Origin of the sequence: Methylosinus sp. KRF6, from assembly GCF_018887255.1 — a bacterium.
In the GTDB taxonomy this organism is placed as follows: Bacteria; Pseudomonadota; Alphaproteobacteria; order Rhizobiales; family Beijerinckiaceae; genus Methylosinus; species Methylosinus sporium.
In genome coordinates this window covers 1,479,239-1,591,291 of the sequence record NZ_JAHLJF010000001.1, presented here as the reverse complement: position 1 = coordinate 1,591,291, position 112,053 = coordinate 1,479,239, and the positions used below count along the sequence as shown (strand labels likewise).

The 112,053-nt window shown below is 65.8% G+C and carries 107 protein-coding genes, 1 other RNA gene and 1 pseudogene (1 of these 109 running past the window's edge); 41 read left to right on the top strand and 68 right to left on the bottom strand.

Annotation, left to right across the window (positions count from 1 at the left end):
* Positions 1 to 154: 154 nt before the first annotated feature.
* Positions 155 to 1,870, bottom strand: coding sequence for an OmpW family outer membrane protein (locus KP010_RS07660; RefSeq protein ID WP_108915748.1), 1,716 nt, complete (start codon positions 1,868 to 1,870; stop codon positions 155 to 157).
* 378 nt (positions 1,871 to 2,248) lie between these two features.
* Between KP010_RS07660 and purL the strand changes: the two genes are divergently transcribed.
* The 3 genes from purL to grxD all read left to right on the top strand — a co-directional run bounded on the left by purL (position 2,249) and on the right by grxD (position 5,121).
* Positions 2,249 to 4,444, top strand: coding sequence for a phosphoribosylformylglycinamidine synthase subunit PurL (purL, locus tag KP010_RS07655; protein ID WP_142862582.1), 2,196 nt, complete (start codon positions 2,249 to 2,251; stop codon positions 4,442 to 4,444).
* 24 nt (positions 4,445 to 4,468) lie between these two features.
* Positions 4,469 to 4,699, top strand: coding sequence for a BolA/IbaG family iron-sulfur metabolism protein (locus KP010_RS07650; protein WP_024878416.1), 231 nt, complete (start codon positions 4,469 to 4,471; stop codon positions 4,697 to 4,699).
* A gap of 77 nt (positions 4,700 to 4,776) precedes the next feature.
* On the top strand, positions 4,777 to 5,121 hold the full coding sequence (grxD, locus tag KP010_RS07645; RefSeq protein WP_142862583.1) for a Grx4 family monothiol glutaredoxin: 345 nt from the start codon (positions 4,777 to 4,779) through the stop codon (positions 5,119 to 5,121).
* Between the two features lie 226 nt (positions 5,122 to 5,347).
* Here the strand turns inward: grxD and KP010_RS07640 are convergent, their stop codons facing one another.
* Together KP010_RS07640 and KP010_RS07635 are read right to left on the bottom strand one after the other, a co-directional pair.
* Positions 5,348 to 5,920: an NUDIX hydrolase gene (locus KP010_RS07640; protein ID WP_142862584.1), complete on the bottom strand. Its 573-nt coding sequence runs from the start codon at positions 5,918 to 5,920 to the stop codon at positions 5,348 to 5,350.
* A gap of 10 nt (positions 5,921 to 5,930) precedes the next feature.
* A complete protein-coding gene (locus KP010_RS07635) occupies positions 5,931 to 6,614 on the bottom strand; it encodes a TlpA disulfide reductase family protein (protein WP_142862585.1) in 684 nt (227 codons plus the stop codon).
* Between the two features lie 22 nt (positions 6,615 to 6,636).
* Between KP010_RS07635 and argH the strand changes: the two genes are divergently transcribed.
* Complete coding sequence (gene argH / locus KP010_RS07630) at positions 6,637 to 8,022, top strand: argininosuccinate lyase (RefSeq protein ID WP_108915753.1); 1,386 nt, start codon at positions 6,637 to 6,639, stop codon at positions 8,020 to 8,022.
* Between the two features lie 137 nt (positions 8,023 to 8,159).
* Here the strand turns inward: argH and KP010_RS07625 are convergent, their stop codons facing one another.
* From KP010_RS07625 to KP010_RS07580, 10 genes are all read right to left on the bottom strand, one after another.
* Entirely contained in the window at positions 8,160 to 8,357 is a 198-nt protein-coding gene (locus KP010_RS07625; protein WP_142862586.1) for a DUF4169 family protein, read from the bottom strand.
* A 6-nt stretch (positions 8,358 to 8,363) separates the two neighbouring features.
* Positions 8,364 to 8,921, bottom strand: a complete 558-nt coding sequence (locus tag KP010_RS07620; RefSeq protein ID WP_142862587.1) for an SspB family protein — start codon at positions 8,919 to 8,921, stop codon at positions 8,364 to 8,366.
* A gap of 45 nt (positions 8,922 to 8,966) precedes the next feature.
* Positions 8,967 to 9,338, bottom strand: a transfer-messenger RNA (tmRNA) gene (gene ssrA / locus KP010_RS07615).
* Positions 9,339 to 9,451: 113 nt separating this feature from the next.
* Entirely contained in the window at positions 9,452 to 9,796 is a 345-nt protein-coding gene (locus tag KP010_RS07610) for a helix-hairpin-helix domain-containing protein (RefSeq protein ID WP_108915832.1), read from the bottom strand.
* Positions 9,797 to 9,914: 118 nt separating this feature from the next.
* Positions 9,915 to 10,091: a hypothetical protein gene (locus tag KP010_RS07605; protein ID WP_158271732.1), complete on the bottom strand. Its 177-nt coding sequence runs from the start codon at positions 10,089 to 10,091 to the stop codon at positions 9,915 to 9,917.
* Positions 10,092 to 10,132: 41 nt separating this feature from the next.
* Positions 10,133 to 10,738, bottom strand: coding sequence for an aminoacyl-tRNA hydrolase (pth, locus tag KP010_RS07600; RefSeq protein ID WP_108915757.1), 606 nt, complete (start codon positions 10,736 to 10,738; stop codon positions 10,133 to 10,135).
* 63 nt (positions 10,739 to 10,801) lie between these two features.
* Positions 10,802 to 11,461: a 50S ribosomal protein L25/general stress protein Ctc gene (locus KP010_RS07595; RefSeq protein WP_216280714.1), complete on the bottom strand. Its 660-nt coding sequence runs from the start codon at positions 11,459 to 11,461 to the stop codon at positions 10,802 to 10,804.
* Between the two features lie 196 nt (positions 11,462 to 11,657).
* Positions 11,658 to 13,463 (bottom strand): translation elongation factor 4, encoded by a 1,806-nt coding sequence (gene lepA, locus KP010_RS07590; protein WP_142862588.1) that lies wholly within the window; start codon positions 13,461 to 13,463, stop codon positions 11,658 to 11,660.
* 161 nt (positions 13,464 to 13,624) lie between these two features.
* Entirely contained in the window at positions 13,625 to 14,296 is a 672-nt protein-coding gene (locus KP010_RS07585; protein ID WP_142862589.1) for a hypothetical protein, read from the bottom strand.
* 231 nt (positions 14,297 to 14,527) lie between these two features.
* The gene (locus KP010_RS07580; RefSeq protein WP_166142279.1) at positions 14,528 to 14,860 is read right to left on the bottom strand and encodes a Rieske 2Fe-2S domain-containing protein; all 333 of its coding nucleotides are present in this window, start codon (positions 14,858 to 14,860) and stop codon (positions 14,528 to 14,530) included.
* Positions 14,861 to 14,983: 123 nt separating this feature from the next.
* Between KP010_RS07580 and cutA the strand changes: the two genes are divergently transcribed.
* The 4 genes from cutA to KP010_RS07560 all read left to right on the top strand — a co-directional run bounded on the left by cutA (position 14,984) and on the right by KP010_RS07560 (position 22,832).
* Complete coding sequence (gene cutA, locus KP010_RS07575) at positions 14,984 to 15,328, top strand: divalent-cation tolerance protein CutA (protein ID WP_108915787.1); 345 nt, start codon at positions 14,984 to 14,986, stop codon at positions 15,326 to 15,328.
* Positions 15,329 to 15,453: 125 nt separating this feature from the next.
* Complete coding sequence (locus tag KP010_RS07570; protein WP_216280713.1) at positions 15,454 to 21,066, top strand: hypothetical protein; 5,613 nt, start codon at positions 15,454 to 15,456, stop codon at positions 21,064 to 21,066.
* Positions 21,067 to 21,147: 81 nt separating this feature from the next.
* Positions 21,148 to 22,344: a divergent polysaccharide deacetylase family protein gene (locus tag KP010_RS07565; protein WP_142862593.1), complete on the top strand. Its 1,197-nt coding sequence runs from the start codon at positions 21,148 to 21,150 to the stop codon at positions 22,342 to 22,344.
* Entirely contained in the window at positions 22,341 to 22,832 is a 492-nt protein-coding gene (locus tag KP010_RS07560) for an RNA pyrophosphohydrolase (protein ID WP_142862594.1), read from the top strand. The genes KP010_RS07565 and KP010_RS07560 overlap by 4 nt, the downstream gene beginning before the upstream one ends.
* On the opposite strand, the gene lipB is transcribed toward KP010_RS07560, so the two are convergent.
* Complete coding sequence (lipB, locus tag KP010_RS07555; RefSeq protein WP_142862595.1) at positions 22,814 to 23,557, bottom strand: lipoyl(octanoyl) transferase LipB; 744 nt, start codon at positions 23,555 to 23,557, stop codon at positions 22,814 to 22,816. The genes KP010_RS07560 and lipB overlap by 19 nt on opposite strands.
* 14 nt (positions 23,558 to 23,571) lie before the next feature.
* Here lipB and KP010_RS07550 point away from each other — a divergent pair, with 14 nt between their 5' ends.
* The gene (locus KP010_RS07550; RefSeq protein ID WP_246659802.1) at positions 23,572 to 23,919 is read left to right on the top strand and encodes a type II toxin-antitoxin system RelE/ParE family toxin; all 348 of its coding nucleotides are present in this window, start codon (positions 23,572 to 23,574) and stop codon (positions 23,917 to 23,919) included.
* Positions 23,853 to 24,239 carry a HigA family addiction module antitoxin gene (locus KP010_RS07545; protein WP_246659803.1) on the top strand — a complete coding sequence of 129 codons (387 nt, stop codon included), beginning with the start codon at positions 23,853 to 23,855 and terminating at the stop codon, positions 24,237 to 24,239. Before KP010_RS07550 ends, KP010_RS07545 begins: the two co-directional genes overlap by 67 nt.
* Positions 24,240 to 24,264: 25 nt before the next feature.
* On the opposite strand, the gene KP010_RS07540 is transcribed toward KP010_RS07545, so the two are convergent.
* From KP010_RS07540 to KP010_RS07530, 3 genes are all read right to left on the bottom strand, one after another.
* On the bottom strand, positions 24,265 to 24,534 hold the full coding sequence (locus KP010_RS07540) for a hypothetical protein (protein ID WP_108915782.1): 270 nt from the start codon (positions 24,532 to 24,534) through the stop codon (positions 24,265 to 24,267).
* 89 nt (positions 24,535 to 24,623) lie between these two features.
* Complete coding sequence (locus KP010_RS07535; RefSeq protein ID WP_108915781.1) at positions 24,624 to 24,863, bottom strand: hypothetical protein; 240 nt, start codon at positions 24,861 to 24,863, stop codon at positions 24,624 to 24,626.
* A gap of 132 nt (positions 24,864 to 24,995) precedes the next feature.
* Positions 24,996 to 25,205, bottom strand: a complete 210-nt coding sequence (locus KP010_RS07530; protein WP_108915780.1) for a cold-shock protein — start codon at positions 25,203 to 25,205, stop codon at positions 24,996 to 24,998.
* Positions 25,206 to 25,483: 278 nt separating this feature from the next.
* Here KP010_RS07530 and KP010_RS07525 point away from each other — a divergent pair, with 278 nt between their 5' ends.
* Both KP010_RS07525 and smc read left to right on the top strand, forming a co-directional pair.
* On the top strand, positions 25,484 to 27,241 hold the full coding sequence (locus KP010_RS07525) for a glucan ABC transporter ATP-binding protein/ permease (protein ID WP_142862597.1): 1,758 nt from the start codon (positions 25,484 to 25,486) through the stop codon (positions 27,239 to 27,241).
* 240 nt (positions 27,242 to 27,481) lie between these two features.
* Entirely contained in the window at positions 27,482 to 30,940 is a 3,459-nt protein-coding gene (smc, locus tag KP010_RS07520) for a chromosome segregation protein SMC (protein ID WP_142862598.1), read from the top strand.
* A 208-nt stretch (positions 30,941 to 31,148) separates the two neighbouring features.
* Here smc and KP010_RS07515 read toward each other — a convergent pair whose 3' ends face one another.
* Positions 31,149 to 32,444 (bottom strand): O-acetylhomoserine aminocarboxypropyltransferase/cysteine synthase family protein, encoded by a 1,296-nt coding sequence (locus KP010_RS07515; protein WP_142862599.1) that lies wholly within the window; start codon positions 32,442 to 32,444, stop codon positions 31,149 to 31,151.
* Positions 32,445 to 32,692: 248 nt separating this feature from the next.
* On the opposite strand from KP010_RS07515, the gene KP010_RS07510 reads away from it, so the two are divergent.
* Positions 32,693 to 32,881 (top strand): 4Fe-4S dicluster domain-containing protein, encoded by a 189-nt coding sequence (locus KP010_RS07510; protein WP_018267040.1) that lies wholly within the window; start codon positions 32,693 to 32,695, stop codon positions 32,879 to 32,881.
* 493 nt (positions 32,882 to 33,374) lie between these two features.
* Here KP010_RS07510 and KP010_RS07505 read toward each other — a convergent pair whose 3' ends face one another.
* Complete coding sequence (locus tag KP010_RS07505; protein ID WP_142862600.1) at positions 33,375 to 33,929, bottom strand: Panacea domain-containing protein; 555 nt, start codon at positions 33,927 to 33,929, stop codon at positions 33,375 to 33,377.
* Between the two features lie 231 nt (positions 33,930 to 34,160).
* Between KP010_RS07505 and KP010_RS07500 the strand changes: the two genes are divergently transcribed.
* The 10 genes from KP010_RS07500 (at position 34,161) to phoB (ending at position 44,604) form a co-directional block, all read left to right on the top strand.
* The gene (locus KP010_RS07500) at positions 34,161 to 35,000 is read left to right on the top strand and encodes a hypothetical protein (RefSeq protein ID WP_142862601.1); all 840 of its coding nucleotides are present in this window, start codon (positions 34,161 to 34,163) and stop codon (positions 34,998 to 35,000) included.
* Entirely contained in the window at positions 34,909 to 36,486 is a 1,578-nt protein-coding gene (locus KP010_RS07495; protein ID WP_246659804.1) for a DNA polymerase Y family protein, read from the top strand. The genes KP010_RS07500 and KP010_RS07495 overlap by 92 nt, the downstream gene beginning before the upstream one ends.
* A 180-nt stretch (positions 36,487 to 36,666) precedes the next feature.
* Complete coding sequence (locus KP010_RS07490) at positions 36,667 to 37,857, top strand: lysylphosphatidylglycerol synthase domain-containing protein (RefSeq protein ID WP_142862602.1); 1,191 nt, start codon at positions 36,667 to 36,669, stop codon at positions 37,855 to 37,857.
* Between the two features lie 119 nt (positions 37,858 to 37,976).
* Positions 37,977 to 39,035 carry an ATP-binding protein gene (locus KP010_RS07485; RefSeq protein WP_142862606.1) on the top strand — a complete coding sequence of 353 codons (1,059 nt, stop codon included), beginning with the start codon at positions 37,977 to 37,979 and terminating at the stop codon, positions 39,033 to 39,035.
* Positions 39,036 to 39,191: 156 nt separating this feature from the next.
* Entirely contained in the window at positions 39,192 to 40,241 is a 1,050-nt protein-coding gene (gene pstS / locus KP010_RS07480) for a phosphate ABC transporter substrate-binding protein PstS (RefSeq protein WP_142862607.1), read from the top strand.
* A 323-nt stretch (positions 40,242 to 40,564) separates the two neighbouring features.
* Positions 40,565 to 41,485: a phosphate ABC transporter permease subunit PstC gene (pstC, locus tag KP010_RS07475; protein ID WP_246659811.1), complete on the top strand. Its 921-nt coding sequence runs from the start codon at positions 40,565 to 40,567 to the stop codon at positions 41,483 to 41,485.
* A 3-nt stretch (positions 41,486 to 41,488) separates the two neighbouring features.
* Positions 41,489 to 42,328, top strand: a complete 840-nt coding sequence (gene pstA / locus KP010_RS07470) for a phosphate ABC transporter permease PstA (protein WP_216280712.1) — start codon at positions 41,489 to 41,491, stop codon at positions 42,326 to 42,328.
* Entirely contained in the window at positions 42,325 to 43,110 is a 786-nt protein-coding gene (gene pstB / locus KP010_RS07465) for a phosphate ABC transporter ATP-binding protein PstB (RefSeq protein WP_108915767.1), read from the top strand. The genes pstA and pstB overlap by 4 nt, the downstream gene beginning before the upstream one ends.
* A 28-nt stretch (positions 43,111 to 43,138) precedes the next feature.
* Complete coding sequence (phoU, locus tag KP010_RS07460) at positions 43,139 to 43,864, top strand: phosphate signaling complex protein PhoU (RefSeq protein ID WP_142862608.1); 726 nt, start codon at positions 43,139 to 43,141, stop codon at positions 43,862 to 43,864.
* Positions 43,861 to 44,604: a phosphate regulon transcriptional regulator PhoB gene (gene phoB, locus KP010_RS07455; protein WP_108915765.1), complete on the top strand. Its 744-nt coding sequence runs from the start codon at positions 43,861 to 43,863 to the stop codon at positions 44,602 to 44,604. Before phoU ends, phoB begins: the two co-directional genes overlap by 4 nt.
* A gap of 36 nt (positions 44,605 to 44,640) precedes the next feature.
* Here phoB and KP010_RS07450 read toward each other — a convergent pair whose 3' ends face one another.
* The 10 genes and pseudogenes from KP010_RS07450 to KP010_RS07405 all read right to left on the bottom strand — a co-directional run bounded on the left by KP010_RS07450 (position 44,641) and on the right by KP010_RS07405 (position 51,941).
* A complete protein-coding gene (locus KP010_RS07450) occupies positions 44,641 to 45,192 on the bottom strand; it encodes an SRPBCC family protein (RefSeq protein WP_142862609.1) in 552 nt (183 codons plus the stop codon).
* Between the two features lie 63 nt (positions 45,193 to 45,255).
* Positions 45,256 to 45,669, bottom strand: coding sequence for a VOC family protein (locus KP010_RS07445; RefSeq protein ID WP_370464692.1), 414 nt, complete (start codon positions 45,667 to 45,669; stop codon positions 45,256 to 45,258).
* A 92-nt stretch (positions 45,670 to 45,761) separates the two neighbouring features.
* On the bottom strand, positions 45,762 to 46,175 hold the full coding sequence (locus tag KP010_RS07440) for a VOC family protein (protein ID WP_142862610.1): 414 nt from the start codon (positions 46,173 to 46,175) through the stop codon (positions 45,762 to 45,764).
* A gap of 36 nt (positions 46,176 to 46,211) precedes the next feature.
* Positions 46,212 to 47,183 (bottom strand): SRPBCC family protein, encoded by a 972-nt coding sequence (locus KP010_RS22710; protein ID WP_246659806.1) that lies wholly within the window; start codon positions 47,181 to 47,183, stop codon positions 46,212 to 46,214.
* Positions 47,184 to 47,192: 9 nt separating this feature from the next.
* Complete coding sequence (locus KP010_RS07430; RefSeq protein WP_142862611.1) at positions 47,193 to 48,095, bottom strand: SRPBCC domain-containing protein; 903 nt, start codon at positions 48,093 to 48,095, stop codon at positions 47,193 to 47,195.
* Positions 48,079 to 48,423 carry a helix-turn-helix transcriptional regulator gene (locus KP010_RS07425; RefSeq protein ID WP_142862612.1) on the bottom strand — a complete coding sequence of 115 codons (345 nt, stop codon included), beginning with the start codon at positions 48,421 to 48,423 and terminating at the stop codon, positions 48,079 to 48,081. The genes KP010_RS07430 and KP010_RS07425 overlap by 17 nt, the downstream gene beginning before the upstream one ends.
* Positions 48,424 to 48,510: 87 nt before the next feature.
* Positions 48,511 to 48,805, bottom strand: a pseudogene (locus tag KP010_RS22705) (DUF2200 domain-containing protein); the annotation flags it as partial.
* A 419-nt stretch (positions 48,806 to 49,224) separates the two neighbouring features.
* Complete coding sequence (locus KP010_RS07415) at positions 49,225 to 51,210, bottom strand: protein meaA (protein ID WP_142862613.1); 1,986 nt, start codon at positions 51,208 to 51,210, stop codon at positions 49,225 to 49,227.
* Positions 51,211 to 51,279: 69 nt separating this feature from the next.
* Positions 51,280 to 51,702, bottom strand: a complete 423-nt coding sequence (locus KP010_RS07410) for a type II toxin-antitoxin system VapC family toxin (protein ID WP_142862614.1) — start codon at positions 51,700 to 51,702, stop codon at positions 51,280 to 51,282.
* Positions 51,699 to 51,941, bottom strand: coding sequence for a type II toxin-antitoxin system Phd/YefM family antitoxin (locus KP010_RS07405; protein WP_142862615.1), 243 nt, complete (start codon positions 51,939 to 51,941; stop codon positions 51,699 to 51,701). Before KP010_RS07405 ends, KP010_RS07410 begins: the two co-directional genes overlap by 4 nt.
* A gap of 222 nt (positions 51,942 to 52,163) precedes the next feature.
* On the opposite strand from KP010_RS07405, the gene ccrA reads away from it, so the two are divergent.
* The 7 genes from ccrA to KP010_RS07370 all read left to right on the top strand — a co-directional run bounded on the left by ccrA (position 52,164) and on the right by KP010_RS07370 (position 60,286).
* Positions 52,164 to 53,420: a crotonyl-CoA carboxylase/reductase gene (gene ccrA / locus KP010_RS07400; protein ID WP_142862616.1), complete on the top strand. Its 1,257-nt coding sequence runs from the start codon at positions 52,164 to 52,166 to the stop codon at positions 53,418 to 53,420.
* 485 nt (positions 53,421 to 53,905) lie between these two features.
* On the top strand, positions 53,906 to 54,628 hold the full coding sequence (locus KP010_RS07395) for an ABC transporter ATP-binding protein (protein ID WP_142862617.1): 723 nt from the start codon (positions 53,906 to 53,908) through the stop codon (positions 54,626 to 54,628).
* Positions 54,625 to 56,106, top strand: a complete 1,482-nt coding sequence (locus KP010_RS07390; RefSeq protein ID WP_142862618.1) for an ABC transporter permease subunit — start codon at positions 54,625 to 54,627, stop codon at positions 56,104 to 56,106. Before KP010_RS07395 ends, KP010_RS07390 begins: the two co-directional genes overlap by 4 nt.
* Before the next feature lie 8 nt (positions 56,107 to 56,114).
* Positions 56,115 to 57,566, top strand: a complete 1,452-nt coding sequence (locus KP010_RS07385; RefSeq protein ID WP_142862619.1) for a DUF3526 domain-containing protein — start codon at positions 56,115 to 56,117, stop codon at positions 57,564 to 57,566.
* Positions 57,567 to 57,862: 296 nt separating this feature from the next.
* Positions 57,863 to 58,849: an ABC transporter substrate-binding protein gene (locus KP010_RS07380; protein WP_185966470.1), complete on the top strand. Its 987-nt coding sequence runs from the start codon at positions 57,863 to 57,865 to the stop codon at positions 58,847 to 58,849.
* A complete protein-coding gene (locus KP010_RS07375) occupies positions 58,846 to 59,601 on the top strand; it encodes an ABC transporter permease (RefSeq protein ID WP_142862621.1) in 756 nt (251 codons plus the stop codon). The genes KP010_RS07380 and KP010_RS07375 overlap by 4 nt, the downstream gene beginning before the upstream one ends.
* Positions 59,552 to 60,286 (top strand): ABC transporter ATP-binding protein, encoded by a 735-nt coding sequence (locus KP010_RS07370; protein ID WP_142862622.1) that lies wholly within the window; start codon positions 59,552 to 59,554, stop codon positions 60,284 to 60,286. Before KP010_RS07375 ends, KP010_RS07370 begins: the two co-directional genes overlap by 50 nt.
* Positions 60,287 to 60,411: 125 nt before the next feature.
* On the opposite strand, the gene KP010_RS07365 is transcribed toward KP010_RS07370, so the two are convergent.
* The 6 genes from KP010_RS07365 to KP010_RS07340 form a co-directional block, all read right to left on the bottom strand.
* A complete protein-coding gene (locus KP010_RS07365) occupies positions 60,412 to 60,960 on the bottom strand; it encodes an alpha/beta hydrolase (protein ID WP_142862623.1) in 549 nt (182 codons plus the stop codon).
* 29 nt (positions 60,961 to 60,989) lie between these two features.
* A complete protein-coding gene (locus KP010_RS07360; protein ID WP_142862624.1) occupies positions 60,990 to 62,672 on the bottom strand; it encodes a lysine--tRNA ligase in 1,683 nt (560 codons plus the stop codon).
* A 102-nt stretch (positions 62,673 to 62,774) separates the two neighbouring features.
* The gene (locus tag KP010_RS07355) at positions 62,775 to 63,146 is read right to left on the bottom strand and encodes a GIY-YIG nuclease family protein (RefSeq protein WP_142862625.1); all 372 of its coding nucleotides are present in this window, start codon (positions 63,144 to 63,146) and stop codon (positions 62,775 to 62,777) included.
* An 82-nt stretch (positions 63,147 to 63,228) separates the two neighbouring features.
* Positions 63,229 to 63,708, bottom strand: coding sequence for a hypothetical protein (locus KP010_RS07350; protein WP_142862626.1), 480 nt, complete (start codon positions 63,706 to 63,708; stop codon positions 63,229 to 63,231).
* Positions 63,708 to 64,565, bottom strand: a complete 858-nt coding sequence (gene dapD / locus KP010_RS07345) for a 2,3,4,5-tetrahydropyridine-2,6-dicarboxylate N-succinyltransferase (RefSeq protein WP_142862627.1) — start codon at positions 64,563 to 64,565, stop codon at positions 63,708 to 63,710. The genes KP010_RS07350 and dapD overlap by 1 nt, the downstream gene beginning before the upstream one ends.
* 81 nt (positions 64,566 to 64,646) lie before the next feature.
* Positions 64,647 to 64,796 carry a hypothetical protein gene (locus KP010_RS07340; protein ID WP_216280711.1) on the bottom strand — a complete coding sequence of 50 codons (150 nt, stop codon included), beginning with the start codon at positions 64,794 to 64,796 and terminating at the stop codon, positions 64,647 to 64,649.
* Position 64,797: 1 nt separating this feature from the next.
* On the opposite strand from KP010_RS07340, the gene KP010_RS07335 reads away from it, so the two are divergent.
* Positions 64,798 to 65,511: a pentapeptide repeat-containing protein gene (locus tag KP010_RS07335; protein WP_246659807.1), complete on the top strand. Its 714-nt coding sequence runs from the start codon at positions 64,798 to 64,800 to the stop codon at positions 65,509 to 65,511.
* Here the strand turns inward: KP010_RS07335 and KP010_RS07330 are convergent.
* From KP010_RS07330 to KP010_RS07315, 4 genes are all read right to left on the bottom strand, one after another.
* Positions 65,489 to 65,842 carry a hypothetical protein gene (locus KP010_RS07330; RefSeq protein WP_142862628.1) on the bottom strand — a complete coding sequence of 118 codons (354 nt, stop codon included), beginning with the start codon at positions 65,840 to 65,842 and terminating at the stop codon, positions 65,489 to 65,491. The genes KP010_RS07335 and KP010_RS07330 overlap by 23 nt on opposite strands.
* Before the next feature lie 183 nt (positions 65,843 to 66,025).
* A complete protein-coding gene (locus KP010_RS07325) occupies positions 66,026 to 67,573 on the bottom strand; it encodes a PepSY domain-containing protein (RefSeq protein ID WP_142862629.1) in 1,548 nt (515 codons plus the stop codon).
* 10 nt (positions 67,574 to 67,583) lie between these two features.
* Positions 67,584 to 69,860 (bottom strand): TonB-dependent siderophore receptor, encoded by a 2,277-nt coding sequence (locus KP010_RS07320; RefSeq protein ID WP_246659808.1) that lies wholly within the window; start codon positions 69,858 to 69,860, stop codon positions 67,584 to 67,586.
* A gap of 85 nt (positions 69,861 to 69,945) precedes the next feature.
* Entirely contained in the window at positions 69,946 to 70,320 is a 375-nt protein-coding gene (locus tag KP010_RS07315) for a hypothetical protein (RefSeq protein ID WP_142862631.1), read from the bottom strand.
* A 90-nt stretch (positions 70,321 to 70,410) separates the two neighbouring features.
* Here KP010_RS07315 and KP010_RS07310 point away from each other — a divergent pair, with 90 nt between their 5' ends.
* Positions 70,411 to 70,755 (top strand): AbrB/MazE/SpoVT family DNA-binding domain-containing protein, encoded by a 345-nt coding sequence (locus KP010_RS07310; protein ID WP_246659809.1) that lies wholly within the window; start codon positions 70,411 to 70,413, stop codon positions 70,753 to 70,755.
* 17 nt (positions 70,756 to 70,772) lie between these two features.
* Here the strand turns inward: KP010_RS07310 and KP010_RS07305 are convergent, their stop codons facing one another.
* The 6 genes from KP010_RS07305 to rpmH form a co-directional block, all read right to left on the bottom strand.
* A complete protein-coding gene (locus tag KP010_RS07305) occupies positions 70,773 to 71,507 on the bottom strand; it encodes a pyrimidine 5'-nucleotidase (protein ID WP_142862632.1) in 735 nt (244 codons plus the stop codon).
* Positions 71,508 to 71,600: 93 nt separating this feature from the next.
* Positions 71,601 to 72,485, bottom strand: a complete 885-nt coding sequence (argB, locus tag KP010_RS07300; RefSeq protein ID WP_142862633.1) for an acetylglutamate kinase — start codon at positions 72,483 to 72,485, stop codon at positions 71,601 to 71,603.
* A gap of 235 nt (positions 72,486 to 72,720) precedes the next feature.
* A complete protein-coding gene (yihA, locus tag KP010_RS07295; RefSeq protein WP_142862634.1) occupies positions 72,721 to 73,383 on the bottom strand; it encodes a ribosome biogenesis GTP-binding protein YihA/YsxC in 663 nt (220 codons plus the stop codon).
* A gap of 32 nt (positions 73,384 to 73,415) precedes the next feature.
* Complete coding sequence (yidC, locus tag KP010_RS07290) at positions 73,416 to 75,266, bottom strand: membrane protein insertase YidC (RefSeq protein ID WP_142862635.1); 1,851 nt, start codon at positions 75,264 to 75,266, stop codon at positions 73,416 to 73,418.
* Complete coding sequence (gene rnpA / locus KP010_RS07285; protein WP_142862636.1) at positions 75,263 to 75,685, bottom strand: ribonuclease P protein component; 423 nt, start codon at positions 75,683 to 75,685, stop codon at positions 75,263 to 75,265. Before rnpA ends, yidC begins: the two co-directional genes overlap by 4 nt.
* 36 nt (positions 75,686 to 75,721) lie before the next feature.
* The gene (gene rpmH / locus KP010_RS07280) at positions 75,722 to 75,856 is read right to left on the bottom strand and encodes a 50S ribosomal protein L34 (RefSeq protein ID WP_024878470.1); all 135 of its coding nucleotides are present in this window, start codon (positions 75,854 to 75,856) and stop codon (positions 75,722 to 75,724) included.
* Positions 75,857 to 76,482: 626 nt separating this feature from the next.
* Here rpmH and ctrA point away from each other — a divergent pair.
* On the top strand, positions 76,483 to 77,184 hold the full coding sequence (gene ctrA, locus KP010_RS07275) for a response regulator transcription factor CtrA (protein WP_108917056.1): 702 nt from the start codon (positions 76,483 to 76,485) through the stop codon (positions 77,182 to 77,184).
* A 178-nt stretch (positions 77,185 to 77,362) separates the two neighbouring features.
* Here ctrA and KP010_RS07270 read toward each other — a convergent pair whose 3' ends face one another.
* The 10 genes from KP010_RS07270 to KP010_RS07225 all read right to left on the bottom strand — a co-directional run bounded on the left by KP010_RS07270 (position 77,363) and on the right by KP010_RS07225 (position 89,612).
* Positions 77,363 to 78,187, bottom strand: a complete 825-nt coding sequence (locus tag KP010_RS07270) for a protein-glutamate O-methyltransferase CheR (protein ID WP_142862637.1) — start codon at positions 78,185 to 78,187, stop codon at positions 77,363 to 77,365.
* A 109-nt stretch (positions 78,188 to 78,296) separates the two neighbouring features.
* On the bottom strand, positions 78,297 to 78,662 hold the full coding sequence (locus KP010_RS07265) for a response regulator (protein WP_108917054.1): 366 nt from the start codon (positions 78,660 to 78,662) through the stop codon (positions 78,297 to 78,299).
* The gene (locus tag KP010_RS07260; RefSeq protein ID WP_142862638.1) at positions 78,662 to 79,204 is read right to left on the bottom strand and encodes a chemotaxis protein CheW; all 543 of its coding nucleotides are present in this window, start codon (positions 79,202 to 79,204) and stop codon (positions 78,662 to 78,664) included. Before KP010_RS07260 ends, KP010_RS07265 begins: the two co-directional genes overlap by 1 nt.
* Positions 79,201 to 81,807, bottom strand: a complete 2,607-nt coding sequence (locus KP010_RS07255; RefSeq protein ID WP_142862639.1) for a chemotaxis protein CheW — start codon at positions 81,805 to 81,807, stop codon at positions 79,201 to 79,203. Before KP010_RS07255 ends, KP010_RS07260 begins: the two co-directional genes overlap by 4 nt.
* Before the next feature lie 158 nt (positions 81,808 to 81,965).
* Positions 81,966 to 82,655 (bottom strand): histidine phosphotransferase ChpT, encoded by a 690-nt coding sequence (gene chpT / locus KP010_RS07250; RefSeq protein ID WP_108917051.1) that lies wholly within the window; start codon positions 82,653 to 82,655, stop codon positions 81,966 to 81,968.
* Between the two features lie 169 nt (positions 82,656 to 82,824).
* Positions 82,825 to 84,954, bottom strand: coding sequence for a TonB-dependent receptor (locus tag KP010_RS07245; protein ID WP_142862640.1), 2,130 nt, complete (start codon positions 84,952 to 84,954; stop codon positions 82,825 to 82,827).
* Positions 84,955 to 85,059: 105 nt separating this feature from the next.
* Entirely contained in the window at positions 85,060 to 86,379 is a 1,320-nt protein-coding gene (locus KP010_RS07240) for a di-heme oxidoredictase family protein (protein WP_142862641.1), read from the bottom strand.
* Positions 86,376 to 87,665 (bottom strand): ABC transporter substrate-binding protein, encoded by a 1,290-nt coding sequence (locus tag KP010_RS07235; RefSeq protein WP_246659810.1) that lies wholly within the window; start codon positions 87,663 to 87,665, stop codon positions 86,376 to 86,378. Before KP010_RS07235 ends, KP010_RS07240 begins: the two co-directional genes overlap by 4 nt.
* A gap of 166 nt (positions 87,666 to 87,831) precedes the next feature.
* Complete coding sequence (locus tag KP010_RS07230; RefSeq protein WP_108917047.1) at positions 87,832 to 88,623, bottom strand: TOBE domain-containing protein; 792 nt, start codon at positions 88,621 to 88,623, stop codon at positions 87,832 to 87,834.
* Between the two features lie 92 nt (positions 88,624 to 88,715).
* Positions 88,716 to 89,612, bottom strand: coding sequence for an N-acetylmuramic acid 6-phosphate etherase (locus KP010_RS07225; protein WP_142862642.1), 897 nt, complete (start codon positions 89,610 to 89,612; stop codon positions 88,716 to 88,718).
* 155 nt (positions 89,613 to 89,767) lie between these two features.
* Here KP010_RS07225 and KP010_RS07220 point away from each other — a divergent pair, with 155 nt between their 5' ends.
* Complete coding sequence (locus KP010_RS07220) at positions 89,768 to 90,799, top strand: SIS domain-containing protein (RefSeq protein WP_216280710.1); 1,032 nt, start codon at positions 89,768 to 89,770, stop codon at positions 90,797 to 90,799.
* Positions 90,796 to 91,956 (top strand): N-acetylglucosamine-6-phosphate deacetylase, encoded by a 1,161-nt coding sequence (gene nagA, locus KP010_RS07215; protein ID WP_216280709.1) that lies wholly within the window; start codon positions 90,796 to 90,798, stop codon positions 91,954 to 91,956. Before KP010_RS07220 ends, nagA begins: the two co-directional genes overlap by 4 nt.
* Before the next feature lie 16 nt (positions 91,957 to 91,972).
* Here nagA and KP010_RS07210 read toward each other — a convergent pair whose 3' ends face one another.
* The gene (locus KP010_RS07210; RefSeq protein ID WP_216280708.1) at positions 91,973 to 92,971 is read right to left on the bottom strand and encodes a glycoside hydrolase family 3 N-terminal domain-containing protein; all 999 of its coding nucleotides are present in this window, start codon (positions 92,969 to 92,971) and stop codon (positions 91,973 to 91,975) included.
* A 134-nt stretch (positions 92,972 to 93,105) separates the two neighbouring features.
* Between KP010_RS07210 and KP010_RS07205 the strand changes: the two genes are divergently transcribed.
* From KP010_RS07205 to KP010_RS07195, 3 genes are all read left to right on the top strand, one after another.
* On the top strand, positions 93,106 to 94,035 hold the full coding sequence (locus KP010_RS07205; protein ID WP_216280707.1) for a DMT family transporter: 930 nt from the start codon (positions 93,106 to 93,108) through the stop codon (positions 94,033 to 94,035).
* 81 nt (positions 94,036 to 94,116) lie between these two features.
* A complete protein-coding gene (locus KP010_RS07200; protein ID WP_108917041.1) occupies positions 94,117 to 94,305 on the top strand; it encodes a DUF3008 family protein in 189 nt (62 codons plus the stop codon).
* 34 nt (positions 94,306 to 94,339) lie between these two features.
* On the top strand, positions 94,340 to 94,741 hold the full coding sequence (locus KP010_RS07195; protein ID WP_166142197.1) for a four-helix bundle copper-binding protein: 402 nt from the start codon (positions 94,340 to 94,342) through the stop codon (positions 94,739 to 94,741).
* A gap of 93 nt (positions 94,742 to 94,834) precedes the next feature.
* Here the strand turns inward: KP010_RS07195 and KP010_RS07190 are convergent, their stop codons facing one another.
* Complete coding sequence (locus tag KP010_RS07190) at positions 94,835 to 95,470, bottom strand: TetR/AcrR family transcriptional regulator (protein WP_216280706.1); 636 nt, start codon at positions 95,468 to 95,470, stop codon at positions 94,835 to 94,837.
* Between the two features lie 170 nt (positions 95,471 to 95,640).
* On the opposite strand from KP010_RS07190, the gene KP010_RS07185 reads away from it, so the two are divergent.
* From KP010_RS07185 to KP010_RS07175, 3 genes are read left to right on the top strand one after another with little or no spacing between them, the layout of a single operon-like run.
* Positions 95,641 to 97,305 (top strand): efflux transporter outer membrane subunit, encoded by a 1,665-nt coding sequence (locus tag KP010_RS07185; RefSeq protein WP_216280705.1) that lies wholly within the window; start codon positions 95,641 to 95,643, stop codon positions 97,303 to 97,305.
* The gene (locus KP010_RS07180; protein WP_142864376.1) at positions 97,295 to 98,464 is read left to right on the top strand and encodes an efflux RND transporter periplasmic adaptor subunit; all 1,170 of its coding nucleotides are present in this window, start codon (positions 97,295 to 97,297) and stop codon (positions 98,462 to 98,464) included. Before KP010_RS07185 ends, KP010_RS07180 begins: the two co-directional genes overlap by 11 nt.
* 15 nt (positions 98,465 to 98,479) lie before the next feature.
* Positions 98,480 to 101,599 (top strand): efflux RND transporter permease subunit, encoded by a 3,120-nt coding sequence (locus tag KP010_RS07175; RefSeq protein WP_142864377.1) that lies wholly within the window; start codon positions 98,480 to 98,482, stop codon positions 101,597 to 101,599.
* A 63-nt stretch (positions 101,600 to 101,662) separates the two neighbouring features.
* On the opposite strand, the gene KP010_RS07170 is transcribed toward KP010_RS07175, so the two are convergent.
* The 11 genes in view from KP010_RS07170 to KP010_RS07120 are tightly spaced (at most 13 nt apart) and all read right to left on the bottom strand, a layout consistent with a single transcriptional unit that may run on beyond the window.
* Complete coding sequence (locus KP010_RS07170; protein WP_142864378.1) at positions 101,663 to 103,045, bottom strand: ATP-binding protein; 1,383 nt, start codon at positions 103,043 to 103,045, stop codon at positions 101,663 to 101,665.
* Entirely contained in the window at positions 103,032 to 104,528 is a 1,497-nt protein-coding gene (locus KP010_RS07165; protein ID WP_216280704.1) for a sigma-54 dependent transcriptional regulator, read from the bottom strand. Before KP010_RS07165 ends, KP010_RS07170 begins: the two co-directional genes overlap by 14 nt.
* Positions 104,529 to 104,540: 12 nt before the next feature.
* A complete protein-coding gene (hypE, locus tag KP010_RS07160) occupies positions 104,541 to 105,590 on the bottom strand; it encodes a hydrogenase expression/formation protein HypE (RefSeq protein ID WP_142864379.1) in 1,050 nt (349 codons plus the stop codon).
* Positions 105,587 to 106,720 carry a hydrogenase formation protein HypD gene (gene hypD / locus KP010_RS07155; protein WP_142864380.1) on the bottom strand — a complete coding sequence of 378 codons (1,134 nt, stop codon included), beginning with the start codon at positions 106,718 to 106,720 and terminating at the stop codon, positions 105,587 to 105,589. The genes hypE and hypD overlap by 4 nt, the downstream gene beginning before the upstream one ends.
* Positions 106,717 to 106,947, bottom strand: a complete 231-nt coding sequence (locus KP010_RS07150) for a HypC/HybG/HupF family hydrogenase formation chaperone (RefSeq protein ID WP_142864381.1) — start codon at positions 106,945 to 106,947, stop codon at positions 106,717 to 106,719. The genes hypD and KP010_RS07150 overlap by 4 nt, the downstream gene beginning before the upstream one ends.
* Positions 106,948 to 106,952: 5 nt before the next feature.
* Entirely contained in the window at positions 106,953 to 109,145 is a 2,193-nt protein-coding gene (hypF, locus tag KP010_RS07145; RefSeq protein ID WP_142864382.1) for a carbamoyltransferase HypF, read from the bottom strand.
* Positions 109,146 to 109,158: 13 nt separating this feature from the next.
* On the bottom strand, positions 109,159 to 110,142 hold the full coding sequence (hypB, locus tag KP010_RS07140) for a hydrogenase nickel incorporation protein HypB (RefSeq protein WP_142864383.1): 984 nt from the start codon (positions 110,140 to 110,142) through the stop codon (positions 109,159 to 109,161).
* Positions 110,142 to 110,483: a hydrogenase maturation nickel metallochaperone HypA gene (gene hypA, locus KP010_RS07135; RefSeq protein WP_142864384.1), complete on the bottom strand. Its 342-nt coding sequence runs from the start codon at positions 110,481 to 110,483 to the stop codon at positions 110,142 to 110,144. The genes hypB and hypA overlap by 1 nt, the downstream gene beginning before the upstream one ends.
* Entirely contained in the window at positions 110,476 to 111,540 is a 1,065-nt protein-coding gene (locus KP010_RS07130; RefSeq protein ID WP_142864385.1) for a nickel-dependent hydrogenase large subunit, read from the bottom strand. The genes hypA and KP010_RS07130 overlap by 8 nt, the downstream gene beginning before the upstream one ends.
* A complete protein-coding gene (gene hybE / locus KP010_RS07125; RefSeq protein ID WP_371824199.1) occupies positions 111,537 to 112,046 on the bottom strand; it encodes a [NiFe]-hydrogenase assembly chaperone HybE in 510 nt (169 codons plus the stop codon). Before hybE ends, KP010_RS07130 begins: the two co-directional genes overlap by 4 nt.
* A protein-coding gene (locus KP010_RS07120; RefSeq protein ID WP_142863842.1) for a rubredoxin crosses the window boundary here: on the bottom strand, positions 112,034 to 112,053 show its end. 178 nt of this gene lie beyond the right edge of the window; 20 of the gene's 198 nt are visible here — the last part of the coding sequence; its start codon lies beyond the right edge, outside the window; the stop codon is at positions 112,034 to 112,036. The genes hybE and KP010_RS07120 overlap by 13 nt, the downstream gene beginning before the upstream one ends.

The window sequence follows — 112,053 nt, the reverse complement described above, 5'->3', positions numbered from 1 at the left end:
GGGCCGGCGAATGTGTCGCATCGAACCGAATCGAACAGGTACCGACCAAATCCTAGCGAGGGGGCGGCAAAGAACAAGGCGAATTGCAGATCTACTCGAAAAAAAAACCGGCTCCTTTCGGAGCCGGCTTGTTTTCTCTGCGCTTTGACGCCGCTCAATATTTGGCGAGCACCGGCTGCAGAAGGCCGCCGCCGAAGCGATAGGTGACGCCCGCCGAGACGACGATCGGATTGATCGGCAGCGACACTTTGACCGGAACGAAGATCGGTCCGAGCGCCGGCGCCCCCGGCACGAAAGCGACGGCCGTCGCGTGAACCATCGGATGAATGCCGATATATTTGAAGTCGACGTTCACGCCCCAATGCTCGTTGAACATATAGTCGAAGCCGACTTGGCCGACCGGACCCCAGGACGGCGCGACCGTCGCCCATTGGAAGGTGGCGAGCGCTCCGGGCAGGCCGAGACCGGCCAGCGCCGAGCCCGGCGCGAAGGGGATGCCCCAGACGTCGTTGTTGACGCGCGTGCCCCAGAAAGTCGTGAAGTTCACGCCGACGCCGAGATAGGGCTGGAACTGGCCGAAATTGGTGAAGTGATACTGCGCCATCAGGGACGGCGGGAACACCCAGGAGCGCGCGAAGTCGCTGGCGATCGTGCCCGTGCCCTGAATGTGATGCGGCGCGACGCAGCAGATCGCCTCGATCGCCCAGTTCTTCGTCAGGTAATAGGCGACGTCGAGCATGGGAATGACCGACGTCGAGGTGTTGGTGCTGGCGCCGGAGATCACGCCATTCGCGCCGGTGAGGCCCGAGAGGCGGCCGATGGAGCCGAGCGCCGGATGGGCGATGCCTTGATCATAGACAGTGCCATGGCCATCCAGCGGAATGACGCTGCCTATCTTGAGGCGAACCTGGAAGGGCTGATAGCTGTCGACGAAGGCCGGCGGCGGCGGCTCCTTGAGCGACGACAGTCCGTCGGAACGCGAGACGAGGCCGGGCGCGAAGGGGTCGAAGTGCCAGTTGAGGCCGACGCGGACATTGTGGAAGCGGGTCGGCGAATTCTGCGTCGCGGCGAAGACGGGCGTCGTCGTGCCGAGGATCGCCGCCGTGCCGCCGTTCAGAGAGACGGAATTGGCGTTGGTCGAGCCGAGATCGACATAGAGATATTCGGCCTTGACCGACCAGTTCGGGATCGGAGACCACTCGACGCCGCCGCCCGCCGTCCAGCCAGTGCGCGTGTCGTCGGAATAGCCATGGCCGACGGCGCCTCCGGCGAAGCCCGCAGCGGCGGCGGCGGCGAAATTATCGGCGAAGCCGACATTGTGGATCACCTGGCCATAGGCGAAGCCGCCCGTGCCATAGATCATCAGATTGGGAATGGACGGAAGCACGAAGCCGACGCGGCCGCGCACGGTGCCGAACCAATCGACGGCTTTGGTCGAATCGGCGGTCTGCAGATGCGCGCCCGTGGCGTCGAAGACGCCGATCCCGGATTTCGCCTTGCTCTCCACGTCTGTGGCCTGAATATCGGCCTCGAGGCCGAGGACCAGCCAGGGGTTGACCTGATAATTATAGCCGACCTGTCCGCCGCCGATGACGCCGTGCAGATCCTGCGAGGCGCCCCAGGCCGAGCCCAGCGGCACGGCGGGAGCCAGAGAGCCGGGCGAAATATAGCCGAGACCGCCGGTCTCCCGGCTGGAATCGCCGAAGCCATAGCCGATGTTGATGCCGCCGTAGAGGCCGGTCCAGCTGAAGGCCGGAGGCGGCGGCGGCAGCGGCGCGCTCTTCATCGAGGGAAGATCGGCCGCCTGAGCCGTAGCGCTCGCTGCGGTCAAAACGGATGCGGCGAGCGCGCCGCGCAAAACTCTTCTCATCAGGCTCCCCCGTCTATTGCTCTCTCTAGGACCGGCGCGAAACACGTCCTTGTCCGAGTCGTGACCAAATTGCGCCGATTTTCTGCGGGAGGACTTGATCTAGATCAAAGATTGCGCCGTCTCACAATTCTTTCTTTCCCGCTGTGACTCTTTGGCAACAGGGGAGCAATGGGGCGTCGCTGTTGCCATCGCGCGGCGATCCTATTAATCGAGTGGCGAACCGCCGGATTCTTCGGCCTTTCCGGGCAGAATCGGGGGAATCGCGGCAGATTCGTCGGCAAACGGCCCGCGCGGAGCTCGGCCGAGGCTGCGACGATTTGACTTCCTGGCGACAGAGCCGAAACCCGCTCTCGAAGCGGCGCCGGCGGGGGAGAGACGATGCTCGAAGCGGCCTTGGCGCATGGGCTGAAGACAGAGGAATATGAGCGCATTGTCGCGCTGATCGGCCGCGCGCCGAGCCTCACCGAGCTCGGAATATTCTCGGCCATGTGGAACGAGCATTGTTCCTACAAGTCTTCGCGCATTCATCTGCGCAAGCTGCCGACCAAAGCGCCCTGGGTCATCAAAGGGCCGGGCGAGAACGCCGGCGTCATCGACATAGGCGGCGGCGACGCCTGCGTGTTCAAGATGGAGAGCCACAACCACCCGTCCTTCATCGAACCCTATCAAGGCGCCGCGACGGGCGTGGGCGGCATATTGCGCGATGTCTTCACAATGGGCGCGCGGCCGATCGCCTGTTTGAATCTCCTGCGTTTCGGCCGGCCGGCTCACCCCAAGACGCGGCGGCTCGTCGCCGGCGTGGTCGCAGGCGTCGGCGGCTATGGCAATTCCTTCGGCGTGCCGACAGTGGGCGGCTCGACCGAATTCGACGAATCCTATGACGGCAATATTCTCGTCAACGCCATGGCGGTCGGCCTCGCCCGCGCCGATTCCATTTTCTATTCGGCGGCGGCGGGCGTCGGCAATCCGATCGTCTATCTCGGCTCCAAGACCGGCCGCGACGGCATTCACGGCGCCAGCATGGCCTCCGCCTCCTTCGAGGCCGACGCCGAAGAGAAGCGCCCGACCGTGCAGGTCGGCGATCCTTTCTCGGAGAAGCTGCTGCTCGAGGCCTGTCTCGAGCTGATGGCCTCGGGCGCCGTCATCGCGATCCAGGACATGGGCGCGGCCGGCCTCACCTCCTCGGCGGTGGAGATGGGCGCCAAGGGCAATCTCGGCATAAGGCTCGATCTCGACGCCGTGCCCTGCCGCGAAGAGGGCATGACCGCCTATGAGATGATGCTCTCGGAGAGCCAGGAGCGTATGCTCATGGTGCTGAAGCCCGAGAAGGAGAAAGAGGCCGAGGCCATTTTCGTGAAATGGGGCCTCGATTTCGCGATCATCGGCAAGACCACCGACGATCTGCGCTTCGTGGTCGAGCACAAGGGCGTCGTCGAGGCCGATCTGCCGATCAAGGAGCTCGGCGACGAGGCGCCGGTCTATGACCGTCCCCATGTCCCGACGCCCAAGGCGCCGATTCTGGACGCCGACGCCATCGCCCCCGCTCGCTCGAACCGGGAGGCGCTGTTGGCCCTGCTGGCGACGCCGGACCTCTGCTCCAAGCGCTGGGTATGGGAGCAATACGACCATCTCATTCTCGGCAATACGGTGCGCGCGCCGGGCGGCGACGCCGCCGTGGTGCGCATTCGCGACGAGCGCAAGGGCCTGGTGCTGACCACCGACGTCACGGCGCGCTATTGCGCGGCCGATCCGGTCGAAGGCGGCAAGCAGGCGGTGGTCGAAGCCTGGCGCAATATTTCCGCGCGCGGCGGCCAGCCTCTGGCGCTCACCGACAATCTCAATTTCGGCAATCCCGAAAAGCCCGAGATCATGGGCCAGTTCGTCGGCTGCCTACAAGGCATTGGCGAGGCGGCGCGGGCGCTCGACTTCCCGATCGTCTCCGGCAATGTCTCGCTCTACAATGAGACGCAGGGAACCGGAATTCTGCCGACTCCGGCGATCGGCGGCGTCGGCGTGATATCGGACGTCGCGCTCGCCTCCACCATCGCTCTGCCCGGGGGCGGCAAGACCATTCTGCTCATCGGCGAGACGAAAGGCTGGCTCGGCCAGTCGCTCTATCTGCGCGATCTTTCCGGCCGCCGCGACGGCGCGCCGCCGCCGGTCGATCTCGAGGCCGAGAAGCGCAATGGCGATTTCGTGCGCGCGCTCGTGCTCGAGCGGCGGGCGCTCGCCGTCCATGATCTCTCGGACGGCGGCCTCGCCGTCGCGCTCGCCGAAATGGCCATCGCCGGCGGCGTCGGCGCGACCATAGACAGCCTGCCGAGCGGGCCTGCCCATGCGGTCCTCTTCGGCGAGGATCAGGCGCGCTTTCTGGTCGTGGCCGAGCCGGCGGAAGCGGCGGCGATCGAGGCGGATGCGAAGGCCGTGGGCGTCGCGGTTCTCGCTCTCGGCGCCACCGGCGGAAACGAGTTGAATCTCCCTGGTGAGGCGCCGATATTGCTTTGCGACGTGCAACATGCGCAGCAGGCGCCGTTGCCGGCCTATATGGCCGGGGACGACAGCGTCTTCGCTTAGAGGCTTTTAGGAGGTCGAAGCGCAATGGCGATGGAAAGAAGTGAAATCGAGCGTCTCATCAAGGCGGCCATTCCGGACGCCGTGATCGAGATCACCGCGCTCGCCGACGACGGCGATCATTGGGCCGCCTCGGTGAAGTCGGAGACGTTTCGCGGCAAGAGCCGCGTGCAGCAGCATCAGATGGTCAACAAGGCTTTCGGCGAGCGCCTCGGCGGCGAGCTGCACGCTCTGGCGCTGACCACGATCGCTCTCTAAAAATCGTTTCCACGCCCGGCGGCGCTCGCCGGGCCGCCTGCAACGGAACCTTGAATTCCGCTAGACGAGGTAATCCCATGTCCGACTCCACCACTGCCCAGATCAAGGCCGAAATCGACAGCGCCGACGTCGTGCTGTTCATGAAGGGCACGCCCGCCGCGCCGCAATGCGGCTTCTCCATGCAGGTCTGCCAGATTCTCGGCCATGTCGGCGTTCCCTTCAAGAGCGTCAATGTGCTGGCCGATCCCTTCATTCGCGACGGCATCAAGGCCTATTCGCAATGGCCGACCATTCCCCAGCTCTATGTGAAGGGCGAGTTCATCGGCGGCTGCGACATCACCCGCGAGATGTTCCAGTCGGGCGAGCTGACCGCGCTCTTCGACAAGGAAGGCATTCCGCACGGGCAGACGGCCAAGGCCTGACGTCTCGGCGTTCTCCCTTCTCCGGCTCGCGGGAGAAGGTGGCCTCGCCATAGGGCGTCCGGTAAGGACGCCCATCTCGAGAGACGGGCTATTGGCGAGGTCGGATGAGGGTCCAAGACGCCAGGACTCTCATTTCGGGGCGGCGCCAGCGCGAATTGGATGGACCCTCATCCGACCCTCGCTGACGCGAGGGTCACCTTCTCCCACGAGTGGCAGAAGGAAACGCCTAACCGCCGATCTTGACGCCTTTCGTCTGCGCCAAGGCGATGGTCAGCAGCCCCACGTGCTGGCAGTTGATCACGCCGCCGCCGAGCGCCAACGCCAGCGCCTCCCGCCACGGGATGCGCTCGACGCGAATATCCTCGCCGCTGTCGAGATTCAGAGGCGCAACCTCTTTCGCGCCCTCGCCATAGAGGACATGAATCCAATTGGAGTGGGTCGCCGGATTGGGCGAAAGGCGCGCCAAATGTCGCAATGATGGCGCGGCGTGTCCGGTTTCTTCCAGCAGCTCGCGTGCGCCGGCGGCGACCGGGTCGCTCTCATGCGCGTCCAGCTTGCCGCCCGGCAGCTCCAGCGACGCCACGCCCGCGCCATGACGATATTGCCGCACCAGCAGCAGACAGTCCTCCTCGTCCAGAGCGACGACATGGACCCAATCTTCATATTCCAGCACATAATAGGGATTGAGCTGCGCGCCGCGCCGCGTCACGCAATGATCGGCGCGTAGATTGATCCAGCGGTCGCGAAGGAGAGTGCAGGACGATCGCACCTCCCAGGGCCGCAATATTTCGTCGCTCAACAGATCATCCTCAAGGCGTCGTCGACGTCGGCCGCGAGGAGATTTCCGCCGTGCGCGTAACCAGAGAGCGGCCCTCTTCCGAATCCCAATTGGCCGGACCCTGCATCAGGCCGATCTGGCAGCCGGAGCCGTCGATCAAAAAGGTCGTCGGCAGGCCCAGCGCCTGGCCGCTCTGGCGCAACTGGAAGAAGATTTCCGCCTTGGGGTCGGCGTAATAGGCGAGATTCTTCGCGCCGATCTCGCCGAGAAAAGCCTTGGGCCGCTCGAGCCTGGAGGTGTCGACATTGATCGTCACCACCTCGAACTTGTCGGAGCCGGCCGCCGCCTGCAGCCGATCGAGCGCGGCCATCTCGCCGCGGCAGGGAACGCACCATGTGGCCCACAGATTGAGCAGCACGGTCTTGCCCTTGAAATCCTCGAGCTTGCGCGGCTTTCCGTCCGGCCCGGTGAAGGTCACTTCGGGCATTGGCTCGGGCGCATTGGCGATCGACATGGCCGCGACCTCGCCCTTGGCGAGCGCCGACACGCGCTGCGAGGTCTCGCGCGAGGCGGCGCAAGCCTGGCTCACCACGCTCGTCTTGCCGCTCCCGCCGCCGTTCACGTATAGAACGCCGGCGACGGCGGCGACGGCGAGAGTCGCGCCCGCGATTTTCGGCAGATTGCCTCGGCTGGAGCTTTCCATCTGGTCGGTCATCGATCCTGTTCCGCGAGGAGTTATGACGAGCAAAATATGGGGGGGCCGCTTTCAGAGCGCAACCGACGCGATCCTGGAGGCGATCAACGTCTCCATCGATTTCGACAAGCGCCTCGGCCCACAGGATGTGCGGGGATCCCTCGCTCATGTCGCCATGCTGGCCGAAACCGGCATAATCTCGGCCGAGGACGCCGCCGCCATCACGCGCGGTCTAGAACAAATCCGCGGCGAAATCGAGGAGGGGCGCTTCACCTTCTCGCGCGCGCTCGAAGACATTCATATGAATGTCGAGTCCCGCCTTGCCGAGCTCATCGGCCCGGCGGCCGGGCGGCTGCATACGGCGCGCTCGCGCAACGACCAGGTGGCGACCGATTTCCGCCTCTATGTGCGCGACGCGATCGACGACATAGACGCGCAACTGGCCGATCTCCAGCTCGCCCTCGCCGAGAAGGCGCTGGAGGAAGCGGGCAGCGTGATGCCGGGCTTCACCCATCTGCAATCGGCGCAGCCCGTCACTTTCGGGCATCATCTGCTCGCTTATGTCGAAATGCTGGCGCGCGACCGCGGGCGCTTCGCCGACGCCCGCGCGCGGCTGAACGAATCTCCGCTCGGCGCGGCGGCGCTGGCCGGCACCTCCTTCCCCATTGATCGCGAGAAGACGGCCAAGGCGCTCGGCTTCGCGCGGCCGACGGCGAATTCGCTGGACAGCGTCTCCGATCGCGATTTCGTGCTGGAGACTCTTTCCGCAATGGCGATCTCGGCGACGCATCTCTCGCGTTTCGCCGAGGAGATCGTGCTGTGGACGACCTCGCAATTCGCCTTTGTCGCGCTCTCCGACAAATTCACCACCGGCTCGTCGATCATGCCGCAGAAGCGCAATCCCGACGCCGCCGAGCTGGTGCGCGGCAAGACGGGACGCATCATCGGCGCGCTGCAGGCGATGCTCGTCGTGATGAAGGGCCTGCCGCTCGCTTATTCGAAGGATATGCAGGAGGATAAGGAAGGCACATTCGACGCGCTCGACAATTTCGCGCTCTGCGTGGCGGCGATGGCCGGCATGATTCGCGACATGAGCGTCGATCGCCCCCGAATGCGCAAGGCGGCGGGCGCGGGCTACGCCACGGCCACCGACCTCGCCGATTGGCTGGTGCGCGCGCTGAATCTGCCGTTCCGTGAGGCGCATCATGTGACGGGCCGCATCGTCGGAATCGCCGCCGAGCGCAGTGTCGGCCTCGAGAAGCTGCCGCTGGAGACGATGCAGGAGGTCGAGCCGCGCATCACAGAGGATGTGTTCAGCGTGCTCGGCGTCGAGAAATCGGTGAAGAGCCGGGTGAGCTATGGCGGCACGGCGCCGGAGAATGTGCGCAAGCAGGCCCGGCGCTGGCTGAAGCATTTGGCGAAGAAGTAAACGTCTGAAGCCGGGCAGTCGGGTGAAGGTTTCCCCACCCTCGCGAAGCGGGCGTCTCGAAGGATTGCGGGCGCTCAGCGCTGAAGCATCCTGCGAGGCTTTTTGCTGCGCAAAAAGCGTGTCGCATTTGGCCGGTATTATCGCTCCGGCTCGGATCGCGACCCTTGCAGCCGATGCGCGTCGAGCTTTTCTTTCTCGAGACGCGCTGTCGCTTCGCCGAGCGCTCGCTCGGACTTCATACGCCCATGGGCGAGGCGATTGGCGTCCGCCTCCGCCTCTTTGGCGCGTCTGTCCCGGACCTTGCGGGCGCGTCGCAGATTGACGATCTCGCCCATGGCGAATCAGGTCTTTTTGCGGAAGGCGTCGATGGAGACGATTTTGGCGGCCTCGCCGCTCTCCTCCGCAGCAGCGGGCTCAGTCTCCTGACGCTTCTCGCTGCGGGCGGCAGGACGCGGGCCGTGCCGGGGCGGAGCCGCCTCGCCGGCGGGCTGCGGCCGGGCGGGAAAACGGGTCGGCTCCTCCTCGCGGGCGGGGGCGAGTTCGTCCACCTCCCATTTGAGGCCGAAATCGACGGAAGGGTCGGAGAAGACCGTCACCGCATCGAAGGGCACATAGAGCTGCTCGGGAATGCTGCGGAAGGACAGGCCCACCGAGAAGCCGCGCTCATCGACCATGAGATTGGAATATTGATGCTGCAGGATGATGGTCATCTCCTGCGGCCATTGCTCGGCGAGGCGCTTGGAGATTCTGACCCCCGGCGCCTTGGTGCGGAAGCTGATGGTGAAATGATGATCGCCCGGCAGGCGGCCGGCCGCCGCCGCATCGGCGAGAACCTTGCGCATGACGCCGCGCAGCGCGTCCTGGACGAGAAGATCGTATCTGATGAGGTCGGTGGACATGACGCTCGCCGAGAACCCCTGTTCGCTCTGCCCCGTCGGGACGAAAGTGGAGGCTTCTGTTGCCAGGCGCCTCCGAGCCCCGCCTAGAAGTGCAACCCCCTAGGGCTTGAATCCCAGTACCTTCACTGCATTACGCAGCGACGGCCACCGGAGCATAGTTGTCGTTGGCAACTATAAGGTTCGACCCGATAACGGCGGTATCATGCCGAGCGAAAAAGCACCCTTTACGCCCTCGTCGATCCTATTTCGCCCCCGCCACAAGCCGCGACGTGAAGATTTCGCGTGACGGCCTCTGGTGGAGGCGCCGGGTACCGCCCCCGGGTCCGATAGGTTTATTACGGAGTTCGTTTATCGCCATAGCCGCCCCGAGAGGCGGCAGTTCACAATATACGCATTAAGGGACGATGCGGAAAGGGGCTGCGCGCAAAGCTTCGTCGATCTCCCCCGACTTTCTGCACGGACGCCGAAAACGCCCGCCGAGGATCGGCGGGCGTTTCGCGAACTGGCTCGGGGAGGTCGCCGGGCTCGGATCAGTTGTGCTTGGGCGCGTCCTTGACCGTCAGCCCGTCCTTGACCTGGGCGAACAGCGCATCGGTCAGAATGCGGTTCTTCACCAGCTCATCCGTGGATTTATAGGGCCGGCCCTTCACGATCGCCTCGGCCAGAGTGTGGGTGAGGCCCTTGACGGCGGAGAGCTGCTCCACCGTGGCGGCGTTGATGTCGAGCGGCGCGGAGACGGCGACGACCTGCTTGACCGGGGCGGCGACGGTGGAGGCGGGGCCCGCCGGGGCCTTGGCGGCAGGGGCGGTCGCGGTCTGGGCGAAAGCCGGAGCGGAAGCGAAAAGGGCGATGGCGAGAATGGCGTTGGTCTTCATGATGGCTGTCTCCTTGGACCGGGACATTTCCCCGATCGACGAACGCATCATGCCGGCGCCCCGCTGAACCCGTTTTGAATGCGGCGTTCAGCTGAAATTCAGCCGCCGAGCCCGGGCTTCATTTGCTCTTCAGGCAGGAGACCGCCGCCGGCAGGCAGGCCGCGCCGACCATGGAGCAGGCCGCCGAGCCATCCTCCAGCCGGGCGCAGACGAGGCAGCCGTCGGTCCATTCGAGGCAGGACGGATGATCCTCGCCATAGGCTTGCGACGGCTTTTCCTCCACGGCGAAGGCCATGTTCGCGCAGAAAAACGCGAGGGCGAAGGCCGCGCGCGCAATCACGCTTCGCCCACGCGCTTGGGCGCGGCAAAGCCCGCGGCGTCCATGGCGAGATGAATCTTGTTCTGCAGGCCGGCGTCGTCGCCCTTGGCGATCAGCGCCGCATTGTCGGCCAGCGCGCCGCAGAGCGCCTTCACCCAGGGTTCCTCGCTCTTCGCGAAATCGCCCAAAACGTAAGAATGCACGCGGGCCTTGTCGCCCGGATGGCCAATGCCGAGCCGCATACGCTTGAAATCCTGCCCGATATGGGCGCCGATGGAGCGCAGGCCATTATGGCCGGCCGCGCCGCCGCCGATCTTCACGCGGCATTTGGCGGGGGCGAGATCGAGCTCGTCGTGAAAAACGACGACATCCGACAGCGCGATCTTGTGAAAGCGCAGCGCCTCGCCGACAGAGCGGCCCGACTCGTTCATATAGGTCTGCGGCAGCAGCGCCAGCACGCGCTCGCCGGCGATGGTCCCCTCGCGGACGAGGCCCTGGAAGCGGGAGCGCGGCGCGGAAAAGCCATGGGCGTCGGCGATCTTCTCGACCGCCATGAAGCCGATATTATGCCGGTTCCCGGCATATTCGCGGCCGGGATTGCCGAGGCCGACGAAGAGCAGCATGGCCGATTGGCTCCGTGCCGAAACAAGCGGGCGATCGGCGGCCTGCGCCGATCGCCCGTCTCGTTACTTCTTCGCGGGAGCGGCCTTGCCGCCCTTGCCCTTGCCCTTGACCGGAGCCGCGGCGGCGGCCGCGGCGGCCGCGATCTCCTCGGCCGTGATCACCGGCGGCGCGATCGACGCCACGGTGAAGTTCTTGTCGGGATTGGTCGGCTTGCAGTTCGGCGGCAGGGTGAACGCCGAGATCTGCAGCGAATCGTTGAAGTCGAGCCCGGTGAGATCGGCGGTGATGGCGTCGGGGATGTTGTCCGCCGGCACCCACATCTCGATCGCGTGGAAGACGATGTTGAGCGAGCCGCCGCGCTTGAGGCCCGGAGCCGCGTCATGATTGACGAAATGCACCGGCACGTCGACGCGCAGGCGCGAGCCGGCCTTCAGGCGCAGAAAGTCGACATGCAGCGGGAAGTCCTTGACGACGTCGAGCTGATAGTCGCGCGGAATGACGCGCTCGGGCTTGCCGTCTATGTCGAGCTCGAAGATCGTCGTGAGGAAATGCCCGGCGTAGATGAGCTTGGTCAGCTCTTTTTTGTCGAGCGACAGCGGCGTCGGCGCCTCGCCGCCGCCATAGACGACTCCTGGTATACGGCCCTCACGGCGAACGCTGCGGGCGGCCCCCTTGCCTGTCCCGCTGCGCACCGCGGCCGCGAGCTTCTTGATCTCGGCCATTTCGGTGTCCTTTTTTAAAAGAGAAAGCGCGCCTTTCGCCTCCAGGGGTGTCGGATGCCGGCGCGCCGCTGGCTTATAGGCGAGGGCCAATTTGGTGGCAAGGCTCGGGGCGCCGTATGAAGGGTTCGGTTTCCGGCGCCTTTCCGATCACTCGCCCGTGCATTTCCATTCGTGACACGCGCCAGAGACCGCGTCCCTAGTCTTCCATCTTCAGCGCGGCGATGAAGGCTTCCTGCGGAATCTCCACGCGGCCGAACTGGCGCATCTTCTTCTTGCCTTCCTTCTGCTTCTCGAGCAGCTTGCGCTTGCGGGTCGCGTCGCCGCCATAGCATTTCGCCGTCACATCCTTGCGGAAGGCGCGCACCGTCTCGCGGGCGATGATCTTGCCGCCGATCGCCGCCTGAATCGGCACTTGGAACATATGCGGCGGGATCAGCTCCTTGAGCTTCTCGCACATTTGCCGGCCGCGCGAATCGGCGCGCGTGCGATGCACCAGCATGGACAGAGCGTCCACCGGCTCGGCGTTCACCAATATGCTCATCTTGACGAGATCGCCGACGCGATAATCGGTGATGTGATAGTCGAAGCTGGCGTAGCCCTTGGAGATCGACTTCAGGCGATCGTAGAAGTCGAACACCACCTCGTTGAGCGGCAGGTCATAGACCGCCATGGCGCGCTTGCCGACATAATTGAGATCGACCTGCACGCCGCGCCGATCCTGACAGAGCTTCAGCACGGCGCCGAGATAATCGTCCGGCGTCATAATGGTCGCACGGATCCAGGGCTCGAGAATCTCGTCGATCTTCACCACATCCGGCATGTCGGCCGGATTGTGCAGCTCGATCTCCTCGCCATTGGTCAGCTTGATCTTATAGACGACCGAAGGCGCCGTCGCGATGAGATCGAGATCGAACTCGCGGCGCAGACGCTCTTGAATGATCTCGAGATGCAGCAGGCCCAGAAAGCCGCAGCGGAAGCCGAAGCCGAGCGCCGCGGAGGTCTCCATCTCGTAGGAAAAGCTCGCGTCATTGAGGCGCAGCTTGCCGATGGCGGCGCGCAAATCCTCGAAATCCGCCGCGTCCACCGGGAAGAGGCCGCAGAACACCACCGGCTGCGCCGGCTTGAAGCCCGGCAGCGGCTCTGCGCATTGCTTTTTATCTTCGGTGATGGTGTCGCCGACGCGCGTGTCGGCCACCTGCTTGATCTGCGCGGTGATGAAGCCGACCTCGCCGGGACCGAGCGAGGCGACATCCAGCATCTTGGGCTTGAACACGCCGATCTTGTCGATCTCGTAATGGGCGTTCGTGCCCATCATCAGAATCTTCTGACCCTTGCGCATCCGCCCATCGATGACGCGCACCAGCACGACGACGCCGAGATAGGCGTCGTACCAAGAATCGACCAGCATCGCCTTGAGCGGCGCCTCCTCGTCGCCCTGCGGCGGCGGCAGGCGGGTGACGATCGCCTCCAGCACATCGGGAATGCCGATGCCGGTCTTGGCGGAGATCAGCACGGCGTCGGCGGCGTCGAGGCCGATGACGTCCTCGATCTGTTGCCGGATGCGGTCGGGTTCGGCCGCCGGTAGGTCGATCTTGTTCAAGACCGGCACGATCTCATGGCCGGCGTCGAGCGCCTGATAGACATTGGCGAGCGTCTGCGCCTCGACGCCCTGGCTGGCGTCGACGACGAGCAGCGAGCCTTCGCAGGCCTTCAGCGAGCGCGAGACCTCATAGGCGAAGTCGACATGGCCGGGCGTGTCCATGAGGTTCAGGACGTAATCCTTGCCGTCCTTGGCCTTATAGTCGAGGCGCACCGTCTGCGCCTTGATGGTGATGCCGCGCTCGCGCTCGATATCCATCGAATCGAGCACCTGCTCCACCATGTCGCGCGCGGCGACGGTCCCCGTCGCCTGGATCAGCCGGTCGGCGAGCGTGGACTTGCCGTGGTCGATATGCGCGACGATGGAGAAATTGCGGATAGTGTCGATCTTGCGCGTCGTCATGGCGGCGGGGATAGCAGCGCCGGGGGGCGAAGGGAAGCGGATTTGACAGAAGCGGGCGGGCTCTGCTCCGGTCTCGGCCCCGATCTCGAGGACGCCGAAAGCGAAACGACGCGCATCCCGGGAAGGCGCGCGTCGTCCGCTATCGGCTCGAGGGAGAGCGATCAGCTCTGCTTGTATCTCGTCTCGATCTCGTGCTTCGCCTTGGCGTAGAGTTCCAGCGCGCGCGGCTTGGCCCATTGATAGGCCTCGACGAGGCGCGGGGCGAGCCAGCGCAGGAAGCTCGCGGTCAGCCGGCCGGCGGTCGCGGTCGCCTCGACGATGCGGTCGAACCAGGGCAGCGCCGCATGGCCCTCCGGGATTTTCGCGCGCGTCCAGGCGACGGCGGCGATGGTCTTCTCGCGCGCGTAATCGCAGAAGACGACCAGCGGATCGGGCGAGCCGGCGGCGGCGAGCCTGTCCTTCAAATAGGCGATCTCGGCGCTCGCCTGCGCGGCCAGCACGGCGGCTTTCTCCTTGGCGCCATGGGCGGCGGCGAGCTCGGCGCGCAGGGCGTCGAGCTCGGCGCTCAGCCGATCGCGATGCAGGACCGCGCCGTCACGCTCGCCGGCGACGGCCGAAACCGCTCTATCCTTCTCCTCCGTCGCGGCGGCGAGTTCCGCGCGCGCGGCTTCGAGATCCTTCGCCAAAGCGCTCGCCTTGGTGATGAGCTCGATCTTGTCCTTGGCGTGGCGATCACGCTCGGCGGTCATCGCCTCGAGCTGCGCGTCCAGGCTCACGGCGTCGGCGCCGCTCGAAGCCTCCTCGGGGACGGGGGGCTGTTCGGACAGGTTCATCTCCTACCTCTCTTCGTGGCCTAGAGACGCATCCGGCGCGAAACATAGAGAATTTTGTCGATTCGGCAAAAGCAGAATCTTCTCCTCGCGCGGGCGCGCCCGCTCACGGCCGATCTCGTCGATCTGCGCGCGCCGAACGGCGCCTAGCGCTCGGCGCAATGAGATCAACCGCTTGTGAAATTCACCCCGTTCGCGACGCCGTACGGGGCCGATCGAGTCCGCGCCGCCCGCTCACCGCTCGGCGAAGAGGGGCGCGACGCCGTCCGTATCTATATAGACCACGCCGTCCTCGATCTTGACCGGATATTCGGCGAGCCGGCTTTCCTGAGGATGGATCGGATCGCCGGTGCGCAAGTCCCAGGTCCAATTATGCAGCGGGCAGGTGAGCACCTCGCCGTCGAAATCGGCGGTGTCCAGCGGCGCATTGGTGTGCGGGCACACGCCCTGGAAGGCCTTGATTTCCCCGCCGAAGGCCCAAGCGAGGATGATCACATGGGAATCGGCGATGACGAGCCGCATTTCCCCTTCGAAAACAGTGTCTTCCTTGCAGACCCTGGTGAACATGTCCTTTTGTCTCCGGATGTAGCCGCGGGTCGGCGGCCGCTCGCCTCGCGCCCAGCAAGAAAAGCGCCGAATGGCGGCCCGCCGCGTTGATTTCGGCCCGAGGCGCGCCCATAGTCACGCCCCGTGAGCGCGAAAGAGCCGAAATTCTGCGTCGTCCAGACGACGATCGACGATGAGGCGGGCGCCGAGCGCATCGCCCGCGCCCTGCTCGCCGCCAAGCTCGCCGCCTGCATCCAGATTTTCCCCATTCGCAGCTTCTACCAGTGGAATGGCGAAACCCGCGCCGATCCCGAATTTCTCGTGCAGGCGAAAGCGCGGACCGAGGATTTCCAGGCGCTCGCCGCCGCCATTCGCGCCGCGCATTCTTACGAGGTTCCGGAAATATTGCGCCTCGACGTTTCCGCCGGCGATCCGGCCTATCTCGATTGGGCCGCGCGCGCGACGGCGCGGGACGCCGCCGCTCGCTGATCCGCGACCGACACTGCGAGCCCAGTTTCACGCAAGCCTCTCCCGGCAAAGATCGTCGCGCCGGCCGCGGCCGCGCCGCCGCGCCTCGGGCCGGCTCGGGAACAGGCGCGCGGAGCAGGGCTGTCATGACGTCGATCTACTCGTCATACACGACCGTGCAGATCGCCCGTCTCACGACGACTGTCATGAGCGAGCTCGAAACCTCGGACATCGAGGGATTCGACACGACGCAGATCGCCGTGCTGACGGCGACGCAGCTCAATTCTATGCAGACGAGCACTCTGCAGGCGCTGGTGACGACGCAGGTCGCCTCGCTGTCGCGCGGCGCGATCGCGCAGCTCGATCTGTCGCAATTCCAGGCGCTCGCCGAAAGCGACTTCGACTCCTTCACGACGACGCAGCTCGCAGCGCTCACCAAAACGGAGCTCAATGCGCTCGACGCGACCGAGATCGGCAGTCTCGACACGACGCGGTTGCAGGCGCTGACCGCGGCGCAGATCGCCGGCCTCTCGACGACGGAGCTCGCCAATCTCTCCTCGACGCAGATCGGGAGCTTCAGCTCGACGCAGGTGCGCAGCCTCACTGCGACGCAGCTCGACGCGCTGAGCCTCGATCAGATCGTCGCGCTGCAAGTGACCAGCCTGACCGCGGCGCAGGTGCGGTCGCTGAATGCGACGGATGTCGACAGTCTCTCCGCGACGCAGATCTCGTCCCTCTCTTCGACGCAAATCGGCGCGCTGACGACGACGGCCTTCGACAGCCTCTCGCAAACGACGATCGAATCTTTGACGACGACGCAGATCGCCGGCGTGGCGGCGACGCAGGTCGCGGCGCTGACGACGACCGACCTCGCCGAATTCACCACGACGCAGCTCGCCGCTCTGACCGTGACACAGACGCGCGCGCTCACGACGACGCAGCTCTCGGCCATGACCCCCACCGAGATTCAGGCGCTGTCGGTCGCGAATTTCTCCAATGCGCAGATCGCCGGGCTCGGCCCCGCCGCGTTCGGAAATCTCTCGGACACGCAATTTTCGGCGCTCACCTCCTCGCAAATCGCTGTTATCTCCACGACAACGCTGAACAGCCTCTCGGAGACGCGGCTCGGCGCGCTCACCACGACGCAATTCCGCGGCCTCTCCGCCGCGCAGATCGCCCGCCTCTCCGATACGACGCTCGCCGAGCTGACGACGACGCGCCTCGCCGATCTCACGACGACTCAGACGCGCGGCCTGACGGCGACGCAGCTCGCGAATCTTTCGACGACGGCGCTGCGATCGCTCGACATCGCCGAATTCTCGGCGGCGCAATTTTCCGCGATGAGCGCGACGACTTTCGCCGATTTCTCCGAGACGCAAGTCTCGGAGATGTCCGCGACGCAGTTCCGCGCGCTCACCACCACGCTGCTGAACGCTCTCTCCTCGACCTTCGTCGCGAGCCTGACGACGACGCAGGTCGATTGGCTCGGCGCCGCGCAGATCGCCGGCCTCACCACGACGCAGCTCGGCAATCTGACGACGACACAGCTGTCGGCGCTCGTGATGACACAGTCGCGCAGCCTGACGACGACGCAGCTCCTCTCCTTGACGACGACGGCGGTCGAGGCGCTCCCCATCGCCAATCTCACCGCCGCGCAGATCGCCGCGCTCGTCTCGAGCAGCGCCGGCGGATTGAGCAGCGCGCAGGTCGCCGCGCTCGCCTCCACGCAGATCGCGGCGCTCACCACCACTTTCCTCAATCAGCTGACCACGGCCGAGCTGCAGAATCTCACGACGACGCAGGCGGCGGCGCTCACTGCGGCGCAGATCGGCGGACTGTCCTCGCAAGCCATCGACCGGCTGACGACGACGCAGCTCTCCGCGCTCACCACGACGCAGGCGCGCGGGCTGACGACGACGCAGCTCGACAATATGACGACGACGGAGATTCAGGCGCTGACGATCACGCGGCTCGCCGCGGCGCAGATCGCCGGCCTCGGCGCGACGGCTTTCGCCAATCTCTCCGTCGACCAGCTCTCCGGCCTCACTTCGGCGCAGATCGCCGCGATGACGACGACGCAGCTCGACGCTTTCGGCGCGACGCAGATCGCCGGCTTGACGACGACGCAGATCGCCGGCCTCACCTCGAGCGAGCTCAATTCTTTCGACGCCAGCCAGATCGCCGCGCTGAGCGCGACGCAGATCGCGGCCATGTCCTCGCGCGCCTTCGCCGGCCTCGTCGACACGCAGGTCGCCGCGATGACGGTGACGCAGATCGCGGCGATGACCTCCACGCAATTCGCCGCCATCACCTCGACCGGCGCCTCGGGCCTCACCAGCGACCAGCTCGCCGCGCTGACGACGGCGCAGATCGCCGCCTTCAGCGCCGTGCAGATGCGCGCGCTCGCCGAGACGCAGATCAATGTTCTGAGTTCGGTTCAGCTCGCCGCATTGACGACGACAGAAATCGCGGCTCTCACCGCGACTCAGGCTTCGGCTCTGACGCTGTCGCAGATCGACGCGCTGACGACGACGCAGATATCCGCGCTGTCCGCGATCGCGCTCGGCGGTCTCGCGGAGAGCCAGATCGGCGAATTGTCGAGCGCGCAATTGAAGGCGCTGACCTCCACGCAATTGCACGCGCTCGGCGATACGCAGGTCTCCGCGCTGCTTCCCTCGCAGCTCGGCGTTCTCGCTGCGACGCAGATCGCCGCTCTGTCGGCGACGGGATTTGCGGGCTTGTCCGCAGACGATGTCGCGAGCCTCACCACGAGTCAGATCGGCGCGCTCACCGCGACGCAGACCGGGGCTTTGTCGGATGCTCAGATCGCCGCGCTCGGCGAGTCGCAGATCGCGGCTCTGAGCCGCGATGGCGCCGCGGGCCTCGGCGCCGCGCAGATCGCCGCGCTGACATGGACGCAGATTTCCGCCTTGCAGACGACGCAGATCGCCGCTCTGTCGACGACCGCGGTCGCCGCCCTGTCGACGAGCCAGGCGGCCAGCCTCGCCGCGACGCAGATCGCCGCGCTCGTCACCACGCAGATGCGCGCTCTGAACGATGCGCAGATCGCGGCTCTGCAGCCGCTCCAAATCTACGCGCTCCAGAAGACGCAGATCGCCGCGCTTTCCACGACCGCAATCGGCGGACTGACGGCGACGGAAATCTCCGAGCTCGCGACCACGCAGCTCGCCGCTCTCACCGCGGGGCAGATGAGCGCGCTGGTCGACACGCAGATCGCGGCGCTCGATCTGACGCAGATCGGCGCCTTCTCGTCGACGCAGCTCAGGGGCCTCTCCTCCGATTCGGTGGCGAGCCTCTCGACCGGCGTCATAGAGGCTCTCACCACGACACAGCTGCGCGGCCTCGCCAGCACGCAGCTCGCCGCGCTGACGACGTCCCAGCTCGGCGCGCTTTCGACGACGCAATTGACGGCGGTGACGACGACGGCGCTCGCCGGCCTCACCGATCTTCAGGCGGCGGCGCTCTCGACGACGCAGATCGCCGCGCTCACCACCACGCAGATCGGAGGGCTCGCCACGACCGCCGTCGCGGCGCTCACCACTCTCGAGATCGCGGCGCTCGCCACGACGCAAATCGGCGCGCTGACTTCGACGCAGGCGGGGGCGCTCACGGCGACGCAGATTTCCGCCTTCAGCCTCGATCAGCTCGCGCGGCTCACATCGACGCAGCTCTCCGGCCTGTCGACGACGACGATCGCCGGCCTCACTCTGACCGAATTGCAGGCGCTGACGACGACGCAGCTGCGCGGCCTCACCGCGGCGCTGGTCGGCGCGCTGACCACGACGGAGCTCGCCGCGCTGGCGACGACGCAGATCGCCGCGCTCACCACGCTCGAGCTGCAAGGCCTCACGCAGACGCAGGCGGCGGCGCTCGCCGGAACGCAATTCGACGCGCTCGCCGCCACGCAGATTTCGGCGCTCTCCACCTCCGCGATCAGCGGCCTGACGACGACGCAGCTCCAGGCTCTGAACGCCACGCAATTCGGCGCGCTGGCGGCCACGCAGATTTCCGCGCTGACCAGCGCGCAGCTCGCCTCGCTGACGACGACGCAGGTCGGCGCGCTCACCGCGACGCAGGCGCGCGGGCTGACCTCCACCGAAGTTTCGCAGCTCGACGCCACGCGCCTCGGCGCGCTCACGACGACGACGATCAAATATCTGACGGCCGCGGCGATCGCCGGCCTCACCGCGACGCAGATCGGATTGCTGACCACGACGCAGCTCGCCAGCGTCACTGCGACGCAGATCGCCGCCCTCTCGACGACCGCGATCGCGGGGCTGAGCAGCGACGAGATCGGCGCGCTGACGACGACGCAGTTCCGCAGCTTCTCCTCCACCGGAATGGCGGCGCTGACGACGACGCAGGTGCTGGCGCTCACATCGGCGCAGATCGGCCTCTTGACCAGCACGCAGATCGGCGGCCTCGCCGCGACGCAAGTGGCGGCGCTGGCGTCGACGCAGCTCGCGCTGCTGAATGCGACGCAGATCGCCGCGCTGTCGACGACGGGCGTCGGCGGGCTGACGCAGACGCAGCTCGGCGCGTTGAGCTCCACGCAATTCGCGGCGCTGACCGCCGCGCAGATCGGCGCATTGTCGACGACCGGAATCGGCGGGCTGACGACGACGGAGCTCGGCGCGCTGTCGACGACGCAATTGCAGAGCTTTTCCTCCACCGAGATCGGCGCGCTCTCGACCACGCAGCTCGCCGCGCTCACCACGACGCAGCTGAAGCTGCTGACCGCGCAGGAAATTTATGGTCTGACCTCCGCGCAGGTCGCCTCGCTCGGCACGGAGCGTTTGACAGCGCTGAGCGCGGCGCAAATCTCCTATCTTTCGACGACCGGCGTCTCGGGTCTCGGCCAGACGCAGATCGCCGCTCTCGCCGACACGCAATCGGCCGCGCTCTCGGCGAATCAGATCGGCGCCCTGTCGCCGTCCGCCGTGGCGGGGCTCAGCACCACAGAAATCGCTTCGCTCACCTCGACGCAATTCGCGAGCCTCTCGGCTTCCGCCATTGCGGCGCTGACATCGTCGCAATTTGCGAGCCTCACCTCGACGCTGATCGCGCTGCTCTCCGCGACCGAGCTCGGCGGCCTCACCGCGACGCAGGCGGCCTCGCTCACCACGACGCAGCTCTCGGCTTTGAGCGCGACGCAGATCGGCGCCGTCTCCTCGGATGGAATCTCCGGCCTCTCTGTGTCGCAGATCGCCAATCTGACGACGACGCAATTCGCGGGGCTGCAAGCCACGCAATTTTCGGCGCTGACGACGACGCAGATGCAGGCGGTGACGACGACCGAGATAGCGGCGCTGACCGATGACCAGCTCGGCGGCCTGCTGCGCCCGCAATTGCGCGCGCTGACGACGACGCAAGTCGGCGCGCTCACCACCACGCAAATCTCGTCGCTGGCGACGACGCAGATCGTCAATCTCACCACCACGGAACTCGGCGCTCTCTCGCCGACGCAATTCGATGCGCTGACCTCCACGCAGATCGGCGCGCTCACCACGCAGCAGCTCGGCAATCTCGACGGCGCGGTCATCGCGTCGTTCGATGCGCGTCAGCTCGCCGGATTGACGACGACGCAAGTCGGCGCGCTGACGGCGACCGCCATCGCCGCATTGACGACCACAGAGCTCCTGGCGCTCAACGGCAATCAGATCGCCGCCTTCACCACGACTCAGATCGCCGGCATGACCACGCAGCAGCAGGCGGCGCTGGCGCAGGCGGTTTCGTGAGCCGGCGCGGGTTCGACGCATTGATGAATGATCGAGGCGCCGGGAATCGCGCCTCGCCGCAATAGGGAGCCGCTGCGGGCCATGACCGACGAATTGAACGCGCCATTGGGCTTGAACGCGGCGCCGGAACCGCGCCCCGCGCCGCGCCGGCGCGGGCGGGCCGTCGTTTTCGCCGCGGCGCTGCTCGGCGGCGCTTGTCTCGCCGCCTTCGCGCCGACGATGCGCGACCCGCAGGCCGGCCGGCCCGTCGCCGTCGCGCGCATAGAGACGGTCGAGCCGCCGGCGCCGGCGAGCGCTCCCGCGGAACATGCCGCCACAGAATCCGACAAGCGCGCGGATGAAATCGCCGACATAGAGAAGCGCTCCGGCGTCAAGATCACGCGCATCGGCGGCGCCGAGGCGCCCGGCGCTCTCGTGATAAGGCTCGACGAGCAGCATACGGCGCTCGCGCCCGCGCCCGACAAGCGCGTGATGGAAAAGGGCCGCCACGGCCCGCTGCCCAAGATCGGCGCCGGCGGCGAAAAGCCGATGGAAATCTACGCCCGCCCCGCCGCCATCAGCGCGCGTCTGCCGGCCGGCGCGCCACGCGTGGCGCTCGTCGTCGGCGGCGTCGGGCTCAATGCGCAGCTCACGGCGAGCGCCATCGACGAATTGCCGGGCGCCGTCACGCTGGCGCTCGCGCCCTATGGCGCCGATCCCGAGAGCGTCGCGGCGAAGGCGCGCGACCGCGGTCACGAGATTTTGCTGCAGGCGCCGATGGAGCCTTACGATTATCCACGCGAAAATCCCGGGCCGCACACGCTGCTGACGACGCGCGGCGCCGGGCTCGACGATCTGCGCTGGCTGATGAGCCGCTTTTCCGGCTATATCGGCGTCGTGAACTATCTCGGCGCGCAATTCACCGCCGACGAGACGGCGCTGACGCCGACGCTCACGGACATAGCCGGGCGCGGGCTGCTCTTTCTCGACGACGGCACCTCGCCGCGCTCGCTGGTCGCGAGCCTGGCGCCGCGCCTCGCCTTGACGGCGGCGCGGGCGGATGTGGCGATCGACGCGGGCGCGTCTGGCGAGGCTGTGGAGAAGGCCTTGACGCAGATCGAGGCGCTGGCGCGCCGTAATGGTCAGGCGATCATCGTCGCCGGCGCGCTGCCGCGGACGATGGCGCGCCTCGCGCGTTTCGCGCGTGAGCTCGAGCGCAAGGGAATAGCGCTCGTCCCGCTGAGCGCGCTAGCGTCGCGGGTCGAGGACAAAGAGGCGAGAGCCGGAAAGTGGAAATGAGCGAGCTGGCCTACAGACCCTGCGTCGGCGTCATGCTGATCAACGCGCGCGGCCACGTCTTCGTCGGCCGCCGCGTCGGCAAGGACGATCCGCCGCTTCTCCAGCAATTCGTGTGGCAGATGCCGCAGGGCGGCATAGACGAAGGCGAGGAGCCACTCGCCGCGGCGCTGCGCGAATTGCGCGAGGAGACCAATGTGACCAGCGTCTCCGTCCTCGCCGAGAGCGCGGATTGGTATAGCTACGATCTTCCGCCGGAAGCGAACAAGCGCCGCAAATATCGTGGCCAGACGCAGAAATGGTTCGCGCTGCGCTTCACTGGCGACGAGGCCGAGATCGATGTGGAGCGCCCATACGGCGGACGCCATACGGCGGAATTCGACGCTTGGCGCTGGGAGCGCGCGGCGCTATTGCCGCAACTGATCGTGCCCTTCAAGCGCGACGTCTATGAGCGCGTGGTGCGCGATTTCGCTCATCTCTCGGGAGACTGAGGCGCCGTCGTCGCTCCGAAAATCGGCTCGAAGGCGCGGCGCAAAGCCGCGTCCACCGTCGCCATATCGGAGACCTCGCCGAGATCGGCGAGGCTGGTGACGCCGAGATGCGCTTGCCGCACGCCGCAAGGCGCTATGCCGGAAAAATGCGTGAGGTCAGGCGCGACATTCAGCGCCAATCCATGGAAAGTGGTCCAGCGCCGCACGCGCACGCCGATCGCGGCGATCTTGTCCTCGGCCGGCTCGCCGAAGAGGCCCGCCGGCTTGTCCGGCCGGCGCGTCCACACGCCGACGCGATCCTCGCGCCGCTCGCCGGCGACGCCGAGCGAAGCGAGCGTTTCGATGAGCCAGGCCTCGAGCCCGGCCACATAGGCGCGCAGATCGCGCTTTCGCCGTGTGAGGTCCAGCATCACATAGGCGACGCGCTGTCCCGGCCCATGATAGGTGAATTGCCCGCCGCGCCCGCTGCGATGCACGGGAAAACGCGCATCGAGAAGATCGGCCTCCTTGGCCGAAGTTCCGGCGGTATAGACGGGCGGATGCTCGATGAGCCAGACGCGTTCGGGAGCCGCGCCCTCGGCGATGCGCTCGACGCGCGATTCCATCTCGGCGACGGCGGTCTCATAGGGCGTGAGGCCGGGAGCCACGACCCATTCCACCGGCGGCGAACCGGGCCGGGGGAGAAGGGAAAGGGCGCAATCGTCGCGGGTGAGCGGGGCGGTCATGGCGGGAATCTATCGTGCGCCGCGGCGATGCTCCAGCGGCGCGGCTCGAAAAACACTTGCGATATGTACGGTTACGCCGTACATTAATTGCGATTAACCTTTGCACGATCAAGCACCGAGGCCTGAGGCGCTTCATCGAGAGCGACGACCCGAGGGAGCTGCGTGCCGATCTGGTGAACCGAACGCGCAACGTCGCCGCGACGAATATGGAGGGCCTGCAAGGCCCGCCGGGCTGGCGGATACATCAACTTTCCGGGGACAGGGCCGGAACCTGGAGCATTTCCGTTTCCGGCAATTGGCGCATTACGTTCGAACTCGACGGCGGCGAAATCGCCAACCTCGACTTGGAGGATTATCACTGATGACCGACGCGCCTGTGACCATAGGCATGAGGCCGCCGCATCCCGGCGTTTTCATCCGCGAGGAGGTCCTCGAGCCTCTCAATCTCTCGGTCGCGCAGGCCGCCGATGCGCTGGGCGTGCGCCGCGCCACTTTGTCCGACCTCGTGAACGGCAAAGCGGCTTTATCGCCGGAAATGGCGCTGCGCATAGAGAAGGCGTTCGGAATGAGCATGGACACTCTGTTGAAGATGCAGGCGTGGTTCGACGCCTGCGCCATGCGCGACCGCTCCGACCAGATCGCCGTGAAGCGGTTTGTCCCGAAAGCCTCTGCGCAAAGTTGAAACGGCTCGCTTCACGTCGCGGAATTTATTTTTTCGAGTCGACTCGTCGTGGCAGCGGAAATTCCGCGCTTTCATATAATCCGCGAATCGCCGCGCCGGAATATGTCGCCTCCGCCACTTCGAGCGAGCAGCTTCCCAGCATGGCGGGAGGCATGTCCTCCACGGCGTAGCGAATCGCCTCCGCAGCCTGGGCGAAGCGCCGGAATTGGACGGAGTTCTGATAGGATCTCGACCGTTTGGCGAGAGTCTTGGACGAGAAAAGGCCGGCTTCCATGCCGTAATCGAATGCGCTCATCGCTCTTCTCCCTGTCGTCCGCGCTTTTCGGCGCGAAATCGATCACGGCGCCGCCGCGCGGCCTGTGTGGGACGAGACGAAGCGAGAAACTACCAGGCGAATTCCATTCCCGCTTCCGTCACGACACGTTCGAGACCGTCCCGGTCTCCTTTGATGACATATTGGAATCCCGCGCCGCTGTCGGGCAGCAGGCGCATGATCCGAAATGTCTCTTTTTCCGATCGCGCGCCGATGCGGTGATAGATTTGCGCGCCGAGACGAAACTTATGCGTCGGCGCCTCTTTGCGAAGCCGCTGATGGCGGGAGAGCTCATTCGAGTGCGCGCTCATAATGTCGGGCCCTTTCGGATGGAGTGCGACGCGCCGATCCTTTGAGGAGCGACGCGCCTCCACCGGGGGAGAAGGCCCCGCGCTCGCCGCCGGTACATCCGCGGTCGGCGTGCAGGGCCCGATCGCTCGAGGTCAGTCGACCTTCAGCTGATCCGCCGATGATTTGCCGCTGCGCCGGTCGACGACGATCTCATAGGAGAGCTTCTGGCCTTCGGCGAGGCCGGGCAGGCCCGCGCGCTCGACGGCGCTGATATGAACGAAGACGTCGGCTCCGCCGGCCTCCGGCTGAATGAAGCCGAAACCCTTTTGCGCATTGAACCATTTCACTATGCCGGTCTGCATGACTTGTCCTTTCGAAGAACAGGGGGATTTGGGGCGTTCGCGACATGCGACGCCTCACGTGATCGATGTTCTGGAGAGGAAGTCATAATGCCCGGGGCGCCGTTAGGCGCGAAGCAGGAGTCGACCGGCCGAAAACTCGATAGAACCTATGTGGGCCATATGGGCGGATAATACAAGCGTGGCTGGCGAGAATTCGCGAAGCTCTCGTCTCGCGCGACCTTGCGCTCTCCGCCCCGCCCGCTATAGACCGCGTCATCGCCTCACCCATTTAGTTGCTCATGTCCGTCCTCGCCGTCTATCTCCGTGTCCTCGCGCAGCTGAAGCCGCAGAAACGTCTCGCGGCGATCCTCGTCGCCGCCAATCTCGCCGTGGCCATCGCGCAATTCGCCGAGCCCATGCTGTTCGGCCGTGTCATCGACGTGCTCACGCGCGCGCAGGCGGCCGGCGTCAAGCTCGCCTGGGGCGATCTCGTGCCTCTGCTCGCGGCCTGGGCCGGCTTCGGCCTCTTCTCCATCGCCGCCTCTGTGCTGGTCGCGCTCCATGCCGACCGCCTCGCGCATAGGAGCCGGCTCGCGGTGATGGCCGCTTATTTCGAGCATGTGCTCGATCTGCCGTCGAGCTTTCACGCCGGCGCGCATTCCGGCCGGCTGCTGAAGGTGATGCTGGAGGGCGCCTCCGGCATGGCGGGGCTGTGGCTCTCCTTCTTCCGCGAGAATTGCGCCTCCTTCGTCGCGCTCTTCGTGCTGCTGCCGGCGACGCTCCTCGTCAATTGGCGGCTCGCTCTGCCGCTCATCGTGCTCGTCATCGTCTTCGGCGCGCTCACCTCCTTCGTCCTGCGCCGCACCGAGCAATTGCAGAGCAAAGTGGAGCGTCATCATTCGTCGCTCGCCGAGCACGCCTCCGACGCTTTGGGCAATGTCGCCGTGGTGCAGAGCTTCACGCGCGTGCAGAGCGAGACCAATGCGCTGCGGCGGATCATCGACGAATTGCTCGCCGCGCAAATTCCGGTGCTGTCCTGGTGGGCGCTCGCCGCAGTGGCGAGCCGCGCCTCGGCGACGCTCACCCTGCTCGTCATTTTTCTGCTCGGCGCCTGGCTGCATTTGCAGGGCCTCGCCTCCATCGGCGAGATCGTCGCCTTCATGAGCTTTGCGACCATGCTCATCGGCCGGCTCGAGCAAATGGTCGGCTTTTTGAACGTGCTGTTTCTGCTCGCGCCGAAAATCGCCGAATTCTTCTCGATCCTCGACACGCGCCCGACGGTCGCCGATCGCGAGGATGCGCGCGATCTCGGCCGGCTCGAGGGCGAAGTCGCCTTCGAGAATGTGAGCTTTTCTTATGGCGGCGAGCGTCTCGCGCTGCGCGACGTCTCCTTCTCGGCGCGGCAGGGCGAGACCATCGCGCTGGTCGGCGCGACGGGCTCCGGCAAATCGACGACGCTCGGTCTCTTGCATCGCGTCTTCGATCCCGCGCAAGGCCGCGTGACGATCGACGGGGTCGACATTCGCGACATGACGCTGACCTCGCTCCGCCGCAACATAGGCGTCGTGTTTCAGGAGCCCATGCTATTCGCACGCTCGATCGAGGAGAATCTGCGCGTCGGCAAGCCGGATGCGAATGAAGAAGAGATCGCCCGCGCGGTGGAGCTGGCGCAGGCGCGCGATCTCGTCGCGCGGCAGAGCGAGGGGCTTTCGACGATGGTCGGCGAGCGCGGCCGCACGCTGTCGGGCGGCGAGCGGCAGCGCCTCTCCATCGCGCGCGCGCTGCTGAAGGACCCGCCGATCATGATCTTCGACGAAGCGACCAGCGCGCTGGACGCGACCACCGAGCGGCAATTGCAGCAGGCGCTGGAGGCGGCGACCGCGGGCCGCACCACTTTCATCATCGCGCATCGTCTGGCGACGGTGCGCCATGCCGATCGCATTCTCGTGCTGGATCGCGGCGAGATCGTCGAGAGTGGGACATTCGACGAGCTGGTGGCGAAACGCGGGCTGTTCGCCGATCTCGCCAAGGCGCAGTTCATCACCGCGGGGGCGTGATCGCCTCCTCTCCCACCCTCGCCCTCATGCTGAGGAGGCCGCGAAGCGGCCGTCTCGAAGCACGAGGGCGAGCTCCAGAAGGCGGCGCATGAAGCTTCCCTCGTCCTTCGAGACGCGGCCTGCGGCCGCTCCTCAGGACGAGGGAAGCTTCACCCGATCGCTCGCCGGGAGGCCCCGCCTCCACAACATATCGCGGTCCTGTTCTTGCCTTCCCCGCTATTTTGTGGCGCTCTTGCCGCCATGAAATTCCAGCGGCTCCGTCTCCTCGGCTTCAAGAGCTTCTGCGAGGCCACAGATTTTCTGATCGAGCCCGGCCTGACCGGCGTCGTCGGGCCGAATGGCTGCGGCAAATCCAATCTCGTCGAGGCCCTGCGCTGGGTCATGGGCGAGAACTCCTATAAGAACATGCGCGGCTCGGGGATGGACGACGTCATCTTCTCCGGCGGCGGCTCGCGCCCGGCCCGCAATGTCGCGGAAGTCGGCCTCGTGCTGGACAATAGCTCCCGCACCGCCCCGGCCGCCTTCAACGACGCCGAGACGCTGGAAGTCACCCGCCGCATCGAGCGCGAGGCCGGCTCCACCTATAGGATCAACGGCCGCGAGGTGCGCGCCAAGGATGTGCAGCTGCTCTTCGCCGACGCCGCCACCGGCGCGCGCTCGCCGGCGCTGGTGCGCCAGGGGCAGATCGGCGAGATCATCTCGGCCAAGCCGCAGGCGCGCCGCCGCATTTTGGAGGACGCCGCCGGCGTCGCCGGCCTGCATTCCCGCCGTCACGAGGCCGAGCTGCGGCTGACCGCGGCCGCCGAAAATCTCACCCGCCTCGAGGATGTGCTGAAGCAGGTCGACGGCCAGACCGAGAGCCTGCGCCGTCAGGCCCGGCAGGCGCAGCGCTATCGCGCCGTGGCGGCGGAAATCCGTAAGAATGAGGCGCTCGCCGCCTATATCGCGCATCGCCAGGCGAGCGAGCAGCTGACCGCCGCCGAGCGCAAGCTGGAAGAGGATTTGAAGCTCGTCGAGGAGCGCACGCTGCAGCAGGCCGAGGCCGCGCGATTGCAGGCGATCGCCGCCTTCGAGCTGCCGAAGCTCCGCGACAAGGAGGCCGAGGCCGGCGCCGCGCTGCATCGGCTGATCATGGCCCGCGACGCGCTGGACGGCGAGGAGAAGCGCGCCAAGGACCGCATCGCCGAGCTGACCCGCCACGCCGAGCAATTCGCCCGCGACGTCGAACGCGAGCGCGCGCTGATCGACGACGCCGCCGAGGTGACGCAGCGGCTCGAGGACGAGCGCGGCGAGCTGGCCGAGCAGGACGCCATCGGCGCCGAGCGCGAAGCGGAAGCGCGCGAGCGTCTCGCCGAGATAGAGGAAGCGCTGGCCCGCACCGAGGCCGAGCTTTCCGAGGCGCAGCAATCGCTGGCGGGCGTCAACGCCCAGCGCGGCGCGCTGGAGGCGGCGCTGCGCGAAGAGACCCAGCGCGTCTCGCGTTTCGAAGCCGAGCTGACCCGCGTCGAGACCGAATTTGCGCTGATCGCCGGCCAGGGCGGAGCGGCGGAAGAGGTGGAGCGCCTCGCGCAAGCGCTGGAAATGGCGAGCGAGCAGGCGCGCGAAGCCGATGAGACCGCGCTGATGGCCGAGGAGGCGGCGATCGAGGCGCGCGAGGCCGAGGGCCTGTCGCGCCAGCCGCTGGCGGAGGCGGAAAAGCGCGCGGGCCGGCTCGAGACCGAGGCGCGCACGCTGGAGAAGCTGCTCGAATCGGGCGGCGGCGATCTCTGGGCGCCGATCGTCGAGAGCGTCAGCGTCGAGAAGGGCTATGAGACGGCGCTCGGCGCCGCGCTCGGCGACGATCTCGACGCCTCCATCGAGACCTCCGCCCCGGCCCATTGGGCGCTCACTTCTGGCGCCGGCGATCCCTCGCTGCCGCCGGGCGTGCGCACGCTCGCCGAAATGGTGCAGGCGCCGCCGGCGCTGGCCCGCCGCCTCGCCCAGATCGGCGTCGTGCTGCGCAGCGAGGGCGCAGCATTGCGCACGCTGTTGAAGCCCGGCCAGCGCCTCGTCTCCAAGGAGGGCGACCTCTGGCGCTGGGACGGATTCACCCAGGCCGCCGAAGCGCCGACGCCGGCGGCCCGCCGTTTGGCCGAGAAGAATCGCCTCGCCGACCTGCGCCTCGAGGCCGCCGCCGCCCGCGAGGCCGCCGATGCGCTCGCCGACGAGGCGCAGACGGCGCAGGAGCAGGCGCGCGCCGCCGCCCTCGCCGAGAGCGCCGCCCGCGAAGGGCAACGCCGCGCCCGCGCCGCGCTGGAAGAAGCGCGCGAGCGCCATGTCGTGGCGGAGCGCCGCCTGGGCCAGATCGCACAGCGTCTCTCGGCGCTCGAGGAGGCCAAGGCGCAAATCCTCGCCAATCGCGACGAGGCGGCGATGAAGCGCGAGAGCGCCGCTCAGGCGCTGGACGCTCTGGACGAGCCCGCCTCGCTCGCCGGCGCGGTGGAGCATGTGCGTTCCCGCGCCGCCGCCGAGCGCGCTCAGGCCGGCGAGGCGCGCGCCGCGCTCACCTCGCTGCGCCATCAGGCCGAGACGCGCGCCGCCCGCAAATCCGCGATCCTGCGCGAGAACGCCTCCTGGATGGAGCGGCGCGACCGCGCGCAGGACCGCATCGCCGAATTGGAGCGGCGCCTCGAGGATTCGCGTGACGAGCAGGAGCGGCTGATCGATTCGCCGGAGACCTTCCTGCTCCAGCGCCGCAATCTTCTCTCGGCGATCGAGGAGGCCGAGGCCGCCCGCCGCGCCGCCGCCGATGCGCGCACGACCGGCGAGACCGCGCAGGCGGAATCCGATCGCGCCGCCCGCATGGCGCTGGAGGCGATGAGCGCCGCGCGCGAGGAGAAAGCTCGCAGCGAGGCGCAGCTGGAGGCCGCACGCCGCCGCTCGGCCGATGTCGAGCACGCCATCGCTATGGAATTGGAGAGCGAGGAGCATTCGCTCGCCGAGCTCGCCGGCGTCACCGGCGAGGAGACGCAGCTCCCCTCCATCCCCGATATCGAGCGCAAGCTGGAAGGGCTGAAGGCGGATCGCGAAAGATTGGGCGCGGTGAATCTGCGCGCCGAGGAGGAGCTCGGCGAGATCGAGACGCAGCGCGACAAGATGATGGCCGAGCGCGAAGACCTCGCGGAGGCGATCAAGAAATTGCGCGGCGCCATCGCCAGTCTCAACAAGGAAGGCCGCGAGCGCCTGCTCGTCGCCTTCGAGCAGGTGAACGCGCATTTCAAGGATCTGTTCAGCCTGCTGTTCGGCGGCGGCACGGCGGAATTGCAGCTCATCGAGAGCGACGATCCGCTGGAGGCCGGCCTCGACATTCTCGCCCGCCCGCCGGGCAAGAAGCCGCAGACGATGACGCTGCTCTCCGGCGGCGAGCAGGCGCTGACCGCAATGTCGCTGATCTTCGCGGTCTTCCTCACCAATCCGTCGCCGATCTGCGTGCTCGACGAGGTGGACGCGCCGCTCGACGATTACAATGTCGAGCGCTTCTGCGCTCTGCTCGAGGATATGCGCAAGAAGACCGACACGCGCTTCGTCGCCATCACGCATAATCCCATCACAATGGCGCGCATGGATCGGCTGTTCGGCGTGACGCAGGCGGAGCGCGGCATTTCGCAGCTCGTCTCCGTCGATCTCGAGCAGGCCGAGAGATACGCGCAAGCGGTTTGAGGGCGCGGCCAAATGAGCGTGCACACCCTCCCCTTTAGGGGGAGGGTCGGACCGCGAAGCGGTCCGGGGTGGGGTTCCCCGGCCAAGAATCGGGGGTCACCCCCTCCCGAGCGCCTGCGGCGCTCGACCTCCCCCCTCGAGGGGGAGGTGGAAACGCCTTTCCGGGCGCCGCTTCTCGTTCGCACGCCCTTTCTCACATTCCCGCGCGTCAGCTCGCCGCCTTCAACGCCTGATTCAGATCGGCGAGAATATCGTCGATATGCTCTATGCCGATGGCGAGGCGCACATAGCCGGGCGTCACGCCGGTCGCGAGCTGCGCCTCCGGCGAGAGCTGCGAATGCGTCGTCGTCGCCGGATGAATGGCGAGGCTGCGCGCATCGCCGATATTGGCGACATGATAGAAGAGCTTCAGCGCATCGATGAAATTGCGCCCCGCCTCGAGGCCGCCGGCGAGCTCGAAGCCGATCAGCGCGCCATATTTGCCTTTCAGATATTTATCGGCGCGCTCGCGCTCCGCGCCGCTCTGGCGCGAGGGATGAATCACTTTCGTGACCTCGAAGCGCGTCGAAAGAAAATCCGCGACCGCCTGCGCATTGGAGACGTGCCGCTCTATGCGCAGCGGCAGAGTCTCTATGCCCTGCAGCGTGAGGAAAGAATTGAAAGGCGAAGGCGCGGAGCCGAGATCGCGCAGCAATGTCGTGCGCGCCTTGATGATATAGGCGACGGGGCCGAGCGGTTTCACCGCCTCCACCCAGACGGCGCCGTGATAGCTGGCGTCCGGCGTGTTGAGCGCGGGCTGGCGCTCGGGAAATTTCTCCCAATCGAAATTGCCGCCGTCGATGATCGCGCCGCCGATCGACGTGCCATGGCCGCCGATATATTTGGTCGTCGAATAGACGACGATCGCCGCGCCATGCTCGAGCGGCTTCACCAATAGCGGCGCGGCGGTGTTGTCGGCGATGAGCGGAATGCCATATTCGCGGCCGATCGCGGCGACTTCCGCAATGGGAAAAACGACGAGCTTGGGATTGGGCAGCGTCTCGGCGTAATAGGCGCGCGTGCGATCATCGGTGGCGCGCCGGAAATTCTCCGGGTCGCTCGGATCGACGAAGCGCACCTCGAGGCCCTGGTCCTTCAGCGTGTTGGCGAAGAGATTCCAGGTGCCGCCATAAAGGTCTGTGGAGGCGACGACATTGTCGCCGGCGCGCGCGAGATTTTGCAGCGCGAAGGCCGAGGCCGCCTGGCCGGAAGAAAGCGCGAGCGCCGCGACTCCGCCCTCGAGCGCGGCGAGACGCTCCTCGAGCACGGAGGTCGTCGGATTGCCGATGCGCGTGTAAATATTGCCCAGCTCCTTCAGCGCGAAGAGATTTGCGGCGTGTTCGGTGTCGCGGAACTGATAGGAGGTCGTCTGATAGATGGGCGGCGCGACGGCGCCGGTCGTCGGATCGGAACGCCAGCCGGCGTGGAGGGCCAGTGTCTCGGGATGCTTGCTGTCGATCGGCATTTCCGTCCTCGTTTTTTGGCGCCACGGCGCACTCGCGGGCCGGATTAAACCGGATTATTAGTCTACGGGCAATGTCGGGTTTAAAGGCGTCGCCGGTCGCCGCCCGCGCGACGATCCGTCGCGAGCGGAAGCGTCTCGCAGCGGCCCGCGGTAAATTGAAACGATTCTTGCTTACCCCCATCTGTCGCGTCGAGACGCGCGGCGCCGTTTCGCGGGCGCCGCGTCCCAAAACGATCGGGGAGAGTATTATGGCCTTGAAGATTATCGCGTCGCAATGCACCGTCTGCGGCGCCTGCGAGTTCGACTGTCCGACCGCCGCCATTCGCATGAAGGGCGACACCTATATCATCGACCCCAAGAAGTGCACGGAATGCGACGGCGAGTCTCCGCATTGCGCCGAGGTTTGTCCGGTTCCCGACACTTGCGTCCCCGCGTGACGCCAGACGCGACCAGATAGTCGGCGATATGAGCGGCCCTCCCCGGCGGGGTTTCCCCCGGGGAGAGGTAAGCGTGTTTGTTTTGAGCCGTTGGGCGCGCTAGCGAGCCGCCGCGGAATAGGGTTCGGCTCAGCTCTTAAATAGCCCGCTCACGACAAATCCGACTAGGCCGATTGCTGACACTGCCGTGCTGCCGACGAGAGCGGAAAGCACGACCTCGGGAATCTTCATATATCCAAGTCCAAAGCAGACTAGAATCAAAAATACAGCTACAGAGTAAGACACCAGATAGCAAAACACCCAACTGGCATACCGCCATCTCAGCTTTCGATTAACCCGCCGATCTCTGTTTGTCTGCTCAACAAGATTAATATTTGCCCTCCGCTCTCTGTTATCGAGAGCGCGCCGCTCCATAATATCTTGAGGATCTTCAGACAGCTTTCCTTCGACGGGGGCAACCCCCGCCTTGATCTTGTCCAGCGATACGGGCAGCCTATATGGCGTTTGCGAGGTCTGCAAAGTAATCCCAGATATCATACTTATTTATAACCTTATTTTTTCCTTTTTCGTAAATATTCTCCCAAGGACTACCTTTGGCATGCGTGAGCGCCGATAGCTTGAATGCTTCAAAGCCTTTGTACTCGCTCCACACTTTCGCTACGACAGCAGCCTCTTCAGGCAATAACTCAGCTCTTGCGATACCATCGTCATCATATATGAACGGCGTGTCATCCCCCCACCTGATCAAATGAGTTATAGGATTTTTTCCATACTTGGTGAGCGCGTTGTACAATTTGCGGATGACCGGACCAAATTCCCAGGCCTCGAACTCATCTTCGATTAATTCTCTTCCATTTACGGCCAGATTCCATCCGTGCGCGAGATAGACGAGCTTTTGCAATTGCATATGCGTTAGCGGCCGGCGCTCCTCTTTGGCCCGGGACAGAAATTCATTTGCTATTGCTAACGACGAATGCATCATCCTCGACAGCGCCACACCGCCTTTTTGAGGGGGTGGAGCCGTTCCTCTTGTTGAGAGTTTCCACACATACCTAAATCCCTTACGGATTTTTCAAAACTGAGATAACTCTCTGTTCATAGTTTATCATACGATTCGGGAACTGACGAACCGCTTTTGATAGCGAGTCAATAGCAGAATTTGAATAGGCGAGGATAAGGCAAAACGACGAATTGAGACACTGATCACCCCGCTTGACTCTTCCCCTCAGCGGAGTCAGCATGAGAACAAATAGGCAACAATCTGGAGATCGGGGACCCGATGTCGCGCAGCGACTCATCGGAACGCATTGTTTTTTTGCGTCGTCGGATCGCCGCGCTGGAAGCGGGCGGCGCGCCCGCGCCCGTTCCGGCGTCGCGGGACGAGGGGCTGTCGCGCCTGTTCGATCCCGGCCGCGGCGGCCTGCGCGAGGCGCTGCCGGCGCGGCCGACCGACGCGGCGGCGGCGGCCGGCTTCGCCTTCGCTCTGGCGCTGCGCCGGCTGCGCCTGCGGCCACAAGGCGGGATCGTCTGGATCGCCGAGGATATGGCGGCCCGCGAGCTCGGCCTGCCCTATGGGCGGGGCCTGCAGGCGGCGGGCCTGCCGCCGGAGCTTCTGGTGCTGGCGCGCACGCACCGTCCGCGCGAGACGCTCTGGGCCATGGAGGAGGCGCTGAAAAGTGGCGCCGCCGTCGTCATCGCCGAGAGCTGGGCCGAGAGCTGGGCCGATGCGGGCGCCTATGACCTCGCCGCCTCGCGCCGGCTGGCGCTCGCCGCCCGCCGCGGCGACTGCGCCGGCCTGCTGCTGCTGCCGCGCGCGGCTGGCGTCGCGCAAAGGCTCGCCAGCGCCGCCGAGGCGCGCTTCGAGATCGCCGCCGGCGCGCCGCCTCCCCGGGCCGAGGGCGCGCCGCGGCCCCTGCCCGGCCCGCTCGCTTTTCGTCTGCGCGTCGTCAAGGCGCGCGGCCTCGTCGGCGCCTTCGACCCGCAGGCCTGGCGCGACATCGTTTTCGACCATCAGGAGGCCGAGTTCCATGAGTGGCCTTTCCATGCGCTGCCTCGCCGTGTTCCTGCCGCGCCTGTCGACCGACCGGCTCGCGCGCAAAAACGCACCCACGCCCGATGAGGCGGAGGCGCCCTTCGCCGTCTGGGCCGAGCTCGGCGGCGCCGAGCGGCTGACCGCCGTCGACGCGCGCGCCGAAAAAGGCGGGCTCGCCCCCGGCATGGCGGTGGCCGACGCGCGCGCCATGCGCCCCGCCTTGCGGCTGGCCGAGGCCGACCCGCGGGCCGACGCCGAGCTGCTGGGACGGATCGCCGATTGGTGCCGCCGCTTCACCCCGCTCGCCGCGGCCGATCCGCCGAACGGGCTGCTCCTGGATATTTCGGGGGCGGCGCATCTCTTCGGCGGCGAGGCGGCGCTGCTGGCGGAGGTCGAGCGCCGCCTCGCCGCCCAGGGCTTTGCGGCCAGAGGAGCGATCGCGCCCGGCCCGGCGCTGGCGCGGGCGCTGGCGCGTTTTTCCCGCCGGCGCCATGTGGCGGAGGGGACGACCGCGGAGGAACTGGAGGCGATCGCCGCCGGCTTGCCCATCGCCGCGCTCGATCTCGCCGCGACGGCCCGCCACAGGCTCGATCACGCCGGGCTGCGCAGCCTCGGCGATTTGCTGGCGCGGCCGCGCGCGCCGCTCACGGCAAGGCTCGGGGCGGAGGCCATGGCGCGGCTCGACGCCATCGCCTGCCGCCGCCGCGAGCCGATCTCGCCGCGTTTCGAGGCCCCGGATTTCATGGCCGAGCGCCGCTTTCCCGAAGGGCTCACGCGGCAGGAGGACATAGAGCGCACCCTTCACGGCCTTGCCCGAGAACTGTGCCTGCTGATGGAGCGCCATGGCGTCGGCGCGCGCGAGCTGACGGCGGTCTTCTACCGCGTCGACGGCGCCGTCGCGCATATAGAAACGGGGACCAGCCGGCCGCTGCGCGATCCCGGGACGATCGCTCTGCTGCTGCGCGAGCGCCTCGCCGTGCTGGCGGAGGAGGGGCTCGACACGGGCTATGGATATGACGTGCTGCGGCTCGGCGCCGGGCGCGTCGAGCGCTGCGATGCGCCGCAGGCGGATCTCGGCCTGGCCGGGCGGGAAAATGCGCATGACGCGCGGCTGGACGATCTCGTCGATCGCCTCGGCGCGCGGCTCGGCCCCCGCCGCGTGCTGCGGGCCTATCCGCAGGCCTCGCATATTCCAGAGCTCGCCGTCGCGCTGCGGCCCGCCTCCGGTTCCGCCCCCGCGGCGGCGGAAGCCGCGCCGCCGCTCTATCTTCGTGAAGGCGTTCCGGCGCGGCCTTTGCGGTTGTTCGAGCGGCCGGAGCCGATCGAAGCGGTGGCGCTCACGCCCGACGGGCCGCCGCTGCGCTTCCGCTGGCGGCGGCTGCTGCACGAGCTCGCGGCCTATGAGGGGCCGGAGCGCATCGCGCCGCAATGGTGGAGCGCGCCGGAAGACGCCGCCACGCGCGACTATTTCTACGTAGAAGATCGGGAAGGCGGTCGCTTCTGGCTGTTTCGCGAGGGGCTTTTCGGCCGCGAGAGCCCGTCGCCGCGCTGGTTCGTGCACGGCCTCTTCTGACGGCTTGTTCTCGGGCCACGCGTCATCTTATCGTCACGCTTCGAGACGAAACCGAACCATGCTCTCCCCGCGACGTTTTCCTGCGACACCCGCATGAAGGAGACGGAAGGGCGGGCTCTGCGGCGGCGCTTCATCCGGGTCGCCCTCGCGGGCGGCTGCAACACAGGATCTGGAAAACCTATGAACGGACGCCGCGAGGCCCGCCGGTCGCCTTTGAACTCCGCCGCCCGACGTCGTATCGAAGCCTATTCCGCGCATATTCGAAGACGTCTCGAGGACAAAGCGAAATTGAAGCGGTCAGACAGCGAACTCGATGAGACGGGCGTCGTCGCGCCGGCCGAAGAGACGGCGAATTCCGACCAGGGCGCCGGACCGGGCTTCTTGTCGACGGCGCGGCGCTACATCGCGCCGAGCCTCGGCAAAGTTCTCGGCGGCGTCGCCAGCCTCGCCGTTTTCGCGCTGGCGGGCTTCGCTTTGGCGAGCGCGATCTCGAGCGTCAAATTCTCCGACGTCCGCGGCGCGATAGCGGCGATGAGCGCGGAGCAGATTTTCGCGGCTCTGCTGTTCACCGCGCTCTCCTATCTCGCGCTCACCGGCTATGACGCGCTGGCGCTGCGCCAGCTACGGCTGCGCGTGCGCTATCGCATCGCCGCGCTCGCCTCTTTCGCGAGCTATGCTTTTTCGTTCAATCTCGGCTTTCCCGTCGTCACCGCCGCAGCGGTCCGTTATTGGATCTATGCCCGCGTCGGCGTCACCGCCGTGCAGGTCGCCAACATCACCGTCATCGCCGGCGTCACTTTCTGGCTCGGCATGACCTCCTTCGTCGGTTTCGGCCTCATGGCCCGCGCCGGCGAGCTCGGGGCCATCGACAAGCTTCCGGCCTTCCTCAACTTCGGCCTCGGCCTCGCGATCTGCGCAGGCGTCGGCTATTATTTCGTCTGGGTCTCGCTCCGCCCGCGACAGGTGCGGCTGCGCGGCCATTTCTTTCAGCTGCCGGGACTCCTGCCCACCGGCGGCCAGACGCTGCTCGGCATAGCCGATCTCTGCTGCGCCGCCGCCGCGCTCTATGCGCTGCTGCCGCGGGACGTCGATCTCGACTTTCTCACCTTCGTCTCGGTCTATGTCTTCGCCTGCATTCTCGGCGTCATCAGCCATGCGCCGGGCGGCATAGGCGTTTTCGAGGCGACGATGCTGAACGCGCTGCCGTCGCATTCGCAGGAGAGCCTGCTGGCCTCGCTCCTGCTGTTCCGCATCATCTATTATTTCCTGCCCTTCATCTTCGCGCTGGCGCTTCTGGGGGCGGACGAAGGCTCGCGGCGCTGGAACAGCCTGCGCGAGACCATCGCCCGCATATTGGAGGCGCGCGAGTGATCCTTCTTGCAACCGCCCGTTTCCGATGCGAGCCCGAAGGCTCGCGGTCCAATGCGCGCTCCGGACCGCGAGCCTTCGGGCTCGCTTTCGGTCGCGATTGATTTCGACCGAGAGGATCAATGCCCGATCTACGCCGACGCTATCAGGGCGAAGCGCTGCTCGGCCTCGTCATCGACGCTCTGCCGGAGGCGGTCTTCGTGATCGATTCGGAGGCGCGCATCGTCGCCTCCAACAGCGCCGCGCGCTCCGTGCTCCCATCCTTGCGGCCCAATGATCCGCTGGCGCGCAGCCTGCGCTCGCCCGACGTGCTCGACGCGCTGGATCGCGTGCTGCGCGGCGGCCAGCCGGAGAAGGTCATCTGGCTCGAGCGCCTGCCGGTGGAATGCTGGTTCGAGGTGCATATCGCGCCTTTGCGCCTCGAAGGCTATGAGAACGCCGCCGTGGTGAGCCTGCGCGATTTGACCGAATCGCGCCGCGTCGAGCGGATGCGCGTCGATTTCGTCGCCAACGCCAGCCATGAATTGCGCACGCCGCTCGCCTCGCTGCTCGGCTTCGTGGAGACGCTGCAGGGGCCGGCGCGCGACGACGACAAAGCGCGCGACCGCTTCCTCTCCATCATGCGCGAGCAGGCGCAGCGCATGTCGCGCCTCGTCGACGATCTGCTCTCCCTCTCGCGCATCGAGCAGCATCTGCATCTGCGCCCGGACACGCCGGTCGACCTCGGCATTGTCGTCGCCCATATCGTCGATACGCTCGCGCCCATGGCGGAGGATGGCGGGATCGAGCTGAAAGTCGACATGACGAGCCAGGTCGTCGTTCCGGGCGATCGCGACGAACTCGCCCGCGTCGCCGAAAATCTCATCGAAAATGCGATCAAATACGGGTCCGGGCCGGTGGAGATCTCGCTCTCCCCGCTCGGCGCCTCCGCCGTCTTCTCGGTGCGCGACCATGGGCCGGGCATAGCGCCGGAGCATCTGCCGCGCCTCACCGAACGCTTCTATCGCGTCGACGCCGGCAAGAGTCGCGCCAAGGGCGGCACCGGCCTCGGGCTCGCCATAGTCAAGCATATCGTGGCTCGCCACCGCGGCAGGCTCGCCATAGATTCCGCGCCAGGGAAAGGCGCCACTTTTCGCGTATTTTTGCCATTGATCGAGCCAGAAAAAGCCGACAGCGCCTGAGGTGCGACGATTAATATAATAATAACAACATGATCGCATGTCATGTGATGGTCATTCAGCTGTCGTAAAACCCTCGTCGCGCGGCCCTAGTGTGCGCCTCGCTGGGGCGCTCGCTGCGCGCCGACACAGTGAACCTCGAGCTCGAAAGAGACCGACATGCTTTCCAAAGTTCTCCATCGTGTCGCTCTGGCGACGACCCTGGCCGTCGCGACGGCCGGAGCCGCCTTTGCGATCGACATTTCCGGCGCCGGCGCCACTTTCCCCTATCCGATCTACGCCAAATGGGCGGACAGCTATAAGAAAGAGACCGGCAACGGCCTCAATTATCAGTCGATCGGCTCGGGCGGCGGCATCAAGCAGATCAAGGCCCGCACCGTGACCTTCGGCGCCTCCGACCAGCCGCTGAAGGCCGAGGACCTCGAGGCCGCCGGCCTCACCCAATGGCCGCAGGTGATCGGCGGCATCGTGCCGGTCGTCAATCTGGACGGCGTCGCCTCCGGCGAGCTCGTCCTCGACGGCAAGACGCTCGCGTCCATCTTCCTCGGCGAGATCAAGAGCTGGGACGACGCCGCGATCAAGAAGCTCAATCCGAAGGCCAAGCTCCCCGCGGCGGCGATCGCCGTGGTGCATCGTTCGGACGGATCGGGCACGACCTTCAACTTCACCAACTATCTCTCCAAGGTCAGCCCGGACTGGAAGAGCAAGGTGGGCGAGAACGCCTCGGTCGAATGGCCGGTCGGCATCGGCGCCAAGGGCAATGAGGGCGTGGCCAACAATGTCGCCAACACCAAGGGCGCCGTCGGCTATGTCGAATACGCCTACGCCAAGCAGAACAAGCTGACTTACACCAAGCTGGTCAACAAGGACGGCAAGACGGTCGCCCCGACGACGCCGACCTTCCAGGCCGCGGCGTCCAACGCCGATTGGGCCAATGCGCCGGGCTTCTATCAGATCCTCACCGACCAGCCGGGCGCGCAGTCCTGGCCGATCACCGCCGCCACCTTCATTCTGCTGCCCAAGGCGCCGCAGGATACGGCGGCCGCGGCCGAGGCGCTGAAATTCTTCGGCTGGGCCTTCGCCAAGGGCGCCAAGGCGGCCGAGGAACTCGACTATATCCCGCTGCCGGCCAATGTCGTGGCTCTGATCAAGAAGAGCTGGGCCGCCAATGTGAAGGATGCGAGCGGCAAGCCGCTGGCGTCGAACTAAAATATCTCTGCGCGCCGGCGAAAGACCATTTCGCCGGCGTCGCCGCTCGACGCGAGACGCGCGAGAATCGCAGGTTGGTGAATGGCGCAAGACGACCTGCCCGAGACCTGGCTCCGTCCGCTTCTTTTCGACGCGGAGCCTCTCGACGCGGTGAGTTCTCCCGAGACCTGCGCTATGACCTCACATAAAAAATCCGCCTTCGGGAGCGCGCGATGGAAGCCGGCTTCAACCGCCAAACGAGAGATAATAGCGTGTCCGACCTAGCAATCGTAGATGCGACGCCCCGCGCCGCCGAAGTCGACCGCAGGAAAGTGCTCGGCCGCATGGCCCTGTTCGACTTCTTTTTTCATAATTTGACGCGCGCCGCGGCGATCCTCGTTCTCTTGATCCTCGGCGGCGTGATCTTCTCGCTCATCTATGGCTCGATTCCGGCCATACAGGCCTTCGGCCTCGGGTTTTTGACGACGGAATCCTGGAATCCCGTCACCGAGAAATTCGGCGCCGTCGCGCCCATCTACGGCACTGTGGTGACCTCGACCATCGCCATGGTCATCGCCGTGCCGCTCGGCCTCGGCATCGCCATTTTCCTCACCGAGCTCTGCCCCCATGCGCTGCGCCGGCCGATCGGCGTCGCCATCGAGCTGCTCGCCGGCATTCCCTCGATCATCTACGGCATCTGGGGACTGTTCGTGCTCGCCCCCTTCCTGCAGCAGCATGTGCAGCCGGCGCTGATCTCGCTCACCGGCGACATTCCCGTGCTGTCGAGCCTCTTCGCCGGCCCGCCCTATGGCATCGGAATGCTGACCGCGGGCTTCATCCTCGCCATCATGGTGCTGCCCTTCATCACCTCCATCTCGCGCGACGTGTTCGACACCGTGCCTCCGGTGCTGAAGGAGGCGGCCTCGGGCGTCGGCTGCACGACATGGGAAGTGATGCGCTATGTCGTCATTCCCTACACGCGCGTCGGCGTCATCGGCGGCGTGATGCTCGGCCTCGGCCGCGCGCTCGGCGAGACGATGGCCGTCACCTTCGTGATCGGCAATGCGCACAAAGTGTCGAGCTCTCTGCTCGCGCCGGGCACGACGATCTCGGCGACCATCGCCAATGAATTCACCGAGGCGGTCGGCGATCTCTATACGTCGGCGCTGATCGAGCTCGGCCTCATCCTCTTCGTCATCACTTTCTTCGTTCTGGCGGCGGCGCGCTTCATGCTGATGCGCATCGAGCAGAAATCGGGAGCCTGACCTTTGTCCCTCTATTCCTCCCGCCGACGCACCAATGCGCTCGCGACCACTCTGTGCTGGACCGGCACGATTTTCGGTCTCGCCTGGCTGGTGCTGATCCTCGGCGCGCTGATCTATGAAGGCGCCCGCGGCCTGACGCCGGCCGTCTTCACCGAAATGACGCCGCCGCCCGGCTCCAGCGGCGGTCTGCTCAACGCCATCGCCGGCTCGCTGGTGATGACGGTGATCGGCGTGCTGCTCGGCACGCCGCTCGGAATGCTCGCCGGCACCTTCATGGCCGAATATGGCCGCTACTCGAAGCTCGCCACCGTGGTGCGCTTCATCAACGACATTCTGCTCAGCGCGCCCTCCATCGTCATCGGCCTCTTCGTCTATACGGTGGTGGTGGCCCGCGTCGGACATTTCTCCGGCATAGCCGGCGCTCTGGCGCTCGCCGTGCTGGTGGTGCCGGTCGTCGTGCGCACGACGGAGGACATGCTGCTGCTGGTGCCGAGCCCGCTGCGCGAGGCGGCGGCGGCGCTCGGCCTGCCGCGCTCCCATATGCTGATGCGCGTCGCCTATCGCGCCGCGAAATCCGGCATCGTCACCGGTGTGCTGCTGGCCGTGGCCCGCGTCTCCGGCGAGACGGCGCCGCTGCTCTTCACCTCGCTCAACAATCAGTTCTGGAGCACCGACCTCAACGCGCCGGTCTCCAGCCTGCCCGTCGTCATCTTCCAATTCGCGCTCTCGCCCTACAATGATTGGCAGCAGCTCGCCTGGACCGGCGCTCTGCTCGTCACCGTCGCCGTCCTTCTGCTCTCTATCACCGCGCGCGCGCTCAGCAGCCAGGGAACACAAAAATGACCGCCATGCCGGTTGTCGAAGCCTCCATTCCGACCAAAGTCTCGGTTCGCGATCTGGATTTCTATTATGGGTCGTCGAAAGCGCTGAAATCGATCTCGCTGCCGCTCTACACCAATAAGGTGACGGCCTTCATCGGCCCGTCCGGCTGCGGCAAATCGACTCTGCTGCGCATATTGAACCGCATGTACGACCTCTATCCGCGGCAGCGCGCCGAGGGCGAGGTGCTGCTCGACGGCGAGAACATCCTCGACCCGAGCATCGACCTCAACCTGTTGCGCTCGCGCGTCGGCATGGTGTTCCAGAAGCCGACGCCCTTCCCCATGTCGATCTACGACAATATCGCCTTCGGCATTCGCCTCTATGAGAAGCTGTCGCGCAGCGAGCTCGACGGCCGCGTCGAGGCGGCGCTGCGTGGCGCGGCGCTGTGGGACGAAGTGCGCGACAAGCTGAATTCGAGCGGCCTCGGCCTCTCGGGCGGCCAGCAGCAGCGCCTGTGCATCGCGCGCACCGTCGCCATTCAGCCGGAGGTGATCCTGTTCGACGAGCCCTGCTCGGCGCTGGACCCGATCTCGACGGCGAAGATCGAGGAGCTCATCGACGAATTGTCGGAGCGCTACACGATCGCCATCGTCACCCACAATATGCAGCAGGCGGCGCGCGTCTCCGATTACACCGCCTTCATGTATCTCGGCGATCTCGTCGAATTCGGCGAGACGAACAATCTGTTCACCGCGCCGCAGAACAAGAAGACCCAGGACTATATCACCGGCCGCTTCGGCTGAGCGCGATCGCGCACGAGGATTATGAGACATGAGCGAACATATCGTCAGCTCCTATGACCGCGACCTCGAAGTGCTCGGCCGCCGTATCGCCGAGATGGGAGGCATCGCCGAGAAAATGCTCGCCGAAGCCATGGATGCGCTCGCCAATTTCGACATCGAGCTCGCCCATCGCGTCGTCGCCACCGATCAGCGCCTCGACGCGCTGCAGCGGGAGATAGAGGAGAACGCCATCCTCACCATCGCGCGGCGTCAGCCGCTCGCCATCGATCTGCGCGAATGCATCGCCGCGATGCGCATCGCCGCCGATCTCGAGCGCGTCGGCGATCTCGCCAAGAGCATCGCCAAGCGCACGGTGAAAATCCTCTCCGAGGCGCGCGTGCCGCGCGCCATCATCGGCCTCAAGACGATGGCGGAAGTGGCCGCCATGCAATTGAAGGACGTGCTCGACGCCTACGCCCAGCGCGACGTCGAGCGCGCCCGCGCCGTGTGGACCAATGACAGCGAGCTCGACGCGCTGGAAGATTCGGTGTTCCGCGATCTCCTCACCTTCATGATGGAGGATCCGCGCAACATCTCCTTCTGCACGCATCTGCTCTTCTGCTCGAAGAATATAGAGCGGATCGGCGATCACACCACCAATATCGCCGAGACGATCGTCTATCTCGTCACTGGCGAGTCGATGCCGACCGACCGCCCCAAGGGCAAGTCGTCCAGCATCTCCCCCAGCATGGAAACGGATGAGCCCTCGCAATGAACGAGATTCGCGTCGCAACGCCGCGCGAGACGCCGCACGATCGGGCGCCGCGAATTCTCGTCGTGGAAGACGAGGCGGCCCTCGCATTGTTGCTCGCCTATAATCTCGAATCGGAAGGCTTCCAGGTCGAACATGTCGAGCGCGGCGACGAGGCGGAAATCCGCCTCGCCGAATCCGTGCCCGATCTCGTCATTCTCGACTGGATGCTGCCCGGCGTTTCCGGCTTGGAAATCTGCCGGCGGCTGCGCGCGCGCGACGACACGCGCACAATGCCGATCATCATGCTCACCGCGCGCGGCGACGAGAACGAGCGCGTGCGCGGTCTCTCGGTGGGCGCCGATGATTATGTGGTGAAGCCCTTCTCCACGCCGGAGCTGATGGCGCGCGTTCACGCTCTGCTGCGCCGCGCGCGGCCGGAGCGCGTGGCGACGCGGCTCGTCGCCGGCGACATAGACCTCGACCGCGAGACGCGGCGGGTGAAGCGCGGCGGCCGCGAGATTCATCTCGGCCCGACGGAGTTCCGCCTGCTGGAATATCTGATGGAGAAGCCCGGCCGCGTCTTCTCGCGCGCGCAATTGCTCGACAGCGTCTGGGGGCTGTCGGCGGAGATCGACGAGCGCACCGTGGACGTCCATGTCGGCCGTCTGCGCAAGGCGATCATCCGCGGCCGCGAGAAGGACCCGATCCGCACTGTGCGCGGCACCGGCTATTCTTTCGACGAGACCTTCGGGCGCAATTGAGGCGCGGCCGAAGGCTCCTCTCTCGACATCGCATCATCACGCTGTCGGCGCCGCCTCGTCGCGAGCCGTCTCGACGAGGCGCTTGAGATCGCCGAGACCTTGCTCGAAAGCGCCGCCGACCATTTTTTCCGGCCGCATGACGAGGCTGAACAGCTTGCCGAGGAAGGGCTGGCGCCCTTTCATGTCCCAGGTGACGAGCGAGCCGCCATTCTGCGGCGCAATGGTGAATTCGACGCGATTGCTGCATTTCATCGGCCGATCCAGGCGTAATGTGACGACCACTTTCGACGGCGCGACGGACTCGACGATCTCGACTCGCCCCGCGCCGACCTTCGCATTGCCTTCGAAATCGCAGGCCGCGCCGACGCCGCGTTCCGGCCCGGCGTAGGAGAGCTTCACACTCGGATCCTTCACGAAAGGACTCCATTCATTGCTCGCGCGCGGATCGTCGATCAGCGGAAATATTCGCTCCGGCGGCGCGGCGATGAAGATGGAGCGCGCGATATGGCAGACGTCCGGCTGGCGCGCGGCCAGGACGAGAATTGCGGCGATGATGACGGCGACGCCGGCGCCGATGATTTCCAACATGTCGAACCTCGAAAAAAAGCGGAGCGGCGCTCCCGCTCGCGAGCGAAAGAGCGCCGCGCGCCGTCATTGCGGCAGCACCACCATCCAGGGCACGCCGAAGCGGTCGGTGAGCATTCCGAACGCGGGTGAGAAGAAAGTTCTGGTCAAGCGCATCTTCGTCTCGCCGCCCTCGGCGAGCGCTGCGAAGACGCGTTCGGCCTCCTCTTGCGTCTTCGCGCTATAGGACAGCGAGAAGCCCTTGAAGCCGGTCTCCTCGCCGTCGCCGTCCGAGCCGAAGACGATCGTGTCGCCGATCTTCAGCGCCATATGCATGACCTTGGCGCTCCAGCCCGGCGGCAGCATTTCCTCCGGCTGGGGCAAAGGGCTGTCCTTGTAGCGCATCAGCATCTGTATCTGCGCGCCGAGCGCCTTCTCATAAAAGGCGGCGGCTTCTTCGGCGCGGCCGTCGAAGATCAGATAGGGTTGAATCGACATCATGTTTCTCCCAGCGAGCGTCGCGGACGGGCGCTCGTTTCGTGGGAGGAGATCATGTCCGCGCAAAGCGCTTCGTCAACCGTCCCGCACCTTTTTCACTTCGGGACGATGATCATCCAGAGCACGCCGAAGCGATCGACCGCCATGCCGAAGGTGGCGGCGAAAAACGTCTCGCCCAAGGGCATTCGCGCTTCGCCGCCATCGGCGAGCGCGCCGAACATGCGCTCGGCCTCCGCCACGCTCTTCGCCTCGAGCGAGACGCCGAATCCGTTGAAGCCGGAAGGACCCGTTCCGCATCCATCCGACAGGAAAATTTCCGAATCGCCGATCCGAAGGCAGGAATGCATGATCTTCTTGCCCCAATCGGGCGCGAGCGCGCCGGGCGGCGGCGGCTCGGGGCTCTCGTCGAAGCGCAGCAGGAAATTCACCTCGGCGCCGAGCGCTTGCCGGTAGAAAGTAATGGCTTCGTCGGCGCGGCCCGAGAAGAAAAGATAAGGCTTGATCGTCATTGGATGCTCCTTTTTTTGAAAAATGGCGGGGCTCGGTCAGTCCTGCGCGAGATAGGCGTCGAGCTGCTCGAGTGTTCCGGCCCAGCCATTCCCCTGGGCGTCGAGCGTGGCGGCGAAGGTCGTGATCTCTTCCGCGCTAGCCTCGAAGGGCCGCGCGCGCAGCGTCAACTCGGAGCCGCCGCTTTCCGTATCCGCGAGGAGAAAGGTCGTCTCCACCTTCAGCGGCCAGGTCTCGCTGAGCGGATGGCGCGTGAGTCCGCGGTCTTCATCGGAAAAAGAGTCGACGAGCACGATGCGCGTCGGCGCTTCGATCTCGCGATATTCGAAGAGGCCCCATATGGCGCCGCCGTCCTGCGTCCGCAGCCCATAATGATAGGAGCCGCCGGGACGAAAATCCATTTGCAAGGCGATGACCGGAACGCCCTTCGGCCCGAACCATTGCGCCATGCGCTCCGGCTCCGCGAACGCCTTCCACAAGAGCTCGCGTGAGGCGGCGAAGCGGCGTGACGTGACGAAGACGGGACCTGCCGATTCCTCGATGAAATCGCCGAGACGTCCGAGATTTTCGGCGAGGCCTGTCGCGGCGCCATAGTCGCGCACGACGCGATCGCGCTCGGCGAGGGAAGGAAAGCGCATACGCCAATCGATGCGCGTCTTCTCGCCTTCCTGAGAGAGGGCGATGATCGTCTCCATCCGCACGGGCTCGACATTCTCGTCATCGCCGGGATGAAAATAGGCGATGCGCTCCGGCCGCAGGATTTCGCAAAAGACGATCTTATTCTCATAATCGCGCCCGTCCGGGCCGTGCATGACGAAGCGCCAGACGCCGCCCGGCGCGAATTCGAAAGCTTGCGTCGTGAGCGAAAAACCCTTCGGCCCGAACCATCGCGCCAGCCGATCCGGCGCGGCGAAAGCGTCGAAAACCAGCGGGCGTGGCGCTTCGAAGAGACGCGTCCCGGAAATCTCCGGAACGTCCGAAGGGACTGAAATGCGAGCATCGTCGGACATGACGCCTCCTCAATGATCGCTTGTCGCCAGCTCGCGCGCGAGGGCGCCGAGCTGATCGAATGCGCCGGTCCAGCCATGGCCGTGCGAGGCGGCGGACTCGGCGGTGGCGAGGCCGCGCTGCACGAAGATCATCTCGGTCTTCCCGCCCTGCTCCGTGAGCTCCAACTCGATCGTCGTCAGCGCTTTCGGCTCGAGATGATTGCGCTCCCATTCATGCGTCATCACGAGCCGCGCGGGCGCGTCGATCTCGAGATATTCGCCATGATGAATGAACTCCTCGCCCTCGGGCGAGCGCATCCCGGCGCGCCATTTGCCGCCGATGCGCAGATCATTCTCGGCGAAGAGCACGGTGAATGTCGCGGGGCAGAGCCAGCGCATCATATGCTGCGGCTCCGTCCAGCATTTGAAAACGAGCGCGCGTGGCGCCTCGAATGTGCGCAGCAGAATGAGCCGATGCGGCGTGTCGCTCTCGCCGGCCTGGCGCGCGAGGCCCTCGAGAATTCCGGTCCAGCCGGAACGGATGGCGAAGGATTTGGCGGCCGCTTCCGCCGTCATATGGTGCGTCAGCGTCAAGAGGCTGCCGGCGCCGTCGGGACGAATGTCGATCTCGATCCGCGTGGACGGGCCTTCGCGTTGCATTCCGAGAGTGAAGACGAGACGGCTCGGGCGTTCGATCTCGATATATTCGCCGAAATGCGTCGCGAGATTCTCGCCGCGCTGCTCGTGGATGGCGTAGCCGCCGCCGATGCGCGAGTCGATCTCGACATGCGCGGATTGGCCATTCGGCGTACGGAACAGCCAGCCGCCAACGGCCTTCGGATCGAGCCAAGCGTCGAAGAGCAGCGCCGGCGGCGCGGAGAAGCGCCGCGTGATCGTCAGCGGCGGGATGGCGTCGTCAATTCTTTTGAGCATCGGGGTCGCCCTTCTGCAATTCGGCGAGATAGGCGTCGAGCCGGTCGAAGCTCTCGTCCCAGAAGCGCCGATAGGTCTCGAGCCAATCGGAAACGTCGCGGAGCCGCGCCGCGTCCAGCTTGCAGGGACGCGATTGGGCGGCGCGGCCGCGGGTGATGAGGCCGGCCTGCTCGAGCACCTTCAGATGCTTCGAGACCGCCGGCTGGCTGATGGAAAAAGGAGCCGCCAGTTGGCCGACGGAGGCTTCGCCCTGAGCGAGCCGCGCGAGTATGGCGCGTCTCGTCGGATCCGCCAGGGCGGCGAAGGTGGCGCTGAGGGGGTCGGGCATTAATTACCTACCATGTATGTAACTAAAAGGTTATATAACTGATCCGGAAATCCGCTGTCAAGCTCCGCCTCTCGGCTTCGCTCGCGATCAAGTCTCTCGAAGTATTTTCGCCATCGGCCCGCCACGCGCGAGCTCGTCGATGAGTTTGTCCAAATATCTGATTTCGCGCATGGTCTGCGCTTCTAATATCCTCCAGTCGGACGCCGCAGATCATGCCCGTGATCGCGACGCGCGACGGATCGAGCCGCGGCGCCAGCGCAAAGAACGTTTCGAAATCCGTCTGCTCCTCCAGCCGAGCGCGCAACTCGCGCGGATCATAGCCGGTCAGCCAGGCAATGATCTGATCCACCTCTTCTCGCGTACGTCCCTTTTTCTCCGCTTTCGTTGGCTTTGGCGCGAGGTCCCGGCGGCATGTCGCTGCGGCAGACCGCCGCTTGGGCGCCGACGTGCTCGCCTTGTATCGCTTGCGATGGCAGATCGAGCTCGCCTTCAAGAGGCCGGCCGAGCCGAAAAGGGCGGGCGCAGCTGGACATACGCCCATCTGATCCTCGCCATCCTCACCGACGAATGCAGCCAGGACCTCCTGGACTCTTCCCCCGGAAAACCTGCTCGCGGCGCATTACGCGCCGTCGATATGGCGCGCGCAAAAGTTCGTTATCGCGATATTGCGCGCCGCGATCCTCGGTCCCCTCACGCTCGACGCTTCCCCGAGATTCCACCACCTCCTCGCAGAACCCCGAAGAAAACGAAAATTGCAGTTCAAATACCCCGTCAGCCCCTTATCCTAGCGCCCATGGGGCTTTAAGCTCGCCCTTCCACGCTCTTCTCGATGATCTGCGCGAGATCGGTCATGATCGCATTGAGATCATAGTTCTTCGGCGTGTAGACGGCGGCCACGCCATTCTCGCGCAAGAGCTTCTCATCGGCCGGTGGAATGATGCCGCCGACGACGAGCGGCACGTCACTGAGGCCCTTTTCCTTCATCAGCCGCAGCACCTCATGGGCGAGCGTCACATGCGAGCCGGAGAGGATCGAAAGGCCGACGCAATGCGCGCCTTCCTTCTGCGCTGTCTCGACCAGCTCGGCCGGGGTCGAGCGAATGCCGGCATAGATCACGTCGAAGCCGGCGTCGCGGGCGCGCACGGCGATCTGCTCGGCGCCGTTGGAATGGCCGTCGAGGCCCGGCTTGCCGACCAGAAATTTGGCGCGCTGGCCGATCTTGGTGGAGACGCGCTGCACCTCCTCGCGCACCGAGTCGAGCTGGCCGCCGACCTGCCGCGCGGTGGCGGAAACGCCGGTCGGCGCGCGATATTCGCCGAACACGCCGCGCAGCACGGTTCCCCATTCGCCCGTCGTGACGCCGGCCTTGGCGGCGGCGATCGAGGGCTCTACCATATTGCGGCCTTCCTTCGCCGCGCGCACCAGTCCGTCGAGCGCCGCCTGTGCGGCCTTGGCGTCGCGCTGCGCGCGCCAGGCGTTCAGACGCGCGATCTGCTCGGCCTCGACATGCTCGGGCACGACCATGATCTGATTGTCGCCCGCGGTGAGCGGCGAGGGCTCGCCCTCGGTGAATTTATTGACGCCGACGACGATCTGCTCGCCGGCCTCGATCGCCTCGAGCCGCGCGGTGTTGCTCTCGACGAGCTTGGATTTCATATAGCCGGCCTCGACCGCAGCGGCGGCGCCGCCCAGCTCGTCGATCTTCGTCAGCTCGGCGACGGCCTCTTCCTTCAGCGCCGCGACCTTTTTGGCGATGGCCGGATTGCCGTCGAAAATATCGCCATATTCCAGCAGATCGGTCTCATAGGCCATGATCTGCTGCATACGCAGCGACCATTGCTGATCGAAGGGACGCGGCAGGCCGAGGGCCTCGTTCCACGCCGGCAGCTGCACGGCGCGGGCGCGCGCATTCTTCGACAGCACGACGGCCAGCGACTCGATCAATATGCGATAGACGTTGTTCTCCGGCTGCTGCTCGGTGAGGCCGAGAGAATTCACCTGCACGCCATAGCGGAAGCGGCGGGATTTCTCGTCCGTGACGCCATAGCGGTCGCGGGTGATCTCGTCCCACAGCTCGACGAAAGCGCGCATCTTGCACAGCTCGGTGACGAAGCGCATGCCGGCGTTGACGAAGAAGGAGATGCGGCCGACGACCTCGGCGAAATCCTTTTCCGAAAGGCCCGCGGTCTTCACCCCGTCGAGAATGGCGCAAGCGGTGGCGAGCGCATAGGCCAGCTCCTGCGCCGGCGTCGCGCCGGCCTCCTGCAGATGATAGGAGCAGACATTCATCGGGTTGAACTTCGGACACTCTTTCGTGGTGAAGAGGATGAGATCCTGCGTCAGCCGCAGCGATTGCGCCGGCGGGAACACATAAGAGCCGCGCGACAGATATTCCTTGATGATGTCGTTCTGCGTCGTGCCCTGCAGTTTTCCACGCGGCGCGCCTTGCTCGTCCGCCGCCGCAATGTAGAGCGCGAACAGCCAGACGGCGGTGGCGTTGATGGTCATCGACGTGTTCATATCCGCGATCGGAATGCCGTCGAACAGCGTGCGCATGTCGCCGAGATGCGACACCGGCACGCCGACCTTGCCGACCTCGCCGCGCGAGAGAATGTGATCGCTGTCATAGCCGGTCTGAGTCGGCAGATCGAAGGCGATGGAGAGACCCGTCTGGCCCTTGGCGAGGTTGGAGCGATAGAGAAGGTTCGACTCCTTGGCCGTGGAATGGCCGGCATAGGTGCGGAACAGCCAGGGCTTGTCGCGACGCGGGGCAGCGGATTCGGTCATGTGTTCGGTCTCCCTCCGAAGCTTGCGATAACACAAGACGCTGGCGAGGCAAAAGCGCTCGGGTGAGGGTCACGGGGCCAGCACGGCGACGCCGAGCGCCGGAGCCGCCTCGGCGAGCCGGCGGTCCAGCGTGCAGAGCTTCGCGCCATGGTATGCGCAGAGGGCGAGATGCAGCGCGTCGCCGGCGCGCAGGCCGAGGGCGTGCAGGCCGCAGAAATGGGCGGCGGTTCGGAAGTGAAGCGGGGCGATCGGCAGAAGCAGGAAGCTTGCGGACGCGAGCCGTGCGAACTCCGCCAACGCCTCGGCCCGCTGCGGAAGTCCGATCTGGCGGTTCCGCAGCTTGATCGACAAAGCGGAAGAGAATTCCGTCGCCACCCAATCGCTGATCGCCAACTCGTCGGTCTGCTCGCCGAGCCAGGAGTGGACGCGATCCGTCTCCGCCTCTCTGGTCAACGCCGCGACGAGCAGTGACGTGTCCAGATAGAGCGTCAATAGCGGTCCTCGTCGCGCATCCGGCGCGTGAATTCTCCGGCGGATTCCGTCTCGGGCGGCATGGCGTCGGTGAGCGCCCGCAAGCGGGAGATGTCGACGCGCTTTTTCGGCTCGTCGAGCGGCGCGATCTTGGCGATCGCCTTGCCGCGGCGGGTGACTTGAACCGTCTCGCCCTGCGCTGCGCGGGCGACGATCTCGCTCAAATGGGCCTTGGCCTCCGCGACGGTGACGGCGCTCATCTCTTGCCTCATGACCAACCAGATGACCAATTTAGCGCAGTGTCTTTCGGAAACCAAGGTCGGCGTCGCCACATGGTTTCGGCTTCTCGAGCCTCTCGGCCTACGCTCCCCGGCCTCCGCCCCCTCCCCAATATCGCTCTGTTCAGCCGAAAGCCGGCCGTATATGAATGGCCGCCTCGGCCCGCCGCCGGCCAAGAAAGAGAGTTCCCGAGGAGCCAGACGTTGACCGCACTGAAAGACCTCTACGACATCGGCGAGATTCCGCCGCTCGGCCATGTCCCCGCCAAGATGCACGCCTGGGTCGTCCGCAAGGAGCGGCACGGACCGCCCGAGGAGTCGATGCAGCTCGAGGTGGTTCCCACCTGGGAGCTCGACAGCCATGACGTGCTCGTTCTGGTGATGGCGGCGGGCGTCAATTACAATGGCGTCTGGGCCGCGCTCGGCCAGCCGATCTCCGTGCTCGACGTCCATAAGCTCCCTTATCACATCGCCGGCTCCGACGCCGCCGGCATCGTCTGGGCCGTCGGCTCCAAGGTGAAGCGCTGGAAGGTCGGCGACGAGGTCGTCGTCCACTGCAACCAGGACGATGGCGACGACGAGGAGTGCAACGGCGGCGACCCGATGTTCTCCGCCTCGCAGCGCATCTGGGGCTATGAGACGCCGGACGGCTCCTTCGCGCAGTTCTGCCGCGTGCAGGACCGCCAGCTCATGGAGCGCCCCAAGCACCTCACTTGGGAAGAGTCGGCCTCTTATACGCTGACGCTCGCCACCGCCTATCGCATGCTGTTCGGTCATGAGCCGCATCGGCTGAAGCCCAGCGACAATGTTCTCATCTGGGGCGCCTCGGGCGGTCTCGGCGTGTTCGGCGTGCAGCTCTGCGCGGCGGCCGGCGCCAACGCCATCGGCGTGATCTCGGACGAGAGCAAGCGCGACTATGTGCTCTCGCTCGGCGCCAAGGGCGTCATCAACCGCAAGGACTTCAAGGGCTGCTGGGGCCAGCTGCCGACCGTCAACACGCCGGAGTTCAACGACTGGTCCAAGGCGGCCCGCAATTTCGGCAAGGCGATCTGGGACATCACCGGCAAGAAAGACGTCGACATCGTCTTCGAGCATCCGGGCGAGCAGACCTTCCCGCTCTCCTGCATGGTGGTGAAGCGCGGAGGCATGGTGGTGTTCTGCGCCGGCACGACCGGCTTCAACCTCACCTTCGACGCCCGCTATGTGTGGATGCGTCAGAAGCGCATTCAGGGCTCGCATTTCGCGCATCTGAAGCAGGCGGCCGCGGCCAATCGCTTCGTCGTGGACCGCCGCGTCGATCCCTGCCTGTCGGAAGTCTTCCCCTGGGCGAAGATCCCGCACGCCCACACCAAAATGTGGAAGAACGAGCACGCCCCCGGCAATATGGCCGTGTTGGTCAACGCTCCGACCACGGGCCTGCGCTCGCTCGAGGATGTGGTCGCGGCTGCGGGGAAGAAGTGAGCCTCGTGCGATAACGCATTGTCAAAAAGGCGCTATCGGCCCTCGATCGTCTAATATAAAAATTTTTATATTAGCGAGAGCCGATGGCTTTCCAGCGTCCTGGCCGCGCTCGTCGCGGCCATCCACGCCGGGACGGCTCGGAAAGCTGAAAACCGAGCGACACGCCGACGCCTTCTCCCCGCTTCTCGCAATGTCTCGGCGTGGATGCCCGCGACGAGCGCGGGCAGGACGCGGCTGCATAGGAGCTACCGAGTCCTGCTATCGGTGGCGGAGCAATTGACAAGCCGTGAGCGAGCATGAAAAACTCGCACGAATTGCATACGACAGCACAGAGGCCAGCACAGCCGATCGGGCGTGACTGCGTTGTTGTATCGTTCGAGCGCGCGCCGATGTGATGCCGGGTCGGACGGGCGCTTCGAGACGACTTCCCACGCTATGCGCGGAAAGCTGCGAAAACAGCCCTCGGCGTCGGGAGGCGATTTCGCATGTTGGAAGCGCGCGAGCTGACCAAGAGATATGAGGGCAAGGCGGATCGTCCCGCCCTCGACCGGCTGAATCTGCATATTCCCGGCGGCGAGGCGTTCTGTCTGCTCGGCCCCAATGGCGCCGGCAAGACGACGACCGTCAATCTCTTCCTCAATTTCATCGCGCCGACCTCCGGCCAGGCGCTCGTCGGCGGCGTCGACTCGGCGCGCGAGCCGCTCGAGGCGCGTCGGCGCCTCGCCTATATCCCTGAGACGGTGATGCTTTATGGCGCGCTCAGCGGGCTCGAGAATCTGGAATATTTCACCGAGATTTCCGGCGGCCGGCGCCTCGCGCGGGCGGAATTGCTCGCCCTGCTCGGCGAGGCCGGGCTCGCGGAGGAGGCGGCCTTTCGGCGCGTCTCCGGCTATTCCAAGGGCATGCGGCAGAAGGTCGGCGTCGCCGTCGCTCTGGCGCGGCGCGCGCAGGCGCTGCTGCTCGACGAGCCGACCTCCGGCCTCGACCCGCTCGCCGCCAATGAATTCGCCGCTCTGGTCGAGAAGCTGCGCAAGCAGGGCATGGCCATATTGATGGTCACGCACGACCTCTTCCTGGCCAAGCAATGCGGCACGCGCATCGGCGTGATGCAGGCGGGACGGCTCGTCTCCGTTTTCGGCGCCGACGACGTCGATCATCTCGGCCTCGAGCGCGCCTATCTCGAGCAGTTCAGAGGAGCGGCCGCATGAGCGAGATCGTCGTCGCGAAAGCGCGCGCCGCACAGGCGCCCGCCGGCCGCTGGCGCGTCGCCCGCGCGGTCGCCCTCAAGGAATGGGCCGAGCTGCGCCGGGACAGCCGCCTCGCCTGGCTGTTCGGCCTCGTCTTCCTGCTGATGCTCGGCGCGCTCGCTTTCGGCGCCGCGCAGCATATGCGGCTGGATCGCGAGCGCGCCGCCGCCGCCGCGACCGACCGCGCGCTGTGGACAGGACAGGGCGCGAAGAACCCGCACGCCGCCGCGCATTTCGGCCAATACGCCTTCAAGCCGCAGAGCCCGCTGGCGCTCGCCGATCCGGGCGTCGACGCCTATGTCGGCGAGGCCGTCTGGCTGGAGGCGCATAAGCAGAACGAGGCGCAATTTCGCGCGGCGCGCGACGCCGGCGTCGGCGCGCGGCTCGGCGGCCTCTCCTTCGCTTTCATGCTGCAGACGATCATGCCGCTCGTCGCCGTTCTGCTCGGCTTCGCCGGTTTCGCCGGCGAGCGCGAGCGCGGCACATTGCGCCAGCTGATGAGCCTCGGCGCCTCGCCGGTCGATATTCTCGCCGGCAAGGCGCTCGCCGCGCTCGGCGCTCTTTCGGTCCTGCTCATTCCGGCTTTCGCCGCTGCCGTGCTGGCGACGCTCTTCCTCGCCGATCATGATTTCTCCGTCGCCGATCAGCTCGAGCGTCTGCTGGCGCTCTCCTTCGGCTACGGCCTCTATCTCGCTGGCTTCGTTTTTCTCGCGCTCGGCGTATCGGCTTTCGCCAAATCCACGCGCACGGCGCTGGTGCTCCTGCTGGCCTTCTGGCTCGCCAATTGTTTTCTCGCGCCGCGCGTGATGACCGATGTCGCCAAGCGCGCCGCGCCGCTGCCCACCGCGCTCGAGTTCCGCAACACCATCGCCGAGGACAAGAACAAGACCTTCGGCCATGACGAGACGCATCCGAGCTTCATCGCCTTTCGCGACAGCGTGCTGGCGCAATATGGCGTCTCGCGCATAGAGGATCTGCCGGTCAATTTCCGCGGCCTCGCGCTGCGCAAGGACGACGAGAACGGCTTCGTCATTTTCGACAAGCATTTCGGCGCGCTGCAGGCCGCCTTCGACGCGCAGGACAGGCTGCGCGCGGCGCCGGGCTTTCTCTTCCCCGCGCTCGCCATGCAGCCCTTCTCGACGAGCTTCTCGGGAACGGATTCCTGGCATCAATATGATTTCGCCACCGCGGCGGAGGCGCACAGGCGCCGCATTCAGACGGCGGCGAGCGAGGACCTCATCCATAATGCGCGCTATGGCGACGCTTCCTATGTCGCGTCACGCGATATGTGGGAGCGCATTCCCTCCTTCGATTACGCCGCGCCGGCCGTCTCCTTCGCGCTCTCCCATGCGCGCGGCGATCTCGTCGCGCTCGCGCTCTGGGCCGTGCTGACCGCGGCGCTCGCCGGCTTCGCCGCGCGACGCCTCAGACCCCTGTGAGGCACGCCATGACCTTCTCTGCGTTTCTCGCCGCATGGCGGTTCGAATGGCGGCTTCTGCGGCGCGACGCCGCCGAATGGGCCGTGCTCGCGGCGATCGCGACAATGAGCGCGCTCGCCTTTTTCGACGGCGCCGAGCGCATCGCCGCGCAAAAAGCGGCGATAGAGGATGCGCGGCGCGACGAGACTCTGCGTCTCGATTCATTGCGCAAGACGCTCGCCGATTTGGACGCCGGCCGTGTGAAGGGCGAGACGCCGCCCTATCGCGATCCGCGCAACGCGGTCTTCGTCGGCGGCGGCTCTGCGGCGGCGGTGGCGGCGTTGGAGCCGACCCCGCTCGCGATCGTCGCCACAGGGCAGAGCGATCTTTTCCCCGCCGCGCTCAAAGTGACGAGCGGGACCAAGGACAGTTTCCTCTTCGCCGATGAGATCGAGAATCCGGCGCATCTCGCCAGCGGCTCGATCGATCTCTCCTTCGTGCTGGTCTTCGTCTTTCCTCTGGCGATTCTCGCGCTCTGCTTCGATCTTTCGGCCGGCGAGCGCGAGAAGGGCACGCTCGCTCTGACGCTCGCCAGCGCGGAGAGCCCGACCGCCGTTCTGCTCGGCAAGCTCGCGGCGCGGGCCGGCCTGCCGATATTGGCGATGATCGCGGCGACCTGCGCCGGCGTCTATCTGCTGCGTGGGGCCGAGCCCTTCGCTTCCTGCGCCTTCGCGCTGCTCATCGCGGCGATCTTCGCCTATGGCGCCTTTTGGGCGTTGCTCGCGGCCGTCGTCGACAGTTTCGGCAAAAGCTCCGCCTATAATGCGCTGGCGCTCATCGCCGTCTGGGCCGGCCTCACAATGATCGCGCCCGCCGCCGTCAACACGCTCGCCGACGCGCTCTATCCAGCGCCTTCCCGCTCGGAAATGACGCTGGCCGCGCGCGCCGCCACGACCGACGCCGATCGCGAGCGCGACGCCGCTCTCGCCCGCTACGCCGAGGAGCACCCCGACGCCACGGCGACGGAGATGAAGCTGGGCGACGCCAAGGAGCGCACCATTCGCCGCCTCGCCGCGCTGGAGACGGCCAACGCCCGCGTCGAGGAAGTGATGGCGCGTCACGAGGCGCAGCTCGCCCGCCAGCGCGCGCTCGCCGACCGACTGTCCTTTCTCTCGCCGGCGCTGCTGATGTATCGCTCGGTCGCCGATATCGCCGGCTCGGGCGACCGCCGCTATGTGGAATTCTCCGAGCAGCTCGACGACTTCCACAAGCGCTGGCGCGATTTCTTCTGGTCGCGCGCCCATGCCGGCCAATCGCTGACGCAGGCCGATTACGCCGCTCTGCCGCGCTTCCCTGCGAGCGCGAATGTGGCGAGCGCCTCGGCCGGCGTCGCCTCCGCGCTCGCGGCCGGCGTAGGGCTGCCGGCTCTGCTGCTCGCCGTGCTGGCGTGGCGGGGGCTGCGGCGCTGCAAGGCGGCGTGAGCGACGCTGCGTCGCGGGCGTTTTGCGCGCCCGCCTCGGGAATTGTGCTATCCTGCGTCGTGAGAAACAATCAAAGAGCGCGGGGTGAACGAGAAGCGGCGCCTGAAGAGGCGTTTCCACCTCCCCCTAGAGGGGGGAGGTCGAGCGCCGAAGGCGATCGGGTGGGGGTGTTTCCGCCGAGTCTTTGCCGTGCGACCCCACCCCGGATGGCTTCGCCATCCGACCCTCCCCCTCGAGGGGAGGGTGAAGGCCCCGTTTCTTCGTTCACGCGAGCGCTCGGCACAGAGGCGGGATTCATCTTGCGACCAATCTTCCAAAAGCTCCTGCTCGCGGCGCTGGTCGCGCTTCTCGGCGTCGCGCCAGCGCGCGCGGCCGACCGGCTCCGCCTCGGCCTGCAGAAGACCGGCTCGGGCGTTTGGGAGCTCGCCGTCGTCTCCGCCTTCGGGCTCGATAAGGAGGCGGGGCTCGAGTTGACGGTCACAGAGCTCGCCAATACCGACGCCGCCAAGATCGCCATTCAGAGCAACTCCGTCGATATCGTGGTCTCCGACTGGCTGTGGGTGGCGCGCCAGCGCGCCGACGGCGCCAAGCTCACCTTCTATCCGCACTCCACCGCCATAGGCGCGCTGATGGCGCGCGACAAAGCGGTGAAGAGCGTCGCCGATCTCGCCGGCAAGAAGCTCGGCGTCGCCGGCGGCCCGCTCGACAAAAGCTGGCTGCTGCTGCGCGCCTATGCGCAACGTCAGGGCGTCGATCTCACCAAATCGGCGATCATCGTTTACGGCGCGCCGCCGCTCATCGCCGAGAAAGCCGCCGAGGGCGAGCTGGACGCCGCGCTCGAATTCTGGAATTTCGCCGCCGATCTCCAGGCGCGCGGCCTCTCCCGCGTCATCGATCTGCGCAAGGTGGAGACGGCGCTCGGCGCCAAGGGCGCGCCGGTCGTCACCGGCTATGTGTTCGACGAGGGCTTCGCCGCGAAGAGTCCCGCGTCGCTGGCGCGCTTCTTCGCCATGATCGACAAGGCGCGACGCCTGATCGCGACATCGGACGCCGCCTGGCGCATCGCCCTGCAGCGCATTCCGGCCAAGGACCCCGCCGTGCTCGCGCTCTATCGCAAGAGCTATGTGGAGGGCATTCCCGCCCGCAGCGTCGAGCAGGAGCGGGAAGACGCCGCCGGGCTCTACGCCACTCTCGCGGAAATCGGCGGCGCGGCGCTGGTCGGCTCGGCGAAGACCTTGCCCGCGGGCACTTTCTACGAGCCCGCGGCGAGCGCGGTGCGGTGATCCGCCTCCTGTCGCTGGCGCTGCTGCTGGCTTTCTGGCAGGGCGCGGCGCTGTTTTCCGATCCGCGCCGCCTGCCGGGGCCGCTCCCTGTCTTCGAGGCGATCGCTCATGAGGCCGAGAGCGGCGCGCTGTTCACCAATCTCGCGGCGACATTGGCGCGCGTCGCCGCCGCTTTTCTGCTGGCCATGAGTCTGGGCGCGGCGCTCGGCTACGCCATGGGACGGCGGCCGGCGCTGGATCGGCTGTTCGATCCCTGGCTGGTCATTCTCCTCAATCTGCCGGCGCTGGTGGTCATCGTGCTGGCCTATCTCTGGGCCGGCCTCACCGAGGCGGCGGCGGTGGGCGCGGTGGCGCTCAACAAGCTCCCCAACGCCATCGTCGTGATGCGGGAGGGCGCCCGCGCGCTCGATCACGAGCTCGATGAGATGGCCGAGGTCTTCCGCCTGCGCCCGGCCGCGCGGCTGCGGCATATCGTCTTGCCGCAGCTCGCGCCCTATATCGCGGCGGCGACGCGCTCGGGCCTCTCGCTGGTCTGGAAGATCGTGCTGGTGGTGGAGCTGATCGGCCGCTCCAATGGCGTCGGCTTCGAGATCAATATGGCGTTTCAGCTTTTCGACGTGCGTTTGCTGCTCGCCTATGCGATTCCCTTCGTCCTGCTGATGCTCGCCGTCGAAACTCTCCTGGTGCAGCCCTTTGAACGACATGTCTCGCGATGGCGCCGCCGCCCTGCTCGAGGTCAGGGTTTCGCATAAGGATTACGCCAGCGGCGACCGGCCGCAGCGGGCGCTCGAAAACTTCGTGCTTTCGCTTCCCGTCGGCCGCGCCGGCGCCGTCGTCGGTCCGTCCGGCTGCGGCAAGACGACATTGCTGCGCATCATCGCCGGACTCGATACGGAATTTTCCGGCGAGGTGCGGCTTCCCGCGGGCGGGCGGCTCGGCATGGTGTTTCAAGAGCCGCGCCTTCTGCCCTGGCGTAGCGTCATCGACAATCTGCGCATCGCCGCGCCGCAGGCCGGCGAGGAAGCGCTCGCCGCTCTGCTCGACGCGCTCGAGCTATCCGAACATGCGCGGCATTTTCCCGGCGAATTGTCGCTCGGCCTCGCGCGCCGCGTCGCCATTGCGCGGGCGCTGGCGATCGAGCCCGATCTGCTGCTGCTGGACGAGCCTTTCGTCTCGCTCGACGATGCGCTGGCGCGCGATCTGCGCGCGCGCATCGCCACGCTGATCGACGAGCGCCATGTGACGACGCTGATCGTCACTCATGATCTGCGCGAGGCGATCGAGCTGGCCGATGTAATTTTTCTTTTGTCGTCGCGCCCCTCGCATGTCGGCGCGACGCTCGACGTGGCGACGCCGCGCCGACTGATGACGCGAGAGGCCGCGGATGCGCTCGAGGCGCGGGCGCGCAGGGAAATAGAGGCGATGCGCGGGCGGTGAGACCCCTCCCCAGCTCTCCCCCGCTTCGCGGGAGAGGGAGCAAATTCGGCGCTTCATCGACGCTTCGCGCAATGCCCGCCGCCTCCTTCTCCCGCGAAAGCTAAGGGAGAGTGAGGGAGGGGATGCTACAGCTTCGACAGAAAGCCCGCGAAGCGCAGCGAGCCCTCGGGCCAAGGCCCATGGCCGCTATCGGCGTTGATGTGTCCGGCCGCGCCGGCGTCCACCAGCTCCGCGCCTATGTCCTGCGCCAAGACCCTCGAGAAATCCGCCTCCGCATTAGGATCATCCGAGCTGGCGACGAGAAGCGCGGGAAAGCGCAGCCGCTCGCGCGGAATCGGCAGAAAGGCGGGATCGATCGCCGTGAGCTCGCCGATCGCGCGCTCGGAGGGCGGCGCGACGAGGAAGCCGGCGGCGATCTTGTCGCTCCCGCGCGCGGCGACATGCAGCGCCGCTATGCCGCCGAGCGAATGCGTGACCAGCACCACGGGGCGCGTCGCCGCGGCGATCTCGCGCTCTATGCTCTCGATCCATTCGGGAAAACGCGGCGCGTCGAAATCCGCTTGCGCCACGCAGCGCGCGGTGGAGAGCTTTTTCGCCCAACGCGTCTGCCAATGCTCGAGGCCGGAGCCGCCGAGCCCCGGAAGGATCAGAATATCCGCATCCGCAGTGCGCATGTTCGTCGCTCCTGTTGCACAGCGGCGGCCTAAGCGGCCTTCGTCAGCTCCCCGGCGAGCGCCTTGGCGATGAGGCCGCGCGTCTCTTCGACGCCGAACAGGGCGACAAAGGAGCCGAAGCGCGGGCCTCTGCTTTCGCCGAGCAGAACCTCATAGAGCATGTTGAAGAAATCATTCGACACGCCCGGCCGCTCCGGCGTCGCGCCCTTGGCCTTCAAATCCTGATAGCGCGGCACGGCGCGCGCGACGTCATAGAGCGCGGTCTGAATATCTTCGGCGCTGGCGTCCTTCGGCAGCGACGCCAGCGTCTGCGAAAGAGTCGTCAGCACGCCGCGCTCCACATCGTCGGCGGCGCGATATTTTTTCGCGGGCCGCACGAAGTCGCGAAAGTAAGCGACCGCATAGCCGACGAGCTTGTCGAGGCGCGGATGATTCTGCGGCGACACATTCGGCGCATAGCGGCGCAGAAAGCCCCACAGCACGGACGGATCTTCCGCATTGGCGACGGTCGCCAGATTGAGCAGCATGGAGAAGGAGATCGCCGTCCCCTTGGCCTCGCCCTCATGGGCGAGCGTCTCCGGCTCCGGCGGCGCGCCGAAGTGAATGTGCCAGGCCGGATTGCCGAGCCGCTCCTTCCATGCCTGCCGCTGATAGGCCTCGAGGAAGGAGAGGTAATCGTCGACATTGCGCGGAATGACGTCGAAATAGAGCTTCTTGGCCGCGCTCGGCTTTTGAAACATGAATTGCGCGAGGCTCTCCGGGCTGGCGTAGGTCAGCCATTCCTCGATGGTGAGTCCATTGCCCTTGGATTTGGAAATCTTCTGGCCCTTCTCGTCGAGGAAGAGCTCGTAATTGAAGCCCTCCGGCGGACGGCCGCCGAGCGCGCGCACGATCGCAGAGGACAGCTTCACCGAATCGATGAGGTCCTTGCCGGCCATCTCATAATCGACCGAGAGCGCATACCAGCGCATCGCCCAGTCCGGCTTCCATTGCAGCTTGCAGTGGCCGCCGGTGACGGGCGTGACGAAGGCGTCGCCGCTCTCGGGATCGCGCCAGGAGATCGTCCCCGCCGCCGCGTCTATGGAGTCGAGCGGAACCTGCATGACGATGCTCGTGTGCGGGTGAATCGGCAGGAAGGGGGAATAGGTCGCCGCACGCTCCTCCCGGAAGGTCGGCAGCATGATCTTCATCACTTCCTCGTAGCGCGCCAGCATATGCAGCAGCGCGGCGTCGAAGCGGCCGGAGGTGTAATAGTCCGTCGAGGAGGCGAATTCGTATTTGAAGCCGAAAGCGTCGAGAAAGGCGCGCAGGCGTGCGTTATTGTGCGCGCCGAAGCTCTCATGCGTGCCGAACGGGTCCGGCACCTTGGTCAGCGGCTTGCCGAGATGGGCGCGGACCAGCTCCTTATTGGGGATATTGTCGGGCACTTTGCGCAGCCCGTCCATATCGTCCGAGAAGGCGAGCAGGCGCGTCTCGATCTTTCCTTCGGTCAGCACTTCGAAGGCGTGGCGCACCATGGAGGTGCGCGCCACCTCGCCGAAAGTGCCGATATGCGGCAGGCCCGAGGGGCCGTAGCCGGTCTCGAACAGAACTTTGGTCTGGCCGGTCTCCGCCACGCGTTTGACGAGCTTGCGCGCCTCTTCGAACGGCCAGGCCGGCGAGACGCGGGCGGCTTCGAGAAGATCGGCGGGCAAAGGCTCGGACGTGGGCATGATGCGGCTTTTGTTGCGGTTGCGAAGAGGGGCGCACACTATGGGCGCCGGGCGGAGGCGTCAACGCGCGGGGGGACGAGGATCCGACCGAAGACGGAATCTTTAAGTCCCCTTACCCTGAGGAGCCTGCGCAGCAGGCGTCTCGAAGGGCGAGGGGACGCCGCAATCTCGACGTTCCTTCTTTCCGCCGCGAGCGGCCAAGCCAGGAAGGGCGTCCAAATCTCCGCGCATCAGCGCTTCCTTCTTGGCCCGGCTCCAGCCCTTGATGCGCCGTTCTGTCGCGATCGCTTCTGTCACGCGTTCGAAATGCGCCGACCAGAGAAGGCGAAGCGGCAAGCGCGTCGCCGTGAATCCTTCATGGATTCCCTGATTGTGCTCGCTGACGCGCTCGTCGACGCTTTTGCGGGTCAGGCCGGTGTAATATGCGCCATCGGCGCAGAGGAGGATGTAGACTGTCGCCCCTTCGATCGGCATCGCAGCCCTCGTGCTTCGAGACGGCCGCTGCGCGGCCTCCTCAGCATGAGGGCTGCTTTTTTGTCGCCGCAAGGCGAAACCGTTACTCCCCGCCCTCTCTCACCCCCAGCTCATACCCCGTCCACAGCGCGACCGCGGCGAGCGCCACATCGGCGAGCGCCACCGGCCAATAGGGCATCACCTCGGCGACGCGCGGCTGCAGCCAGTGCATGGCGCCCGCCACCAGCGCGACGAAGGGCGGGAGTCCGGCCAGCAGCAGCGGCGCGGGACGGCCGAGCGCGCGGAAGCGCTTGGCCGAGAGATTCACGAAGCTCACCGCGATCAGCAAAATCGCCAGCGCATAGAAGGTGAGATAGGCGTAGGCGACCACCGTCTGCCAGACGAAGAACGGGTCCTTCGCGAGGTCGTGATCCGTATAGGGGAAGAGCGCCAGCCAGATCAGCGTCAGCGGGACGAGGACAGCCAGAAGGCCCGCAACGCCGCAGCGCCAGCCGGCGCGGTCGAGGCTTCCCTCCTCCGTGCGATAGAGGAAGCTCAGGCGCTCGCGCGAGGGCAGCTCCATCAGTCCCTCAGCAGCTCGTTGATCGCCGTCTTGCCGCGCGTCTGCGCGTCGACGGTCTTCACAATGACGGCGCAATAGAGCGACGGCCCGGCCGAGCCGTCCGGCAGCGGCTTGCCCGGCAGATTGCCCGACACCACGACCGAATAGGGCGGCACGTAGCCGATGTGAATCTGGCCGGTGGCGCGGTCGATCACCTTGGTCGAGGCGCCGATGAAGACGCCCATGGAAATCACCGAGCCCTGGCCGACGACGACGCCCTCGACGATCTCCGAGCGCGCGCCGATGAAGCAATCATCCTCTATGATGGTGGGGCCGGCCTGCAGCGGCTCCAGCACCCCGCCAATGCCGACGCCGCCGGAAAGATGCACATTCTTGCCGATCTGCGCGCAGGAGCCGACCGTGGCCCAAGTGTCGACCATCGTGCCGGCGTCCACATGGGCGCCTAGATTGACGAAGGACGGCATCAGGATCACGCCCGGCGCCACGAAGGCCGAGTGACGCACGATCGCGCCCGGCACGGAGCGGAAGCCCGCGGCTCTATGCTCGGCCGCGCCCCAGCCGGCGAATTTGGAGGGAACCTTGTCCCACCAGCTCGCGCCGCCCGGCCCGCCCTCGATCACGCTCATATCATTGAGGCGGAAGGAGAGAAGCACGGCCTTCTTCAGCCATTGATTGACCTTCCAGGAGCCGGGGCCGGTCGCGCCCTCGATCTTCTCGGCGACGCGCAGCTTGCCCGAATCGAGCAGACGCAGCGCGCTCTCGACCGCGTGGCGAATGTCGCCCTGCGTGGAGGCGTCGATATTGGCCCTGTCTTCGAAGGCGGTGGTGATGAGATTCTCGAGACCAGTGTGCGGCATGAAATCGTCCAGCTCCGAGAGGTCGCGGGCAGGCGGCCCGCAGAAAGGGTCAGGGCTATAGGCGGCAAGGCCGCCGCCCTGTCAATCGCGGAAATAGGGGCCGATCGCCGCGTCGGCGGCGGGACGTCTTTCCTGCGCGTCGCGCATTCTTTCCCGCGGCCGCGGGCGCGCCGCGGGGGTAGGCTGGCCCGCCGTCGCCGCAGAAGCGACGCAGAGCGAGGGAGCCTTCATAATGTTCTCGGCCCGAGCGAGCCGCCTTTTGGCCGCCGTCCTGCTGATTCTCGCGCCGTTGGCGGCCACGGCGGCGGACCGAAGCCGCGCCGATATAGAGCAGCTGATCGCCGCCTCCGCCGGAAAGCCTGTGGCGCTCACCGATCTCGATCTCTCCGGCCTCGATCTCTCGGGGCTCGACCTTCGGCGCGCCGATCTCTTCGCTGCGCGGCTCGCCGGGGCGAAGCTCGTCGGCGCAAGGCTCGGCGAGGCCAATCTCACCCGCGCCGATCTGCGCGAGGCCGATCTCTCGGGCGCCGATCTTTCCGGCGCGATCCTCTATGCGGCCATTCTCGACGAGGCGGATTTTTCCGGCGCCGATCTGACGCGCGCCCGCATCATCGGCGGCGGCCGCGGCGCGCGCTTCGTGAAGGCGAAGCTCGTCGAGGCCGATCTCGGCGCCGATCCGGCCAATCAGGGCATGGTCCCTGTGCGCGCCGATCTCACCGCCGCGATCTTCGACGGCGCCGATCTGACCGGCGCCAATCTCACCCATGCGGTCTTGGCCTCGGCGCGCTTCGCCGGCGCGAGCCTGCGCAATGCGCGGCTCGATCACGCCAAGCTCGGCGACGCCGATCTCTCCGGCGCCGATGTCACCGGCGCGAGCTTCCACGGCGCCGATCTCGACAGCGCGCGGCTGCCGCCGGCGGCCCCTATTTTGGAGCGTGGGCGCTGAGCTGCGCTTCGAGCGCGGCGAGGCGGTCGATGTCGAGTCCGGCGGCCGGAGCGGCGTCCCTCAGTCGGGCGACGAGCGTGGCGGCGAGGACGCAAAGCGCCGTTCTCGTCTCCTCCGATTGGGCGTCGATGATTTCAGTGATCGCGATTTGCATTCCGATCGAACGCGGTCGCGGCTCCAGCTCGGCGAGCTCCCTCTTGGCGAAGGCTGAAAGTCCAGACTTCAGGGCGTCATAGCCGTCGATGACGGTCGCGCCCGCCGCGCCTTTGGCTACCGCCTCCGCCGCGAGGCCGAATGTTCCCACCACGGCGGCGCCAATCGAATCGACCATGGCTCGCTCCCCAAACCATCGAAAAGGCTTCGAGGCGGCTTCAATTCGTCGAAGCGCGACCTCGCTGGCCGATTACGCAAATGACGTTCCATGTCGGTGGGCTCGGTCGGCCCCGCGGGGTTGGCCCCTCGCCAGTCCGCGGCGCTCCTCACAGCCAGGCGTCAGGCGCCACCAGCACGGTGGTCATGCGCGGCTCGATCGCGCCAAGTTCGGCGACGCCGATCGCGCCGGCGCTCTGCGCTCGCCGAATTTGCGCTTCAGCCGTCGCCAGCCGATCACGATTCCGGTGACGCTGAGCGCGAAGCCCGCGCCATTGAGCGCCAGCATGAGCGCGTCCCACAAGGGCCGCGCGGCGAGCAGCGCCGGCGCATCCCAGCTGTGCAGAAAGGCGAACAGCCAGCGGCTCGCGCGGCGCCCGGAATCCAGCTTGCCGAGCACGGCGCCCGTATGCGGGTCGATATGCGCCCAGGTTCCGGCGGCGTCGTCGAACTCGAGCCGCAACACAGGCAGGCGCTTGTCGACATCGCCATGCATGGTGTGTGGCGCGCGCGCGAAATAATAGAAGTCGTAGGTCTCCATCACCGTCGCCGCTGTGACTTTCGCGTCGGGAACGAGCCGCGCGCCGAGCCGCTTCAATTCCTCGAGCGGCAGGGTGAAGGCGGGGGCGGCGTCGGCCTCTGCGCGCAAGATTCGCGTCGCGCCGCCGGCGCTGAAGCCGACATAATAGCCGGCGCCGTCGATGACGCGCAGCTCGAGCTCGCGCGCGGCGAATCCGTCATCCGCGAATTTCGTCAGCGCTTGCGCGATGGACAGATGGAATCGCTCGGGCGCGAGCGCGCCGCCATAATAGGCTTTGGCGTCGAAGGCCGATCTGGTCTCGAAGATTTTCCACGGGTTCATCGACATCAGGCCGCTGAAGACGAAAGTGATCGCCGTCGCGCCGCCGATGAGGCCGACGATATGGTGCCATTTCATCATGCCTTCGCGATAGGGCGTGCGCGCGCCGGTCCTATAGGGCGCGCGAAAACGCCAGCGCATGACGCCGACGACGAGGCCGGTGACGGCGAGCACGGTTCCGATGAGCGAGGAATAGACGATGATGTCATGCCAATAGGCCTCGAACCAGCCGCCGCGGAACGGATAGAGCCAATGGATCCAGGCGCCGGCCCAGTTCCAGAGGCGCTCCGTCCGCGTCGCGTCGCGGACCACCTCGCCCGTGACGGAAGAGACATAGAGTAGCGTCGAATCCGCATCGGACATATAGACGCGATGCAGCGGGCGCAGTCCGTCGAGACCTTTGGAATGCGTCCATTGGTCTTCGTCGACGATTCCGTCATAGCTCGCCTCGCCGCCGAGGAAGGCGCGCGCGGCGACGGTGGCGTCCTGCTCCGAAACGCCGGTCACGCGCGCGCCGTCGCTGGCGCGCACCGCCGTGAATTGCGGTCCGCTGTCCTTCGCGCGCCGCTCGAAAATGAAAGTCGGCGCGCCGGCGATGCTGGTGAGGCGGACGGATTGCGGCGCGCCGCCCTCTCCCGCAGCGTCGAAAGCGCGGGAGAGATCGATGCAGCAGCGCGCCGAATCGAGCGGCGGCAGCGCCGCCAGCCGCTCGGACGGCAGCAGCTTCGGATAGCCGACATACATCATGACGACGCCCGAGAAGAACCACATGGCCATGAACAGACAGAGCCCGATCCCGAGCCAGCGATGAGCGAGATAGAGATATCTCTTCATGTCCGCCTCCTCAGAAGGTCATCTTCAGCGACAATTCGAAAGTGCGCGGCCGGCCGAGCCGCAGTAGCGGTCCCGAGCCGCCCGACGCCCATTCGACATAAGCGGCGTCGGTCATGTTCTTCAGCATGGCGGTCAGCTTCGCATTGGGCGTCACGCGCCAGGAGAGGCCGGCGTCGAAAGTCGTATAGGCCGGTATGCGCATCGTATTGGCGTTGTCGGCGAAGCGATCGCCGACGAAGCGCGCCGCAAAGGTCGCCTGCCAATCGGGCAGGAAATCCCAGGTGATCCAGCCATTGGCGATCCAGCGGGCCATATTGGTCGGCCGATTGCCGGCGCGCGACACGCGCATCGTCGTTCCAGCGATCGTCGCCGCCTCCTCGAAGGTCTCGAATTTCGGATTGATCCAGGCCGCGTTGCCCTGCACGCTGAGATTGTCCAACACCTGCAAGCCGACATTAACCTCTATGCCGTTGGACGATTGCTTGCCGACATTGACGACGCTGTTGGGATTGGCGGGATCGGAAGTGGTGACATTGTTGCGCTCGATGAAATAGCCGGCGAGAGTCGCCGAGCCTCTGCCCTCCCAGAAATCGAGCTTCGTTCCCGCCTCGATCTGCCAGCCGGTGGTGAGCTCGAAATTGCGCACGCCGCCGGCGTTGTTGGTGAGCAGAATGCCGGAGGGCGGATCGGCCGCCGTGCTGTAGGAGACATAGACGTTCGCCTCCTTGGTCACGTCGTACATCAGCGCGGCGCGCCAGGTGATCGGCTCGTATCCTTTGCCGAAATAGGCGGGATTGCCATAGGGGTTCGAGGCGCTGGGCAGGGTCGGAATGCGATAATTGAAGCGCTCGAGGCTGATCTTCTCCCAGCGCAGGCCCGTCACGAGATGAAGCTGCGGCGTCAGCGACAGCCGGTTCTCGGCGAAGAGCGCTAGCGTGTAGAGCTTGCTGCGGGCGTCGCCCACATAGCTCGTCGCCGCTGGATTGTCCTGATAGAGCTTATAGGCCGAGTAGCCATAGGGCTCGACCGAGTCGACGGTCAGCCCCGATTCCAGGCTTCCGTTGCGCGTCTGCTGATTGAGCGAAAAATCTATGCCTGCGACCGTCTTCGATTCGAGGCCGAATAGCGTCGTCGCATTCGTCGCCTCCAGCCTGTCGCCGACGAGGCTCTGGACGTGCCGGGTGGCGAAAGATCCGCTGCGCTCTATGAGCGTGTTGGTCGCATCGTAGCGATAGGATTCGACGTTTTGATATTGCCGGTCGGCGCGATAGAGATAGAAGGTGTTTTTGAAGCTCGTCTCCTCGTCGAGCTTATATTCCGCAATATCGCGCACCCACAGCACCTGCTGGTCGAAGACCGGCTTCAGGCTGTTGTAGTTCTTGAAGCGCACGCCGGGATCGAATTTGAGATCGAGAACCGGCAGGCCGAAGGTTCCCCAGGCAATCGTGCCCGTTCCGCCGAACGGACGCGGAACCGGCGTGCCCCAATAGGCGTCGCGCTGCTCGCTCTGGAATTCCACCGCGACAGTGTTGGAGAGGCCGGGCGCGATATCGGTGAGCCAGGAGATGGAGCCGGCGCCGGAATTGTGATTGGAATCCTCGACCCAGCCTTGCGAGCCCTTGTAGCTCAGATCGAATTGCAGCCAATTAGTCTCGTCGAGCTGCTTGTTGAAGCCATAAGAGGCGCGGCGGTTGAACCACATGCCGCCCATCAACAGCGCCTCATTGCGCTCTTCGCCGCGCGTGGCGATCTTGCTGACGTAGTTCACCGCGCCGCCGACGGCGCCCTGGCCGTAGAGATAAGAGGAGGCGCCGCCGAGAAGCTCGATGCGGTCGTAGAGCCAGCTGTCGACGGGGCGTCCGGCGATGGCGTCATATTGCACGGTGATGCCGTTGAACATCTGCGTCACCGATGACGCGCCGAAGCCGCGCAGGCTGATCGCGCCGGCCGAGCCCGGCGGGTCCGAGGTGACGACGCCGGGCATTCGCTGAATAACCTCCTGCGTCGTCTGCGCGCCGCGCGCCTCGATCGTCGCGCGATCGACGATGGAGACGGAGGACGGCGTCTCGCGCGGCGTCAGGCCGAGGCGGCTGCCGGTCTGCGAGGCGACATCGAGCTGCAGCTTGCCATTCGGCGGTTGCAGCTTTCCGCGCGAGGGGCCGGCGGCAGGGCGCTGCTCGCCGGAGATGTCGATGGCGGGCAGGGCCTCCTGCGCAGCGGCGGATGAAAAGACGACGAAAGACAGCGCGCCGGCGGATGCGCCGCGCATGAGGGCGTTGCGAGACATGTGAAATTGCTCCTGGCGCGACGCCATGCAGGCGCGCGCGATTCCGATAGAAAGATGCGGCGAGAGAGCCGCGATTCGTTTCGGATCAGGAGAGGGAAGGCGGCGCGCGCGACGACCAGGTGCTGGCCCAGCCGAGCGGCGTCGAGGATTCGGCCGCGTCGGCGCTGCGTGGCGCAAGGCGCCAATCCGGTTCGGGCGGCGAGATCGCGGTCACGCACCAGAGCGCCGCGAGGATCAGCGCGGCGCCACGCGCGCCGAGCGTGCAGAACATGCAGCGCTCGCAAGAGGAGTGGCCGTTCAGCGGATTTTCGGCGCCGTTCTGGCCAGCGCAGCGCTCGGTCGCCGTCGCGTGAATTTCGGTCCAGCCGGCGGCGCCGCTTGTTTGTTCCGCGAGAGTGGTGCCAGCGGCGACGATGAAGCCTTGCAGCATGAGCAGGCAGGCGAGCACGCGCGCGATCACGCTCGCTCTCAAATGCCGATGTGCCCCCGCTCGCATCATTGCCGCATTGAAGAGAGCGGGTGCTCCACAGTCAAGGCGACGTTGCAAAGAATGCTGTTCCGTTGCGGAAATGTGACAGTTTCTGAACGGGATGGGAAAACGGCTCGACGACGCGGCGTCCCGGTCGTAGGCTTCGAAGCTGTAGATAAGCGAGGTTTCCTGATGCGAGCGATCGTCGAAAAATGGGGCAGCTCCGCAGCCGTGCGCATAGCTTCGGCCGTCATGGAGCAGGCGCGCCTCGAGATCGGCCAGACTGTCGAGTTGCGCGTCGAAGGCGGCCGCGTTGTGATCGAGCCGCTTACAGCGCCCGAATGCTCTCTCGATGATCTACTCGCCGGGGTGACGCCAGAAAACCTGCATGACGAGGAAAGCTTCGGGCCGCCTGCTGTCCGATGACGGCGAAGATCAGGCCTCTACTGGGGTTGTGACGTCGCCGTCAGCCCCTCCAAAAACCCAGCGAGATCATTGGTCGTAAAATCCACATGCGGCTCGCGACCATGGGCGATCTCCCAGGATTCGCGCTTTTCTTCATGGCCGGCTTCCGGCGTCACCAGCACGGTGGTCATGCCGCGCGCATGGGGGATGATGAGATTGCGCGCTATGTCCTCGAAAAGGGCGGAGCGCTTCGGCTCGACGGCGTGGCGATCGAAGAAGCGCTCATAGGCGCCCTCATGCGGCTTGGCGATGAAATCGGCCGCGACGATATCGAACACATCTTCGAAAATATGATCGATGGCGAGCTGCTTCGCCGTATCGAGCGCATGTTCGCGCGAGCCATTGGTGAGGATGAGCTTGCGGCCCGGCAGCGCCGCGATCGCCGCCGCCAGCGAATGATTTGGCGGCAGCGACGAGCGATCGATGTCATGGACGAATTTCAAAAATGCGTCGGCGTCGACGCCATGCTCGGTCATCAGCCCGCGCAGAGTCGTGCCGTAATGCTTGTAATAATGCTTCTGCAGCGCGCGCGACGACATTCCGTCGAGGCCGAACAGGCGGATCATGAACAAAGTGATTCGATGATCGATCTTCGGCCAGAGGTCCGACGACGCCGGATAGAGCGTGTTGTCGAGGTCGAAGACCCATGTGTCGACATGGGCGAAGCGATTGGCGATGGTCAGCAGGCGCGGCTCGTCGGCGGGCTCCGTCATCGCGCGCGCCGCCCCGTGCGTGGGGCGACGCGATCCGGAGCCGTGAGGCGGCTCCAGGATCGCATCGTCGCCACGCGCTTCGCTGTCAACGCCTCACCTCGTTATCAGCGTGCCGGCGCCATGGTCGGTCAAAAGCTCGATCAGCACCGCATGAGGCAGCTTGCCGTCGAGAATGACGACGCCTTCGACGCCGCGCTCGATCGCATACATGCAGGTCTCGACCTTGGGGATCATGCCGCCGGTGATGGTGCCGTCGGCGACGAGGCCTGGAATATCCTCGACCTTCAGCTCCTTGATGAGCTGCTTGTTCTTGTCCAGCACGCCGGGAACGTCGGTGAGGAACAATAGCCGCTTGGCGCCGAGCGCGCCGGCGATGGCGCCGGCGAAAGTGTCGGCGTTGATATTATAGGTCTCGCCGTCGAGGCCCTGCGCGACGGGCGCGAGCACGGGGATCAGCTCGCGGCCGAGCACCTGATCGAGCACTGTGGTGTCGACCTTCGCCACCTCGCCGACGAAGCCGAGATCGATCGCCTTGCCGTCCTCATGATTGGGGCGCGCGAGCTTCTCGGCCGTCACCATGCGGCCGTCCTTGCCGCAAAGGCCGATCGCGCGGCCGCCCTCGGAATTGATGAAGCCGACGATCTGCTTGTTGATATAGCCGGCGAGCACCATTTCGACGATTTCCATCGTCGCTTTGTCGGTGACGCGCAGCCCGTCGGCGAATTCGGATTTTATGCCGAGCTTGCCGAGCATGGCGCCGATCTGCGGGCCGCCGCCATGCACGACCACGGGGTTCACGCCCGATTGCTCGAGCAGCACCATGTCGCGAGAGAAGTCGCGCGCGACCTTGTCGTCGCCCATGGCGTGGCCGCCATATTTCACCACGACTGTCGCTTCGTCATAGCGCAGCATATGGGGCAGCGCCTGCATCAGAATACGGGCTTGCTGGAGCGCGCTGTCGGCCGAATCCTCGGTCATGGGTCCGCCTAATGGTGAGAGAACACGCCAATCGAGCGAATGACCGACGCCCCACCTCCCCCTCGAGGGGGGAGGTCGAGCGCCGAAGGCGCTCGGGAGGGGGTGACGCCCCGAGTCTCGGGCTTGCACCCCACCCCGTCCGGCTTCGCCGGTCGACCCTCCCCCTGCAAGGGGAGGGTGGGCGCGGCGACGCTTCATTCGAATGAGGTGGTTAGAACCGACGAGGCTGCAATATTCAAGCGTTTCGTTCGGCCAGCAGCCGCGCGATCCCGGCGCGAAGCTCCGTCACGCCGTCGCCCGTGCGGGAGGAGGTGACGGCGAGGCGCGGGAAGGCGGCCGGGCGCTTGGCCAGCGCGGCCTCCACGGCGGCGACGGCGGCCTCGCGCTCGGAGACCTTCAGCTCGTCATGCTTCGTCAGCACGATCTGATAGGAGACCGCGGCGCGGTCGAGCAGATCGAACATCTCTTCATCGAGATCCTTCACGCCGCGGCGGCTGTCGATGAGCACGAAGACGCGCGCCAGCGAGGCGCGGCCGCGCAGAAACTCCTCCATCAGCCGTGTCCAATTGGCGATCTTCTCCTTGCCGACGGCGGCGTAGCCATAGCCGGGCATATCGACGAGGCGCAGCGGCTCCGCGCCCGGCGCAGCGCCGAGAGCGAAGAAATTGAGCTGCTGCGTGCGCCCCGGCGTGTTGGAGACGCGGGCCAAGGTCTTGCGGCCGGTGAGAGCGTTGAGGAGGGAGGATTTGCCGACATTGGAGCGGCCCGCGAAGGCGATCTCCGGCGGGCCGATCGGCGGCAAATCGCCGGATTTCGCGCTGGCGAATATGAAATCGCACGGGCCGGCGAAGAGCAGCCGGCCCGGCTCGGTGAAATCCTCGTCGCGGGTTTCGTTCAAAGCGTGATCCAAGGGTGCGGCGCGCCCTGCGATCAGGCGGCCTTTTTGAAGGTGAACGTCTTTTTCAGATTGTCCCACAGCTCGAACTTCACGCCCGCGCGCTTCATGATGACCCATTGCTGCGCGACCGAGAGCACATTGTTCCAGGTCCAATAGATCACGAGGCCGGAGGCGAAGCTGCCGAGCGAGAAGGTGAAGATCACCGGCATCCAGCCGAAAGCCATTTTCTGGATTTCGTCGGTCGGCTCCGGATTCATCTTCATCTGCACCCACATGGAGACGCCCATGACGAGCGGCCAGACGCCGAGCCACAGAAACGAGCCGAAGACCGGAATATGGGTCGGATCGAAGGGGATGAGGCCGAAGAGGTTGAAGATATTGGTCGGGTCCGGCGCCGAGAGGTCCTTGATCCAGCCATAGAAGGGCGCATGGCGCATTTCGATGGTGATGATCAGAACCTTGTAGAGCGAGAAGAACACCGGAATTTGCAGCAAAGCAGGGAGGCAGCCGCCGGCGGGATTGACCTTCTCGCGGCGGAACAGCTCCATCTGCTCGCGGCTCATCGCCTGCTTGTCGCTGCCGTATTTTTCCTTCAGCGCCTGAATCTTGGGCTGAATTTCCTTCATCTTGGCGACGGCCAGATAGCTCTTGTTGGCGAGCGGCAGGAAGGCGATCTTGACGAGCACGGTGACGGCCAGAATGGCGAGGCCGAAATTGCCGAGCACATGGAACAGGCTGTCGATGATGCGGAACATCGGCCGGGTGAGGAAGTAGAACCATCCCCAATCGATGAGCCGGTCGAAGAGCTTGATGCCCTGGCCCTCATAGGCGTCGAGCGTGTCGACGACCTTGGCGCCGGCGAAGATGCGCGACGCGACCGAGCCCGAGGCGCCCGGCGCGATCGTCAGCGGCGCCTCGACCGTATCGGCCTGATAGGCCTTGGCCGTTCCGGCGCCCGAAGCCGAGAAGCGCGCCACCAGCGGCCGATCCTGCTGCGGCACCAGCACGGCCGCCCAATATTTCTCGGTGAAGCCGAGCCAGCCGCCGGTCGCCTCGAAAGATTTCGTGGCGTGCGGCTCCTTCTCGACCTTGTCGAATTTCAGCTCCTGCAGGCCGGCCTCGCCCAAGACGCCGACGAAGCCTTCGTGCAGAACGGCGTAGCCGGCGCTCGGAAACGCGCCGATGCGCGACACGCGCAGATAGGGATAGAGGGTGACGGGGCTCTGGCCGTGATTCTCGACGCTGTCGGTCACCGAGAACATGTATTGATCGTCGACCGCGATTTTGCGTTTGAAGACGAGGCCCTGGCCATTGTCGAAGGACAGCGTCAGCGGCTGGCCGACGGTGAGCTGATCGCGATCGGCGCTCCACAGCGATTCGCTGGTCGGCAGAGCGGGCGGCGCCGTGTCCTTGTCGGAGGCGAGAAAGCCCGATTCGGCGTAATAGGGCTGCGGCGCGCCCTCGGGCGAGAGCAGCACGATGATCGGGCTCGTGGGATCGACGGTCTCGCGATAGTTTTTCAGCGAGACATCGTCGATGCGTCCGCCTTTCAGCGCGATCGAGCCGGAAATGGAGGGCGTGTCGATGGAGACGCGCTTGCTCTCGGCGAGCGCGGCCTCGCGCGTCTTGGGCGCGGACCGGGCGGCGGCGACGTTCTGCTGCGGCTGCGCCTGCCGGGCGGCCGGGGGCGCGGCTTTGTCGGCGGCGGACTGATCGGCGGGCTTGGCGGCGGGCTTTTGCGCCGCGGGCCTCTGCTGCTGCGCGAGCTGCGCTTCCTTCTGCTGCTGCTCGAGCTTGGGGAAAGCGTAGAAATAATCCCAGCCGGCGATCGCCAGCATCGACAGGCCGGCCGCTATGAGGACATTCTTCGTATATTCGTTCATGACGCCTGCGGCCTGTCTTTGGAGTTGCGATGATGGCGCCGGGTCTTGTCGCCCGGCCTGAGCTTCGTCAGTCCGTCCGCGATTTGCGCCGTCAATTCCAGAAAAGGCGCCGTCAATGCCTCGGGCCGGGCGACGAAGACATAATCATAGCCCGGGAGACCGGATGCGCCACAGAGCCGCAGCGCCTCTCTCAATCGGCGCCGGATACGGTTGCGGCCGACGGCGCCGGCGACTTTCTTCGTCACGGTGAAGCCGAAGCGCGGCGCCTCCGCATCTTCGCCCTCTCGGGCCGCCGCCTGCAGCTTGAAGGCGCGCGCGCCGCGACTGAGCCCGCTCTTGGCGGCGCGCAGAAACTCGCGCCGTTTTCGTAGGCGTCGCGGCTTCGTCTTCCGCGTTTCGGTCGGGATGTTCTCGATCATGCCTCTCGTCCTCGTTCGGCCGAGAAGCCTGCGAAATCAGGCGGACAGGCGCTTGCGTCCGCGGGCGCGGCGCGCCGCGAGGACATTGCGGCCGCCGACAGTCGCCATGCGGGCGCGAAAGCCGTGGCGGCGCTTGCGCACCAATTTGCTGGGTTGATAAGTTCTCTTCACCTTGGGTCTCCGCTCGCTCAGGTCGCCGATCGAAGAGCCGTCCCGCCGCGCGCGCCGACAGCGCTCGCGTCGACATCGCCCTCGCGCCGACAGTTCGTCATCGGCCGGCCGCCGCCACGGCCCTCGATCTTGTGTTCAGGTCTCGTCGGGCGTCTCGCCCGCGGCCGGCTGCATCCGCATTTTTGCGGGCGCGCAAGCCCCCGCACGAAACGCGTCTTTCCGACGCCGCGCCGGCATATAGGAGAAAGCCCGCGCATAAGTCAATCACGCAGCGCAGCGCGAACCGCGGCGTCGCGGGGCTTTCGTGAAGCTTTCGCCGCGGAGTTTGCGTAGCGCTGGAGCGCTTCGCAGCCGCGCGAGCGGCTTGTATAAATGAGGGAGCCGGTCGATTCGTCCCCCTCGAGAGACGCTGTTCTGGCTCGTGGCGGCTCCTCCAGCCGTCGACGATCGAGGTTCTGGTTTGCCGCCGGGCCGAAGGTCAGGGTTTGTTAACCATTACCGCTTAGCGTTTCGACAAATAGACATAGAACTCGGCGCGCGCCCGACGAATCTCGGCGCATCGTCGACGCTCGGGCGGCGCGACGGCGTCCGGGGGCAGATTTGGTGGAGCTGGGTGGGGATCGAAAATGCGCGTTTTACTGATAGAGGATGACAGCGCGACCGCTCAAAGCATCGAGCTCATGCTCAAATCCGAGAATTTCAACGTCTATACGACGGACCTCGGAGAAGAGGGCATCGATCTCGGAAAGCTCTACGATTACGACATCATCCTGCTCGATTTGAATCTGCCCGACATGTCCGGCTATGAGGTGCTGCGCACCTTGCGGGTCGCCAAGGTCAAGACGCCGATTCTGATCCTGTCCGGCCTCGCCGGCATAGAGGACAAGGTGAAGGGTCTGGGCTTCGGCGCTGACGATTATCTGACGAAGCCCTTCCACAAGGACGAACTGGTGGCGCGCATTCACGCCATCGTGCGCCGCTCCAAGGGCCACGCCCAATCGGTCATCACCACGGGCGATCTCGTCGTCAATCTGGACCAGAAGACGGTGGAGGTCTCCGGCGCCCGCGTGCATCTGACCGGCAAGGAATATCAGATGCTCGAGCTGCTCTCGCTGCGCAAGGGCACGACGCTCACCAAGGAGATGTTCCTCAACCATCTCTACGGCGGCATGGACGAGCCGGAGCTCAAGATCATCGACGTGTTCATCTGCAAGCTGCGCAAGAAGCTCGCCAACGCCAGCGAAGGCCGCAACTACATAGAGACGGTGTGGGGCCGCGGCTATGTGCTGCGCGAGCCGAGCGAAGCCGACGAGCGCATCACCGCTTGAGCCCGAAGCCGGAGCGACGAAATGCAAAGGGGCCCTCGCCGGGCCCCTTTGCATTTTTGCCGCTCATCTGGCTTCGAGAGCGTTTCCAGCCGAAGCGGACGCTGGCTCGGCGTTGGAAACGCGTCGAAACGAGAACTCATGAGATCGGCTGGCCGAATCGCGCCCGAAGCCGCGCGGATCACGCGATGGCGGCGCGGCGCCGGCGTGGCAGAATGCGGCAGTCGCCGGAGGTCGATGTCGTGAAGCGCTCGTCGAACTCCATCGTCTCCGCCGCGCCGAGAATCAGCACGCCGTCTTCCGCCAGGGCGCCGAACAGGCGCGTCATGACGTCGCGCCGCACATCGGGCTCGAAATACATGAGCACATTGCGGCAAAAGACGATGTCGTAAGGTCCGGCGTCGCGAAATTCGTCGAGCAGATTGAGCTTTTGGAAGGCGACGCGCGCCCGCAGCGCGTCATTGACGCGCCAATATCCTTTGAAGGGCTCGAGGTGGCGCAGAAGCCGCGCCGTGGTGAGGCCCCTCTGCGCCTCGAACTGGCTATAGACGCCCCGCCGCGCCGTCTCCAGAGCCAGTTCCGAAATATCCGTCGCCAGGATCTCGATCGTCCAGTCCTCGAGATCGGGCTCCGATTCGGCGAGCGCCATGGCGATGGAATAGGGCTCCTGTCCGGTCGAGCAGGCGGCCGACCAAATGCGCAGGCGGCGCCGCTCGCCGCGCCGCGCCATCAGTTCGGGAAGCCATTCCTGCCTCAGCTTCTCGAAGGGAACGCGGTCGCGGAAAAACGAGGTTTCGTTATTCGTCATCGCTTCGACGACGCGCTGCAGCAGCGCCTCGTCCTCGTGCTTTTCGATGAGGCGCATGAGCATGGCGAGATCGCGGCATTCATGCGCCCGCATGATCGGCTCGAGCCGGCTCTGGGCGAAGTAGAGCTTGTCGGCGCCGAGCGAAATGCCGGCGACCGAGCCGATGAGGCGCCGCAGGCGCGCGAAGGCGAGGCTCATTCCAGCCTCCCCGCCGCAGTCTCCGCGCCGGGTCGAAAAACGCGGATCGCCGCCCGTTTCCGCATTGCGCCGTCGCTCGCGAGAGCGTCCCTGTTGCTGCCGTTCGGGCTCAGATGACGCCGATATCCTCGAGCTTCGACCGCACCACATGCTGGTCGAAGGGCTTCATGATATATTCGTCGGCGCCGGCGTCCATCGCCAGAGCGATATGGCTCGCCTCGTTCTCCGTGGTGCAGAACACCACTTTGGGACCCGCCCCGCCGGGCATTTTGCGCAGCGCGCGCAGGAATTCGACGCCGTCCATCTCCGGCATGTTCCAGTCGAGCAGGATCGCATCCGGCATCGCCTGCTCGCAGGCGACCAGCGCCTTGCGGCCGTTCTCCGCCTCGACGGTGGAAAATTGCATTCCTTCGAGAATGCGGCGCGCGACTTTGCGGATGACCGCAGAATCGTCCACGACCAGAATCTGCTTCATTAGTCTCCTCCTCGGGATGCGTCTCTCGAATGGCCGTCGCGGCCGCCGCTCTCGCTCTGCCTCGACAGGCGCCGCACCAGCGCCGGAATGTCGAGGATCGGCAGGAAATCGTCGTCGAGGCGGTAGCAGGCGTTGGTGGCGTCGATGAATTGCTGTCCGACATGGGTCGGGCAGACCATGCGCTCGTCCTCCTCGCAGGTGACGACGTCGCCGGTCTCGTCGATGAGCAGAGCGTAGCGCTCGCCATTGTGCTCTATGCAGACGGCGAGCTTCGAATCGGGTCGGTCGCCGCCGTCGAGCTCGAGACAGCGATCGAGCCGCAGCGCGGTGACGATGCGGCCGCGCAGATTGGCGAGGCCGGCGATCTCGCGCGGCGCCAGCGGGACCGGCGTCACTTTGTCGACATGGAAGATCGTCTTCACGCATTCGACCGGCAGGCCGAAGCTCTGACCGCGCACCTTTATGGTGAAATTGCGGGTCTGCCGCTTGGGCGCGTCGATCGGCCGGCGGCGTCCATTGGTCTCGCGTTGCTGCTGCGTCATGCGGCGAGCTCCGACATGATGCGCAATTCGAGATCGCGTGGCGCTGTGTCCGCCTTGTCGAGCAGGCGGCCGACGCATTCGATGAGCGCGCGGCGATCGAATTTGCCGGTGACGGAAGCGATGCCGCAGGCTTTCGCGGCGGCGAGCACGCTCGGCGCGGCTTGCGCCGCGAGCGCCACCACCGGCAGATCGGCGAGGCCGGGCAGCTCATGCAGCGCGCGGGCGAAATTATAGCCGTCCATCTCCGGCATGTCGGTATCCGTCACCACGGCTTCGACGGCGAGCCCTTTGCGCAAGAAGGAGAGGGCTTCCGGCGCCGAGGCCGCGGTCGTCACCTCATAGCCGGCGGAGCCGAGAATCGGCGCCAGCATGTCGCGGAAGAAGGCCTTGTCGTCGACGAGCAGAATGCGATGCCGCTTGCTGACGCCGCGCGCCACGGCGGCGGGGCAGGCGATGCGCATGTAGTAAGTGGCGTCGAGAAATTCGACGATCTCGCCGCCGAGCTGGATCGAGCCGAGGATATGCGGGGAATTGCTCTCCCGCTGCAGATCGAGAATTTCGTCGGTCACGTCGACGATATCCTCTATGAGCAGGCCCATGGACTGGCCCGCGCCGGACAGCACCAGGATCGGGCTGGAGGGGCGGTCGAGCGACACATCCGCCGTCGCCGGAATGATCGGCAGAAGGCTGTCGCGATAGGCCATGACGAAAGCCCCGTCCGAAGGGATCAGCCGCTCGCGCGGCACATCCTCTATGCGCAGAACGAGGGACAGAGGCAGCGCCTTCAGCGGGCCCGGGCCCGCCTTGACCAATATGATCCGCGTCTTCTCCGCCCGCGGCGTGAAGGCTTCCGGCGTCGCCGCTTCGGCCGGGCGCTCGGCCAGCCGCTGCAATCCGCCATGTTCGAGCAGCGCGGCCGGATCGAGAATGAGCACGACGGATCCGTCGCCGAGGATCGTCTGGCCAGAGAACACGCCGAGACGCGCCAGCGCGCTCACCAGCGGCTCGATGACGATTTCCTGCACATCGGCGATCGTCTCGACCAGCAGGCCGAAACGCGCGGCGCCGACGCGCAGCACGACGACGAAGCCGTCGCGCGTCTCCTCCTCGGCCGGGCGGCCGAGCGCGAGCGTCGTGGAGAGATCGAGCAGCGGCAGCACGTCATTGCGCAGGCGCAGCACCGGCGCGTCGTGAATATATTGGATCGCGTGCTCGAAACCGTCGCCGACGCCGACCAGCTCGACGACGGTCATCTGCGGTATGGCGAAGCGGGAGCCGTTGCTGGTCAGGATCAGCGCCGGCGTGATGGCGAGCGTCAGCGGAATGCGCAGCGTCACGCAGGCGCCCCGGCCATAGCGCGAGGTCAGCGAGACGGAGCCGCCGATCGACTGGATATTCTCGCGCACCACATCCATGCCGACGCCGCGGCCGGAGACCTTGGTGACGCCGTCCGCCGTCGAGAAGCCGGGCGTGAAGACGAATTCGAACAGCTCGCTGTCGGTGAATTTGGAGATGTCCGCCTCGCCGACGAGCCCATTGGCCAGCGCCTTGGCGTGGATGCGCGCGACGTCGAGCCCGCGGCCGTCGTCGGCGATGTCGATGATGATCTGGCCGGCGTCATAGGCTGCGCGCACGGTGATGACGCCGGTTTCGTTCTTGCCGATGCGCGCGCGCTCGGCCGGGGGCTCTATGCCGTGATCGGCGCTATTGCGTATGATATGGGTCAGCGGCGCGCGAATGAGCTCGATCACCTGCCGGTCGAGTTCGGTGTCGGAGCCTTCCGTCGTGACGACGATCTTCTTGCCGAGATCATGGGCGAGATCGCGCACGAGGCGCGGCAGCGTCGAGAACAGCCGTCCGACCGGCTGCATCCGCGCGCTCATCACCGCATCCTGCAAATCGCTGGTGATATTGGACAGCGTCTGCACCGTGCTGCTCATCGCCTCGTCGCCGCCGGCCCAAGCGCTCGACAATTCGAGCAGCCGATTGCGGGTGGAGACGAGCTCGGAGACGATGCCCATCAGCCGGTCGAGCACATTGACCGAGACGCGCACCGTCTCGCCGATATGGGCGACGCCGGCGGCGTGCGCCTCGTTCGGCGGCTGCGCGGCGCGCGGTTCCGCGAGCGGCGCGGCGAGGTCCGTTTCGGCGATTTCGGCCGCCGGCGGCTCGGCCTCGCCGAGGCGCGCGCGTCGCGTCGCGTCCTCCAGCGCGACGACGAGCTCCTCGTCGTCGCCCGCGGGCTCTTCCTCGGAACGGCCCATTTCCGCGAGAATTTCCTTCAGGCGGTCCACGGCGGCGAAGATCAGCGTGACATGCGAGGCGCGGACCGGCGCGCCGTCGCGCAGCGCGCCGATGAGCGCCTCGGTCGAATGGGTCAGCCGGCCGACGCGCGGCAGCTTCAAAAAGCCGCTGGTGCCTTTGATCGTATGCACATGGCGGAAGAGGCTGGCGATGAGCGCCCGATCGCTCGGGTCCTTCTCGAGACAGACGAGCTCCATCGTCGCCGCATCGATGTGCTCGGCGGTCTCGACGAGGAAATCGTTGAGAAGTTCGTCCATGGCGTCGTCGATCTCGGGCCGCATGAGCAGCGTCGACGCCATTCTTGACGCATTCTGGTTAAGAGAAGTGAAATTCCCACGCTCGAGGTCGAAGGCGCGGGCTTTCTGTGGTCGTCGAAGCGCAGAAAGGCCGCGAGTTCTCGTTCCGACGCGTTTCAAGCGCCGAACCGGCGTCCGCTTCGGCCGGAGACGCTCTCGTCTCAGGCCTCGAGCGCCGTCGGCGTCTCGATCTCCTGCTCCGCCTGCGCGGCGGCCGGCCGCGCGGTGATGGTCACATGCTCCGGCTCTGTGGAGATTTCGACCTCGAGCCCGCTCGCCTTTGCGACGAGGCCGGCGTAATAGGCCTGAATGGCGCGCGCGTCGACGACGCCCTCCTCCGGCTCGCCGGCCAGCAGGGCCGGAATCGCCGCGGCGATGCGGGCATTCACGCCCTTCGACTCGAGGGTGAAGGCGACCTCGTCTCCGGCGCCGGTGGAGGCGACCGAGATGACGCCGCCGCGCGGAATCGCCGCATCGGCGATCAGGCAGAGATTGAGCAGCAATTTCACCTTGTTCTTCGACATCAGCACGCGCGGCACGCTCCATTCGAGCTTGGTGCGCTCGTCGGCGAGCAGCTGGCGCGTCACATGCTCGGCGTCGCCGGTGTCGATCTCGGCGCCCTTGGAGCCGGCGGCGCCGAAGGCGAGGCGGCAGAATTGCAGCCGGGCGGACGCCTCCGCCGCGCTGGATTTGATCAGCGCCAGCGCATGGCCGCGCATCTCGGCGTCCTTCTCCTCCTCCAGCACCTCCAGCCCGTTGACGATGGCGCCGACGGGCGAGATCACGTCATGGCAGACGCGGGAGGAGAGCAGCGCGGCGAGATCGAGGGAGTCGAGCGCGAATTTGGTCATGAGGCCATCCGAATGATCTGCCGGAACGCCATGGCGGCCCCGGCCAGAGCGGGAACGCGGCTAAAACGAATCACCCGCGCCCATTTGCCCCATTGGTAGCCGCGCCGCGCCCGCTTGCAAAGCGTCGCCGTCGGGGCCGGCCGGCGCGCGGCCAGCCCCACGCGAGCCTTCAGAACGTCGCCTTGGCGCCGAGGAAGAAGCTGCGCCCCGCCTCGGGATAGCCGTCGGTGAATGTGTAGGCGGTGTCGAACATGTTGCGCACCCCGCCTTCGATCTTGAAATTCGGATGCAGCTGATATTCGGCCGTGAAATTGGCCAGGAAAAAGGCGCCGGTCCGATAATAGATCGTCCCCGCCGTGTTGGAGGTCCAGCGATTGCTGTTCATCTCGACATTCGGCGTCAGCGTCAGCCCGTCGAACGGCCGCCAGCCGGCGTAGAGGAACATTTTGCCGTCCGGCACGCCCGTCGGCTGGAAGTTGAGGATGTAGGGCGCATAGACCGAGCGGCGCATCAGCGTCAGATTGCCGCCCAGCGACAGCTCGTCGGAGGCGCGATAATCGACCGTGACCTCCCCGCCCCAGAAGCTGGCGTCGCCGACATTCTGGCTCTGGGTGACGCTCGCGCCATAGGCGGGCGCCGGCACGGATTGGATCAGATTGCGGACGATGGAGTGGAAGGCGTCCAATTGAATGCGGCTGCCCGGCGCGAACTCGCTCGCCCAGCCGATGTCGAAATTGATCGCGCGCTCCGGCATCAGGCCGGGGTTGGAGGTGGCGCCGCCGAAACGCGAGCTGAAACGCTCGAAGATGGTGGGGAAGCGCTCGCGGTCGGAGACGTTGAAATAGACTTTGTTGGTGTCGCTGTAACGCCAGATGGCCGCGCCCTGGAAATTGGGGGCCTGCACATCCCGCAGCTGATAGCCGATGACGCCCGTGCCGACCACGAAATCATCTGCCTTGCGCAGATGGCGCCAGTCATAGGCGAAGCCGCCGACGAGATCGATGTCCTTGGTCGGATGAAAGGTGTTCTCGACCGCGATCGAATAAGTGTCTTCCTGCGTGTAGACGATCGGTTGAGTGAAGCAGATGACGTTTATGACGCATCCGGTCGATTTATTGGCGACATTGACGCCGTAATATTCCTGCCAGGTGGCGTGCTCGTCGAAGCGGTAGTGGCCGGCGATCTTCAGCGTGTCGAGCTCGCCGAAATCATGCCCGACCTCCACATCGGCGCCGAGCGCATAATCCTGATAATAGCTGCGGAAGGCTTTGGCCGAGGATTGATAGGCGAGGAAGGGGTCGTTGTAGGAGAAGAGGTCGTTGTCGAACTTGCTCCAATAGGCCTTGGTCTTCACATAGGACGAATCGCCGATCTTGGTGTTGGACAGGAAATAGAGATTCTGCACGCGCCAATAGGGCCAGCGCCAATAGCGCTGGCTGTTCAGCCCGTCGGTCGTGTGATAGGGCGCGCCCTTCTTGCCGTCCTGGCGGATGAAGCTCAGCGAATATTCGTCGGTGTCGTTGGGCGTGTAGCCGGCCTTGGCGTTGAGGCTCCAATCATAGGTCCCCGAATTGCCGCGGAAGCCCTCGCCCTGATTATTGGTGGGCGTATAGCTCTCCGGCAGCATCCAGCCGCGCAGATCGCGCCAGGAGCCGCTGAGCTGCAGATAATAATTATCCTGCTTCGTGCCGAGCAGCGCATAGGTCTTTATGCCCTCATAGCTGCCGTCGCGGCCGAATTCGAGGCCGGTGCGCAGCTCGCCCTCTATCTCCTTCGCCGGCTTGCGCGAGACGAGATTGATCTGGCCGCCCATGCCGCCCGGCCCGTCCAGCACCGAGACATAGCCCTTGGCGATCTGCACTGCGGCGACGTCCGGCGTCATGAAGCGCGCGAAGTCGAGCCGATTGTCGGCGGGCAGATAGACGCGAACGCCGTCGATGGTGAGCGGAACCTGCCAGCGGTCGAAGCCGCGCACATAGATATTCTGCTCATTGCGCGTGCCGCCGGTGGAATTGCTGACGACGCCCGCGGCGAGATTGACCGCGCGATCGAGCGAATCGCGCTGGAAGGTCTCGTTCTGGCGGTTGCTGATCGTCACGCCGCCATAGGAGTCGGTCTGCTGCAGCGGCGCCGGGCCGTCGTCCTTCTTCTTGTCGAGCGGAAGGGCCTTGTGCTCGAGGCCGACGTGAATCTCGCCGAGATCGAAAGGCTGCGGCTGCTCGGCGGCGAGAGTTGCGCGGCTCGCGATGAGCGCGGCGACGCTGGCGGCGCCCAAGGGCGCGAATTTGCTGAGTTTCATCGTTCTTCCCCCGATTGTCCCATAGTCCCGACGCCCCCTCGCCAGCCGTCCCCCACTCAGCGGGAGAGGGGGCAGATTCCGCGCTTCATCGAGATTTCGCGTCCATTAGAGCGACCCCAAAAATGCGAGCAGCGCCTCGCGCTCCGCGCGCGTCAGGCCGCGAAACCGCTGCGCCGCGTCCTCCGCCTCTCCGGCGTGCCAGAGGATCGCTTCCGTGACGCTGCGGGCGCGGCCGTCATGGAGAAAATCCGCGGGCGTTCCAAAGCGCCCGGCGAGGCCGAGGCCCCATAGCGGCGGCGTGCGCCAGTCGCGCGGACCGGCCTCGAAATCCTCGCGCCCGTCGGCGAGCCCATCGCCCATGTCGTGCAGCAGAAGATCGCTATAGGGATGAATCTCCGTCCCGCTCAGCCAGGGCGCGTAGGCGACCTCTCCGAGCGTCATCGTCTCGCGATGGCAGGCGGCGCAGCCGATATCGCGGAACAGCGTCTCGCCTTTGGCGACGCGCGGATCGGAGAGATCGCGGCGGGCCGGAACGGCGAGGCCGCGCATATAGGCGAGCGAAGCCTCGAGCCGCGCGTCGGAGAGCTCGATCTCCCGTCCCGCCGCCGCGCGGCATTCCGGCTGCGCAGCGGTGCAATTGGGCTCGGGGAAGAGATAGGAGGAGATGCCGATGTCCTCGGCGAAGGCGTTGGCGATCTGCTGGCGCAGATTGGGCTGATTGGCCTTCAGGCCGAAGCGGCCGAGCGCCATGCGGCCGGCCGCCATGTCATAGACATGGTTCGGCCGGCCGCGGCTCTGGCCCGCCGCATAGCGCAAAATCTCCGCGTCGGGCACGGCCTCCAGCAGGCCGAGTCCGAAGACCGGAGGCGCATTGCGCAGCGAAATCCGCACATCGTCGCCGAGCGGTCCATAGGCGAGATCACGAAAGGAGAGGCGCGGCCGACGCAGTGAAACGGCCTCGCCATCGGGAAGGCGCGTCTCGACTTCGTCGAAGGACACGATCGCGCGGCCTTCGCCGGCGACGCCGGGATTGCCCTCCGGATTGAGCTGGCCGCCATAGGTCGGATGCGGCGACGGCCCGCCATGGGCGTCGCGGCCGGGCAGGCCGAGCCGCACCACCATTGCGCGGGCGATCCCATTCTCCGGGTCCGGCGCCGGGCCGCGGCCGTTCTTGACATGGCAGGCGATGCAGGAGAGCCGATTATAGAGCGGCCCGAGTCCGGTGATTTCGCTCTGATCCTGCGACGGGCCGATGACCCAGGCTTGGCGAAACAGCGCGTTCCCCTGCCGAAAGGCGCGCAAAAACCCCTCGTCCAGCCCGGCGAAGGGGCGGGAAAAAGCATCGCCGTCGAGCTTGGGATTCTCATAGGGCGCGCCGGCGGTCAGAACGAACAGCGCGAATGGGAGGAGAAGCCGCCGCCTCACAGACGCGGCTCGGCGGAGGCGACGAGGCTCAGCGCCTCGGCTCGGGCCGATGAAATTTCTGCGCGCCAACGGGCGGCGAGATCGCCGTCCTTCAGCTCGCGGCTGGAAAAACGATCGAGAAAAGCGGGGTCTTTCGCCTGCGCCTCGGTAACGGGCGTGAAGCCGGCGAGCTTGCGCGCCTTGGCGACGGCGGCGCTTCCCGCGGCGTCCGGGGCGGCCGCGAGCCGCGCTTCGGCGGCGTGAATGGCGCGCCATAGGCGCTGCGTTTCGGCGTGGCGCTCTGTAATGGCGAAATCGAACAGCACGCTGACGACGCCGGGCCGCCGCCGACCGATCTCGGAATCATAAGGGTAGAAGGTTCCCGGCGGCAGGGCGAAAGGATCGACGACGGCGGCCGGCTTGTCGGCATAGGCGTCCGGCCGGGCCGGATGGCGGCTGCTGTCGGCCTCCATCATCAGCTTTTGGCCCTTGGTCGAAAGCATGAAATCGACAAAGGCTTTGGCGGCCTCGAGGCGGCGCGTCCCCGCGGTGACGGCGATATGGGCCGGCAGAAAGGCGGTCTTCTGCGGATAGACGAAGGAAATCTTCTCGCCATTGGCCAGCGCGCCGAAAGCGAAGAAGTCGATCGTCAGGCCGAGCGCCGCGCGCCCTTCTTTCACGGTCGCCGTCGGGCCGGCGCCGGAGCCGAGCAGCTCCGCGCCGCCGGCGATTTCGGCGAGCAGCGCCCAGCCGCGCTCCCAGCCCTCCGATTGCAGGACGATATCATAGAGCGCCGGCGAGAAGCCGACCTTGGCCGGAATGGGCATGACGATGCGGCCGGCATAAGCGGGCGCGGCGAGATCGCTCCAGCTCTCGGGCGGCTTCAGCCCGTCGCGGGCGAGCGCGGCCGGATCGACGACAATGCCATAGCCGGCGACGTCATAGGCTTCGAACAGCCCTTTGGGATCCGAGAGAAGCTGCCCGCCGAGCCGCCCCGGCAGAGCGGCGCGGTCGACCGAGACTTTCTGAAAGGCGCCGCGGTCTCGCAATATAGGGAAATTTCCGAGAGCGGGCGCCCAATAGACGTCGGTGCCGCCCTGGTCCGTCTCGCTCAGCATGGCGAGCGCGTCGCGCGACTGCTTCCAGACGAATTGGACGTGAACGCCGGGATGGAGCTTCTCGAACTCGGATTCATAGCGAGTCGTCAACTCTTCCGGGAAGCTGGTGACGACCACGAGGCGCTGGTCCGCGGCGCGCGCGGGCCTGCCGAGCAGAGCGACGCCGAGCGCAGACGGAATGCCCGCCACCACGCTGCGGCGGCTGGGGCGAAGGGAGAGGCGATTCGTTATGTCTCGGTGATACATAATGAAAACATAAAAGCGCCGCCGCGGGCGTGTCAATCGACACGAGCGCTCATTTTCCGGGCGAGACGCCTGCAGATTGAACTTTCAACCGGCGATATGAATTTCGATTTCAGTCTACCGCGAGTATGACGTCGGTCGGGCTGAAGCTGGCGACGGCGCGCTCGCCTTCCGCTATGCCGAGATCTTCCGCCGTCTGCCGCGGCACGACAGCGTGCATCGTCTTGCCCGCGCCGATGTCGAGCAGCACCTCGCTGTTGCGCTCTGCGTCGATTCGCCGCCGCACCACGCCGGTGAACTGATTGCGCACGCCGGGGGGCGTGTGCTCGGGCGTGGTGAGATGGACGAAGGAGGATTTGATCAGCGCCAGCGTCTTGCGTCCCGGCTCCAGGCCGAGCTCGACCGCCGAGTCGTTTGTGACGATCGCGTGAATGGAGGTCTCCGGCGAGACGCGCAGCAGCACTTCGACATCGACGGGCCATTTCTTCACCGAGACGACTTCCGTCTGAAATACATTGCGCGCAGAAATTTTGACGCCCACGCTCCAGAGCAGAAAATCATCCTGATCCTCGAGCCCCTCCTCGGCGATGAGCGAGGAGATGCGCGACAGCCGCTCCTCCAGACGATGAAAGGTGGCGATGAGCCGGCGCCCTTCCGCCGTGACCTCGGCGCCGCCGCCGGAACGGCCGCCGGCCTTTGTCACAAAAGCGGGGCTCGGCAGCAGATTGTTGATCGCGTTCACGGCGTCCCAGGCCGTCTTATAGCTGAAGCCCACGACCTTCGCGGCCTTGGTGATGCTGCCATATTCGGCGACAGCCTCGAGCAGCTTGATGCGATCGCGCCCGACGAGAAAGCGCCCTTCGCTGCGAAGCGCCAGCAGCGCGTCGATCTTGTTGACTGTCATGCTCTCACGATTCCCTTTCGGCGAATAATTATACGTCTTCGTCGAATACGCATCAAAATTCGAACCGTCGGGGCCCGGATGCCGAAGAATTTTCAAATCGGCGCGCCGGCCAGAGCCTCCACGGCGCGGCGCAAATGGCCGCGCGCGTCTTCGAGCGCGGCGCGCGCCTCATCGAGTCCATGGCCCTGGAGAAGAAGATAGGCCAGCTTGACGCTGCCGTCGGCGCGACGCAGCGCCGCGTCTATTTCGGCGGCGTCGCGGCCGCCCGTGAGGCGCGCGAGAATGCGCTCGCTGCGGCGCAGGAGCTTTTTGTTGGAGGCCTGCACATCCACCATCAGCCCTTCATAGACGCGTCCTTGCAGAATCATCACCAGCGAGGAGAGCATCAGCAGGGCGATGCGCTGCGCCGTGCCCGCCTTCATGCGCGTCGAGCCGGCGATCGCCTCCGAGCCCGTGTCGAGAAACAGCGCATGTTCCGCCGCCGCGAGCAGCGGCGCATCGCGATTATTGGCGACGCCGATGGTCAGCGCGCCGCGCCGCGCCGCTTCGCGCAGGCAGGCGAGCGTGAAAGGCGTCGTGCCGCTGGCGGCGACGGCGATGACGACATCGGCCTCGCCGATCGCATGGCGGCGCATCAGCTCGGCGCCGCGCTCGGCCTCGTCCTCGGCGCCTTCGACGGCTTTCAGCAGCGCATCGTCGCCGCCGGCCATCAATAGCAGCAAGCGCTCCTGCGGCCAGCTGAAGGTCGGCGTCAATTCGGCGCCGTCCTGCACAGCGAGCCGGCCGGAGGTTCCTGCGCCGACATAGACGATGCGTCCCCCGCGCGAGAGGCGCCGCACGACGGCGAGCGCCGCGGTCTCGATCGCCGGACGCGCAGCGCGCACGGCGGCGACGGCGGCGAATTGCCCTTCGATCATCGCATCGAGAATCTCGCGCGGCTCCCATGCGTCGATCGACGAATAGCGCGGGCTCGGACGCTCCGTTTCCATGCGATGTCTCCCTTGAAGACAAGAATTCGTCCCTCGACGCGAAATCGCAAGCGAAGGCGCTGCCGCGCGAGGGGGATTTCGCGCTCGCCCGAAGCGCGTTCTTGTGACATATAGGCGCGGGCGGGGGGCGTGACGAAGCTGCAGCAGAGCCGCCGATGATCATGCGAGACAATCGAATGGCGATCGAGGCGCGCGAGGCGCCTCATGCGGTCACGCGGCAGCAGGAGCAGCTCGCTCCGCGTCTCGCGCCGCTCGTCGCGCGCTTGCGCGCTGTCGATCCGCGCGTCGTCGTCACCTGCGCGCGCGGCAGCTCCGCTCATGCGGCGACATTCGCCAAGCATCTCGTCGAGCGCGGCCTCGGCGTTCCCGTCGCCGCCGCTGCGCCGAACATCGCCAGCGTCTATGGCGGCTCGCTGCGGCTCGACGGCCAATTGTTTCTGGCGATCTCGCAATCGGGCGGCAGCAATGATCTGATCGAGCTGGCCGCCGCCGCGCGCCGCAGCGGCGCCGTCACCGTTTGTCTCGTGAACGAAGTGGAGAGCGATCTCGCCGCGCAATGCGAATTCGTTCTGCCCATGGCGGCGGGGCCGGAATTCGCCGTGCCGGCGACCAAGACCTTCATCGCTTCGCTCGCCGCGCTCGCGCGTCTCGTCGCAGCATGGTCGCAGGATCGCGCGCTCGATGACGCGCTCGCGCGCTTGCCGGAGCGGCTCGCGCGCGCTTGCGAGCTCGATTGGTCGCGCCTCGTCGAGGCGTTCGCGCGCGCGGAAAGTCTCGTCGCCATCGGGCGCGGGCCGACGCTCGCCATTGCGCGCGAAGCGGCGTTGAAGCTGAAGGAAACCGCCAATCTCCACGCCGAAGCCTTCAGCTCGGCGGAATTCATGCATGGGCCGGTGTCGCTGGTCTCGCCGCTCTATCCGATCTTGATGCTGACGCCGACCGATGAAGCGGCGATCGGAATGCGCCGTCTTGCCGACGATTTGCGCGGCAAAGGCGCAGCGCTCTTCACCACCGATCGCGAGGACGAGACGCGTGGCCGCCTGCCGGCGCTCGCGCCCGACCATCCCGAGACCGACGCCATCTGCCTCATTCAGAGCTTTTACGCCATGGCGGCGCGACTCGCCGTCGTGCGCGGCGTCGATGTCGATCGTCCCCGCCATTTGCAGAAGGTGACGCGCACGCGATGAGCGAGGAGCCGAGCCGGATGATCGCCGCCGATGTCGTCTTCGACGGCGAATCGGCGCATCGCGACTGCGCCGTGGCGATAGAGGGCGGAGACATTGTCGCGCTCATTCTGCGCCGTGAGATTCCGCGCGGCGCCGATGTGCTCGAGTTGCCGAAAGGCGTCTGGCTCGCGCCGGGATTCATCGATATTCAGGTGAATGGCGGCGGCGATGTTCTGTTCAATGACGCGCCGACGCCGCAGGCGATCGCGACGATTCTCCACGCGCATCGCAAATATGGCGTGACGTCGCTGCTGCCGACGCTGATCACCGATACGGATGAGAAGATGATCGCGGCCAAGCGCGCCGTGACCGAGATCATGCTTCATGCGCCCGGCGTGCTGGGCGTGCATTTCGAAGGGCCGTTCATCTCGCCGGAGCGATTGGGCGTGCATCGCGCCGATCTTCGCCGCGCGCCTTCGCCGCATCATGTGGACATGCTCGCGCCGCCGCGTGGCGGCGTATCGCTCGTAACGCTCGCGCCGGAGGAGACGCCGCCGGGTTTCATCGCCGAGCTCGTTTCCGCCGGCTGCAAGGTCGCGCTCGGCCATTCCATGGCGAATTACGCGCAGACGCGCGAAGCGATGAAGGAGGGGCTGACCGGCTTCACCCATCTCTTCAACGCCATGCGTCCGCTCGCCAGCCGCGAGCCGGGGCCGATCGCGGCGGCGCTCGAATCGTCGTCCGCCTATTACGGGCTGATCGTCGATGGCGAGCATGTCGATCCGGCGATGCTGCGTCTCGCTCTGCGGGCCGGTCTCGGCCATCCCATGCTCGTCACCGACGCAATGCCGCCGGTCGGCGGAAGCGGGAAGGGATTTGCGCTGCAAGGCCAGAAGATTCTCGTGCGGGATGGCCGCTGCATGACGGCGCAGGGCGCGCTCGCCGGCGCTTCGCTCGATATGGCGAGCGCGGTGCGCAATTGCGTGTCGCTGCTCGATCTGCCGCTCGAGCGCGCGCTCGTCTTCGCCTCCACTAATCCGGCGAATTTTTTGGGGCTCGGCAAGAGGCTCGGCCGGCTCGTCGCCGGCTATCGCGCCGATATGACCGCCTTCGATCCGCAGACTCTTCGCATCGTTTCGACCTGGGTCGCCGGCGAGCGCTCCGCCGAAGAATGGTGAAAGAGAGATGCGCGCTTCACGCCTTCAGGCGTCTTATGCACTCGATCGCGGCGCGCGCATTGTCGGCGAGCGACGCATCCTTCGCGCAGGCGTCGAGCAGATTTTGCGCATAGCGCGCCGACTCCTGCTGCTCGTCTTTCATATTATTGCCGATGAGGATGAAATCCGCGCCGGCGCGTAAGGCGCACAATGCGGCGTCGCCGGTGGTCATCAGTTTCTGCACGCCCTGCATCTGCAGGTCGTCGGTCAATATCGCGGCGCCCGGCGCCCATTGGCGCAATTTGCGCACGGCGACGGCGGAGAGACAGCAGGGAGTGTCCTTCTCCCACTGATTCACCACGCCATGACTGAACAAGACCATGGGCACGCGCGGCGCCAGCGTCTCGAATATCATCACCTGCGCATCGGTGAGGCAGTCGGAAAGATCCATCACATGATCGTGTGGATTGACCTTGGCGCCTCCGGTTCCAGGAAAATGTTTGAGACACAGCTTCAGCCCCGTGGCCCGCGCGACCTCTATGAGCGCGCCGACGCAATCCTCGACCACGCGCGGATCGGCGGAAAAGCTGCGCTGCGCCGAGCCTATGTCGGGACTGTCTGGATTTATGTCGAGATCGACGACGGGCGCGAGATCGGCGTCTATGCCGAGATCGCGCAATTCCGCAAAGGCCGGACGCAATGCGTCGAGCCGCTCCTGCGGCGTCAGCCGGCCGAATTGGCGCGCGCTCGGCAGTGGCGCGAAGCCGCGCTCTTCCTTCAGCCGCCGCACCTTGCCGCCCTCCTGATCGATGAAGATCAGCGGGCGCGTAGGCAGCGCGTGAATCTCCGCGCAGAGCGCTTTCACTTGCGCGGGATCGAAAATATTGCGCTCATATTTGCGATCCGTGCAGTCGTAATCGAAGAGGATGACGCCGCCGAGCCCATAGTCGCGCGCGAAATCGCGCAGCCAGGGCGGAACATGCGGCGTGCGGAAGCCGAGCAGGAAGAGCTCGCCTATGGGAATTGGCGCGGACATGTGCGTTGAGATGGCGCATCGCGCCGCATCGTCAAACGCGCCGGGCGAAATTGCGGCGAAAAGGAGAAGCTCGCGCTTTCCCTCTCGCTCGATTATGAGTGCGGCGCAGCGAAGTTTCGAGCGGGAGATATGCGATGAGCGAGGAGGTCGCCGAGGGCGCGCCGCAAACGGCGCGATACGCCACAGGCGCGATGTTCGGCGTTTCCGCGGTCACTGTCTGGGCGACTTGGCTCGTCGTCACACGCCTCGGCGTGACGACGACACTCTCCGTCTATGATCTCACAATGCTGCGCTTCGGCGCCGCCGGCCTATTGCTGTTTCCGATCGTGCTGCGCAAGGGACTCGCGCTCGAGTGGCTCGGCCCGCTGCGTCTCCTCATTCTCGTCTGCAGCGCGGGCGCGCCTTATGTGCTCGTCGCCGCCAGCGGGCTCAGGCTGGCGCCGGTCGCTCATGCGGGCGCGTTGCTGCCGGGCTCTATGCCTCTCTTCGTCGCGCTTCTGTCGTTTCTTCTGACCCACGAGCGCTTCGCCGCGAGCCGGCTCATCGGCTATGCGCTCATCGCCATCGGCGGCGCGGCCATAGCGGGGCCGACGGCCGTCTCGTTCGGCGATACGCAGATAGGGCATATTCTGCTGCTGGTCGCCGCCTTCATCTGGGCCGGCTACGCCATCGTGTTGCGCGCGTCCGGCCTCGATTCCCTGCACGCCGCGGCGCTGGTGTCGACAGGCTCGCTCATTCTCTACGGGCCCGTCTATCTCGCCTTTCACGGGCTGCACGGCATGGATGCGCCGCTGCGCGACATTGTGATTCAGACCTTGTTTCAGGGCGTCATGGTCTCGATCGTCGCGCTGTTTCTGTTCGGCAAGGGCATAGAGCTTCTCGGCGCTTCGGCCGGCGCCGCCTTCTCGGCGCTGGTGCCGCCCATGGCGGCGCTGATCGCAATTCCCTTGCTCGGCGAAACGCCGTCGCTCATCGAGCAGATCGCGCTGCTCTGCGTCTCTCTCGGCGTCTATCTCGCGAGCGGCGGCAGAGCGCCCAGCCTGCGCATAGGGCGGCGCGGCTGACGGAACCACGCCCGCCCGCACGGGTTATCCTCCGCCCCGCGTCGCCTTCCCGCGGCGCGAAAAATCGAAGGGAGGGAGTCCATGCCCGCCAAATCCAAGGCTCAGCAAATGGCGGCCGGCGCCGCGCTCGCGGCCAAGCGCGGCGAGATTCCGAAGAGCGAGCTCAAAGGAGCCTCGCGCTCCATGCTCGATTCGATGAGCGAGAAGCAGCTCGAGGAATTCGCCGCCACCAAGCGCAAGGGCAAGCCGCAGCACGCGGCCAAATCATGATTGCCCAATAGAGCCAATAGAGGAGGACGCCTCAATGCATGTGGAAGCCATCATCGCCAGTCATCCGCAAATGCGCGGCCGCGCCGACGCGGCGCTCGTCGGCTGCGTCGAAGCCTGTTTCGATTGCGCTCAGGCCTGCTCTGTCTGCGCCGACGCCTGCCTTTCGGAGGAGAATGTCGCGGATCTGCGTCGCTGCATCAGGCTCGATCAGGATTGCGCGGACATATGTCTCGCGACCGGCGCCATAGCCTCGCGTCGCAGCGCGACGGATGAGACGGCGATGCGCGCCATTCTACAAGCCTGCGTCGATATGTGTCGCGCCTGCGAGAAGGAATGCCGCCGCCACGCCAAGCATCACGAGCATTGTCGCATCTGCGCCGATGTGTGCAAGGAATGCGAAGGCGCCTGCCGTCGCGCAATGGGTTCCGCGCATTAGGCCGCACATGTTTGGAAACGCGTCGAACGATCGCGCCTTCGCCCCTCTCCTGCCGTCAGGGGGAGGGCATCGCGTCTGTCGCACAAATCGCGCTCACGCTTTATAGGCCTTCAAAAATACGGCGAGACCGGACTCCATCACGCGCTGATATTCGGCCTCGCTGCGCAGGTCCAATCCCAGCGCGACGCGCATCGGCAGGTCCGAGACGGTGAGATGCAGCAGATGCTCCGCCGCCATTTGGGCGTCGTCGATGGCGAGCAGCCCTCGCGCCTTCGCCTCCTCGAGATAGTTGGAGACCAGATCGAGGACATTCTGCTTGCCGCTGTTGAAATAAAGGTGACAGAGTTCGGGGTAGCGCCAGCGCTCGCTCGTCACCGCTTGAAAAAAGGCCGCCCATTCCCTGGTCAGGAAGCGCGCGACGAAATGTCCGCAGAGCTCGCGTAACGCCTGCTCGACGCCGGCTCCGAAATCGGGCTCGGGAACATCGGTGCATTTTTGGCTGCATTCGATCTCGATGAGATTGCGAAACAGCGCCTCTTTGCTGGGGAAATAGGCGTAGAGCGTCGCTTTCGACACGCCGGCCGCGCGCGCGATCGCGTCCATGGACGTATCGGCGAAGCCCTGCTCCAAAAATTGCGTCCGCGCCGCCGAAAGGATCTGACATTCCTTTCGGTTCGGCACATGCTCCGTGCACGCCTCGGTCGCGGTCGATTCCGCTCCCTCGGTCATATCCTCGGTTCCGCCCGTTCCATTCTGTCCCCTTCGCCCGTTCCCGGGTCTTTTTTCAGTCTCGGCGCGCTTTCGCCAGCCCCGGGAAAAACTGAACCGTTCAGTTTCAGCATTGACACTCTGCCTTTGCGTTTATATTAAAACTGAACGGTTCAGTTTTCGAGAGGGTCATGCCGAAATTTTCGCGAAGCCTTAGCCGAGAAGCGAAAACTGCGCCTAGGCGGCGGATAGCACGCGCCGCCGCCGCTGGGGCAGTCACATTCGCGGCCGCGACGCTCGCCGCTTGCGCTGTGGGGCCCGATTTTGTTCCGCCCCCGGCGCCCGCCGACGCAGGCTACGGCAAGATAGGAGCCAAGACGGAGGCGGCCGCGGTGGCGGGCGGGGCTTCGCAGCGCTTCGCCCATGGCCGCGACGTGCCGGGCGAATGGTGGAAGCTGTTTCGTTCCAAGCAAATATCGGCGCTGGTCGCCGAGGCCGTGGCGAATCACCCGGACATTATGGCGGCCGAGGCCGCGCTGCGTCAGGCGCGCGAGACGATAGAGGCCAATTCGGCCACCTTTCTGCCGCAGGCCACGCTCGGCGACAGCTATACGCGGCAGCAATCGACGACGGCGCAATACGCCGGCATCTCCTCGTCGAGTTCGTCGTCGTCTTCGTCCTCGTCCTCGTCTTCTTCGTCCAGCTCGGCCTCGACCTTTGTCTACGGGCTGCACAACGCCAATGTGTCCGTGTCCTTCTCGCCGGACGTGTTCGGAAAATCCTGGCGCACATTGGAGAGCGACACGGCCGCCGCCGAGCAGAAGCGTTTCCAGCTCGAGGCGACCTATCTCGCGCTCACCGCCAATGTCGTCACCGCGGCGATCTCCGACGCCTCCTACGCCTCGCAGATCAAGGTGACGCGCGATCTCATCGCCGCCTATCGCACGCAGCTCGATCTGCTGGAGAAGCGATTCGAGCTCGGCGCCGTCAGCCAGGCCGATGTGCTGTCCGAGCGCGCGCAGCTCGCGCAGGCGGAGGCGACGCTGCCGCCGCTGGAAAAAGCGCGCGCACAGAATCGCAATCTGCTGATGGCCTATCTCGGCCGTCTTCCCAATGCCGACAAAGGCGAGGCCGTCGACCTTTCCGGCCTGCGCCTGCCCGGCGAATTGCCGGTCAGCCTGCCTTCGACTCTGGTGCGCCAGCGGCCGGATATTCTCGCCGCCGAGAATCAAGTGCGTCAGGCGAGTGCGCAGATCGGCGTCGCGACGGCGAACATGCTGCCGCAATTTACGCTCAGCGCCACGGGCGGGACGCAGGCGACGAATTTCACCTCGCTGTTCACGCCGCAGACCATGGTCTACACGCTCGCCGCGCAGGCCTCGGCCACGGCCTTCGACGCCGGCTCGCTGTTCCACACGCGCGAGGCCAAGGTCGCGGCCTTCGAGCAATCGGCGGCGCAATATCGCTCCACGGTCATCTCCGCTTTCCAGAATGTCGCAGATTCTCTGCAGGCCGTGAAGCACGACGCCGGCACGCTGCGCGCGCAAGTGGCGGCGGAGAAGGCGGCGGCCGAGAGCCTCGAGATCGCGCGCGCGCAATATCGCGCCGGCTCGACGACCTATTCGATCGTGCTGAACGCCGAGCAGACTTTGCTCAATGCGCGGCTCAATCGCGTCAAGGCGCAGGCGGCGCGCTTCGCCGATACGGCGGCGCTGCTGCAATCGCTCGGCGGCGGCTGGTGGAACCGCATAGACGAGACGCCGGCCTCGCAGGCCAAGCCCACGGATATTATCGCTACATCGCCGATCGCCGCGGCGATCAGAGCAGAGGCGGAGGACGCTCGAGATGGTCGCTAGAACATTGCTGCAGGATCGTTTCGGAGCCCTGGCGAAACCGATGGCGATCATGCTCGCGATCGTCGCGCTGGTCTTTGGCGGACTCTATGGCTTCAACGCCTTCCGCAACATGATGATCAAGGGCTTTCTCGCCTCCATGGCCAATCCGCCGCAGACCGTCTCGGTCACGACCGCGGGAATTCAGGAATGGCGGTCCAAGCTCACTGCTGTCGGCACGTTTCGCGCAGTGAACGGCGCGGATCTGTCGCTGGAGGCGTCCGGCATCGTCGAGAAGCTCCACTTCCAGTCCGGTCAGCAAGTGGAGGCGGGCCAACTGCTGCTGGAATTGCGCAAGGACACCGACCTCGCCAGGCTCGCCGCGCTGAAGGCTTCCGCCGAGCTCGCCGGAGTCAATCTTCGCCGCGATCAGGCGCAGCTGAAGATTCACGCCGCGAGCCAGGCGAGCGTCGACACCGACCTCGCCAATCTCAAGAGCGCGGAGGCGGAAGTCGCCCAGCAGGAGGCGGTGATCGCGCAGAAGACTCTGCGCGCGCCTTTCGGGGGGCGGCTCGGCATTCGCGGCGTCGACCTCGGCCAATATATCGGCGCGGGCTCGGTCATCGTGACGCTGCAGGCGCTCGATCCGATCTATCTCGATTTCACTCTGCCGCAGCAGGCGTTGAACGGCATAGAGGTCGGCCAATCGATCGACGCCGGCGTCGATGCTTTTCCGGGCAAGAAGTTCACCGGCGAGATCGTCGCGATCAATTCCAAGGTCGATCAGGCGAGCCGCAATGTGCAGGTGCGCGCCAGCCTCGCCAACGCCGATCACAAGCTCACGCCCGGAATGTTCGCCCAGATCGACATAGCGACCGGAAAGCCCGAGCGCCTCATCACTCTGCCGCAGACGGCGATCGTCTATGCGCCCTTCGGCAATTCGGTGTTCCTCGTTCAAAAGAGCGCGGCCGCCGACGACAAGGGCGCGGGCCTCTCTGCGCAGCAGGCTTTCGTGCGCCTCGGCGCGACGCGCGGCGACGAGGTCGCGGTGCTGGAGGGCGTCACGGAAGGCGCGACCGTCGTCACCGCTGGACAGGTGAAGCTCAGAAACGGCTCGCCGCTGAAAATTTCCGACACGCCGCAGCCGCCGGTCGATCCCGATCCCAAGCCCGTGGATCAGTGAACGGAGACAACGAATATGCGTTTCACCGACATTTTCGTGCGTCGCCCGGTGCTCGCCTCGGTGGTGAGCCTGCTGATCCTGGTGCTGGGCCTGCGCTCGCTCTTCACCCTGCCGACGCTGCAATATCCGCGCACGCAAAACGCCGTCGTCACGGTGACGACCTCTTATTTCGGCGCCGATCCCGCGACTGTCGCCGGCTTCGTCACCACGCCGCTCGAGAACGCCATCGCGCAGGCCAACGGCATCGACTATCTCACCTCGACGAGCCAGGTCGGAACGAGCACGATCACCGCCAATCTGCGGCTCAACTATGATTCCGGCAAGGCGCTGACCGAGATCAGCACCAAGATCGATTCGGTTCTCAATCAGCTGCCGTCGGCCGTGCAGCGTCCGGTCATCACGGTGAAGATCGGCCAGACCACCGACGCCATGTATATCGGCTTCAATAGCGATATTCTGACGTCGAGCCAGGTCACCGATTATCTGATCCGCGTCGTGCAGCCGCGCCTGCAATCGGTGCCGGGCGTGCAGACGGCCGAGCTCATCGGCGGCAAGACTTTCGCGCTGCGGGCGTGGCTCGATCCGGTCAAGCTCGCCGCCTATGGCCTCACCGCCAGCGAGCTCAGCGCGTCGTTGCAGGGCAATGACTATATCGCCGGCCTCGGCTCGACCAAGGGCGAGATGGTGCAGGTGACGCTCACCGCCGCGACCTCGATGCATTCGCTCGAGGAGTTCCGCAATCTCGTCGTCAAGCAGGTGAACGGCGCCAATGTGAAGCTGCGCGACGTCGCCAATGTCACGCTCGGCTCGGAAGATTACGAATCCGCCGTGGCCTTCAACGGCAAGCAGGCGGTCTATATCGGCATTCTCGTCGCGCCCAACGCCAATCTCCTCGATGTCGTCAAAGGCGTCAAAGAGGCCTATCCGGATATTCTGAAATCGCTGCCGCAGGGTTTGAACAGCGATATCGTCTATGACACGACCGACTTCGTGAACAGCTCGATCGACGAGGTGATTCACACGCTGATCGAGGCCATCCTCATCGTCACCGGCGTCGTGTTTCTGTTTCTCGGCTCCTGGCGCTCGGTGGTCATACCGATCGTCGCCATTCCTCTGTCGCTCATCGGCACATTCACCATTCTGCTGGCGCTCGGCTTCTCGATCAATCTGCTCACACTGCTGGCGCTGGTTCTGGCGATCGGTCTCGTCGTCGACGACGCGATCATCGTCGTCGAGAATGTCAATCGCCATCTCGCCGACGGCATGAAGCCTTTCGACGCGGCCTTGCAGGCGGCGCGCGAGCTCGCCGGGCCGATCATCGCCATGACCATCGTGCTGATCGCCGTCTATGTGCCGATCGGCTTTCAGGGCGGCCTCACAGGCGCGCTCTTCGTCGAATTCGCCTTCACGCTCGCCGGTTCGGTGACGGTCTCGGCGATCATCGCGCTCACTCTTTCTCCGGTCAGCTGCGCGCTGGTGCTGAAGGCGCCACAACAAGGCGAGGAGACGCTGGAGACGAAGATCGTCGCTTATATCGACGCGAAAATGGACTGGCTCAAGGAGCGCTATCAGCGCCTGCTCGAGCGCTCGCTCCATTTCGTGCCGGTGACGCTCGCCTTCGGCGGCCTCGTGCTCGTGAGCATCTATTGGCTCTATTCGAACTCGAAGAACGAGCTCGCGCCCAACGAAGACCAAGGCGTCGTCTTCGCGCAATCGACCTCCGCGCCCAACGCCACTCTGAAGCAGAAGCTCTTCTATGGCGATCAGGTCTACAAGACCTTCGCCAAGCATCCCGAAATGACGAGCTCGTTCCAGATCGTCACGCCCGGCCTCATCTTCGGCGGCCTCGTTCTCACGCCGGCCGACAAGCGCAAGATCGGCGCCGAGCAGATGCAGCAGACGCTGCAGCAGGAGCTGGCGCAGTCGGTGCCGGGACAGCGCCTCGTCACCTTCCAGCCGCAGCCGCTGCCGGGCTCGAATGGTCTGCCGATTCAATTCGTGGTGCAGAGCACCGACACATTCGACAAGATGAACGACATCTCGCGCGACTTCCTCTCCAAGGCGCTGGCGACGGGCAAGTTCATGTTCCTCGACACCGATCTGAAGATCGACCAGCCGCAGATGTCGCTCGTCATCGATCGCGAGAAGACGGCGCAGCTGGGGCTCAAAATGGTCGACGTCGGCGGCGCGCTCACCACGGGGCTGAGCGGCGGCTACACGCAATATTTCGGGCTGGACGGACGCTCGTACAAGGTCATCCCGCAGATGGCGCAGCAGTTCCGGCTCAATCCGGATCAGATATTGAGCTATTACATCAAGACCGCGGACGGCTCCTCCGTGCCGCTGTCGACGGTGGCGAAGTTCCAGACCATGGTCGTGCCGGAATCGCTCAACCACTTCCAGCAGATCAACTCCTTCACCATCTCCGGCGTCGCCGCGCCCGGCGTCATCGCCGGCGAGGCGTTGGAGACGTTGAAGGAAGTCGCCGCGCAAACGCTGCCGCCCGCCTACACGATCGACTACGCCGGCGCCTCGCGGCAGTTCGTGCAGGAGTCGAGCGGCTTCGCCGTGACCTTCGGCTTCGCGCTGATCATCATCTTCCTGGCGCTCGCGGCGCAATTCGAGAGCTTCCGCGATCCGCTCATCATTCTCGTCTCCGTGCCCATGTCGATCGCCGGCGCGCTCGTCTTCATCATGCTGGGCTTCGGCGGCGCGAGCATCAACATCTACACGCAGGTGGGCCTCGTCACGCTGATGGGCCTCATCAGCAAGCACGGCATTCTCATCGTCGAATTCGCCAATGAGCAGCAGCATCTCGGCAAGTCGAAATATGAGGCGATCATAGAAGCGACCTCGATCCGCCTGCGGCCGATCCTGATGACGACGGCGGCCATGGTGCTCGGCGTGCTGCCGCTCATCATGGCGAGCGGCGCCGGCGCGGCCTCGCGCTACAATATGGGCCTCGTCATCGCCTCGGGCCTGTCGATCGGCACATTGTTCACGCTCTTCGTGCTGCCGGCGGTCTATCTCGTGCTCGCCGCAGATCACTCGAAGACGCGCGAAGCGAGCGCCGTCGATTTCGATGATGCGCATGACGCGCATGGCGAGAATAAGATTCGCGTCGTCGCCTCTTGAGGCGACGGCATATGCGGAGCCGAAGACTCGCGGTCCACCGCCCCACCCCCGGGCCGCGGGTCTTCAGGTTCGCGTCTCGCCGTCCTCGGCGCGCGGCAATCGAAGCGTAAAACGCGCGCCGCCTTCGGGCGACGCTTCGTATTCGATCGAGCCGCCATGCTCATGGGCGATCGAATAGCTGATCCACAATCCGAGCCCGGTGCCTTCGCCGACGGCCTTGGTGGTGAAGAACGGCTCGAAGATCCGGCCGCGCAGCGCCTCCGGCACGCCCTTGCCATTGTCGTCCACGACCACGATCGCGCAATCGCCTTCGCGGCGCGTGGTGATGGAGACGATCGGCTGCTCCGCCTCGCGCACGGCGTCGAGCGCATTGTCGATGAGATTGACCAGCACCGAATGAATCTGGCCGCTCTGTCCCGAGGCGTAGAGCTCCGGCTCGAGATCGGCGACGATGCGCGCTTTGGCCTTCTTGCTGCGCGAGGCCCATTGCGCGGCGGTCTCCACCACTTTCGACAATGACACCGCCTCGCGCGGCGCCTTGGTGCTGAAGGAGAGGCGCCGCAAATTCTTGACGATCTCGCTGATGCGCACGGCGCCTTCCAGCGTGCCGTCGATCAAGGGCTGGAGATCGGAGAGAATGGCGTCTATGCCGCTCGCGCGTCGCAGCGTCTCGCGCTCCTTCGCGCTCGCGCCGGCATGAATCGCCTCGAGATAGGCGGCGATCGCCTTGCGATAGCGGTCGAGCGTATGAATATTGCCATAGACGAAGCTGATCGGATTATTGAGCTCATGCGCGACGCCGGCGACGAGACGGCCGAGGCTCGCCATTTTCTCTTGCTCGACGAGGCGCGATTGCGCCTGTTGCAGATCGACATGGGCGCGATGCAGCGCCTCATAGGCGCGGCGCAATTCGCCGATCGGCCGGCCAGTGAAGACCGCGCCGGCTCTGCGCCCATCCGAATCGAACAAAGGCGAGCAATTGATCGCCATCAGATCGGACGGGCCGTTGCTCGTGCGGAAACGCGATTCGACGCTGGTCGGTTCGCGCGCCTGTCCGGCGACGATGGCGGCGGCGCGCGCCTCGTCCTCCACGATGAACAGCGTCGCCACAGAGGCGCCTTTCAGCTCCGCCTCGCCGCGCCCAGCGAGCGCCTCGAAAGCGGGATTGACTTGCAGAATAGCGCCGCGCTCGTCACAGACGATCAGCACGTCCGAGACGGAGGCGATGACGCTCTGAATGAAATTGCGCGCTGCTTCCAGCTCGCCATTCTTGCGCTCGAGATCGGCCTCATAGCCGATGAGGTCCGCATAGACCTCGTCCATCTTCTTGATGACCTCGAGCCAGACGGACTCGCCGCCCTCCGACAGCGCAATCTCCTCCTTGCCGGCGACGAGCGCGATGAGATCGCCGTGCTTGGCGTAGGATTTGACGTCAGCTTTCGTCATCGACGACGCGGGAGATGTCATAGCGGGCGATCTTGCTGCGCAGGCCGACGCGCGACAGTCCGAGCTCGTCGGCCACATGGCTGATGTTGCGTCCGTTGCGCTCCAGAGATTCCTTGATCAACGCGCATTCCAGCATCTCGACGCGCTCCTTCAGCGTGAAGCGCTGCTGGTCGTCGCATGTGGTCGTCGCACGATGATCGGTTATGCAAGGCGACAGCAGGCCTGGCGGCAGATTGGCGTCGCCGTCGCTCAGCGCCACCATGCGCTGAATCTCATTGTGCAGCTCGCGCACATTGCCGGGCCAGCCATAGCGCTCCAACAGCCGCAGCGTTTCCGGCTCGAAGCCCGGCACGCGCCGATTGAAGGTCTGGTTCACGGCGACGAGTATGCGCGCGGCGATGATGGCGATATCGCAGCGCCGCTCGCTGAGCGGCGGCAGGTGAATCGGAAAAGCGGCGAGGCGATAATAGAGATCGCGGCGAAAGCGTCCCGCCTCCACATCGGCGACGATATTGCGATTGGTGGCGGCGATGACGCGAACGTCGACGCGGCGCGGACGCTGCGCGCCGAGCGGCCGAATTTCGCCTTCCTGCAGCACGCGCAGCAGCTTCACTTGGAAGGACGGCGAGGTCTCGCCGATTTCGTCGAGAAAGATCGAGCCGCCATCGGCGACCTCGAACAGGCCGACGCGATCCTGATTGGCGCCGGTGAACGCGCCTTTCTTACAGCCGAACAATTCGCTCTCGAGCAATTCATCCGGCAGCGCGCCGCAATTCTCGACGACGAAACTCTTCTCGCCGCGAGCCGAGCCGTGATGAATGGCGCGGGCCAGCAGCTCCTTGCCGGTGCCCGAGGCGCCGGTGATGAGCACGGAGATGTCATATTCCGCCGCGCGCCGCGCCAGCGCGAGCGTCTGGCGCATCGGACTTTCGGGCGCATGGACGATGCGGCCGAATTCGAACATGCGCCGCTCCGCGCGGCGCCTGTCGCTGGCGAGCCGCTGCAATCGCTCATGCGAGGGCTTGGCCTCGAGCGGCGGCGCTGCGCCGCCATCCTTCTGCGCCGCATAGAGCTGCGCCGCCTCGCGCACCGATCGGATGAGCTTGTCGGGATCCCAGGGCTTGGTGACATATTGGAAAATGCCGGCCTCATTGACGCCGGCGATAATATCTTCCGCATCCGTATAGCCGGAGATGATCATGCGCACCGGCTCTGGCCAATGCTCGCGCACGCGCGTCAAAAATTCGACGCCGCTCTCGCCCGGCATGCGCTGGTCGCAGAGGATCACCTGCACCAGATCGCCGGCGAGCACGGCCTCCGCCTCGGCGGCGCTGCTGGCGCAGACGATCTGAAACTCGCCGCCGAGCACGCGGCGCAGCGATTCCAGCGAGCGCTTCTCATCGTCGACGATGAGCACAGTGGCGCCGTGGGAGATCGGCGTCGCCTCGCTCTCCATCTCGCGGCTGTCCTCGCGCTTGTTCATTTCGCCTCTCGCTCAGCAGATGCGCGGCAATTGCTCGCCGGAGAGCCAGTCGATGATGCGGCCGCCGCCGAAAGCGGTCGTCATCTGCACGAAGCAATGCTCATCGGCGACGATCTCCCCTATGCGCGCGGCCTCTGCGCCGAGCGGATGCGCGCGCATCGTGGCGAGCAGCGCATCGGCGGCCTCGCGCGCGACCACGGCGAGCAGCTTGCCCTCATTGGCCACATGCAGAGGATCGAGTCCCAGCAGCTCGCAGGCGGCGGCCACTTGCGGCGCAATGGGAATGGCTTTCTCGTTTATTCGCACGCCGACGCGCGATTGATGCGCGATTTCATTGAGCGTCGCCGCCACGCCGCCGCGCGTCGGATCGCGCATCAGGCGAATGGCGTCGCCCGCCGTCTCCACCATAGCGGCGACGAGCTCGTGCAGCGCCGCCGTGTCGGACAGCACTTCCGTATCGAAGGAGAGATTCTCGCGCTTCGACATGACCGCGACGCCATGATCGCCGATGGAGCCGGAGAGCAGCACCGCATCGCCCGCCCGCGCCTTGTCGCCGGATAGTGCGAGCCCGGCCGGAATGATCCCGACGCAGCTCGTCGAGATAAAGACGCCATCCGCCTTGCCGCGCTCCACCACTTTGGTGTCGCCGGTGACGATGGCGACGCCGGCCGCGCGCGAGGCTTCGCCCATGCTCTGCGCAATCAGCTTCAGCTCGGCGAGTGGAAAGCCTTCCTCTATGATGAAGCTCGCCGACATATGCAGCGGCCGCGCGCCGGCCATGGCGATGTCGTTGATCGTGCCGTGCACGGCGAGCTTGCCGATATCGCCGCCCGGAAAGAACAAAGGCGAGACGACATAGCCGTCCGTCGTCATCGCCATGCGTCCGGCGGGAATGTCGAAGGCCGCTTGATCATTGCCAGCGGCGAGCCATTCATTGTCGAAGGCGGCGTGAAAAATCTCGCCGATCAGCCGCGCCATGGCGCGTCCGCCGGAGCCATGCGACAGCTCCACGCGGCCATTGCGGAGATCGAGCTTGCGGCCTGCCGGCTCGTGCTTGTTCATGACGCTTTCCGCGTTTCGTTCTGATATTGCCGGAATCTTCCATAAGCCCAATAGGCCGCGCAAGAGCCTTCCGAGGAGACCATGCAGGAGCCCATTGGCGTCTCCGGCGTGCAGGCCACGCCGAACAGCTTGCAATCCTGCGGGCGCTTCTGCCCGCGCAGAATTGCGCCGCATTCGCAGGCCGGATTGTCGCGCGCCGGCTTGGTTTCCATGGCGAAGCGGCGCTCTGCGTCATAGTCGGCGTAGGCTTCGCGCAGCTTCAGCGCGCTGCGCGGAATTTCGCCGAGCCCGCGCCATTCGAAGGCCTCGCGCAGCTCGAAAATCTCCGCGACTTCGTCGATGGCTTTGGCGTTGCCGCTCTCCGTCACGGCGCGGCGATATTGATTCTCGATCTCGCAGCGGCCCTCGTTGATCTGCCGCAGCAGCATCAAAATGGCCTGCAGCACATCGAGCGGCTCGAAGCCGGCGATGACGACGGGCTTGCGATAATCGCTCGAAAAACGCCGATAGGGCGCGGAGCCGATGACGGTGGAGACGTGTGCGGGGCCGACGAAGCCTTCGATCTCGACGCCATTATCGGTGTCGAGAATGGCCTGCATCGCCGCCGGCGTCAGCACATGATTGCAGAAGATGGAAAAATTCGCGAGGCCTTTCTTCTGCGCGAGGCGAATGGCGAGCGCGGTCGGCGGCGTGGTCGTCTCGAAGCCTATGGCGAAGAAGACGACCTCGCGCTGCGGCTCCTTCTCGGCGATGGCGATGGCGTCGAGCGTCGAATAGACCATGCGAATATCGGCGCCGTTCGCCTTGGCTTTCATCAGGCTGGAGCTGCCGGAGGCGGGCACGCGCATCAGATCGGCATAGGTGCAGAGCGTCACCTCCTCGCGCGTGGCGAGGCGAATGGCGTCGTCTATGCGGCCCATCGGCAGCACGCAGACCGGGCAGCCGGGGCCGTGAATGAGGCGAATATTCTCGGGCAGCAGATCCTCAATGCCATAGCGCGAGATCGCATGTGTATGGCCGCCGCAAAACTCCATGAAGCGATATTGCCGATCGCTCTGCGCTTCTGCGGCGATGCGCTGCGCTATGGCGCGGGCGAGATCGCCGTCGCGATATTCGTCGACATGCTTCATTGCGCGTCTCCCAGCGCCGCGGCCTCGCGCAGCAGAGCGAGCGTCGCCATCGCCTCTTCCTCGTCGATCTTGGCGAGCGCATAGCCGACATGCAGCACGACATAATCGCCGACCGCGAGACCATCGACGAGCGCGACGGACACGAGCTTGCCGACGCCATCGATGCTGACGCGCGCCATATCGTCGGGCAGCAGCTCCTCCACGCGAGCGGGAATGGCGAGGCACATTTGCGTTAGACCTTTCTCATTCGCGCAATATGGGCTTGGCCGAGCGAGAGTCCGCCGTCATTCGTCGGCGCAGCGCGCGCGAGCAGCGCTTCTATTCCAAAATCGCGAAGGCGCGAGACGAGACCCTCGGCGAGAATTTTGTTCATCATGCAGCCGCCGCCGAGCGCGACGCGCGTATGGCCGCGCGCTTGCGCCGCCGCGCGGAGCCATTGCGCGAGCGCTTCGATCAGCGTTCCATGAAGCAGCTCGGCGCCCTGCGCTGCGGAGAGGCCTGGCTTCAGCAGCGCGGCGAAGAGCTTGGTCAGATCGAGAATGTGGCTCTCGATTCGGTAGCCATTGTCGAGCGCGCGCGGGCTTTTGCACAGCGCCTCCAGCTCCATAGCCGCCTGCCCTTCATATTGCTGCACGAGCCTCACGCCGAGCAGCGCTGCGGCGGCGTCGAACATGCGGCCGAGGCTCGTCGTTCGCGCGACATTTGGCGCGCTCGCCAGCATGGCCACCTTGCCGGCCAGCTCCATGCCGGGGAAGCGATCGAACACATCGCCGCAGCGGTCCTGCGCGGCGAGCGCGGCGACGCCCATGCGCCAAGGCTCGCGCGCGGCGCGGTCGCCGCCGGGCAGCGGCAGAGGCGCGATATGGCCGAGCCGGCGCCAATGGCCTTCATCGACCAGCATAAGCTCGCCACCCCAGGCGCCGCCGTTGTCGCCATAGCCATAGCCGTCGAGCGCGGCGCCGAGAATGGGGCCTTCGATATTATGCTCGGCGGCGATGGCCGCGATATGCGCGGCGTGATGCTGCACGCGAATGACGGGCAGGCCGGTCTTTTCGGCGTAGCGCGTCGAGGCGAGATCGGGGTGGAGATCGCAGGCGACGCGCTCGGGCTTCACATCGAGAATATCGAGCATTCGCACGATCGTCTCGCGATAGAAATCGATCGTCGCGCGATCGTCGAGCGAGCCGATATGCGTCGAGACGAACGCCTCGCGTCCGCGCGTGACGGTGATGGTGGTTTTGAGATGCGCGCCGAGCGCCAGAGTGTCGGGGCCGTCATTCGCGAGCGCGATGGGCTCGGGAATGAAACCGCGCGCGCGACGCAAGAAGGCGGGCGCGCCGGAGATGATGGACATCACGCTATCGTCCGCGCGCGCGACGATGGCGCGATCATGGCCGACGATGAGATCGGCGATGGAGGCGAGCTTCTCGCGCGCCTCGTCGTCATCGACGATCAGCGGCTCGCCGCTCGGATTGGCGCTTGTGGCGACGAGCGCCAGATCCGCGGCGGCGTGAAACAGCAGATGATGTAGCGGCGCATAGGGCAGAAGGAGGCCGATGCGCGAGAGGCCGGGCGCGACGGAGGGGGCGAATTCCTCGCGCTTCTCGACGATGACGATGGGCCGAGCGCGCGATTGCAGCAGGCGTAGCGATTGCGCGTCGAAGAGGCCGGCGCGCGTCGCCGCCGCAGCGTCGGCGACCATAATGGCAAAGGGCTTGGCGTCGCGGCCCTTGCGGCGGCGCAGCTCTGCCACGGCGGCTTCATTGCGCGCGTCGCAGAGGAGGTGAAAGCCGCCGATTCCTTTCAGCGCGACAATGCCGCCGTTTTGGAGAGTCGCGACGATCTGCTCGATCGAATGATCGAGTCGCGGACCGCATTTCGGGCAGGCGATCGGCTGCGCGTGAAAACGTCTGTTGGTCGGATCGGCGTAATCGCGCGCGCAATCCTCGCACATAGCGAAAGGCGCCATGGATGTCTGCGCGCGATCATAGGGCAGGCGCCGCGTCAGCGTGTAGCGCGGGCCGCAATGGGTGCAATTGACGAAAGGATAGAGATAGAAGCGGCTCTGCGGATCGAAGAGATCATTCAGGCAGTCGTCGCAGGCGACGGCGTCGGGCGTGATGCGTGTCTGCGTCTTTCCGTTGCGGCTCGGCTCGATCGAGAATTTGGCGTCGCGCAGCGGCGTGATCGTCTCGCATTCCAGAGTGTCGATGCGCGCGAGCGGCGGCGGCTCGCGTTTCAGCGCCGCGACGAAATCATCGACGCGCGCGCCTTCCACCTCCATCAGCACGCCTTGCGAATCATTGCGCACGAAGCCGGCGAGAGCGTAGCGGTCGGCGAGCGAATGCACGAAGGGCCGGAAGCCGACGCCCTGCACAGCGCCGGTCACGCGCAGCCTCAGCCTCGTCGCCTCGCTCGACGGCATAAGCCTTTTCTCCTTACTTCGCCGCGGCGGCGGCGCGCGCGCTTCTCGCGGCGGCCCGCGCCGCGCGCGCCTCGATCCAGGCGTAAAAGGCCGCCATGCCCTCGCCGGTGCGCGCGGAGACGACCAATGTCTGCAAATCGGGATTGACCTTCAGCGCATTGGCGAGACAACGCCCGACGTCGAACTCCACATGCGGCAGAATATCGGATTTGTTCAGCAGCATCAGATCGGAGGCCGCGAACATTTCGGGATATTTGAGCGGCTTGTCCTCGCCCTCCGTCACCGAGAGCACGACGACCTTGTGCGCCTCGCCGAGATCGAAGGCGGCGGGGCAGACGAGATTGCCGACATTCTCGATGAAGAGCAGCGAGGAGGGCGCGACAGCGAGCTCGGCCAGCGCGCGCGAGACCATATGCGCGTCGAGATGGCAGCCCTTGCCGGTGTTGATCTGCAACGCCGGAACGCTGGTCGCGCGAATGCGCTCCGCGTCATTGGAGGTCTGCTGATCGCCTTCGATGACGGAAATAGGAAAGCGATCTTTCAGATCGGTGATCGTGCGCACGAGAAGCTGCGTCTTGCCCGAGCCGGGGCTGGAGACGAAGTTGAGCGCAAAGACGCCGGACTGCTCGAAGCGCAACCGGTTCTCGCGGGCGTGGTCGTTGTTCTTGGAGAGTATGTCACGCTCTATGCGGACGATGCGTTCCTGGCTGAGGCCGGGAACGTGAACGCCCGCAGGGCCGGAGCCGTAATCGTGACGATGGCCGTGGTCGTCACGCGCGTGATCGTGATCATGCGCATGATGATGGTCATGATCGTGCGGATGCGGGTGATCATGATGATGATGGTCGTGGTCATGATCATGGTGGTGATCGTGATCATGATGATGATCGTGAGCGTGGCCATGAGCGTGATCATGCGCATGATCATGCGGATGGTCGTGGCTATGTTCTGGCTTTCCTTCGATGCTGGACGTTCCGCAGCCGCAGACTGTGCACATTAGTCGACCTCCAGTTCCTGCACCCGCATATCCTCGCCGCCGGTGACTTGGACATGATATCCGCCGCAGTCCGGGCAAGGGCCAAATCTCTCTTCGACGGCGACTGTCTTGGCGCAATCGAGGCACCAGCCTTCGCCGGGAATGCGCACGATGTCGAGCCGCGCGCCTTGAACGATTCCGCCATGCGCCACCGCCTCGAAGCAGAAGCGGATCGCCTCCGGCTCCACATGGCTGAGCGCGCCGATCTCGAGCCGCACCACGCGCACGCGGGAAAAGCCCTGCTTGCGGCTCTCTTCCTCGATCAGCGCGACGATGCTCTCGGTCAGCGCCATCTCATGCATAGGCGGCCTCGCGAATCTCGACGCGAAAGCCGACGCAGGGATCGAAGAGGCCCGCGAGCCGCGTGATGGTCTGCGCCGCCGCGGCGCGCGGAATGCGCGCGCCGAGCAGGGCGGCGACGAAAGGTCCGGCGGGATGGAAATTCCATTCTGTCGGCGCGACGATCGCATAATTCTCGATCCTATCGTCTGGTGTAAGCCGAACCCAATGATACAGCTCTCCGCGCGAAGTTTCGACTGCGCAATAGGCTTCGCGCGTGGCGGGAGCCTCGCTGCGGGAGGCGTCTTCCGCGCCATCGGAAAGGCGCGCCACGAGCCGATCGAGATCGATCATGCGCGCGGAAAAGCGTGCGCAGATCGCGCCGCGCGACAGATCGGTCTCGCGCCAATGACGCGCGAATGCGCCGGTCTCCGGGGCGCGGCCGGCGATGCTGGGCGCGGCGCTGAAGCTTTCGCCCTGCGCTCTTATTCCCTCCAGCACGAGGGCGTCGTCCTCTGCGCGCAGCGTATCGGGCGCGCTCGCGGCTATGGCGGGGCTGCGCGCTAGTGCGCGCGACAATTTGCCGAAAGGCGTATCGCCGCTCGTCGCCGCTCTGGAAGCGTCCGGCAGGCCGAGCTTCGCCGTCTCGGCGCGCAGGCGGGCGGCGGTGGCGCTGCGGTCGCGCGCGTCGCCAGCTGCGAGCTCGCGCGTCAGCGTCAGCACGGCGCGCAGGGCGGTCGGCGGAACGGCGTCCTCCGCCAGTGTCGTCAGCGCGCGCAATGTCTCGGAGAGGCGCTCGCAATCGAGCGCGACGAGGTTTTGCGACGTGGGCTTGCGAATGTCTCCGCGCGCCGCGGCGATGGCGCGCGAGGCCGCGAAAGCGTGGGAGAGGCCGCAGAGGGAGAACAGCCGTCCGGCGAGCGGCGCGACTTCCGCGGCGGGGCGGCCGTGAAACAGACGCGTGAGATGCGCGGGCCGGCTCGAGCGCAGGCGCACCGAGCAAATGCGATCATCGGCGAGCTCGGCGACGATGGAGATCGCGCCGGGGCCGAGCCCTCCGAGATCGGCCCCGACGCTCATGGCGAGGCCTCTTCGTCGCCGCGTCGGCGGCCGCCGAACAATGCGCGTCGATCGAGCGCGGCGGTCGGCTCCGGCTCGCGCTTCGGCGCTTCGTTCAGCGTCGGATCGAGCAGAGCGTCGAGCGCCGCGCGGGCGGCGGTCCGCGCGGCGTCGTGATCGGCGAAATCATCCATGGGCGAGAACAGCGAGCAGGCGGCGATGCGGCCGAAGCCATCGATCTCGCTGACATTGAAATCGACGTCGCCGGCCGGAAAGCGCAATTGCAGCTGCGTCGGATCGGGGAAGGGCGCCTCCGCCCCCTCGCGCGGCGCGGTGACGATGAGATTGGCGAACCAGGGCGTGACCAGCACGCCCAGGGCGTAAGGGCCGAAGTCGCGAAAGCCCACCGGCTCGACGGCGAGCGCCTCGTTGCAGAGGCCGGAGTCCCGCATCGACGTCTCATGGACGCGGCGGTAGAAATCCGCGAGCTTCTCGCCTCTCGCCGCGGCGTCGCTCAATTCTCGCACCTCAAGA

Coding starts and splice junctions, on each gene's coding strand:
- KP010_RS07540 (WP_108915782.1), bottom strand. CDS start 24,534: ATGAGCGCATTCGATTACGGCATGGAAGCCGGCCTTTTCTCGTCCAAG.
- nagA (WP_216280709.1), top strand. CDS start 90,796: ATGAGCGAGGAGCCGAGCCGGATGATCGCCGCCGATGTCGTCTTCGAC.
- pstS (WP_142862607.1), top strand. CDS start 39,192: ATGCTTTCCAAAGTTCTCCATCGTGTCGCTCTGGCGACGACCCTGGCC.
- KP010_RS07635 (WP_142862585.1), bottom strand. CDS start 6,614: ATGACCGACCAGATGGAAAGCTCCAGCCGAGGCAATCTGCCGAAAATC.
- argB (WP_142862633.1), bottom strand. CDS start 72,485: ATGACCGAGGATTCGGCCGACAGCGCGCTCCAGCAAGCCCGTATTCTG.
- KP010_RS07330 (WP_142862628.1), bottom strand. CDS start 65,842: ATGGTCGATTCGATTGGCGCCGCCGTGGTGGGAACATTCGGCCTCGCG.
- KP010_RS07150 (WP_142864381.1), bottom strand. CDS start 106,947: ATGTGCCTCGCCATTCCCGCTCGCGTGGAGGAGCTGCTGCCCGACGAT.
- KP010_RS07570 (WP_216280713.1), top strand. CDS start 15,454: ATGACGTCGATCTACTCGTCATACACGACCGTGCAGATCGCCCGTCTC.
- KP010_RS07650 (WP_024878416.1), top strand. CDS start 4,469: ATGGCGATGGAAAGAAGTGAAATCGAGCGTCTCATCAAGGCGGCCATT.
- yidC (WP_142862635.1), bottom strand. CDS start 75,266: ATGAACGAATATACGAAGAATGTCCTCATAGCGGCCGGCCTGTCGATG.
- KP010_RS07530 (WP_108915780.1), bottom strand. CDS start 25,205: ATGCAGACCGGCATAGTGAAATGGTTCAATGCGCAAAAGGGTTTCGGC.
- KP010_RS07230 (WP_108917047.1), bottom strand. CDS start 88,623: ATGACAGTCAACAAGATCGACGCGCTGCTGGCGCTTCGCAGCGAAGGG.
- KP010_RS07430 (WP_142862611.1), bottom strand. CDS start 48,095: ATGCTCAAAAGAATTGACGACGCCATCCCGCCGCTGACGATCACGCGG.
- KP010_RS07355 (WP_142862625.1), bottom strand. CDS start 63,146: ATGCCGATCGAAGGGGCGACAGTCTACATCCTCCTCTGCGCCGATGGC.
- KP010_RS07490 (WP_142862602.1), top strand. CDS start 36,667: ATGAACGGACGCCGCGAGGCCCGCCGGTCGCCTTTGAACTCCGCCGCC.
- KP010_RS07515 (WP_142862599.1), bottom strand. CDS start 32,444: ATGCCGATCGACAGCAAGCATCCCGAGACACTGGCCCTCCACGCCGGC.
- KP010_RS07365 (WP_142862623.1), bottom strand. CDS start 60,960: ATGCGCACTGCGGATGCGGATATTCTGATCCTTCCGGGGCTCGGCGGC.
- KP010_RS07510 (WP_018267040.1), top strand. CDS start 32,693: ATGGCCTTGAAGATTATCGCGTCGCAATGCACCGTCTGCGGCGCCTGC.
- KP010_RS07620 (WP_142862587.1), bottom strand. CDS start 8,921: ATGTCCACCGACCTCATCAGATACGATCTTCTCGTCCAGGACGCGCTG.
- pstB (WP_108915767.1), top strand. CDS start 42,325: ATGACCGCCATGCCGGTTGTCGAAGCCTCCATTCCGACCAAAGTCTCG.
- KP010_RS07210 (WP_216280708.1), bottom strand. CDS start 92,971: ATGTCCGCGCCAATTCCCATAGGCGAGCTCTTCCTGCTCGGCTTCCGC.
- KP010_RS07415 (WP_142862613.1), bottom strand. CDS start 51,210: ATGACCGAATCCGCTGCCCCGCGTCGCGACAAGCCCTGGCTGTTCCGC.
- KP010_RS07440 (WP_142862610.1), bottom strand. CDS start 46,175: ATGACGATCAAGCCTTATCTTTTCTTCTCGGGCCGCGCCGACGAAGCC.
- KP010_RS07525 (WP_142862597.1), top strand. CDS start 25,484: ATGTCCGTCCTCGCCGTCTATCTCCGTGTCCTCGCGCAGCTGAAGCCG.
- KP010_RS07565 (WP_142862593.1), top strand. CDS start 21,148: ATGACCGACGAATTGAACGCGCCATTGGGCTTGAACGCGGCGCCGGAA.
- KP010_RS07265 (WP_108917054.1), bottom strand. CDS start 78,662: ATGAAGCAGATTCTGGTCGTGGACGATTCTGCGGTCATCCGCAAAGTC.
- pth (WP_108915757.1), bottom strand. CDS start 10,738: ATGCTGCTCTTCGTCGGCCTCGGCAATCCCGGCCGCGAATATGCCGGG.
- KP010_RS07425 (WP_142862612.1), bottom strand. CDS start 48,423: ATGCCCGACCCCCTCAGCGCCACCTTCGCCGCCCTGGCGGATCCGACG.
- chpT (WP_108917051.1), bottom strand. CDS start 82,655: ATGACCAAATTCGCGCTCGACTCCCTCGATCTCGCCGCGCTGCTCTCC.
- KP010_RS07245 (WP_142862640.1), bottom strand. CDS start 84,954: ATGAAACTCAGCAAATTCGCGCCCTTGGGCGCCGCCAGCGTCGCCGCG.
- KP010_RS07595 (WP_216280714.1), bottom strand. CDS start 11,461: ATGGCCGAGATCAAGAAGCTCGCGGCCGCGGTGCGCAGCGGGACAGGC.
- KP010_RS22710 (WP_246659806.1), bottom strand. CDS start 47,183: ATGTCCGACGATGCTCGCATTTCAGTCCCTTCGGACGTTCCGGAGATT.
- smc (WP_142862598.1), top strand. CDS start 27,482: ATGAAATTCCAGCGGCTCCGTCTCCTCGGCTTCAAGAGCTTCTGCGAG.
- lipB (WP_142862595.1), bottom strand. CDS start 23,557: ATGACCGCCCCGCTCACCCGCGACGATTGCGCCCTTTCCCTTCTCCCC.
- KP010_RS07625 (WP_142862586.1), bottom strand. CDS start 8,357: ATGGGCGAGATCGTCAATCTGCGACGCGCCCGCAAGGTCCGGGACAGA.
- KP010_RS07370 (WP_142862622.1), top strand. CDS start 59,552: ATGTCTCGCGATGGCGCCGCCGCCCTGCTCGAGGTCAGGGTTTCGCAT.
- KP010_RS07580 (WP_166142279.1), bottom strand. CDS start 14,860: ATGTTCACCAGGGTCTGCAAGGAAGACACTGTTTTCGAAGGGGAAATG.
- KP010_RS07605 (WP_158271732.1), bottom strand. CDS start 10,091: ATGGCCTTCGCCGTGGAGGAAAAGCCGTCGCAAGCCTATGGCGAGGAT.
- KP010_RS07175 (WP_142864377.1), top strand. CDS start 98,480: ATGCGTTTCACCGACATTTTCGTGCGTCGCCCGGTGCTCGCCTCGGTG.
- KP010_RS07325 (WP_142862629.1), bottom strand. CDS start 67,573: ATGAAGAGATATCTCTATCTCGCTCATCGCTGGCTCGGGATCGGGCTC.
- hypA (WP_142864384.1), bottom strand. CDS start 110,483: ATGCATGAGATGGCGCTGACCGAGAGCATCGTCGCGCTGATCGAGGAA.
- purL (WP_142862582.1), top strand. CDS start 2,249: ATGCTCGAAGCGGCCTTGGCGCATGGGCTGAAGACAGAGGAATATGAG.
- KP010_RS07180 (WP_142864376.1), top strand. CDS start 97,295: ATGGTCGCTAGAACATTGCTGCAGGATCGTTTCGGAGCCCTGGCGAAA.
- KP010_RS07200 (WP_108917041.1), top strand. CDS start 94,117: ATGCCCGCCAAATCCAAGGCTCAGCAAATGGCGGCCGGCGCCGCGCTC.
- KP010_RS07270 (WP_142862637.1), bottom strand. CDS start 78,187: ATGAGCCTCGCCTTCGCGCGCCTGCGGCGCCTCATCGGCTCGGTCGCC.
- KP010_RS07310 (WP_246659809.1), top strand. CDS start 70,411: ATGCTGTTCCGTTGCGGAAATGTGACAGTTTCTGAACGGGATGGGAAA.
- KP010_RS07445 (WP_370464692.1), bottom strand. CDS start 45,669: ATGATGTCGATTCAACCCTATCTGATCTTCGACGGCCGCGCCGAAGAA.
- KP010_RS07225 (WP_142862642.1), bottom strand. CDS start 89,612: ATGGAAACGGAGCGTCCGAGCCCGCGCTATTCGTCGATCGACGCATGG.
- KP010_RS07190 (WP_216280706.1), bottom strand. CDS start 95,470: ATGACCGAGGGAGCGGAATCGACCGCGACCGAGGCGTGCACGGAGCAT.
- KP010_RS07350 (WP_142862626.1), bottom strand. CDS start 63,708: ATGGAGCTGCCCTCGCGCGAGCGCCTGAGCTTCCTCTATCGCACGGAG.
- KP010_RS07560 (WP_142862594.1), top strand. CDS start 22,341: ATGAGCGAGCTGGCCTACAGACCCTGCGTCGGCGTCATGCTGATCAAC.
- ctrA (WP_108917056.1), top strand. CDS start 76,483: ATGCGCGTTTTACTGATAGAGGATGACAGCGCGACCGCTCAAAGCATC.
- hypF (WP_142864382.1), bottom strand. CDS start 109,145: ATGCCGTCGAGCGAGGCGACGAGGCTGAGGCTGCGCGTGACCGGCGCT.
- argH (WP_108915753.1), top strand. CDS start 6,637: ATGACGAGCAAAATATGGGGGGGCCGCTTTCAGAGCGCAACCGACGCG.
- KP010_RS07130 (WP_142864385.1), bottom strand. CDS start 111,540: ATGAGCGTCGGGGCCGATCTCGGAGGGCTCGGCCCCGGCGCGATCTCC.
- phoB (WP_108915765.1), top strand. CDS start 43,861: ATGAACGAGATTCGCGTCGCAACGCCGCGCGAGACGCCGCACGATCGG.
- KP010_RS07255 (WP_142862639.1), bottom strand. CDS start 81,807: ATGGCGTCGACGCTGCTCATGCGGCCCGAGATCGACGACGCCATGGAC.
- KP010_RS07335 (WP_246659807.1), top strand. CDS start 64,798: ATGTTCTCGGCCCGAGCGAGCCGCCTTTTGGCCGCCGTCCTGCTGATT.
- hypB (WP_142864383.1), bottom strand. CDS start 110,142: ATGTGCACAGTCTGCGGCTGCGGAACGTCCAGCATCGAAGGAAAGCCA.
- KP010_RS07170 (WP_142864378.1), bottom strand. CDS start 103,045: ATGACGAAAGCTGACGTCAAATCCTACGCCAAGCACGGCGATCTCATC.
- KP010_RS07340 (WP_216280711.1), bottom strand. CDS start 64,796: ATGAAGGCTCCCTCGCTCTGCGTCGCTTCTGCGGCGACGGCGGGCCAG.
- KP010_RS07535 (WP_108915781.1), bottom strand. CDS start 24,863: ATGAGCGCGCACTCGAATGAGCTCTCCCGCCATCAGCGGCTTCGCAAA.
- hypD (WP_142864380.1), bottom strand. CDS start 106,720: ATGAAGCATGTCGACGAATATCGCGACGGCGATCTCGCCCGCGCCATA.
- KP010_RS07660 (WP_108915748.1), bottom strand. CDS start 1,870: ATGAGAAGAGTTTTGCGCGGCGCGCTCGCCGCATCCGTTTTGACCGCA.
- KP010_RS07390 (WP_142862618.1), top strand. CDS start 54,625: ATGAGCGAGATCGTCGTCGCGAAAGCGCGCGCCGCACAGGCGCCCGCC.
- KP010_RS07305 (WP_142862632.1), bottom strand. CDS start 71,507: ATGACGGAGCCCGCCGACGAGCCGCGCCTGCTGACCATCGCCAATCGC.
- KP010_RS07585 (WP_142862589.1), bottom strand. CDS start 14,296: ATGAACCTGTCCGAACAGCCCCCCGTCCCCGAGGAGGCTTCGAGCGGC.
- phoU (WP_142862608.1), top strand. CDS start 43,139: ATGAGCGAACATATCGTCAGCTCCTATGACCGCGACCTCGAAGTGCTC.
- KP010_RS07185 (WP_216280705.1), top strand. CDS start 95,641: ATGCCGAAATTTTCGCGAAGCCTTAGCCGAGAAGCGAAAACTGCGCCT.
- KP010_RS07395 (WP_142862617.1), top strand. CDS start 53,906: ATGTTGGAAGCGCGCGAGCTGACCAAGAGATATGAGGGCAAGGCGGAT.
- KP010_RS07385 (WP_142862619.1), top strand. CDS start 56,115: ATGACCTTCTCTGCGTTTCTCGCCGCATGGCGGTTCGAATGGCGGCTT.
- KP010_RS07260 (WP_142862638.1), bottom strand. CDS start 79,204: ATGACGCAGCAGCAACGCGAGACCAATGGACGCCGCCGGCCGATCGAC.
- KP010_RS07450 (WP_142862609.1), bottom strand. CDS start 45,192: ATGTTGGAAATCATCGGCGCCGGCGTCGCCGTCATCATCGCCGCAATT.
- lepA (WP_142862588.1), bottom strand. CDS start 13,463: ATGACGACGCGCAAGATCGACACTATCCGCAATTTCTCCATCGTCGCG.
- KP010_RS07360 (WP_142862624.1), bottom strand. CDS start 62,672: ATGCCCACGTCCGAGCCTTTGCCCGCCGATCTTCTCGAAGCCGCCCGC.
- KP010_RS07220 (WP_216280710.1), top strand. CDS start 89,768: ATGATCATGCGAGACAATCGAATGGCGATCGAGGCGCGCGAGGCGCCT.
- KP010_RS07405 (WP_142862615.1), bottom strand. CDS start 51,941: ATGAGCGCCGTCACCGTCGCGGAGGCCAAGGCCCATTTGAGCGAGATC.
- KP010_RS07165 (WP_216280704.1), bottom strand. CDS start 104,528: ATGAACAAGCGCGAGGACAGCCGCGAGATGGAGAGCGAGGCGACGCCG.
- KP010_RS07500 (WP_142862601.1), top strand. CDS start 34,161: ATGTCGCGCAGCGACTCATCGGAACGCATTGTTTTTTTGCGTCGTCGG.
- KP010_RS07485 (WP_142862606.1), top strand. CDS start 37,977: ATGCCCGATCTACGCCGACGCTATCAGGGCGAAGCGCTGCTCGGCCTC.
- KP010_RS07320 (WP_246659808.1), bottom strand. CDS start 69,860: ATGTCTCGCAACGCCCTCATGCGCGGCGCATCCGCCGGCGCGCTGTCT.
- grxD (WP_142862583.1), top strand. CDS start 4,777: ATGTCCGACTCCACCACTGCCCAGATCAAGGCCGAAATCGACAGCGCC.
- KP010_RS07610 (WP_108915832.1), bottom strand. CDS start 9,796: ATGAAGACCAACGCCATTCTCGCCATCGCCCTTTTCGCTTCCGCTCCG.
- KP010_RS07495 (WP_246659804.1), top strand. CDS start 34,909: ATGAGTGGCCTTTCCATGCGCTGCCTCGCCGTGTTCCTGCCGCGCCTG.
- hypE (WP_142864379.1), bottom strand. CDS start 105,590: ATGAACAAGCACGAGCCGGCAGGCCGCAAGCTCGATCTCCGCAATGGC.
- dapD (WP_142862627.1), bottom strand. CDS start 64,565: ATGCCGCACACTGGTCTCGAGAATCTCATCACCACCGCCTTCGAAGAC.
- pstC (WP_246659811.1), top strand. CDS start 40,565: ATGGCCCTGTTCGACTTCTTTTTTCATAATTTGACGCGCGCCGCGGCG.
- KP010_RS07205 (WP_216280707.1), top strand. CDS start 93,106: ATGAGCGAGGAGGTCGCCGAGGGCGCGCCGCAAACGGCGCGATACGCC.
- rnpA (WP_142862636.1), bottom strand. CDS start 75,685: ATGATCGAGAACATCCCGACCGAAACGCGGAAGACGAAGCCGCGACGC.
- KP010_RS07195 (WP_166142197.1), top strand. CDS start 94,340: ATGCATGTGGAAGCCATCATCGCCAGTCATCCGCAAATGCGCGGCCGC.